104 protein-coding genes and 1 pseudogene (1 of these 105 running past the window's edge) are annotated in these 115,343 nt (G+C 42.3%); 47 read left to right on the top strand and 58 right to left on the bottom strand.

Translation table 11 applies throughout. From position 1 onward, the window contains the following. On the top strand, window positions 1-339 hold the end of the coding sequence (locus BUC10_RS07655; RefSeq protein ID WP_073178030.1) for a short-chain fatty acid transporter. It extends 1,038 nt beyond the left edge of the window; 339 of the gene's 1,377 nt are visible here — the last part of the coding sequence; its start codon lies beyond the left edge, outside the window; the stop codon is at window positions 337-339. Between the two features lie 33 nt (window positions 340-372). After that, window positions 373-1,035 (top strand): leucyl/phenylalanyl-tRNA--protein transferase, encoded by a 663-nt coding sequence (gene aat, locus BUC10_RS07650; RefSeq protein WP_073178027.1) that lies wholly within the window; start codon window positions 373-375, stop codon window positions 1,033-1,035. Between the two features lies 1 nt (window position 1,036). On the opposite strand, the gene BUC10_RS07645 is transcribed toward aat, so the two are convergent. The 9 genes from BUC10_RS07645 to BUC10_RS07605 form a co-directional block, all read right to left on the bottom strand. Then, a complete protein-coding gene (locus tag BUC10_RS07645) occupies window positions 1,037-2,695 on the bottom strand; it encodes an alpha-glucosidase (protein WP_073178025.1) in 1,659 nt (552 codons plus the stop codon). A 24-nt stretch (window positions 2,696-2,719) separates the two neighbouring features. Beyond that, window positions 2,720-4,378 carry a solute:sodium symporter family transporter gene (locus BUC10_RS07640; protein ID WP_073178023.1) on the bottom strand — a complete coding sequence of 553 codons (1,659 nt, stop codon included), beginning with the start codon at window positions 4,376-4,378 and terminating at the stop codon, window positions 2,720-2,722. Between the two features lie 123 nt (window positions 4,379-4,501). Beyond that, entirely contained in the window at window positions 4,502-5,191 is a 690-nt protein-coding gene (locus BUC10_RS07635) for a DUF2490 domain-containing protein (protein ID WP_073178021.1), read from the bottom strand. After that, the gene (locus tag BUC10_RS07630) at window positions 5,172-5,756 is read right to left on the bottom strand and encodes a hypothetical protein (RefSeq protein WP_116465755.1); all 585 of its coding nucleotides are present in this window, start codon (window positions 5,754-5,756) and stop codon (window positions 5,172-5,174) included. The genes BUC10_RS07635 and BUC10_RS07630 overlap by 20 nt, the downstream gene beginning before the upstream one ends. After that, window positions 5,743-6,306 carry a DNA-3-methyladenine glycosylase I gene (locus BUC10_RS07625; RefSeq protein WP_073178018.1) on the bottom strand — a complete coding sequence of 188 codons (564 nt, stop codon included), beginning with the start codon at window positions 6,304-6,306 and terminating at the stop codon, window positions 5,743-5,745. The genes BUC10_RS07630 and BUC10_RS07625 overlap by 14 nt, the downstream gene beginning before the upstream one ends. A 40-nt stretch (window positions 6,307-6,346) precedes the next feature. Next, entirely contained in the window at window positions 6,347-6,679 is a 333-nt protein-coding gene (locus BUC10_RS07620) for a hypothetical protein (RefSeq protein ID WP_073178017.1), read from the bottom strand. 15 nt (window positions 6,680-6,694) lie between these two features. Beyond that, the gene (locus BUC10_RS07615; RefSeq protein WP_073178016.1) at window positions 6,695-7,657 is read right to left on the bottom strand and encodes a sodium-dependent bicarbonate transport family permease; all 963 of its coding nucleotides are present in this window, start codon (window positions 7,655-7,657) and stop codon (window positions 6,695-6,697) included. A gap of 3 nt (window positions 7,658-7,660) precedes the next feature. Further along, window positions 7,661-7,954, bottom strand: a complete 294-nt coding sequence (locus BUC10_RS07610; RefSeq protein WP_073178015.1) for a hypothetical protein — start codon at window positions 7,952-7,954, stop codon at window positions 7,661-7,663. A gap of 22 nt (window positions 7,955-7,976) precedes the next feature. Beyond that, complete coding sequence (locus tag BUC10_RS07605; RefSeq protein ID WP_073178014.1) at window positions 7,977-8,213, bottom strand: hypothetical protein; 237 nt, start codon at window positions 8,211-8,213, stop codon at window positions 7,977-7,979. Window positions 8,214-8,294: 81 nt separating this feature from the next. On the opposite strand from BUC10_RS07605, the gene BUC10_RS07600 reads away from it, so the two are divergent. Then, entirely contained in the window at window positions 8,295-9,218 is a 924-nt protein-coding gene (locus BUC10_RS07600) for a LysR substrate-binding domain-containing protein (RefSeq protein ID WP_073178012.1), read from the top strand. Here BUC10_RS07600 and BUC10_RS07595 read toward each other — a convergent pair. The 3 genes from BUC10_RS07595 to BUC10_RS07585 are packed head-to-tail and all read right to left on the bottom strand — an operon-like array spanning window position 9,181 to window position 10,329. Then, window positions 9,181-9,549 carry a hypothetical protein gene (locus BUC10_RS07595; protein ID WP_073178009.1) on the bottom strand — a complete coding sequence of 123 codons (369 nt, stop codon included), beginning with the start codon at window positions 9,547-9,549 and terminating at the stop codon, window positions 9,181-9,183. The two genes, BUC10_RS07600 and BUC10_RS07595, sit on opposite strands and share 38 nt — an antisense overlap. 19 nt (window positions 9,550-9,568) lie before the next feature. After that, complete coding sequence (locus tag BUC10_RS07590; protein WP_073178007.1) at window positions 9,569-9,952, bottom strand: hypothetical protein; 384 nt, start codon at window positions 9,950-9,952, stop codon at window positions 9,569-9,571. A 38-nt stretch (window positions 9,953-9,990) separates the two neighbouring features. Next, entirely contained in the window at window positions 9,991-10,329 is a 339-nt protein-coding gene (locus tag BUC10_RS07585) for a hypothetical protein (RefSeq protein ID WP_131819060.1), read from the bottom strand. Window positions 10,330-10,473: 144 nt separating this feature from the next. Here BUC10_RS07585 and BUC10_RS07580 point away from each other — a divergent pair, with 144 nt between their 5' ends. The 6 genes from BUC10_RS07580 (at window position 10,474) to BUC10_RS07555 (ending at window position 17,246) form a co-directional block, all read left to right on the top strand. Next, window positions 10,474-11,160: a TetR/AcrR family transcriptional regulator gene (locus BUC10_RS07580; protein WP_073178003.1), complete on the top strand. Its 687-nt coding sequence runs from the start codon at window positions 10,474-10,476 to the stop codon at window positions 11,158-11,160. After that, on the top strand, window positions 11,153-12,820 hold the full coding sequence (locus BUC10_RS07575; protein WP_073178001.1) for a peptidase domain-containing ABC transporter: 1,668 nt from the start codon (window positions 11,153-11,155) through the stop codon (window positions 12,818-12,820). The genes BUC10_RS07580 and BUC10_RS07575 overlap by 8 nt, the downstream gene beginning before the upstream one ends. A 6-nt stretch (window positions 12,821-12,826) precedes the next feature. Beyond that, window positions 12,827-14,179 (top strand): HlyD family secretion protein, encoded by a 1,353-nt coding sequence (locus tag BUC10_RS07570; RefSeq protein ID WP_073177998.1) that lies wholly within the window; start codon window positions 12,827-12,829, stop codon window positions 14,177-14,179. After that, window positions 14,163-15,578 (top strand): TolC family protein, encoded by a 1,416-nt coding sequence (locus tag BUC10_RS17725; protein ID WP_073177996.1) that lies wholly within the window; start codon window positions 14,163-14,165, stop codon window positions 15,576-15,578. The genes BUC10_RS07570 and BUC10_RS17725 overlap by 17 nt, the downstream gene beginning before the upstream one ends. A gap of 9 nt (window positions 15,579-15,587) precedes the next feature. Further along, window positions 15,588-16,487 (top strand): YitT family protein, encoded by a 900-nt coding sequence (locus BUC10_RS17720; protein WP_073177994.1) that lies wholly within the window; start codon window positions 15,588-15,590, stop codon window positions 16,485-16,487. 126 nt (window positions 16,488-16,613) lie between these two features. Then, window positions 16,614-17,246 (top strand): thioredoxin family protein, encoded by a 633-nt coding sequence (locus BUC10_RS07555; RefSeq protein ID WP_073177992.1) that lies wholly within the window; start codon window positions 16,614-16,616, stop codon window positions 17,244-17,246. Here BUC10_RS07555 and BUC10_RS07550 read toward each other — a convergent pair. The 5 genes from BUC10_RS07550 to BUC10_RS07530 all read right to left on the bottom strand — a co-directional run bounded on the left by BUC10_RS07550 (window position 17,229) and on the right by BUC10_RS07530 (window position 20,712). After that, window positions 17,229-17,948: a hypothetical protein gene (locus BUC10_RS07550; RefSeq protein ID WP_073177990.1), complete on the bottom strand. Its 720-nt coding sequence runs from the start codon at window positions 17,946-17,948 to the stop codon at window positions 17,229-17,231. The two genes, BUC10_RS07555 and BUC10_RS07550, sit on opposite strands and share 18 nt — an antisense overlap. A gap of 73 nt (window positions 17,949-18,021) precedes the next feature. Then, the gene (truB, locus tag BUC10_RS07545; protein WP_073177988.1) at window positions 18,022-18,720 is read right to left on the bottom strand and encodes a tRNA pseudouridine(55) synthase TruB; all 699 of its coding nucleotides are present in this window, start codon (window positions 18,718-18,720) and stop codon (window positions 18,022-18,024) included. Between the two features lie 45 nt (window positions 18,721-18,765). Continuing rightward, the gene (locus BUC10_RS07540; protein ID WP_073177986.1) at window positions 18,766-19,560 is read right to left on the bottom strand and encodes an undecaprenyl-diphosphate phosphatase; all 795 of its coding nucleotides are present in this window, start codon (window positions 19,558-19,560) and stop codon (window positions 18,766-18,768) included. Continuing rightward, window positions 19,561-19,824: a DUF3098 domain-containing protein gene (locus BUC10_RS07535; RefSeq protein WP_073177984.1), complete on the bottom strand. Its 264-nt coding sequence runs from the start codon at window positions 19,822-19,824 to the stop codon at window positions 19,561-19,563. It abuts the gene before it with no gap. Window positions 19,825-19,833: 9 nt separating this feature from the next. Next, on the bottom strand, window positions 19,834-20,712 hold the full coding sequence (locus BUC10_RS07530; RefSeq protein WP_073177982.1) for a cell division protein FtsX: 879 nt from the start codon (window positions 20,710-20,712) through the stop codon (window positions 19,834-19,836). Between the two features lie 88 nt (window positions 20,713-20,800). On the opposite strand from BUC10_RS07530, the gene leuS reads away from it, so the two are divergent. The 3 genes from leuS to BUC10_RS07515 all read left to right on the top strand — a co-directional run bounded on the left by leuS (window position 20,801) and on the right by BUC10_RS07515 (window position 24,708). After that, a complete protein-coding gene (gene leuS, locus BUC10_RS07525; RefSeq protein ID WP_073177980.1) occupies window positions 20,801-23,599 on the top strand; it encodes a leucine--tRNA ligase in 2,799 nt (932 codons plus the stop codon). Between the two features lie 21 nt (window positions 23,600-23,620). Then, window positions 23,621-23,881: a SemiSWEET family sugar transporter gene (locus BUC10_RS07520; protein ID WP_073177977.1), complete on the top strand. Its 261-nt coding sequence runs from the start codon at window positions 23,621-23,623 to the stop codon at window positions 23,879-23,881. Between the two features lie 131 nt (window positions 23,882-24,012). Beyond that, the gene (locus tag BUC10_RS07515) at window positions 24,013-24,708 is read left to right on the top strand and encodes a zinc metallopeptidase (RefSeq protein WP_073177975.1); all 696 of its coding nucleotides are present in this window, start codon (window positions 24,013-24,015) and stop codon (window positions 24,706-24,708) included. Window positions 24,709-24,784: 76 nt separating this feature from the next. On the opposite strand, the gene BUC10_RS07510 is transcribed toward BUC10_RS07515, so the two are convergent. The 4 genes from BUC10_RS07510 to BUC10_RS07495 form a co-directional block, all read right to left on the bottom strand. Beyond that, entirely contained in the window at window positions 24,785-25,303 is a 519-nt protein-coding gene (locus tag BUC10_RS07510) for a ferritin (protein ID WP_073177973.1), read from the bottom strand. A gap of 118 nt (window positions 25,304-25,421) precedes the next feature. Then, complete coding sequence (locus BUC10_RS07505; protein WP_073177971.1) at window positions 25,422-25,742, bottom strand: hypothetical protein; 321 nt, start codon at window positions 25,740-25,742, stop codon at window positions 25,422-25,424. Between the two features lie 39 nt (window positions 25,743-25,781). Beyond that, a complete protein-coding gene (locus BUC10_RS07500; protein WP_073177969.1) occupies window positions 25,782-26,252 on the bottom strand; it encodes an Lrp/AsnC ligand binding domain-containing protein in 471 nt (156 codons plus the stop codon). 47 nt (window positions 26,253-26,299) lie between these two features. Continuing rightward, a complete protein-coding gene (locus BUC10_RS07495) occupies window positions 26,300-27,673 on the bottom strand; it encodes a saccharopine dehydrogenase family protein (RefSeq protein WP_073177967.1) in 1,374 nt (457 codons plus the stop codon). Window positions 27,674-27,752: 79 nt separating this feature from the next. Between BUC10_RS07495 and BUC10_RS07490 the strand changes: the two genes are divergently transcribed. Together BUC10_RS07490 and pckA are read left to right on the top strand one after the other, a co-directional pair. Further along, window positions 27,753-28,145, top strand: coding sequence for a DUF423 domain-containing protein (locus BUC10_RS07490; RefSeq protein WP_073177965.1), 393 nt, complete (start codon window positions 27,753-27,755; stop codon window positions 28,143-28,145). Window positions 28,146-28,208: 63 nt separating this feature from the next. After that, complete coding sequence (gene pckA / locus BUC10_RS07485; RefSeq protein WP_073177962.1) at window positions 28,209-29,825, top strand: phosphoenolpyruvate carboxykinase (ATP); 1,617 nt, start codon at window positions 28,209-28,211, stop codon at window positions 29,823-29,825. Between the two features lie 53 nt (window positions 29,826-29,878). Here the strand turns inward: pckA and BUC10_RS07480 are convergent, their stop codons facing one another. From BUC10_RS07480 to BUC10_RS07470, 3 genes are read right to left on the bottom strand one after another with little or no spacing between them, the layout of a single operon-like run. Then, complete coding sequence (locus BUC10_RS07480) at window positions 29,879-30,622, bottom strand: uroporphyrinogen-III synthase (protein WP_073177960.1); 744 nt, start codon at window positions 30,620-30,622, stop codon at window positions 29,879-29,881. A 6-nt stretch (window positions 30,623-30,628) separates the two neighbouring features. Further along, window positions 30,629-31,285 (bottom strand): DUF4271 domain-containing protein, encoded by a 657-nt coding sequence (locus BUC10_RS07475; protein ID WP_073177958.1) that lies wholly within the window; start codon window positions 31,283-31,285, stop codon window positions 30,629-30,631. Next, window positions 31,282-32,943 carry an ArnT family glycosyltransferase gene (locus BUC10_RS07470; RefSeq protein ID WP_073177956.1) on the bottom strand — a complete coding sequence of 554 codons (1,662 nt, stop codon included), beginning with the start codon at window positions 32,941-32,943 and terminating at the stop codon, window positions 31,282-31,284. Before BUC10_RS07470 ends, BUC10_RS07475 begins: the two co-directional genes overlap by 4 nt. Before the next feature lie 111 nt (window positions 32,944-33,054). Here BUC10_RS07470 and BUC10_RS07465 point away from each other — a divergent pair, with 111 nt between their 5' ends. From BUC10_RS07465 to BUC10_RS07455, 3 genes are read left to right on the top strand one after another with little or no spacing between them, the layout of a single operon-like run. Then, window positions 33,055-33,783 (top strand): polyprenol monophosphomannose synthase, encoded by a 729-nt coding sequence (locus BUC10_RS07465; protein ID WP_073177954.1) that lies wholly within the window; start codon window positions 33,055-33,057, stop codon window positions 33,781-33,783. Between the two features lies 1 nt (window position 33,784). Then, window positions 33,785-35,119 (top strand): dihydroorotase, encoded by a 1,335-nt coding sequence (locus BUC10_RS07460; protein WP_073177952.1) that lies wholly within the window; start codon window positions 33,785-33,787, stop codon window positions 35,117-35,119. Between the two features lie 2 nt (window positions 35,120-35,121). Next, complete coding sequence (locus BUC10_RS07455) at window positions 35,122-35,541, top strand: DUF4296 domain-containing protein (protein ID WP_073177950.1); 420 nt, start codon at window positions 35,122-35,124, stop codon at window positions 35,539-35,541. Here the strand turns inward: BUC10_RS07455 and BUC10_RS07450 are convergent. Next, window positions 35,538-36,536 carry an NAD-dependent epimerase/dehydratase family protein gene (locus tag BUC10_RS07450; protein ID WP_073177948.1) on the bottom strand — a complete coding sequence of 333 codons (999 nt, stop codon included), beginning with the start codon at window positions 36,534-36,536 and terminating at the stop codon, window positions 35,538-35,540. The genes BUC10_RS07455 and BUC10_RS07450 overlap by 4 nt on opposite strands. A gap of 84 nt (window positions 36,537-36,620) precedes the next feature. Here BUC10_RS07450 and tyrS point away from each other — a divergent pair, with 84 nt between their 5' ends. Both tyrS and BUC10_RS07440 read left to right on the top strand, forming a co-directional pair. Next, window positions 36,621-37,916: a tyrosine--tRNA ligase gene (gene tyrS, locus BUC10_RS07445; RefSeq protein WP_073177946.1), complete on the top strand. Its 1,296-nt coding sequence runs from the start codon at window positions 36,621-36,623 to the stop codon at window positions 37,914-37,916. Window positions 37,917-37,982: 66 nt separating this feature from the next. Continuing rightward, window positions 37,983-38,414, top strand: a complete 432-nt coding sequence (locus BUC10_RS07440) for a hypothetical protein (RefSeq protein ID WP_073177943.1) — start codon at window positions 37,983-37,985, stop codon at window positions 38,412-38,414. Window positions 38,415-38,421: 7 nt separating this feature from the next. On the opposite strand, the gene BUC10_RS07435 is transcribed toward BUC10_RS07440, so the two are convergent. The 5 genes from BUC10_RS07435 to BUC10_RS07415 form a co-directional block, all read right to left on the bottom strand. Beyond that, a complete protein-coding gene (locus BUC10_RS07435) occupies window positions 38,422-39,408 on the bottom strand; it encodes a LuxE/PaaK family acyltransferase (RefSeq protein ID WP_073177941.1) in 987 nt (328 codons plus the stop codon). A gap of 55 nt (window positions 39,409-39,463) precedes the next feature. Then, window positions 39,464-39,787: a T9SS type A sorting domain-containing protein gene (locus BUC10_RS07430; RefSeq protein ID WP_073177939.1), complete on the bottom strand. Its 324-nt coding sequence runs from the start codon at window positions 39,785-39,787 to the stop codon at window positions 39,464-39,466. Between the two features lie 142 nt (window positions 39,788-39,929). Beyond that, window positions 39,930-40,238, bottom strand: a complete 309-nt coding sequence (locus BUC10_RS07425) for a T9SS type A sorting domain-containing protein (RefSeq protein ID WP_073177937.1) — start codon at window positions 40,236-40,238, stop codon at window positions 39,930-39,932. A 148-nt stretch (window positions 40,239-40,386) separates the two neighbouring features. Further along, window positions 40,387-42,495, bottom strand: a complete 2,109-nt coding sequence (locus tag BUC10_RS07420; protein ID WP_073177935.1) for a hypothetical protein — start codon at window positions 42,493-42,495, stop codon at window positions 40,387-40,389. A gap of 51 nt (window positions 42,496-42,546) precedes the next feature. Beyond that, on the bottom strand, window positions 42,547-45,489 hold the full coding sequence (locus BUC10_RS07415; protein ID WP_073177933.1) for a TonB-dependent receptor: 2,943 nt from the start codon (window positions 45,487-45,489) through the stop codon (window positions 42,547-42,549). Window positions 45,490-45,670: 181 nt separating this feature from the next. Here BUC10_RS07415 and BUC10_RS07410 point away from each other — a divergent pair, with 181 nt between their 5' ends. After that, window positions 45,671-46,357, top strand: coding sequence for a response regulator transcription factor (locus BUC10_RS07410; protein ID WP_073177931.1), 687 nt, complete (start codon window positions 45,671-45,673; stop codon window positions 46,355-46,357). Beyond that, complete coding sequence (locus BUC10_RS07405; protein WP_073177928.1) at window positions 46,357-47,412, top strand: sensor histidine kinase; 1,056 nt, start codon at window positions 46,357-46,359, stop codon at window positions 47,410-47,412. The genes BUC10_RS07410 and BUC10_RS07405 overlap by 1 nt, the downstream gene beginning before the upstream one ends. Here the strand turns inward: BUC10_RS07405 and BUC10_RS07400 are convergent. Next, a complete protein-coding gene (locus tag BUC10_RS07400) occupies window positions 47,337-48,449 on the bottom strand; it encodes a glycosyltransferase (RefSeq protein WP_073177926.1) in 1,113 nt (370 codons plus the stop codon). The two genes, BUC10_RS07405 and BUC10_RS07400, sit on opposite strands and share 76 nt — an antisense overlap. Window positions 48,450-48,532: 83 nt before the next feature. On the opposite strand from BUC10_RS07400, the gene trmB reads away from it, so the two are divergent. The 7 genes from trmB to BUC10_RS07365 all read left to right on the top strand — a co-directional run bounded on the left by trmB (window position 48,533) and on the right by BUC10_RS07365 (window position 53,148). Continuing rightward, entirely contained in the window at window positions 48,533-49,201 is a 669-nt protein-coding gene (gene trmB / locus BUC10_RS07395) for a tRNA (guanosine(46)-N7)-methyltransferase TrmB (RefSeq protein WP_073177924.1), read from the top strand. A gap of 3 nt (window positions 49,202-49,204) precedes the next feature. Beyond that, a complete protein-coding gene (locus BUC10_RS07390; protein WP_073177922.1) occupies window positions 49,205-49,834 on the top strand; it encodes a LysE family transporter in 630 nt (209 codons plus the stop codon). After that, on the top strand, window positions 49,835-50,161 hold the full coding sequence (locus BUC10_RS07385; RefSeq protein WP_073177919.1) for an MGMT family protein: 327 nt from the start codon (window positions 49,835-49,837) through the stop codon (window positions 50,159-50,161). Between the two features lie 141 nt (window positions 50,162-50,302). Further along, window positions 50,303-51,442: an Mrp/NBP35 family ATP-binding protein gene (locus BUC10_RS07380; protein ID WP_073177917.1), complete on the top strand. Its 1,140-nt coding sequence runs from the start codon at window positions 50,303-50,305 to the stop codon at window positions 51,440-51,442. 2 nt (window positions 51,443-51,444) lie between these two features. Next, a complete protein-coding gene (locus BUC10_RS07375; RefSeq protein ID WP_073178869.1) occupies window positions 51,445-51,684 on the top strand; it encodes a NifU family protein in 240 nt (79 codons plus the stop codon). 70 nt (window positions 51,685-51,754) lie between these two features. After that, window positions 51,755-52,813 carry an NAD(P)/FAD-dependent oxidoreductase gene (locus BUC10_RS07370; RefSeq protein ID WP_073177915.1) on the top strand — a complete coding sequence of 353 codons (1,059 nt, stop codon included), beginning with the start codon at window positions 51,755-51,757 and terminating at the stop codon, window positions 52,811-52,813. Window positions 52,814-52,815: 2 nt separating this feature from the next. After that, on the top strand, window positions 52,816-53,148 hold the full coding sequence (locus BUC10_RS07365) for a 2Fe-2S iron-sulfur cluster-binding protein (RefSeq protein WP_073177913.1): 333 nt from the start codon (window positions 52,816-52,818) through the stop codon (window positions 53,146-53,148). On the opposite strand, the gene BUC10_RS07360 is transcribed toward BUC10_RS07365, so the two are convergent. Continuing rightward, window positions 53,145-54,881: an ABC transporter ATP-binding protein gene (locus BUC10_RS07360; protein ID WP_073177910.1), complete on the bottom strand. Its 1,737-nt coding sequence runs from the start codon at window positions 54,879-54,881 to the stop codon at window positions 53,145-53,147. The two genes, BUC10_RS07365 and BUC10_RS07360, sit on opposite strands and share 4 nt — an antisense overlap. A gap of 128 nt (window positions 54,882-55,009) precedes the next feature. On the opposite strand from BUC10_RS07360, the gene BUC10_RS07355 reads away from it, so the two are divergent. The 4 genes and pseudogenes from BUC10_RS07355 (at window position 55,010) to BUC10_RS07340 (ending at window position 58,990) form a co-directional block, all read left to right on the top strand. Next, window positions 55,010-56,065 carry a TPM domain-containing protein gene (locus tag BUC10_RS07355; RefSeq protein WP_073177908.1) on the top strand — a complete coding sequence of 352 codons (1,056 nt, stop codon included), beginning with the start codon at window positions 55,010-55,012 and terminating at the stop codon, window positions 56,063-56,065. 41 nt (window positions 56,066-56,106) lie between these two features. Beyond that, window positions 56,107-56,315 (top strand): annotated as a pseudogene (locus tag BUC10_RS18065) (PhnA domain-containing protein). A gap of 5 nt (window positions 56,316-56,320) precedes the next feature. Then, window positions 56,321-58,492, top strand: coding sequence for an acylase (locus tag BUC10_RS07345; protein ID WP_073177905.1), 2,172 nt, complete (start codon window positions 56,321-56,323; stop codon window positions 58,490-58,492). A gap of 3 nt (window positions 58,493-58,495) precedes the next feature. Further along, window positions 58,496-58,990: a hypothetical protein gene (locus BUC10_RS07340; RefSeq protein ID WP_073177903.1), complete on the top strand. Its 495-nt coding sequence runs from the start codon at window positions 58,496-58,498 to the stop codon at window positions 58,988-58,990. Here the strand turns inward: BUC10_RS07340 and BUC10_RS07335 are convergent, their stop codons facing one another. Then, entirely contained in the window at window positions 58,991-59,632 is a 642-nt protein-coding gene (locus tag BUC10_RS07335) for a hypothetical protein (protein ID WP_073178867.1), read from the bottom strand. 211 nt (window positions 59,633-59,843) lie between these two features. Between BUC10_RS07335 and BUC10_RS07330 the strand changes: the two genes are divergently transcribed. Continuing rightward, a complete protein-coding gene (locus BUC10_RS07330) occupies window positions 59,844-61,109 on the top strand; it encodes an aminotransferase class V-fold PLP-dependent enzyme (protein WP_073177900.1) in 1,266 nt (421 codons plus the stop codon). Window positions 61,110-61,115: 6 nt separating this feature from the next. Here BUC10_RS07330 and BUC10_RS07325 read toward each other — a convergent pair whose 3' ends face one another. After that, window positions 61,116-62,012: a metallophosphoesterase gene (locus tag BUC10_RS07325; protein WP_073177898.1), complete on the bottom strand. Its 897-nt coding sequence runs from the start codon at window positions 62,010-62,012 to the stop codon at window positions 61,116-61,118. Between the two features lie 116 nt (window positions 62,013-62,128). On the opposite strand from BUC10_RS07325, the gene BUC10_RS07320 reads away from it, so the two are divergent. Next, entirely contained in the window at window positions 62,129-64,510 is a 2,382-nt protein-coding gene (locus BUC10_RS07320) for a GAF domain-containing protein (protein ID WP_073177896.1), read from the top strand. A gap of 14 nt (window positions 64,511-64,524) precedes the next feature. Here BUC10_RS07320 and BUC10_RS07315 read toward each other — a convergent pair whose 3' ends face one another. Next, window positions 64,525-65,715: a Pycsar system effector family protein gene (locus BUC10_RS07315; protein WP_073177894.1), complete on the bottom strand. Its 1,191-nt coding sequence runs from the start codon at window positions 65,713-65,715 to the stop codon at window positions 64,525-64,527. 53 nt (window positions 65,716-65,768) lie between these two features. Here BUC10_RS07315 and BUC10_RS07310 point away from each other — a divergent pair, with 53 nt between their 5' ends. Then, entirely contained in the window at window positions 65,769-69,476 is a 3,708-nt protein-coding gene (locus tag BUC10_RS07310; protein ID WP_073178865.1) for a metallophosphoesterase, read from the top strand. On the opposite strand, the gene BUC10_RS07305 is transcribed toward BUC10_RS07310, so the two are convergent. The 8 genes from BUC10_RS07305 to BUC10_RS07270 all read right to left on the bottom strand — a co-directional run bounded on the left by BUC10_RS07305 (window position 69,473) and on the right by BUC10_RS07270 (window position 87,447). Then, a complete protein-coding gene (locus BUC10_RS07305; RefSeq protein WP_073177892.1) occupies window positions 69,473-70,333 on the bottom strand; it encodes an NHL repeat-containing protein in 861 nt (286 codons plus the stop codon). The two genes, BUC10_RS07310 and BUC10_RS07305, sit on opposite strands and share 4 nt — an antisense overlap. Continuing rightward, window positions 70,326-71,225, bottom strand: coding sequence for a GyrI-like domain-containing protein (locus BUC10_RS07300; RefSeq protein ID WP_073177889.1), 900 nt, complete (start codon window positions 71,223-71,225; stop codon window positions 70,326-70,328). The genes BUC10_RS07305 and BUC10_RS07300 overlap by 8 nt, the downstream gene beginning before the upstream one ends. 15 nt (window positions 71,226-71,240) lie before the next feature. Next, window positions 71,241-72,572 (bottom strand): vanadium-dependent haloperoxidase, encoded by a 1,332-nt coding sequence (locus BUC10_RS07295; RefSeq protein WP_073177887.1) that lies wholly within the window; start codon window positions 72,570-72,572, stop codon window positions 71,241-71,243. A gap of 12 nt (window positions 72,573-72,584) precedes the next feature. Continuing rightward, window positions 72,585-75,827, bottom strand: a complete 3,243-nt coding sequence (locus BUC10_RS07290; protein ID WP_073178863.1) for a VCBS repeat-containing protein — start codon at window positions 75,825-75,827, stop codon at window positions 72,585-72,587. After that, window positions 75,820-79,161, bottom strand: coding sequence for a VCBS repeat-containing protein (locus tag BUC10_RS07285; protein ID WP_073177885.1), 3,342 nt, complete (start codon window positions 79,159-79,161; stop codon window positions 75,820-75,822). Before BUC10_RS07285 ends, BUC10_RS07290 begins: the two co-directional genes overlap by 8 nt. A 5-nt stretch (window positions 79,162-79,166) precedes the next feature. Further along, window positions 79,167-82,460 carry a VCBS repeat-containing protein gene (locus tag BUC10_RS07280; protein ID WP_073177883.1) on the bottom strand — a complete coding sequence of 1,098 codons (3,294 nt, stop codon included), beginning with the start codon at window positions 82,458-82,460 and terminating at the stop codon, window positions 79,167-79,169. A 233-nt stretch (window positions 82,461-82,693) separates the two neighbouring features. After that, window positions 82,694-84,313, bottom strand: coding sequence for a RagB/SusD family nutrient uptake outer membrane protein (locus tag BUC10_RS07275; RefSeq protein ID WP_073177881.1), 1,620 nt, complete (start codon window positions 84,311-84,313; stop codon window positions 82,694-82,696). Window positions 84,314-84,330: 17 nt separating this feature from the next. Beyond that, window positions 84,331-87,447: a SusC/RagA family TonB-linked outer membrane protein gene (locus BUC10_RS07270; protein WP_073177879.1), complete on the bottom strand. Its 3,117-nt coding sequence runs from the start codon at window positions 87,445-87,447 to the stop codon at window positions 84,331-84,333. Between the two features lie 378 nt (window positions 87,448-87,825). Here BUC10_RS07270 and BUC10_RS07265 point away from each other — a divergent pair, with 378 nt between their 5' ends. The 3 genes from BUC10_RS07265 (at window position 87,826) to BUC10_RS07255 (ending at window position 93,085) form a co-directional block, all read left to right on the top strand. Further along, window positions 87,826-88,845 carry a LacI family DNA-binding transcriptional regulator gene (locus tag BUC10_RS07265; RefSeq protein ID WP_073177877.1) on the top strand — a complete coding sequence of 340 codons (1,020 nt, stop codon included), beginning with the start codon at window positions 87,826-87,828 and terminating at the stop codon, window positions 88,843-88,845. 68 nt (window positions 88,846-88,913) lie between these two features. Then, window positions 88,914-91,217: a glycoside hydrolase family 65 protein gene (locus tag BUC10_RS07260; protein ID WP_073177875.1), complete on the top strand. Its 2,304-nt coding sequence runs from the start codon at window positions 88,914-88,916 to the stop codon at window positions 91,215-91,217. Next, the gene (locus tag BUC10_RS07255; RefSeq protein ID WP_073177873.1) at window positions 91,214-93,085 is read left to right on the top strand and encodes an alpha-amylase family protein; all 1,872 of its coding nucleotides are present in this window, start codon (window positions 91,214-91,216) and stop codon (window positions 93,083-93,085) included. Before BUC10_RS07260 ends, BUC10_RS07255 begins: the two co-directional genes overlap by 4 nt. Before the next feature lie 54 nt (window positions 93,086-93,139). Here BUC10_RS07255 and BUC10_RS07250 read toward each other — a convergent pair whose 3' ends face one another. Continuing rightward, window positions 93,140-93,559, bottom strand: a complete 420-nt coding sequence (locus BUC10_RS07250; RefSeq protein ID WP_073177871.1) for a DUF1761 domain-containing protein — start codon at window positions 93,557-93,559, stop codon at window positions 93,140-93,142. Between the two features lie 188 nt (window positions 93,560-93,747). Between BUC10_RS07250 and BUC10_RS07245 the strand changes: the two genes are divergently transcribed. Then, on the top strand, window positions 93,748-94,500 hold the full coding sequence (locus BUC10_RS07245) for a glycerophosphodiester phosphodiesterase (protein ID WP_073177869.1): 753 nt from the start codon (window positions 93,748-93,750) through the stop codon (window positions 94,498-94,500). After that, complete coding sequence (locus BUC10_RS07240) at window positions 94,500-95,768, top strand: BaiN/RdsA family NAD(P)/FAD-dependent oxidoreductase (RefSeq protein WP_073177867.1); 1,269 nt, start codon at window positions 94,500-94,502, stop codon at window positions 95,766-95,768. The genes BUC10_RS07245 and BUC10_RS07240 overlap by 1 nt, the downstream gene beginning before the upstream one ends. A 4-nt stretch (window positions 95,769-95,772) precedes the next feature. Here BUC10_RS07240 and BUC10_RS07235 read toward each other — a convergent pair whose 3' ends face one another. Continuing rightward, window positions 95,773-96,501, bottom strand: coding sequence for an MIP/aquaporin family protein (locus BUC10_RS07235; protein ID WP_073177865.1), 729 nt, complete (start codon window positions 96,499-96,501; stop codon window positions 95,773-95,775). 26 nt (window positions 96,502-96,527) lie between these two features. After that, window positions 96,528-98,024, bottom strand: coding sequence for a glycerol kinase GlpK (glpK, locus tag BUC10_RS07230; RefSeq protein WP_073177863.1), 1,497 nt, complete (start codon window positions 98,022-98,024; stop codon window positions 96,528-96,530). A 68-nt stretch (window positions 98,025-98,092) separates the two neighbouring features. On the opposite strand from glpK, the gene BUC10_RS07225 reads away from it, so the two are divergent. Then, on the top strand, window positions 98,093-98,626 hold the full coding sequence (locus BUC10_RS07225; protein ID WP_073177860.1) for a DUF1697 domain-containing protein: 534 nt from the start codon (window positions 98,093-98,095) through the stop codon (window positions 98,624-98,626). Here BUC10_RS07225 and BUC10_RS07220 read toward each other — a convergent pair. Beyond that, window positions 98,623-99,096 carry a TspO/MBR family protein gene (locus BUC10_RS07220; RefSeq protein WP_073177858.1) on the bottom strand — a complete coding sequence of 158 codons (474 nt, stop codon included), beginning with the start codon at window positions 99,094-99,096 and terminating at the stop codon, window positions 98,623-98,625. The genes BUC10_RS07225 and BUC10_RS07220 overlap by 4 nt on opposite strands. Window positions 99,097-99,188: 92 nt before the next feature. Here BUC10_RS07220 and BUC10_RS07215 point away from each other — a divergent pair, with 92 nt between their 5' ends. From BUC10_RS07215 to BUC10_RS07195, 5 genes are all read left to right on the top strand, one after another. Continuing rightward, on the top strand, window positions 99,189-100,283 hold the full coding sequence (locus BUC10_RS07215) for a diphosphomevalonate decarboxylase (protein ID WP_073177856.1): 1,095 nt from the start codon (window positions 99,189-99,191) through the stop codon (window positions 100,281-100,283). A gap of 129 nt (window positions 100,284-100,412) precedes the next feature. Beyond that, window positions 100,413-101,351: a mevalonate kinase family protein gene (locus tag BUC10_RS07210; protein WP_073177854.1), complete on the top strand. Its 939-nt coding sequence runs from the start codon at window positions 100,413-100,415 to the stop codon at window positions 101,349-101,351. An 8-nt stretch (window positions 101,352-101,359) separates the two neighbouring features. Further along, the gene (locus BUC10_RS07205; RefSeq protein WP_073177851.1) at window positions 101,360-102,265 is read left to right on the top strand and encodes a geranylgeranylglycerol-phosphate geranylgeranyltransferase; all 906 of its coding nucleotides are present in this window, start codon (window positions 101,360-101,362) and stop codon (window positions 102,263-102,265) included. After that, window positions 102,265-103,215, top strand: a complete 951-nt coding sequence (locus BUC10_RS07200) for a carbon-nitrogen hydrolase family protein (protein WP_073177849.1) — start codon at window positions 102,265-102,267, stop codon at window positions 103,213-103,215. Before BUC10_RS07205 ends, BUC10_RS07200 begins: the two co-directional genes overlap by 1 nt. Before the next feature lie 68 nt (window positions 103,216-103,283). Next, on the top strand, window positions 103,284-104,123 hold the full coding sequence (locus BUC10_RS07195; RefSeq protein ID WP_073177847.1) for a pseudouridine synthase: 840 nt from the start codon (window positions 103,284-103,286) through the stop codon (window positions 104,121-104,123). 3 nt (window positions 104,124-104,126) lie between these two features. Here the strand turns inward: BUC10_RS07195 and argH are convergent, their stop codons facing one another. From argH to BUC10_RS07145, 10 genes are read right to left on the bottom strand one after another with little or no spacing between them, the layout of a single operon-like run. Next, window positions 104,127-105,410, bottom strand: a complete 1,284-nt coding sequence (gene argH, locus BUC10_RS07190) for an argininosuccinate lyase (protein ID WP_073177844.1) — start codon at window positions 105,408-105,410, stop codon at window positions 104,127-104,129. 10 nt (window positions 105,411-105,420) lie between these two features. Then, a complete protein-coding gene (locus tag BUC10_RS07185; protein WP_073177842.1) occupies window positions 105,421-106,491 on the bottom strand; it encodes a M20 family metallo-hydrolase in 1,071 nt (356 codons plus the stop codon). Continuing rightward, window positions 106,488-107,267: an acetylglutamate kinase gene (argB, locus tag BUC10_RS07180; protein WP_073177839.1), complete on the bottom strand. Its 780-nt coding sequence runs from the start codon at window positions 107,265-107,267 to the stop codon at window positions 106,488-106,490. The genes BUC10_RS07185 and argB overlap by 4 nt, the downstream gene beginning before the upstream one ends. Before the next feature lies 1 nt (window position 107,268). Beyond that, complete coding sequence (locus tag BUC10_RS07175) at window positions 107,269-108,012, bottom strand: SDR family NAD(P)-dependent oxidoreductase (protein WP_073177837.1); 744 nt, start codon at window positions 108,010-108,012, stop codon at window positions 107,269-107,271. A 2-nt stretch (window positions 108,013-108,014) separates the two neighbouring features. After that, complete coding sequence (locus tag BUC10_RS07170; protein ID WP_073177834.1) at window positions 108,015-108,953, bottom strand: Rossmann-fold NAD(P)-binding domain-containing protein; 939 nt, start codon at window positions 108,951-108,953, stop codon at window positions 108,015-108,017. After that, on the bottom strand, window positions 108,950-110,077 hold the full coding sequence (locus tag BUC10_RS07165) for an aspartate aminotransferase family protein (RefSeq protein ID WP_073178861.1): 1,128 nt from the start codon (window positions 110,075-110,077) through the stop codon (window positions 108,950-108,952). Before BUC10_RS07165 ends, BUC10_RS07170 begins: the two co-directional genes overlap by 4 nt. A gap of 37 nt (window positions 110,078-110,114) precedes the next feature. Beyond that, complete coding sequence (gene proC / locus BUC10_RS07160; protein ID WP_073177831.1) at window positions 110,115-110,909, bottom strand: pyrroline-5-carboxylate reductase; 795 nt, start codon at window positions 110,907-110,909, stop codon at window positions 110,115-110,117. A 10-nt stretch (window positions 110,910-110,919) separates the two neighbouring features. After that, on the bottom strand, window positions 110,920-111,894 hold the full coding sequence (gene argC / locus BUC10_RS07155) for an N-acetyl-gamma-glutamyl-phosphate reductase (protein ID WP_073177829.1): 975 nt from the start codon (window positions 111,892-111,894) through the stop codon (window positions 110,920-110,922). Continuing rightward, entirely contained in the window at window positions 111,891-113,078 is a 1,188-nt protein-coding gene (gene argG / locus BUC10_RS07150; RefSeq protein WP_073177827.1) for an argininosuccinate synthase, read from the bottom strand. The genes argC and argG overlap by 4 nt, the downstream gene beginning before the upstream one ends. Next, window positions 113,075-113,686: a GNAT family N-acetyltransferase gene (locus BUC10_RS07145; RefSeq protein ID WP_073177825.1), complete on the bottom strand. Its 612-nt coding sequence runs from the start codon at window positions 113,684-113,686 to the stop codon at window positions 113,075-113,077. Before BUC10_RS07145 ends, argG begins: the two co-directional genes overlap by 4 nt. A 29-nt stretch (window positions 113,687-113,715) precedes the next feature. Between BUC10_RS07145 and BUC10_RS18015 the strand changes: the two genes are divergently transcribed. After that, window positions 113,716-113,844, top strand: a complete 129-nt coding sequence (locus tag BUC10_RS18015) for a hypothetical protein (protein WP_262493190.1) — start codon at window positions 113,716-113,718, stop codon at window positions 113,842-113,844. 49 nt (window positions 113,845-113,893) lie between these two features. Here the strand turns inward: BUC10_RS18015 and mptB are convergent, their stop codons facing one another. Continuing rightward, entirely contained in the window at window positions 113,894-115,270 is a 1,377-nt protein-coding gene (mptB, locus tag BUC10_RS07140) for a polyprenol phosphomannose-dependent alpha 1,6 mannosyltransferase MptB (protein WP_073178860.1), read from the bottom strand. Window positions 115,271-115,343: the final 73 nt, after the last annotated feature.

The raw sequence follows: 115,343 nt of genomic DNA, 5'->3' as shown, positions 1-115,343 counted from the left end.
ATATCGGATTTTTTCGTTTCCATAGGCACGGCGACCACCTTGCCCATTTTCACGTTCTTAAGTGCGGGTTTGGTGAATATTTTTGTACCAAGCGGTGGCGGACAATGGGCCGTTCAAGGGCCTTTGGTTTTGGAATCTGCACTGCAGTTGGGGGTACCATTGCCCAAGGCTATCATGGCTTTAGCCTATGGAGACCAGATTACCAATATGTTGCAGCCATTTTGGGCACTGCCCTTGCTGGGAATCACCAAATTAAAGGCCAAGGAGATTTTGCCTTATACCTTGGTTTTTATGCTCATTGGTAGCGTTATTTATATTGCTGGACTGCTGTTTTGGTAGTACTTTTTCAGTAATTTTAGATAAAAATTGCAAATGGAAAAAGACGCCAATAATTTTCCGTTGTTTTTTCTTGGAGATCGATTGGAATTTCCGTCGGTATCCCAGGCCAATGAAGATGGACTTTTGGCTGTCGGAGGAGACCTCTCTCCTGAGCGCTTACTGCTCGCCTATAAAAATGGAATATTTCCTTGGTTTAATGATGACGCCCTGATTTTATGGTGGAGTCCAGATCCGCGTATGGTGCTCTACCCAAGGGAGATTAAAATTTCCAAAAGCATGAGAAAGGTGTTGCGTGATGGACAGTTCACCTTAACCCAAAATACCTGTTTTGAAAAGATTTTGGAGCATTGCGCCAAGGTGGAACGAAGAGATCAGGATGGTACCTGGATTACTCCCAACATGAAATCGGCCTATCTGGAGCTCTTTGACCGCGGGTTTGCCAAATCTTTGGAAGTTTGGGAAGGCGATATTTTGGTAGGGGGACTTTATGGAATAGACTTAGGGCATGTGTTTTGTGGCGAAAGCATGTTCAGTCTTAGGCCCAATGCCTCAAAATTTGCCTTTATACAGTTGGCCCAACAACTGGAGGCTAAAAAGTATAGGCTTATAGATTGCCAAATCCATACTCCTCACCTGCAAAGTTTAGGCGCCAAGGAAATACCTAGGGAAGAGTTTATGGAAGCCCTTGCCAAATAGTCTAGTGCTCCTTTAAAATCTTGGTTTGCCAGGGTGCTAGTTCATAAATTTGATCGGTAAAGTCGGATAAGTTTGATTTCATCAATCCAAAACCATTCCCCTGTATTGGCGAAGCATAAGTTTGGGTGCGGTCGCTAAAATTATGCAACACAAGAAAACAATGTTCCGCATCCCATCTAAGGTATGCGTAGATGCTTTCATGGCCGTTATCGATACATTCGTAATCTCCATAGACCATGGTGGGATGGGCCTTTCTAAAAGCAATCATTTCCCTGTAGTAGTTCAATATCGAGTTTGTATCCTGTTCTTGGGCCGCTACATTGATATCCGTGTAATTTGGATTGATCTTTAGCCAAGGTTTTCCATCTGAAAAACCTGCATTTTTATGAGTATCCCACTGCATGGGTGTACGCGCGTTGTCCCTACTTTGAGCATGGACAACAGACATGAACGCGTCCATGTCCTTACCTTGTTCTTTGGCCTCTTTATATGCGTTCAGGGTCTCCACATCATTATAGTCGGAAATGTGGGGATAGGCCACATTGGTCATCCCAATTTCGTCTCCCTGGTATACATAAACCGTTCCCCTTAGAGTCATCAATAGGGTAACCAACAGTTTGGCCGAAGCATTATGGTGCGTTCCATCATCACCAAACCGGGATATCATCCTGGAAAAGTCATGATTCCCTAAAAAGATACTTCCCCAACCTTTGTCCTTCAGTGCTTTGTCCCAATTCGAGAATACCTCCTTAAACTCATTTAAGTTGAATTCCCTGGGGTCATACTTTCCACCCAGACCACAGTCGATGAACATATGATCAAAATGAAAGACCATATTCAGTTCATTTCGACTTTCATCCACATAAAGCGGACCGTTTTTAAGGTCGATTCCAGGACCCTCCCCAACCGTCATGATATCATATTTAGATAGGACCTCTCGATTCATTTCATTTAGGTAGTCATGAATTTTAGGGCCATTGGCATAGTCATTTTCTATGGTATCCTGAAATTTCTCAAAAGTGGTGTCTGGCAGGCCTTCAGGTTTGGAGATCACTGAAATCACATCCATACGAAAACCATCCACCCCCTTATCGAACCAATACTTGATCACATCATGGATTTCTTTCCTCACTTCGGGATTCTCCCAGTTGAGGTCTGGTTGCTTTTTGGTGAAGTAATGGAGATAGTATTGGTCGGTAGTATCGTCATGCAGCCAAGCACTTCCGCTAAAAAAAGATGTCCAGTTATTGGGAGGGCCATCCTCTTTACCGTCTTTCCAAACATAATAATCCCTATAAGGATTGGTTTTGGATTTTTTGGATTCTTGAAACCAATAATGTTCGTCGGAAGTATGGTTGGCCACAAGGTCCATAACCAATTTCAGACCCTTCTGATGCATTTTCTCCAGAAGTTCATCAAAGGCCTCTTGTCCCCCAAAATCCTCTGAAATTTTACGGTAATCGCTTATGTCATAGCCATTGTCATCATTTGGTGACTCATAAACCGGGCATAGCCATACTACATCCACACCTAGGGATTTGATATAGTCCAGTTTTTCAATAATACCAGGAATATCCCCAATACCGTTTCCAGTAGTGTCATTAAATGAGCGTGGATATATTTGATATACCACACTCTCTTTCCACCAAGATTTTGTCATGTACCTAAAAGTTGATTCCAGAAGTTAGGTGAAGATGAAATAGGTGCTGATGACCAAGAGCGAAATGACTCCTCCTATTGCAAAAGCATATTTCCAAGGTGTGATGTCGATAACATCCGTGCTTTCTTCCACAGTAACCTCTTTTTTGGGCATAATTTTACCAAAAATCAGCATAACAACAACATTGAAGACAAATAAAATTCCCATAACATGTAAATAATGGGGATAGGCCTCCGCTTTTATGATGCTCAATTGAGCTGCATCCGTTATGCCTTGGGACTCAGCAAGTGCAACAGCACTTTCCCTAAAGTGAGGCTCCAGGAATAGTAAACTTATCAAATAAAGAATGACGCCTCCTACCATAACCACTTTGGCACCCAACGCGGGCACTCTTTTGGTCAAGATTCCCGTCATCACCACAGCAAGAATAGGTACACTTAAACTTCCCAACGATTGCTGGATATAACTAAAAAGTCCATCAGGGGCATTGGCAATAAAAGGCGCAATGGTCATGGAGATAATACCCAAGCCAAGACCAAATCGTTTGCCAGCTTTTACCGTTTCCATATCCGTAGCGTCTTTTTTAAAGAAGAATTTATAGAGATCAAAACCGAACAGCGTGGCGCTACTGTTCAACAAACTGTTGAATGAACTGAGCACTGCCCCGAAGAGAACAGCGGCAAAGAAGCCTGTTAAACTGGCCGGGAGTACCTTAGCCACCAAAGCGGGATATGCCTGATCGGCATTTTCCAATTGGCCGTTAAACACATGCCAGGAGATAATACCGGGTACCACCACCACAATTGGAATCACAAATTTGACAAAGGCGGCCAATAGCATTCCTTTTTGACCCTCTTTTAAACTTTTGGCTCCGAATACCCTTTGCAATATGGACTGATTGGTTCCCCAGTAGTAGACCTGGGCCAACATCATACCGGTAAAAATGGTTCCGAAAGGGATAGAGGAATCCACGGCACCTTTTACGATAAATTTTTCGGGGTTAGTATCCCATAAAATACCAAGGCCTTTCCCCACACTTCCATCACCAATTAACATTAGTCCAAAAACCGGAATCAAAAGTCCTCCAATAAGCAGTCCAACCGCATTGATAAGGTCTGAAACGGCAACAGCCTTCAAACCGCCAAAAATCGCATAGACCATGCCTATGAGACCGATGGACCAAACGCAGATCCAGATGACCGTCCAAGGATCCATATTCAGAACATTGGGCAAATCGAACATGGTGCTAAAAGCAAGCGATCCTGAATATAAAATGGTTGGCAGCAGCACAATGCCATACGCGAAAAGGAACAGTATGGAAAGTAATGCCTTGGTCTGTTTGTCAAAACGTTTTTCTATGAACTCGGGGATTGTGGTAATCCCTTTTTTCATATACTTTGGCAGCAAAAATATGGCCGTGAACACCATAGCTATGGCCGCCAAGGTTTCCCAGGCCATGACCATGATTCCTTCGTCAAAAGCTTGACCATTTAATCCCACAATTTGTTCTGCGGAAAGGTTGGTCAGTAACAAGGACCCAGCAATAGTAACGGCCCCGAGGGTCCTGCCCCCCAGATAATAGCCATCGGCAGATTTTTCATCGGTTTTTCTGGTAGCATACCAAGCTACTACCGCAACAAAAAGAGTAAATCCTAGGAAAGAAATAAGCGTAAGTGCTCCCATTGTATTAGAATAAAGTTAGTTTGTGTAGTTCCCTGAAAGATAGAGAAATTTCAATAGCCTGTAAAAACTTGATCAGAACTTTGTTTCCATACAGCACAATTACCACAATAAAGTTGTTGAAAGTTAAAAGGAAAGTTGTGCGCTGGTAAGCAGGAACAATATGTTTTGGGGAGTTGCAAAGGTGTAGTCCTCCATACGGTATTCTATGCCTACAAGTAGCTTTAGTTTCCGGTCCATTTTCCATCCCATTTGCCCTGTTAGGCGCACATCGTATTGGGGTGAACTGCCTTTGGATACACTCAAAAGTTGTTCCATGCTGGCAATTAAAAATGGCTCCCCAATATCCAGTTTTTCACCCTTTAATGGAAAATCCGATGCAAATCGGTACCGGAAGCGATGGATGGTCAAATTCTTCAAAATGCGCTGTTCTGTCCGGAGCCTATGACCAAAACGAACAACTAAAGGACTAGAGGTTATATTGTATTGTTGGGTAAGACGGAGTTCATCCTGCTTACCATCGAAAATGTTTCTAAACCGATATTGCACACCAAGTGATACACTTTGGTTATCCTGCACGTTGAATTTTGAAAAATGGACCAGATCGATTTGCCGCCCCTTAAATCTGAAGTCGCCATCCTCTATAACATAACTACGGTGCGCCAAGGAAAAATTATGGGAATAATTGTTTGAAACCCTATAGTTAAGGGCCATTTGAGGCTGCCAATAGGCCGTTAAGTTTTCCTGTCCGTGAAAAATCATGGGCATCAACAATAGAAGTAAACAACTCCACCAACTAGTATAGGATATGGTCATAGTCGGCCGATAATGATTCCCGAAGCTTTATTAGTTGTCCTTCAGCAGAGAAAAGTCCTTCAAAGGTCTGATAGCCTTTTTCCCCCTTTGTGGTAAAAACAAGCTCGTAATTGATGGTAGGAAGGATAAGGTTTTGAAAGGCATCGCGCAAGACTTTTTCTACTCCGGTGCTCCCAGCAGGATGTTGTTGCTGTATTCTTTTTATGCGTATTTTTTTAAATTTGGACTGTAATTGATCTGTTATCCTCGCCCAGCTTTCTTCAGGGACGTCCGTTTCTTTTATCAAGAACTCCACATCCTCCAAATCTCCGTTTTGATTGAATTCAATGCTGTAATGCAGACGACCTTTCTTCAGCTTTAGCTCATAACTTTTTTTGGTACTATCCGTCTCATGATAGAAGCGAACCCTTTTCGCGTCCTCCAAATAAGGTGAAACCATTTGTAAGGCATTGGAGGGGAATTCAGATTTGGGAATCCTATACTCTTTCTCATATTTGTTTTGAGCAACTGTGGAAAGAGCCAAACATAAAAAAAGGAAAGTAAAAAACCGTTTAGACCTCATCATATCTGAAACAACTTACTTCATGGTCATTCACCATACCAATGGCCTGCATGAATGCGTAGATGACAGTACTCCCCACAAACTTGAATCCCCGTTTTTTTAGGTCTTTGCTTATGGTATCGGAGAGTGGTGTGGTAGCTGGGCCATCCTTATAATTTTGTAAAGTATTCTTTATAGGGACATCATCTACAAATCCCCAGATATAGGCACTGAAACTGCCAAACTCCTGTTGTGTTTCCATAAATGCCCTTGCGTTGGAAACTGTTGCGTGCACTTTGAGTTTGTTCCGAATAATTCCTGGATCTGTCAACAATCCATCAATCTTGGATTGGTCATAATGGACAATTTTTTTGTAATCAAAATGGTCGAAGGCGCTCCTGAAGTTCTCTCGCTTCTTGAGTACCATTATCCAGCTAAGGCCAGCCTGAAAGGTCTCCAATACCAAAAATTCAAATAGGGTGTCATCATCCCTGACCGGGGTTCCCCATTCCTTATCGTGATAACTTTCATAAAGGGAGTCTCCTTCACACCAACCACAGCGATGTTTGCTCATAAGCTAGGTTTTCGATAAAGATAGGAGAAAAATAAAAGTTCTATACTGCCAGTAGTTCTTTGGCGACCAATGCGTTTTCCAAGTCTGCATAAATCTTCGTCAAACCCTTGTAAAAGTCTTTTCGATCACGTCTTCCCAATATGTAAATGGCTTTGGAATTGGCGCGGTTTAGGATGCCTACTATGGAAACCATCTTCCCGATAAGCTTATGTGAGGATAAACTGATGGACTGGTCATGGGATTCATACTGGGGGAGATTGCTTTCTAAATAAAGGTAGGTTTCGTTTACAGGCTTTCCAATGATATAGACCGACCCAATTCGAATTGACTTGGGCTTGGATTTTGAATGCACTAGGGTACCAGGGTTACTCATAGTCTTCTGTTTTTATTAGAACCATTGTATCAAGAAAAGGTACAACGGCATGCCAAGGGTGATGTTGAATGGGAAAGTAAAGGCCAGCGCCATGGGGACATATAGACTTGGGCTGGCCTTGGGTGCCGCAATCCGCATAGCTGCGGGGACGGCGATATAAGATGCGCTGGCCGCCAAAATGGCGAACAGAAATCGGTTACCTACGCTTTCGGTAATGAATTGACTGAACCAGGCTACTAAACAGCCATTAAGGATGGGAAGTCCGATAGAGAAAATCAAGGCGAACCATCCCTTGTTCAAAAATGATTTGATTTTTTTGCCACTAGTTATTCCCATGTCCAATAGGAATACCGCCAAAAATCCCTTAAATATATCGGTTGTGAAAGGTTTGATTCCTTCGGCCTGGTGTTCGTTGGCCAGAAAGCCAATGGCCAGACTTCCAAGGATAAGGAGCACACTGCCATTGGTTACGGAATGATGCAGCACTTTGGAGAAATTTCCTTTTTCCTTTTTCTCCTTCTTGAAGTAGGCCATGAGCAATACGCCAATAATGATGGACGGGGCTTCCATCAAGGCCATGACCGCTACCATATGGCCTCCAAAATTTATGTTTTCCAGCTCCAGAAAGGAAATTGCGGTCACAAAAGTGACCGCACTTACCGATCCGTACGCCGCTGCTATGGCACCTGAATTTTCAACGCTGAACTTTCGTCTTAATATAAAATAGGCAAAAACGGGTACTGAAATCGCTAAGAACACCCCAAAGAGGAGCGACCAGACGATTTCCATATTAAACTGGCTATGGGAAAGCTCCATGCCCCCCTTAAAACCAATAGCGAAAAGCAAATACAACGAGATAAACTTGGAGGAGTTTGCCGGAATTTCCAAATCGCTCTTTAGCTGCACCGCCACAATGCCCAAAAAGAAGAAAAGTAAAGCAGGATTGGTCAGGTTATCCAATAGCAGGTGTAGATCCATAGGTTAGTCTTCCAAGGTGATGTTTAGTATGCCGTCGATTCTTAATCTTTTGCCTTCACTTCGAACACTGTTGATGAAGTTCTTGGCGATAAGCTTTTCGGTTTCCAATTCATGAATTCTTCCGTCAGGATACTTGGTGTTGGCATCACGGTTTCCCTCACACCAAGAAAGTCTCTGGAGTTTATGGAAGTTTATTTTTTCATTCAGAAGAGCCGTGATTACATCCAGTGCTTCCGAAGCTGTGAATGTACCATCCACCAATTGAATTTTTTGATCTGTCTTAACTAAGGTTTCCATTGTTTTTCGATTTAAGATTTAACTAATACTTTTTTGTTTGGTTTTTTCCTATGAGATGGATGGACATAAGTCCAAAAATGATGGACATTGAGATACTCAACCATCCGAAGAAGAGAAAATCATTAAGTGCCGAAAGCACCAGAATTGCGCCAAACAGAAATCCGGTCAGGGCATAGTACAACGGATAAAATCGTTCAGGATTCTTGGTTTTTACTTTTTGCGATTCGAGCTTTTGGGTTTGTGTGAGTTTGAACAACATGGTTTGTTTTTTTTACAAAGGTTGGGGAATTAATAGATATATTTTTATTTATATTTATTATGAAAAACATAAATAATATTTATGAATTATACATTGCATCAACTTCGAATATTCTCTCAAATTGTTGAAAAACAAAGTATTACAAAAGCATCAGAAGCACTATATCTGACTCAGCCAGCAGTGTCAATTCAGTTGAAAAATTTTCAAGATCAGTTCCCAATTCCGCTAACCGAGGTGGTGGGCAGAAAGTTGTTCATAACGGATTTTGGTAGGGAGATAGCCCTTTCTGCAGAACGTATTCTATCTGAGGTTGATGGCATTAATTACCGAATGCAATCTTTTGGGGGGAAGCTTGCAGGAAGGTTGAAGGTCTCAGTTGTATCCACAGGAAAATACGTTATGCCCTATTTCCTGTCCGGATTCATGAAAGCCAATACCGGAGTGGACCTTGTTATGGATGTGACCAACAAAGCCAGGGTAGTGCAAAGCTTGGAAGAGAACCAAGTGGATTTTGCACTGGTGTCTGTCCTACCAGATCACCTGAAACTAAAGAAGGCTAGCTTGATGAAGAACGTACTGTATTTGGTTGCCAATCCAAATCATTACAAGAAAATATTGCTCTCCAAGAAAATGTTCGTAAAGGACACTCCATTGATTTTCAGGGAGCCGGGTTCCGCAACCAGGGCGGCCATGGAGACCTACTTAAACAATGCAGAAATACAAGTAGGAAAGCGGATAGAACTCACCTCCAACGAGGCGGTAAAACAAGCTGTAATAGCTGGTTTAGGTTGTTCCATAATGCCCTTAATTGGAATCAAAAATGAGCTAAAGAACGGCAGCTTGGAGATATTTCCAAAGCGAAGTCTACCCATACAGACTACATGGAACTTGGTATGGCTGGCATCGAAAAAACTGTCTCCGGTCGCAACCGCATTTTTGGAATATGTTGAGCAGGAAAAAGAACAGATTATCCAGCGGGATTTTGACTGGTTTGAGAAGTACTAGGAGCTGATTTGGAAATTTCTATGGTACTGTGAATCTGCAATATCTGACCTTCATTTTTGGCCTGCACGATCAATGTGGTGATTTCCTCCTTTGCTTTTTTCAATTGGACAATCCTGTTTTTGGAGTTCAGGGAATCCTGACAATCTGGATGTTGTAGATTGAGCAGTTGCACCGAATGAAATTTGATTTTGTCATTAAGCAAGGATAAAAGTACATCGGCAGCCTCAGAAGGGGAGAACAATCCTTCAATCAACAGATAAGAATCTGTTTTGGGAGTATGCTCCCCTTTTGTTGCTGTTTTTGACCACTTGTGTAGCCATTTTTGTATCATGCTCAAGTGCTTTGGGTTTTTACCTAACGATGGAGCCCTTACCCTCCATTTTTGGCAATCTTAGCTCTCCAGAAGCGATGGCTCCATTGAGCGATGCCGTCATGGTTTTGTAAACCCTAAAGAACTTTTGGTTGTTGGACCTCTTAAAGGTAATCTTAGGATTTTCCCCGTAGTTGATGTCTGTCACGGTCACCGTAAGATTGTTTAAACTCGAAATGTTTGCTATTCCGCCCCGTTTGATAATAAAATTCTTTCGCGGGACATCAATATGCTGATAGGAAGAACCAGTAGGTTCACCAATCGTGATGTTGTCACCAATTTGCACCAAGTCCGTGTAGTCTTCTTGGGCATGCATGGTGCACGCCATCAGGGCTGCTGTAAGAAATACATAAATCTGTTTCATTTTGGGTATGTTTAAAGGTTAATGTCATTTTAGGGTTCCTATCGAACCAAAACCGCCTTTATGGTGGGTTTATAACCATAGAAGTTCCTGCCGTCCTCCCTTCTTAGGATGACCTGGACGCTTCCATCTGCCATGGTTTCCATATGATCCACATAAACCACCTGCCCGTGGAAGTTCATCTGCAATCCGAATCCGGATGAGGAATTTAACGAGTTTTCCATGACCACCACATTGGTATACGGTATCTCCAAAAGTGTATCCAGTTCAGAATCTCCCCGACTTTCGGAGAAATGCTCCACCTTCAACTGATAGCGTTCCTGGGCAACTAGGCCCATGCTCATTAACATTAATAATAATATGGGTAATTTTTTCTTCATAGCAATAATTTTCCCAATTAAACACAATAAAGATAGAATTAATCGCTTATAAAAATGTATTACTATTGTTAAAAGGAAGTTAAACTATTATTATATGATAGTAATACTGTTATTTTTGGAATCGAAATTAATAATTAGTCAACCATGGATAGATTAATGCAGTCCATAAGAATAGGAATCAACGAGAAGATTTACGTAAAAGACCCTGAGTCATCGGACCTTGGGAAAAGAATCATAGAGCAGAGCATCTTGATGATCGATGAGATGGGTTTTGAAAGTTTTACTTTTAGAAAACTGGGCGAGCAAATCAAATCCAACGAGAGCTCCATATACCGCTACTTTGAGAACAAACATAAATTATTGCTCTATTTGGCCTCGTGGTATTGGGGATGGCTGGAGTATAAAATGGTCTTTGCGACCAATGCTATAATGGATCCGGCTGAAAAACTTAAAAAGGCAATTGAAATACTCACCCAAACCGTTAAACAGGATGTTGCGTTTTCACATGTAAATGAGATACTGCTCAACAAGATAGTAATCAACGAATATTCCAAATCATACCTTACCAAGGAAGTGGATCAGGAGAACAAAGAGGGTTATTTTGTGATATATAAAAGATTGGTTAACAGGTTGCATGAGATGATTGTTGATCTGGATAATGAATATCCATATCCTTCAAGCTTGGCCAGTACTGTTCTGGAAGGTTCCTTGCACCAATATTTTTTAAGGGAACATTTTCCCATGTTGACCGATTGTAACGAAACTACAACACCTACCCAATATTTTACCGATTTGGTTTTCCGCACCTTAAACCCAAACACTAATGGCTGAAAAAGTTCTAACTGCCTGGCAACGCCTAATGGGATTGCTGGCATTGGATAAAAAAGATATCCTTCAAATTTTTTACTATGCCATATTCGCCGGATTGGTGAATCTTTCCCTTCCATTGGGGATACAGGCAATAATAAACCTTATTCAAGGGGCTCAAGTGAGCACTTCGTGGATTGTACTTGTGGTGCTTGTTACCCTTGGGGTTGCTTTTGCGGGGACGCTCCAATTGATGCAGATGCGGATTATTGAAAATGTACAGCAAAAGATTTTTACAAGATCTTCTTTTGAGTTTGCATATCGTTTTCCAAAAATCCAGATGCACGAGCTTCGCAATTATTATCCGCCTGAGCTAGCCAATAGGTTCTTCGATACCCTAACGGTCCAAAAGGGACTTTCTAAGATTTTGATTGATTTTCCAGCAGCGTTTTTGCAGATTATTTTCGGATTGTTGCTCCTATCATTCTATCATCCCTTTTTCATTATCTACGGACTTCTATTGATTCTGTTGATTTATGTGGTGTTCAAATTTACTGCGCAAAGGGGTTTGGAGACCAGCTTGGATGAGTCAAAAAACAAGTATAAGGTCGCTCACTGGATACAAGAAATTGCAAGGTCTCTAGTGAGTTTCAAATTATCTGGAAAGACGACTCATGCCATCGATAAGAACGATACTCTGGTAGCGGATTATCTGGATGCACGGGAAGGGCACTTTAAGATTTTGGTACTGCAGTTCATCCAAATGATTGGGTTCAAAGTGCTGGTTACGGCAGGTTTGTTGTTGATTGGAGGTCTTTTGGTGTTGAATCAGGAAATGAACATAGGACAGTTCGTAGCGGCTGAGATTATTATCATTTTGGTGATTAGCTCTGTGGAAAAAATGATTCTGGGACTGGAAACCTTTTATGACTTGCTTACCTCATTGGAAAAGCTTGGACAAGTTGTGGATAAAAAACTGGAGCCCCAGAGCGGGGAAAAACCATTTGGCGAAAATGAAGGTTTCACCGTGGAATTGGAGGATGTATCGTACCATGTCCCAGAAAGGGACAAAAAGATCATTGACGGTGTGTCGCTGACCATAACGCCTTCCTGTACCATTTTGTTACAGGGAACAAGTGGTTCTGGGAAGTCCACCCTACTGCGCCTTATTGCCGGTATTTTGGAGCCAGACCAAGGAAAGATTTTTGTGAACAATGTGGCTATCCAAGGGATTAATTTAAACTACTACCGTTCCAATCTAGGTCAATCCCTAAGTGAGGAAACCCCTTTTGAGGGTACTATTCTGAACAACATCACCTTTGGAAATAAGGATATTTCCCAAGAGGAGGTTTACTGGGCCTTGGAAAAAACAGGTCTTACACAATTCGTAAAAGAGCAGCCGCATGGACTTAATACGGTACTCTACCCAGAAGGGAGGCAAATTCCCTATACTATTTCCAAGAAAATTGTTTTGGCCAGAAGCGTTGTTCGCAAACCTAAATTGTTGATCCTAAAAGACCCCCTGGATCAATTTGGAGAAGTGGAAGCCGACAGAATTATAGACTTTTTAACCGACTCCAGTAATGGCTGGGCGTTGGTAATTGTTAGTGAGAACCCGAAATGGACCGCACGTTGTGGCAGGATTATCACCATGGAAAAGGGAAAATTGATTAACGAAAGGTAGACAGTTATGCTTAATATATCTCCAAATAAACTCAATCAAACAGTAGACCTTAGCGAATATAAGGCTGCAAAGAAGGTTTTTGGCAAGCGTCACAACAAGCATTTCAACAGATTGCTCACTATTTTTTCGGTAATCACGCTTATTGTTATGTTTCTGCCCTGGACCCAGACCATCTCAGGGAAAGGGTACCTCACGACCTTAAAACCGGACCAACGCCCACAGACCATTCAGTCACCAATACCTGGACGGATTGAGAAATGGTACGTGCAAGAAGGAGATTATGTGGAGAAAGGGGATACCATACTGTTTATATCGGAAGTAAAAAGTGAATATTTTGATCCAAATCTAGTAGAGCGAACAGGAAAGCAAGTTAAAGCGAAATCCATGGCGGTGACCTCGTATCAGGAGAAGGTAAAAGCCTTAAATGTGCAGATTTCCGCCTTGACCAATGAGCGAGGATTAAAATTACAGCAGGCACGAAACAAACTGATTCAGTCAAAATTGAAGGTGCAGAGCGATAGCATAGATTTGGAAGCTGCCAAGACGAACATCACTATTGCCGAGCGGCAATTCAATCGAACATCGCAACTGCAAGAGGAAGGACTTAAGGCAGTTACCGATGTGGAGGAAAAAAGGTTGAAACTTCAAGAAACCCAAGCCAAATTGATTTCACAGGAAAACAAGCTCCTGACGAGCAAGAACAATGTGATCAATGCCCAAGTTGAGATCAATAGGGTGCAGGCGGAGTATACGGACAAGATTTCAAAGGCCCGAAGTGATATGCTCACAGCACAATCCAACCAGTTTGATTCCGAGGCCCAAGTGACCAAGTTGGAGAATGCCTATACCAACTATGCCATGCGAAACAGTTTGTTGTACATCAGGGCACCCCAAAGTGGGTTTATCAATCGTGCCCTTCAGTCCGGAATTGGCGAGACCTTTAAGGAGGGAGACCGATTGGTGGGCATTATGCCTTCCAACTTTGATATGGCTGTGGAGACCTATGTGGAACCCATAGATTTACCACTGATCCACTTAGGTGAGAAGGTGCGGATTCAGTTTGATGGATGGCCTGCAATTGTTTTCAACGGCTGGCCCAATGTTTCCTTTGGAACTTTTGGAGGAGAGGTAGTTGCTGTGGAGACGTTTATAAGTCCCAATGGAAAATATAGGGTCCTTTTGGCACCTGACAAAGAGGATGCGCCTTGGCCTGATGCCATTAGAGTGGGCTCTGGGGCTAACACCATTGCCCTTTTGGACGATGTGCCCATTTGGTTTGAATTATGGAGGCAATTGAACGGCTTCCCACCTAATTATTACCAACCTGAAAATAAGATTGCGGATGTTAAAAAGAAATAGCTCCATTTTCTTATTACTCATTCTTTTTTTTGCAGGCGTAAACGGTATACATGCCCAGCAAGATACCTTGGTCCTAAATTTTAAGGAGTATCTGGGCTATGTGAAAAAATACCATCCAATTGCCAAGCAGGCCCAATTGACCATTGCTGCAGGTCAGGCTAATTTAATGAAGGCAAGAGGAGGTTTTGACCCCAAAATCGAGGTGGACTATGACCGAAAGGAATTCAAGGGGACAGAATATTGGGACCGACTGAACACCACATTCAAGATTCCCACCTGGTTTGGTGTGGAGCTTAAAGGAAATTTTGAGCAGCGGGAAGGGACCTTTATTAATCTTGATGAAACACTTCCGGATGATGGCCTTTACAGTGCAGGTGTGTCCATGTCACTTGGCAGGGGGTTCTGGATCAATGAGCGTATGGCAACTTTGCGTAAGGCGAAGTTTTTTAGGGAGCAGTCAAAGGCAGATCAAGACCTTTTGGTCAACGAGGTCCTTTATAAAGCCTCGGTCGCATATTTTGATTGGTTGCAGGCCTATAAGGACATGCAGGTTTTTAACGATTTTCTTACCAATGCGGAGATTAGACTCGATGGTGTAAAACAAAGGGCCAGAGTTGGGGATGTAGCGGCCATTGACACAGTGGAGGCTAAAATTGCAGTACAAAATCGGGCATTGGGCAAAGAACAGGCCACGGTGAAGCTGATGAAGAAATCACTCGAGCTTTCCAATTATCTATGGATAAACGATGTGCCGGTTGAGCTACAACCCGATGTGGTTCCTGATGTTGAGGTAGATCAAGATATTGATACGACCCTGGAAATTATGGGAAAACCCTTGGATAGCTTTGCTTTGGAGGACCATCCCAAGTTAAGGTCACTTGACTATAAAATTGATGGCCTCATTGTGGATAGAAGACTGAAGGCCAACAAACTGTTGCCCAAATTGGATGTAGAGTACAACTTTCTTACAGAATCCCCCGGTAATATAAATTCCTTCGTTGTTGAAGATTTTAAGGGTGGCCTAACCTTCAGTTTTCCTCTTTTTTTAAGGAAGGAAAGGGGCGATTTAAAGCTTGCAAAGTTCAAACTACGGGATGTGGAATTTGAAAGGGACAATGCGCAAGTTGAAATTCAGAATAAGGTGGTGGCCATATATCGCGAGCTGGATTCATATACCACACAAAATCAACTAATAGCAGATATTGTTTCTGATTATGGAACGCTATTGGCAGCGGAGGAACGTAAATTTACCTTTGGGGAGAGCTCCCTCTTTTTGATCAATTCCCGGGAAAGTAAACTCATAGATGCCAACCTGAAGCAAAATGAGGTCCAGAACAAGTTTTTCCATACCAAAGCAATGTTGTTCAAGAGCTTGGCAATTAATCCAATGAACCTGTGAAACTAGATTATGGCATACAAAAAAGGCATGTTGGGATTATGGAGTGGCAAGACCAATACGGGAAGGATTGCTAAAGACTCCTTTTTTATCGTTACGGGAATTTTCTCTGCCGCCTTCGGATTGGAAAGCTTTCTTTTGCCAAACAGGTTTATTGACGGTGGAGTGACCGGGATTTCCCTTTTGGTTTCCGAAGTTACCGCTGCACCGTTATGGATGCTTATTGTACTTATCAACCTGCCTTTTATGTTTATGGCCTACAAGGTCATAGGCAAACAATTTGCATTGAAGACCGTGGTCGCCATTTTGGGCTTGGCGCTAACATTGGCATTGATAGAGTTCCCAGAGGTTACACAAGATCGGCTTTTGGTGGCCGTCTTTGGTGGGTTTTTCTTGGGAGCGGGTATCGGATTATCCATTCGGGGCGGAAGTGTGCTGGACGGGACAGAAGTGCTTGCCATTTTTCTGAGTAGAAAGTGGGGCGCTAAAATTGGTGATATCATTATCCTTATCAATGTTGTTATTTTCTTGGCAGCGGCCTATTTGTTGTCGATTGAGTCTGCACTCTATTCCATGTTGACCTACTTGGCGGCTTCCAAGACTTTGGACTTTGTGGTGGAAGGAATCGAGGAATATACGGGGGTTACTATAATATCGCGTGAAAGTGAGGCAATTAGAAAAATGATCATTGAAAAAATGGGGAGGGGCCTTACCATTTACGAAGCCAAAGGAGGGTATGGCAATCAGGGCGAACAAAATGAATACCAAGTAATCTATACAGTGATCACCCGTTTGGAAATCCGAAAATTGTATATCGAGATTGATGAGATAGATAGCTCTGCTTTTGTGGTAATGAACAGTATTAATGACACAAAAGGAGGAATGGTCAAGAAAAGGCTGTTGAACTCATAATGAATTGCTTTAGCCATTGTTTTCCGTTGAATCCAAGTGAATTGTAAGTTTTGCAATAGAATTACCACCAATGACAAAAATCAGATTTAGTGCTGTTTTTGCAGCTTACATTTGGAAAAAGTAGATATGCAGTTGATAACAGATAATATTAAAGATGAGCAGATAGATCGTATTGAGCACGCTATTTCTGCTGGAATGGAGTATAAAGAGTATAGGGAATTGGTGCATCAGTTGGCGGAAAACCGACAAACCAGTGGACCGGAACAATTGGAATCGTTGATCAACTATACGGAGCTCAACAATAGAAGAATGAAACGATGGGACAAGACCATTAAGATTGATGAGGAAGTCAAGGCGAAGATTGCCAAAATTGATACAAAACTCACTTTCTTGGTCTTGAGCGAAAGTTGGTGTGGAGATGCTGCGCCAAGTTTACCTGTTATGAACAAAATAACAGAACTCAATCCCAATATTGGGTTCAAGATTGTCCTTAGAGATCAAAACCTGGATTTGATGGATCAATTTCTTACCAATGGTTCCCGATCTATCCCAAAACTGGTCATCCTAGACGAAGAAAAGCAGGAAGTTATGGCAGAATGGGGTCCTAGACCCAGCACGGCCACCCAAATGGTTCAATCCTACAAAGAGGAACATGGGAAACTTACAGCTGAATTCAAACAAGATCTTCAGGTGTGGTACAATAAGGATAAGGGAAAAACTATTTTAAGCGACCTTTTGGAGCTACTTCCTTTGGAATAAATAGGTAATGGTCCCTATCTGGGTACTTTTGGAATCTGGACTAAACCTGGCCTTAAGCGCATAGGTAATGGCATTTTCAATGAGGCAGTAGTTATTGGTCCCGGAGCTTTTGTCGTTAAAATCCGCTTCAGTGACATAGCCATTGTTGTCCACTTTTATATTAATGACCACTTTGCCCCCCTCGATACAGGTGTAAATGGGAGGGGGTAATGAGTAGGCATTACGTTCCACCAGGGAATATGAAATAGAAGTGCGTCGGTCTTTCAGGTTGTTCGTAAACTCTTCTTTCTGGGCTTCCCGTTCGCCAAGTTTTTGTTTTTTTTCTTCTCGTTTGGCAGCTAATTGCTTTAATTGCTCTGCAAATTCGCTATCCGAATCGGAATATTCACCCTCCTCGCTATTTAAGGCCTTTTCCTCAAGAAGCTCTTCCAAAGTCTTTAGCGGTTCTGGATTTCCCACGCTTGGTTTGGCCGTTTCATTGAAGGCCATGTGGCTTTTTATGGGATCATTGTTCATCAATTCCTCCAAGCGCTCTTCTTCCTCCCTTAACAGTTCTTCAATATCTTCATCCGCCAGGCTCATTTCAATAACATACTCTTCCTCTTGCATACCGCCTAAATGGATGTTGTACAACAACAAAACGATTAGGGACATGGAGAAAAAAGTTATTAAAAATGATAACTGGTTTCTGTTAAGGTTCATAGTGATATTATAACCGCTTTTTTTTAAAAATATTTTATCCCGGCACTTTTGGAACCTCTTTCTGTCAATGAAATCAATCTTCTTGACCCAAATTCTCCTTGAAAACCGAGGGGGTGACAGCATTAAGTACGTTGAAATCGCCTATTTTGGTTCTTCTGAGTCGAGACAAATGGGCTCCGGAATCCAGGTATTTTCCGAAATCATGGGCCAGCGATCGGATATACGTGCCTTTGCTACATACTACCCTAAAGTCTACTTCGGGCATCCGGATTTCAGTGATTTCAAAGGTTTGAATCTCAACTTTTCGCGATTTAATTTCCACTTCCTTGCCTTCCCGGGCGAACTCATAGAGGCGTTTACCATCTTTTTTTAGCGCAGAAAAAACGGGCGGTACCTGCTCAATTTCTCCCAAAAATTGGGATGTGGCCCCGTGGACTTCCCGTTCGGTTATGTGTTGGGTGGGAAAGGTTTGGTCCACTTCGGTCTCCAGATCATATGATGGGGTGGTAGAACCAAGGGTAAAGGTTCCGGTATATTCCTTGATCTGACCCTGCAGCTCAGGTATTTTCTTGGTGAATTTACCGGTGCAGATGATAAGCAGTCCGGTTGCCAAGGGGTCTAAGGTTCCAGCATGGCCAATTTTGATCTTTTTAAGGTCGAACTTTTTTCGGATGGCCCATTTTAAAGCGTTGACGGCCTGGAACGAACTCCATTCCAAAGGCTTATCGATCAAAAGGATTTGACCAGCTAAAAAATCTTCTTTGGTCTTCAAGTAGATAGGGGTTTAAAGGTCAAAGTTACATATCGGTCGGTACTATTATCCCCAAATGCTCCAAGCAATGGCAATAAGTCCTACAATCAAACAATAAATAGCAAAATATGAAAGCTTGCTTTGTCGTACCAATTTGATCATCCAAGTACAGGCTGCAAGTCCCGCAATAAAAGCGGCAATAAACCCTACTCCCATGGCAACAGCTTGGTCACCAACAAAATTGACCTCACCACTTAAAAGATCCTTTGCCATTTTTCCCATAATAAGTGGTACCACCATTAAAAAGGAAAATCGGGCCGATTTGGATTTATCCACTCCTAAAAGAACTGCGGCGGATATTGTGGCTCCACTTCTGGAAATTCCGGGCAAAATGGCCACGGCCTGAGCCATTCCAATCACAAGGGCACCTCTGTAAGAAACACCTTTATCCGTGGTCTTGGCTAAATCTGCCAGATAAAGAAGAATAGCTGTAATTAGGAGCATAATGCCCACGATGATAATCGCCCCGTCAAAAAAGACTTCCAGAAAATCTTCCAAAAAGAACCCCACGAGGGCCGCAGGAATCATGGAAATGATGATTTTTAAGGAGAACCTGGTCTCTTCATTCCATTTAAACTGAAATAGCCCCCTCAGAATCTCCCAAACATCTTTTCTGAAAACTATAATTGTGCTGAGTGCTGTGGCAAAATGAAGTACCACGGTGAACAGCAAGCTCTCCTCAGGAAGGGAATCCGCACCCAGTATCGCCTTACCCAACTCAAGGTGTCCACTAGAGGAAACCGGCAAAAATTCAGTAAGTCCTTGGATAATTCCAAGGATGATTGCATCAATAAGTTCCAATTACTTTTTGTTTTTGCTAGGGTTCAACAAAATGGCGTAGATCTGAATCCCAAGACCTATGAGCACCAAAGTGGGTGCTAATCGTATCCGCCTAAAACTATAGATATCCGGATTAAAAACATTGGGGTCGTCGCTACCACCACCGCTCATCAAAATAAATCCTAGAGCTATAAACGCAAGTCCGATGAAAAGAAACGTGTAATTTTTCTTTTCAAAAATGAACTCTTTTTTTGGTTTTGCAACGTTCTTATTTTTCTTACTCATGCCGTAAAGTTAATAATAAAGATCATCAGTCCTTAAATTAAGGAACCGCTGGGTGGCAATATGCGTACTGCCCCAGGAAATAAGGACACCCAAGCCAAAAACTCCTGCGAACAGAAGAATTAGGACAACAAAGTCTTGGAATAAGTTTAGTTCTGGGAAATTGGTGTTGACATAATACAACACTCCAGCAAGGGCAATCAAGGCCAGTGCAGCTCCTAGCATACCCAATTTAATATTGGTGTATATGAATGGCCGACGGATAAATCTTTTGGTGGCTCCAACCATTTGCATGGTCTTTATGATAAAACGTTTGGAGTATATGGACAATCTAATGGAACTGTTGATGAGCAATACCGCAATAACGGTAAAAGCGGCGCTGGCGATTAAAATCCACAAACTGATTTTCCTAACATTATCGTTTAACAGTGAGATTAAAGGTTTGTCATAACTAACTTCTTCAACATAGGCTTTTGCGGAAATATCTCCTGCAATGGCCTCAATTTGTTCTGGGGATACAAAATCGGCCTTAAGATTTACATCGATGGAATTCTTAAGTGGATTGTAGCCTAAAAATTCCACAAAATTCTCACCTATATCTTCACTGTATTGCTCTGCCGCATCTTCCTTGGATACATAATCTGCAGATTTCGTGTAATCGGCTAGTGCCAAACTTTTTTGAAGCTGTTCAATCTCAATGGGTTTGGCGTTGTCCTTTAAAAAGACAGAAATGGTAATCTGTTCTTTAAAGTGATCTGCCAATTTTTTGGTATTGAGTACCAAAAGTCCAAGAACACCAAGAAGGAACAATACTAGGGCAATGCTCAAAACGACTGAAAAATAGGAGGAAATCAACCTTCTCCGCTGATAACGTTCAATATATTGGCTCATATGGGAAAATCAGTACGTAAAAATAGAAAAGTAAATCGTAATTAGGGGATTAAAGCTATTTTTGCAACTTGAAAATGAAGCGAAGACCATGGATTATAATTTCAGGGAGATAGAAGCCAAATGGCAAAAGTATTGGGCAACCAATCAAACCTTTAGGGCATTAAACCAATCCGATAAACCCAAGTTTTATGTGTTGGATATGTTTCCTTACCCATCAGGCGCTGGATTGCATGTTGGGCATCCCCTTGGATATATTGCCAGTGATATCTATGCCCGATATAAAAGGCATAAGGGCTTCAATGTCCTACACCCGATGGGTTACGATTCCTTTGGTCTTCCTGCAGAGCAGTATGCCATACAAACTGGGCAACATCCTGCAATAACCACAGAAGCCAACATCAAAAGGTATCGTGAACAGTTGGACCAATTGGGCTTTTCTTTTGATTGGAGCCGTGAAGTAAGAACATCGGACCCTGGCTACTATAAATGGACCCAATGGGTTTTTATTCAGTTGTTCAATTCGTGGTACAATAAGGTAACGGACAAGGCAGAGCCAATTTCAGATTTGATCTCTAGTTTTGAACGGTCTGGGAACAAACAAATTGAAGCTGCTTGTGATGAGGATATCCTTGAATTCAGTGCTTCGGATTGGGAGCAGTTCTCGCACAAAACCAAACAGGAAATTCTTCTAAAATATCGACTTACCTATTTGGCTGATACCGAAGTAAACTGGTGTCCGGCATTGGGGACTGTTTTGGCCAATGATGAGATTGTAAACGGGGTTTCGGAACGTGGGGGACACCCTGTAATCCGCAAAAAAATGACCCAATGGAGTATGCGTATCACCGCCTACGCCCAACGTTTGCTAGATGGTTTGGACACAATTGACTGGCCACAACCATTGAAGGATTCCCAAACCAATTGGATTGGTCGTTCAGAAGGAGCTTTGGTAGAATTCGGCATTCATGATTCCGAGTATAAGATACCTGTATTCACGACCCGTCCCGATACGATCTTCGGTGCCAGCTTTATGACTTTGGCCCCTGAACACGAACTGGTCCGGAAAATTACCACTACAGAACAGAAAGAAACGATTGACGCCTATGTTGAAGCAACGGCCAAACGCTCGGAGCGTGACCGAATGGCGGACGTTAAAACGATTTCCGGCGCCTTCACTGGAGCTTATGCCGAACACCCATTTACCAAAGAACCTATTCCCATTTGGATTGGGGATTATGTCTTGGCGGGTTATGGAACCGGGGCGGTAATGGCCGTGCCCTGCGGGGATCAGCGGGATTACGATTTTGCCAAGCACTTTGGTATTCCAATCCCCAATATTTTTGATGGGGTGGATATTTCCGAAGAAGCTTTTGCTGACAAGGCGAACACCGTAATTGCCAATTCTGATTTTCTAAATGGACTTTCGTTTAAAGAGGCCACCAGCAAAGTGATTGGGGAATTGGAAAAGATAGGTCAAGGAGAAGGAAAGATCAATTACCGTCTTCGGGACGCCGTTTTTAGTAGACAGCGGTATTGGGGGGAGCCATTCCCGGTATATTACGTGGAAGGGATGCCACAGATGATTGCCGATGAACACTTGCCTTTGGAACTGCCTGAAGTAGAGAAATACCTGCCAACGGAGACTGGAGAGCCGCCATTGGGCAATGCTACCACTTGGGCCTGGGATGTTGAAAAATGTTTGGTGGTCGACAATCAAAAGATCGATCACAAGACGGTTTTTCCTTTGGAATTGAATACCATGCCTGGTTGGGCAGGGAGTTCCCAATATTTTAACCGCTATATGGATTCAACCAATGCTGAAGCTATTTATTCAAAGGAAGCCATTGGGTATTGGCAGGATGTTGACCTATACATTGGCGGAAGTGAACATGCTACTGGACATTTACTGTATTCGCGATTTTGGCAGAAGTTTTTATTTGACAAAGGGATTGCCCCTAAAGAAGAATTTGCCAAAAAGCTGATCAATCAGGGTATGATTACGGGAACAAGTGCCTTTGTTTATAAGGATATGGATTCCAACAGGGTGTATTCCAAAGGGTTGCTCGAGGGAAGGAATATCATACCTATTCATGCTGATGTTTCCTTGGTGAACTCATCCGATGAACTGGACGTGGAGGCTTTCAAGCAGTGGTTACCTGAGTACAAAGAAGCTGAGTTTGTGCTTGAAGATGGAAGATACATCGTGGGTCGTGAGATAGAGAAAATGTCCAAATCCAAATACAATGTAGTCAACCCAGATTTGATTTGTGAGGAATACGGAGCTGATTCCCTACGTTTGTACGAAATGTTCCTTGGCCCATTGGAACAATCCAAACCTTGGAACACTGCCGGGATTTCAGGGGTTCACTCTTTCTTGAAAAAACTGTGGAAGCTATATACTTCAGTTGACGATAGCGAAGCTTCCGCGGAAAACCTTAAAACCTTGCACAAGACCATTAAAAAAGTGGAGGAAGATATTGAGAACTTCTCATTCAATACCTCGGTATCCACCTTTATGATCTGTGTCAATGAACTCACGGCCCAAAAATGCCATAGCAGGCGGATTTTGGAACCACTGGCTATTTTGGTGTCGCCGTATGCTCCGCATATTGCTGAGGAGCTATGGGAGAAATTGGGGCACTCCCAATCCATTTCGGAAGCAGTGTTTCCAAAGTTTGAGGAAAAACATTTGGTTGAAAATAGCAAGGAATATCCTATTTCCTTTAATGGAAAAATGCGATTTAAGCTGGAGCTTCCGTTGGATTTGGCCAAAGATGAAATTGAAGCGGTTGTAATGGCGCACGAAAAAACACGGGCACAGCTTGATGGGCGAACGCCTAAAAAGGTGATAGTGGTACCGGGTAAAATTGTCAATATCGTAGGGTAGGCATAACATATATGATGAAATATGGAAACTATAGAGATCATTGGACTCGTTGCTGCTACACTCACCACGAGCGCATTTGTGCCCCAAGTCTATAAAACCTGGAAGACCAAGTCTACCAAGGATATCTCCATTACCATGTATTCTGCTTTTTTAGTTGGGACATCCCTTTGGCTGTTCTATGGCATCCACCATGATAGTTTGGCGATAATCTTGGCCAATGGCATTACCGCTATATTGGTGTTATTCATGATTTTTTTAAAGTTTCGATATAGACAGGTGTAGTTTAATGGGCGGAAGAATTTACTGGTTACAAATCAAGATTTGTACATTTTGTCAGTAAAACAGCTCCACTAATAGCTTGGCGGGGTTTTTGCTTTAGAGTTGGTATCTTTATAAGACTAAAACTAGAAGCTATGATGACATATTATATATTGATTGGCGGAATTGCGTTGATCAGCTGGTTGGTAAGTAGCCGATTGAAGAGCAAGTTCAAAAAATACTCCAAAGTTCATTTGAGAAATGGTATGAGTGGAGCGGAAATTGCCCAAAAAATGTTGGACGACCATGGCATCCGGGATGTTAAGGTAATTTCAACTGCAGGAAGGCTTACCGATCATTACAATCCTAAAAATAAAACTGTAAATCTGAGCGAAGCGGTTTACAGCCAAAGAAATGCCGCGGCCGCCGCCGTAGCAGCGCATGAGGTGGGGCACGCCGTTCAGCACGCTCAGGCCTATGAATGGTTGACCATGCGGTCTAAATTGGTTCCTGTGGTCAGTGTAACCTCTGGAATGTCCACTTGGATTGTTTTTGGAGGATTAATGTTAGGTGCTGCGGCTGGTGTTGGGTTTGGATTTTACATAGCTGTCGCCGGCTTGATCATGATGGGATTGGCGACGGTATTCAGCTTTGTCACACTACCAGTTGAATATGATGCCAGTAATAGGGCTTTGGCCTGGTTAAAGCAGAAAAATATGGTGAGTCAGCAAGAGTATGCAGGAGCGGAAGACGCTCTAAAATGGGCTGCAAGAACCTATTTGGTAGCTGCATTGGGTGCTTTGGCCTCCTTGGTATATTGGGCCTTCCAAGTGTTTGGCGGCAGGGACTAACCATTGGTAAAAAAGTATAAAGCAAAAAAACGGAGCCATAGGCTCCGTTTTTTCATTAGGAATTTTCATGAGTTAGTTAGTCCATCCAGTTCCCAACATGATCATCTATTACCTGTAATCCAACACCTTCTGTGCCGGTTACGGAAATCATGTCAAGTATATCCCTAATTGTGTTTTCTTCTTCCACCTGCTCCATGACAAACCAATCGAGAAACCGTTCGGTGGCAATATCACCAACTTCCCTGGCTTTCATGACAATGTTATGAATGGATTTGGTTACAGCAATCTCATGATCCAGCGTACTTTCAAACACATCCACTATAGAAGCATAATCATGATTTATACCTGTAACTTCTGGTGAAAATGGACTTCCACCGGCATCAATCAAAAAATCAAAGATTTTCATCATATGCTCACGCTCTTCTTCCGATTGTTTCCGGAAAAACTTAGCACTGGTAAAAAAACCGTTTTGGTCGCACCATGAGGCCATGGCCAAATAGGTGGCGGAGGCATGGGCCTCCATTTTTATCTGTGAATTGAGCAAATCCATCGATTCCACCTTGATGCTCATTCCTTGTCTAGCTATATCTTTCATTGTTCAATACGTTATCGTTCATTTTCTTTTCCAGTTATAAAAGTACGCAATCTGGCCCTTAAAATATGGGTAAGGCACTATTTTAAAGCGATTTAAGACTTATTAAAAATAAGGAGGGTTAGGCGCTGAGAACACCTGGTGTTGCGGAAAGTCCCATATGTAAGAATCCTTGCTCCATTAATTCCTTAAGATCTAGGATTTCTAAGGTGTTCAGAACAAACAAGTGCTTCTTGTTGCAAAGTTGTAAAACTTCCAAACCATGTTTGTTCATTTCACTGTCAAAGTGGTCTTCTATGGAAATAGAAAGAACCTTGTGCCTAATGGCAAGCAATTGGCAGAATGAGATCCTTACCACTTTTTGACCAAAATCGATATAGAAACAACGATCGCTCGTGGCTTGGTAGAGGGTATAATATGTAGTCCGATAAATCGTGTTCATCGGGTCAAAAATAATCTTTATTTAGATTCAATACAAATATCAGATGTGAATCTGTCGGTCAATTTGCTGATTTAGGGAAATAAACGTTTCGGTTCTGGATACGCCGTCAATCTGTTGGATTTTCTTGTTCAGTACCTGCATAAGGTGTTCATTGTCCCTACAGAGCACTTTGATAAGGATGGACCAGTTCCCGGTGGTATAATGGCATTCCAAAACCTCAGGAATTTTTTCCAACGCCTTTACAGCCTGAGGGTTAGCCATGGCTTTATCAAGAAAAATACCGATATAGGCCATAGTGGTATACCCCAATACTTTGGGATTTACGATGAACTTTGAGCCCACAAAAAGACCAGAAGCTTCCAGTTTTCTGAGTCGTTGGTGGATGGCGGCGCCCGAAATGCCAATATTTCGTGCAATCTCCAGAATAGGTCTCCGGGCATCTTCCATAAGGTACCTTAGAATTTTTTTGTCTATTCCGTCTATTTTGACGGAACTGTTAGAATTTTTCATGCTTTGGTTTCAATAACAAAGTTAAAGATACCGAAAACTGAAAAACTTTAATTTCCTATTGAATCTGGATTATACCCCAAATAAGGTACTTGGTATTCGTTGAAGGTGATGCCGTACGATTTCAACTCCTTTAAAATGGGTTGATAAACCTCCTTGCCTATTGGAATTTGAACTCCGGGTGTAGTGATGTTCTTATTTAAAATTTGTAGTGTGGCCATGGCCACGGGTAATCCAACAGTTTTGGCCATGGCAGTAAAAGTCTGGTTTTCCCCAAGTACCACCATATTGGCATCCAACTGTTTTTTTACTCCTTCCAGTTCATAGCCAAACTTATGGTACATTACGATCATATCACGTTCGTCCGATTTTAATGTCCAGCTGTCCTCCAAAATATATTGGAGCATTTTTGCGGGAGTGGCGTTTTTTAGGGGTATTTTTTTGGTGTCATCAAAGAGATTTAGCTCCAATAGTTTTCCCCATCTAATATCATCTTGGTCAATCTTTAAGTAGTGCCGTAATTTGAGCTCTACAGAATCTGTTGGTGAATATGGTAAAAACAGATTTACAAATTCCCGATAGGACATTCCCTCCGAATTTTCGACAATATAGGTGTCATCGGTCATACCCAAAATAACGAACATTTGCCAGGCCTTGGAAAACCCAATGCGCCGCATGGTTCCTCTATATAGGGTAAGTGCATCCTGAAGTCCGTAAGCCTCCCGGTATTTTAAGGAATCCCGATTGGGATACACCTCAAAAGTGCCATACCCATCAATATCCACCAACTCGGTTCGTCTAAATATTTTTTGGTATGGAATGTATTTATAGGTGCCCTCTTGAATAAATTTTGCAGCCCCGCCCTGACCGGCCACAACTACATTTCTCGGATTCCAAGTGAATTTATAACTCCAAAGATTGGTGTCATGCTCTGGGGCCACCAATCCGCCGGTAAATGATTCGAAAAGCAATAGTTTTCCGCCACGATCCCGAATACGATCAATGACTTCCATGGCACTCATATGGTCTATCCCTGGATCCAAGCCAATTTCGTTCATAAACACCAATCCGTTGGCCTTTGCCTCTTCATGAAGTGCTTCTATCTCCTTGCTGACATAAGAAGCCGTAACCAAATGCTTTTTATACTGTATACAGTCCTCAGCTATTTTAATATGGAGCCTTGGGGGCAGCATGGATACAACAATATCGCAATGCTCGATCAATTTTCTTCGGGCCGAATCATCAAAAATATCGAGTTGAACCACCTTGCAGTTGGGATGGGAGCTAATATTACTGGGGATGTTTTCAGGATGTAGGTCTCCAATCGTCAGCTTAAGTTGTTCAGCAGAGGATTTTTTAAGGAGGTAATCCAATAGATAAGAGGTTGACTTTCCAGCTCCAACAACTAAAATAGTTCGACCCATGGGTTTTAGTTATTTTTGATTAAAACGATTACGAAGGTATCAAATTGTTATATTTCTAAAAAAATAAGACTTCAAAGTTATGAACAGAACAATTTTGTTGACAGGAATTCTATTCGGTTTAATGGCTATTGTTCTCGGAGCTTTTGGAGCCCATGGGTTGAAACAACTGGTGGACGCAAATGCAGTGGAAAGTTTTGAGACAGGGGTTAGGTACCAGATGTACCACGCCTTTTTCCTTATTATTTTGGGCATATGGGAGGGGTTGGAACCCATAAAAAGAAAACGAATTTTTAGGTTGGTTTGCATTGGGGTACTACTTTTTTCATTTTCAATCTATTTACTGGCACTAGACAGTTTGATGACCTGGAACGTTAAAACGATTGGTTTCGTCACTCCAATAGGTGGACTTTTCCTCATAGCTGCTTGGGCCATATTTGCCTATTACATTTGGTCTAAGAAATCGAACAAATAAATGGGAAATTTGGTTGCCACGACCCAGATTTTTCTAGCTTTGCACCAATTTAAAATTTAAACAATGGATGCCTATACACCAACTACGAAATCGATTTCGTTAAAGCAGTATGGAATACAGCACAACAATGTGCGTTATCAGTTATCTCCCAAGGAGTTACATGGCGTAACCTTGGAAAAGGACATGGGAAAAGAAGCCTCTTCCGGAGCACTTGCGGTCAATACCGGTGAGTTTACGGGGCGATCACCAATGGACCGTTTTATTGTCAAGGATGATATTACTAAGGATAAGATCTGGTGGGGTAATATCAACATTCCGTTTGAAGGCGAAAAGTTTGATAAACTCTATGACAAAGTCATTAATTATCTGAATGAAAAAGAGCTTTTTGTTAGGGACTGCTATGCTTGCGCAGATGAGACCTATAAGCTCAATATTCGTGTGATCAACGAATATCCTTGGTCCAACATGTTTGCTTACAATATGTTTTTAAGGCCTGATGCCAAAGAGTTGGAAAGCTTTGAACCGGAATGGACGGTGGTCAATGCTCCGGGGTTCATAGCAGATGCTGAAATCGATGGAACGCGACAGCACAATTTTGCGATTCTCAATTTTTCGAAAAAAATAGCATTAATCGGTGGGACAGGGTATACTGGTGAGATTAAGAAAGGGATATTTTCAGCCCTTAACTTTATTCTGCCGGTCTTCAAGAATACCTTGCCCATGCACTGTTCGGCCAACGTTGGAGACAAAGGTGATACGGCAGTGTTTTTTGGACTTTCGGGAACCGGTAAAACCACGCTTTCCACAGATCCCAACAGAAAACTAATTGGGGATGACGAACATGGTTGGACAGCGGACAACACCATTTTTAATTTTGAAGGTGGCTGTTACGCAAAGGTAATTGACCTGTCCAAGGAGAATGAACCGGAGATTTATGGCGCCATAAAACAAGGCGCCATTTTGGAAAATGTAATATTGGATGATAAGGGAGTAGTTGATTTTGGGGATACTTCCATCACCCAAAACACCAGGGTAAGCTATCCCATTTACCACATAGATAACATTCAGCAGCCCTCTATCGGGAAAGATGTAAAAAACATTTTCTTCCTTACCGCAGATGCGTTTGGGGTATTGCCTCCAATTTCCAAATTAACCCCAGCACAGGCGGCCTATCATTTTATTTCCGGTTATACGGCAAAGGTGGCAGGTACCGAAGCTGGTGTTGTAGAGCCACAACCTTCGTTTTCTGCATGTTTTGGAGCGCCTTTTATGCCGCTGCACCCAACGGTGTACGCGGAAATGCTCAGTACTAAAATGCAGGAGTCTGGAGTGGATGTTTGGCTTATAAATACGGGTTGGACCGGTGGGCCTTACGGGGTGGGAACCCGCATGAAACTAAAGTATACCCGGGCCATGATCAGTGCGGCCCTAAGTGGGGAACTGGGCCTTTACAGTTATGATAAATACCACATCCATTCCGTGTTCGGAGTGGCTCAACCAAGGGAATGCCCAGGTGTGCCGACAAAGGTACTGAGTCCAAGGGCTACCTGGAACAATGACGAGGCCTATTATAAAACGGCCTTTAAATTGACCAATGCCTTTAGGGAAAATTTCAAAAAGTTTGAGGAATACGCCAGCGAAGAAATTAGGCGCGGCGGACCCCAACGATATGCCTTCTAAATAAAAAAGCCCCGATTCGCAAGAATCGGGGCTTTTTTATCTACGTTAATTTCTTATTTGTTTACGCTGGTAATGTACTTCTGAAGTGCCATGGTCATAGATGGGGTTTCAGGAGTGGGTGCTTGAATATCGATTCGAAGCCCAGCATCTGTAGCCGCTTTGACCGTACTGTTGCCAAAAACGGCAATACGCGTTCCGTTCTGCTCAAAATCGGGAAAATTCTTAAGAAGGGATTCAATTCCCGAAGGGCTAAAGAAAACAAGTACATCATAGGTAACTTCCCTTAGATCGGAAAGGTCACTGATGACAGTTTTATAGAAAATACCTCTTTTCCAGTCAACACCCAACTCATCCAAGGATTGGGGCACAATGGCCTTCAAGGTATCAGAAGAGGGTAACAGGAATTTCTCGTCCTTGTATTTTTTGATAAGCGGTACCAATTCGTTGAACGTGCGCTTGCCAACATAAATCTTACGTTTTCTGTAGACTACATACTTCTGAAGGTAATAGGCAACAGCTTCTGACTGGCAGAAGTATTTCATGGCATCCGGTACTTTAAATCGCATTTCTTCGGCAATTCTAAAGAAATGATCTACGGAATTTCTACTGGTAAGAATGATAGCGCTAAAATTGTTCAAATCAATTTTTTGCTGTCTCACAGTTTTAGCCTCAACTCCCTCAACATGTATAAAAGGTCTAAAATCTACCTTTACCTTTTCTTTTTCTATGAGTCGTGAATAGGGGGAATTTTCGATTTTGGGTTCTGGTTGGGAAACCAAAATTGTCTTTACTTTCATAAGCTTTCAATCTTTAAGATAGCTTCCAACTATTACTAGGGGCGCAATTTCGAGTGTGCAAAGGTACAAAATAAAATAGAAAAAGTGGGAAATTATGACTTTTTGATGGTTCTTCATCAGCTTGACCAGCCCAATGATATTAATGGAAAGAATTAAGATTAAAGCCAAATAAATGACAACTTTGGCGTCTTTGAAGATGTAAACCAAAATCACATTGGCCACAAACATGATCAGGCTACTATGGTTTAGATATGAAGTCTTATTGAACAGTAAATCTGTAATTAAACTTTGGGTGTTGAAGACGAATCCCTGCGTCAATTGGAGTAGCATTTTGACTATCTGGAATAGCAATACCACCCCAAAAATCAAAGCGAAATCAGCAAGAGGGTCTTCCCATAACGGGTTGTAAAATATGTTTTGAACCAAGAAAAGGAAAAAGGCAAAATTGATCAGTTGAAACAAGGTCAATAAGATGTGGAACCAGTTTAAAAGTCGTCCTTTTTTATTGTAGAGTACCACATATTTGTTGTTGAAAGGGAGAATCATGAAATTCAAAAACCTGTTCTGAAATAGATATTTGCCCAAGGCAAGCACCATCAAACTAAAAAAGAGGACCAAGGTCATCCAATCTAAAGATTCAAAAGTTTTATAGATTGGATTCATGGCTTTAGTTTTATTGGAATTCCATTTAGTCCTGGAAGTAGACCTTTTTTGGCTATTCCAACCCTAAAATACCCAGGATTTTGCATTTTTTGCGGAAGGGGCAATTGAAAATTATAAAAAACCGTATCCTTGGACTTCAATAGTTTTACCTCTGGATAAACAGGTTGGGTTCTAAGCGTCATGGCTTCTCTTACCTTTTTGTAGTCATCGGTATAAGCCACAGAGTAGTCCAAGCTATCAAGTGAAATGTCGAAAGAATAAGGGTTGTAAACTTTCAGCTCCCAAGTATCTCCCCCATCCCTTTTTTCAACAATGCCCTGTAATTTCCTGTACGAATTGAAATTATCCATGAATATACCATAGTAAATGGTGTTTTCCTGATCTGGAAATTGGACATCCCCACTTTTGCGGTATTTGGAGACATAAAGGACTTTTTTGCCTCTAATTCGTTCCTCCGAACCATCTATCGAATATTGGTTTTTCCGATAAAAGGAATTGTTCAAGGAAAAAGTAGGGTTCCCAGTATAGAATTCGTACATGGGAGATTGTCTATAGGAGTTTTCAAACACAACCGGGACATCTCCCACCTGCTGATGCAAATTGGCTACCCAGGCTTTATTGCCATGGGCCTCGTAAAGTATGGGCAGCAAAGGTTGGTACATTAACCACGCCCTGGCATAAAGAAGCAATAGGGCACTAACGATACCGATGCGGTACATCCATTTTCGACTCTTGCCATTCTCGATCAAATGCCTAAAAGCAATAATGGCCATCGGAATGGAAATAATAATAATCCATTGGGTCTGTACCCTTCTATTGAAACTGGAGATAAAAAAGAAAATGATTACCCCATAGGTGAGGTATCTAAGTGCTTTGGAAAACCTATCGGTTTCCTTGCTTTTGATGAGTGATAGGCATACCCAATAGAACAACAATCCAAAAATGGCCACCAAGTTCACAAGATAGCCCAAGGTGAATTTCTCAAAGGAATAGGCCTGATTAGGCCGCTCATACAAATGATAGCGTATCGAAACAAAGTCATGCTCAAAAAGCCAAAGGAAATGTGGGGAATAACACAACAGCGCAACACCAACAGCCAACCAAGCCTGCCATTGGGTAGCCAATTTTATATTGGACAGGAATACAAACAAAATAACCAGTGCAGCATGGTACTTGCTATACATTAATGCGGCCATGGTTAACCCCAATAACAAAGTAATCCAAAAGGACGAGTTTGTTAAAAAGCGTTTGTACAGCAACAGGAACAAGGCTGTAAAAAATAACAGTGGTGTATCGGGAAGGGTAAAGAACCCATAGGCATTCATCAGGGTCATGGAAAATACGAGAAGGAAAAAATGTATCACATACTCCTTCTTTTTTGGATGGTCCACCAATTCCCACAACAACACATAGGTGCCTACGGAAAGCAGGCAACTCATAAATCGAACGCCTAGTTCCCCGCTGAAAAACAGACTACTTATCTTAATCATCAGGGCAACCATTGATGGGTGGTCAAAATAGCCCCAATCCATGTTCTGCGCATAGTACCAGTAATACGCTTCATCATAAATCAGTTCGGTGAAGGCAGCCTGAACAAGATTAAGAGTAAGGAGAACAGCGAGAAGTAAAAGAAAAAGCTTGGGAAACCTTTGGGTCATTCCACGAATTTTATATGCGCCAAAGTTACAAATATTGCTAAACAACTAGGAAAGGACAATGCGTTCAAGGCAATGCAGAAAACCTTATTTTTGCTCTCTAACAAAACAAGCATGGTAGACGGTTTAGTGATAATTCCCACTTTCAATGAAATTGAGAACATTGAGGCTATCATTAAAACTGTCTTTGATCTTAAAAAAAAATTCCATGTACTTGTGGTAGATGATAACTCCCCTGACGGAACAGCTGAAAATGTAAGGAACCTACAAGAGCAATTTCCTGAGCGATTATTTTTAGAGGTCAGGAAAGAAAAATCGGGTCTTGGGACAGCATATATCCATGGTTTTAAATGGGCGCTGGAACGAGATTATGACTATATCTTTGAGATGGACGCGGATTTTTCACATCGCCCTGCCGATTTATCGCGCTTGCACAGGGCATGCCTTAATGGAGCGGATGTAGCCGTAGGATCTCGATACAAGAAAGGTGTAAATGTTGTCAATTGGCCTTTGTTCCGAATCCTACTTTCCTATGGAGCCTCTTTTTATGTGAAATTGATTACTGGAATGAGAGTTCATGATCCCACAGCAGGATTCGTATGTTATCACCGGAGGGTTTTGGAGGCTATCAACTTGGATGCGGTCCGATTTATTGGTTATGCATTTCAAATAGAAATGAAATATAGGGCCTATCTCAAGAAATTCAAGATCGAAGAAGTTTCCATCATTTTTACCGATCGAGTCAACGGTAAGTCCAAAATGAATTCGGCCATTGTCCGAGAAGCCATTTTTGGGGTTATAGCAATGAAGTTTAGGAGCATGTTTTTTAAAAAAGGATTTTAAAGTGTCCAGAACAATACTAAAGAATACCAAAGTTGTAAATGAAGGAAGGGTTTTTGAAACCGATGTACTGCTGGAAGGAGAGCACATTTCCCGAATAGATCGGGATATTTCCCATTCGGAGGCGACGGTTATCGATCTCAAAGGAGATTTGTTGCTTCCAGGGGTTATTGATGACCAAGTTCATTTCAGGGAACCAGGATTGACCCATAAAGGCACCATTGCCTCAGAGAGCAGGGCAGCTATAGCAGGCGGAATAACAACTTTTATGGAGCAACCCAACACCAATCCGCAGACCACCACCATAGCCAAACTTGAAGAAAAGTTTGCCACGGCCGCACAGGGGTCTTTTGCCAACTACTCCTTTCTATTTGGAGGGACCAACGATAACTTGGAAGAGCTGAAACGATTGGATAAGAATGCCTGCTCAGGAGTTAAACTGTTTCTGGGATCATCCACAGGAAACATGTTGGTAGATGACGAAATGGTGCTCGAAAAGATTTTTCGGAATACGGAATTGGTCATTTCCACCCATTGCGAGGATGAGGGGACCATACGAGCAAATACCGCAAAGTACAAGGAGCAGTTTGGAGATGACATACCCATAAAGTACCATCCCATAATCAGAAGTGCGGAAGCTTGCTATCTCTCCTCTTCCAAGGCCATTGCATTAGCTAAAAAAACGGGAGCCCGCTTGCATGTTTTCCATTTATCCACTGGGATTGAAACTGATTTGTTCACCAATGCCATACCACTTGAAGAAAAGAAAATAACCTCGGAGGTTTGTATTCACCATCTATGGTATTCAGATGAGGATTATGACAAAAAAGGTACTTTGATCAAGTGGAATCCGGCCGTAAAAACAAAGACAGACCGCGAAAAATTATGGGAAGCACTTTTAGACGATCGCATTGATGTAGTGGCCACGGACCATGCGCCGCATACCCTGGAAGAGAAAGACAATCCGTACACCAAAGCACCTTCTGGAGGCCCATTGGTACAACATGCGCTCCAGGCTATGCTACAGAAGGAAAAGGAAGGGAAAATAGAGTTGACCAAAGTGGTGGAAAAAATGTGCCACAATCCAGCTAAATTATTCGACATTGACCGAAGGGGCTATATCCGTGAAGGCTATTTTGCTGATTTGGTCCAGGTTGACCCAAATTCCAAAAACGAGGTTAAAAAAGCCAATATTTTCTATAAATGCGGTTGGTCACCCTTTGAAGGTGTTACTTTTGATACTCAAATTATGCGAACCTTTGTGAATGGCCTTTTGGCTTATGACCAGGGCGGGTTTGCCGCTGAGCGAAGGGCAAAGCGATTGACTTTTAATAGGTAAAAATGAAACGCACTGTAACCTTCATTTTGGCATTGCTTTTTCTTTCCTGTGGAGAGGAGGTCATTGAAAAACCCGAAAACCTGATTCCAAAAGAGGAAATGGTGAACATCCTACACGACTTGGCGCTGCTGAAATCAGCCCAAAACAACATCAAGCCGATCTTGGAGCATAAGGAGTTGACCATTATGGAATTTCTTTACCAAAAATATCAGATAGATAGTGCCCGTCTTGCCCAAAGCGATTTGTATTACGCCTCCATCCCTTTGGAATATCAGGCCATATATGAGGAGATTGATGCCCGGTTGGAGAAACGAAAGAAAGCTATGGAAGGGCGAACCAAGAAAAGGAATGATAGTGTAAGGGAGGCAGGAAAACGAAGAAAGGATTCCATTAAAACCCTGAGAGAAGCCAAGGAAGATTAATTTTTAAATTTTTCGCAACAAAAAGTCAAAATGTCCTGTAGGTTGTCAAACTCAAAATCCAGCATTGTCCTTATTTTCTCCGAACTGTAGGTTTCTTGTTGGCGGAAGCCTTTGACCATATTTTTGGTGAGTCTTCGCCGCTTTCCAAGAACTTTGCTACGAAATCCATCCCATCTCCAAAAAAGTTCCAGTGCCCAAAAAGGAGCTTGTTTTATAGGTTCTTGGACTTTCAATTTTTTTGCAATCCGTTTTAAGACCTCACCATAGCTGAGATTCTCACTCACCAAGATAAACCGCTCACGGTCAATATCTGATTCCATGAGAGTTATCATGGCCTTGGTAACATCATTTACAGATACAAATCCAGTGCCCCCAGGGAGAAAAGACTTTTTGCCCTTATTGGCATAGGTGAAAAAAGAACCGCTTCCAGATCTCCAGAATCCGGGCCCAAAAACAACGCCTGGGTTTACTACCACTACGGGCAAGCCCTCCAGTGAGCCCCTCCAAACCTCCAGCTCGGCATCGTGTTTGGTAAGGCCATAAACGGAAACATTGGTGTCTGTCCATTCATTGTTTTCAGTGGATATCTTCCCTTTTGTCGCTTTTCCTATTGCCGCTATGGAGCTTACATAGCACAACTTTTTCACTTGGTGGGCAACACACAGATTGACAATGTTGGCGGTACCCTCAGTGTTGGTTTTGATCAAATCATCCAACTGTCTTGGATCAAAAGAAATCAAAGCCGCACAGTGGTAGACGTAGTGGGCTCCATCGAATGCCGCTTCCATGGAAGCTATGTCTGTAATATCACCCTGTACCCAGGAAATTCGTTCAAGCAGTTGAGTCGGGTTTTCAGTGTAGTATCCAAAGACTTTGGTAACTTTTTTAAGGGACTTCTCACTTCGATAGATGGCCCTTATAGTATTTCCACTTTTGGCCAGTTGAAACAGCAAATGGGAACCAATCAATCCAGTACCTCCGGTAACCAAAATCATTTCGTAAAAATACCTATTTGCTTTGGATTTATTCAGGGAAGTAAGATCTTCATTTTATATTTGCAGCTATTCTAAGTGAAAGTAATGGAAAAGAACTTTGTGCAGGAATTGCAATGGCGAGGTATGGTACATGATATCATGCCCGGGGCAGAGAAACACCTTATGGAAGAAATGCAAGCTGCATATGTGGGCATAGACCCCACGGCGGACTCGTTACATATTGGCCATTTGGTGAGCGTTATGATGTTACGCCATTTTCAGTTGGCAGGGCACAAACCATTTGCTTTGGTCGGCGGTGCTACTGGGATGATCGGGGATCCTTCCGGCAAATCTGCTGAGCGGAACCTATTGGACGAGGCAACATTACGGCACAATGAGGAGGCACTTAAGGCCCAGTTGGCCCGTTTCTTGGATTTTGAAAGTGATAGGCCCAATGCAGCGGTTCTTGTGAACAATTACGATTGGATGAAAAACTTTTCATTCTTGGACTTCATCCGGGATGTTGGGAAGCATATTACGGTAAACTATATGATGGCCAAGGATTCGGTAAAGAAACGACTTTCATCGGATGCCAAGGAAGGGATGTCCTTTACGGAATTCACCTATCAATTGGTTCAAGGCTATGATTTTCTTTACCTCTATCAAAACCATAATTGTACCCTCCAGATGGGAGGCAGTGATCAGTGGGGGAACATTACCACGGGAACAGAGTTGATTAGACGAATTGGAGGAGGAAAAGGTTTTGCGTTGACCTGTCCGCTGATTACAAAGGCGGATGGCACCAAATTTGGAAAGACCGAAGGTGGAAACGTTTGGTTGGATGCCAAAAGAACTTCACCTTACCGATTTTATCAGTACTGGTTGAACACTTCGGATGAGGATGCCGAAAAATACATCAAGATTTTTACGTTTCTGAACCAGGAGGAAATTGGTGAACTTGTGGAACAACATCAGCAAGAACCCCATTTAAGGGGCTTGCAAAAGAAACTGGCCGAAGAAATTACAACTATGGTACATTCCAAGGAGGATTTGGAAAATGCCATTAAGGCCAGCAATATCCTTTTTGGAAAATCCACCTCAGAAGATCTAAAAGCCTTGGATGAAAATACGTTTTTGGATGTATTTGATGGGGTGCCTCAAGCGCAAATCTCCAAGGGAGAACTGAATCCTGGCTTGGACATGATCGGAGCCCTAGCTGCCAAAACGGGATTTTTGGGCTCTAACGGGGAGGCACGGAGGGAGTTGAAGCAAAACTCCATTTCCGTGAACAAACAGAAAGTAAAGGAAGACTATTTGATTTCGGAAACGGATTTGATCAATAACAAGTTTGTATTGCTTCAGCGGGGAAAGAAAAACTATTTTGTGTTGGTAGTTGCGTAGATACTACTTTAAAGGGGCGCAACCAAAAAGTGATCATAGACTCTTATTGGATATAAGTCCTTATCCATGAGAACCATTGTTATTATATTGTCCTTCTTCGTGCTTTTTTCCTGTAACTCAAACTCCGATGTTGAGGAATATATCCCACTTGAGGGTGGAATTGAAAGGTGGGAATTGGTGCGCATGACGGGGAGCCTCATCAATTCAGAGACCACCGGTGATGAAATGTCGTGGCAAGAATACTATCTGATCAACCCGGATGGGAGTTTTTTTAAATCCAGACAAAGAGATGGAGTAATTACTCAAGCCACGGGAACCCATATTTTAATCCAAGAAGGGCAACAAGTGTATTTCGAACTTACCTATCTAACTGGTGAAGAGCTGATTGCTAGTTGCTTGGGAAACGGGAAGGAGATTTTATCGCTTCGTAACCAGGTGCTTTTTGGTTCATGGAATGCCTGTGACGGACCTGGTCTGGAATATAGATTGGTGGATTAATCCCATTTTACAGCGCCATGAGGTTGCATCCCCTAACGTCCGAATGGTCAAACCTACCCAAAACTTCAAAAGATCCATCTTTATAGGTTTTCCCCAAATCCTGAGTGGCTATAAAACAACATGAATTAATATTGGCCAAATCGATTACATTAATGCCACCGGTCTTGCCATTGGGTTGTGGTGAAAGCGGGTCTTCCGTATCCCGTGTTAGCACTTTCATCCATTTCGGTGTGTTAAAGATTCCATTTCCTTTGGAGTAGCCCTGGGATAAGAGTTCGGTCATCCCATATTCAGAGTGGATGTGAGAAATGCCAAAGGCGTTTTTTAATATGTCGTGCAATTCTTCTCGGATAAGCTCCTTTCGCCTTCCCTTCATTCCCCCTGTTTCCATTACAGAGGTATGTTTCAATTTTATGGGAAACTTTTCCGCCAAATCCAAAAGGGCAAAGGACACACCGATAAGTAATGTTTTATTCTGATTTGATTCGAGTTGAAGTAGTTTTTGCTTTAAGGTTTCCAGGTCATAAAGGTAAAAACCACTATCAGCATGTTTGGACCGTTTTACCAGTTCGTCAACCATATAAACCAAGGAAGAGCCTTCTCGCTCCAAATAGGATGGCAGTAGTGCTAGAATGCAGTAATCCTCAATATTTCCGTAAAATTCTTTAAAACCATTGAAGAAACTTTGTCTGTACAATTCTAGGTCCGTGACATAGTGTTTGCTGGTACTGCTTTGGGTGGTACCGCTGCTTTCGAAAATGGTTTGGGGTAAATTGGTGGAGGACAATATGGTATGGGACTTAAAAAACTGAATGGGCAAAAAAGGAATGTCCTGGCTTTTGGCTACTTGATTTGGATGCTTTCCCAAATGGTTGCAATAGGTTTGGTAGATAGCATTGTTATGGTATTGAAAACGAAATGCCTCTAAGGTCAGTTGCTGAAACTGAGCTTCTGAGGTGATGGAAAATAAACGTTGGGAATAGGTGCTGATCATTTGGGCATAAAAATACCCAAAAAAAAGCCCTTCATTTGAAGGGCTGTATTGGAATTTATTTAATAACCAGTTTTCGGGTCATGGTCTTTTTGTCTTCTGTTACTTGGAGTACATATACACCAGGTACTAGTCGTGATACGTTTAGGGTGTTGGTGGAAATCCTATCGGTGAGAACCACTTCCCCAAATACATCATAGATTTTTATTTGTTTGCTTCCGTTGGTTGCTGTGGTAAGGTATACCTCATCGCCATATACCGGATTAGGGTACATTTTAAAGCCTTTTAGCTCTTGCACTTGCTCAGTGTTTACACTGACCAATTCCTGACCAAATGTGAATAGGGGTAAAGCCATAATGAGTACAAAGTAGATTTTCTTCATAAATGCTGATTTGGGTATAAGCATTGTAAAAGTAGAAAATAGCTTCTAGGAGGACTATAAAATGTTGTGAAACAAAGAATTGTGTAGGTAAAGGCCCTAAATCTGATGTTGGCTAACAGAAAACATCGATGAAATGCACTAATTACTTGATGATCAGCTTTCTGGTGGCCACTTTGTTGTGCTCAAAAACCCGAAGGATATATACACCTTTGTCCAAGTTTGAAAGGTTGAGTTCCCTTCCTAAAATGGTAGTTTGAAGGACTTGGGTGCCCAAAACATCGAAAATTAGGATTTTCTTGGGGGCATTTTTGGTAGTCTCTATAAAGACCTTGCCATGTGGAACCGGATTGGGATAAAGCTTAAACCCGTCTATATCTCCACCTGCTTGGGAACTCTGGGAGAATCCAACGGTACAGACAAAAAAGAATAAGACGAGGTAAAGGTGCTTCATAAAGTATTGGTTACAAAGGCTATGCCACAAATATAAATAATTTGGCTACCCATAGGGAAAAGCCTAAGGAAAAAACCCACACTTTTCGATGAAGTGCAAAAAAAGCCCTCGTAAAGAGGGCTTTTAATAAACAATTTATGATATGGAATTAGTTTCCAGTGGCCCAATCAAACATGGTTACATCAACGGTTGCTGGATCATCATAAGCAGCATTCACATCGATGGTTGCGCCATCAACAGTAACATTTGTAGTGGCACCGCCATCTCTAAAGTCAACGTTGGTTGCGTATCCACTCAAAGAAAGACCGGTGATTGCAGCACCAGATTCTTTTTTGAACTGTAACGCAGTACCGCCTTGACTGGAAACACAGGTCAAGTTTTCCAAAGTAGGCATGTTGTTATCGCCATCCGCCTCAACAGCAGTAGAGAAACCAGCTTCAGTATGTAGAACATACGCATCTGTTAAGGTACCGTTCCAGCCTTCTGTCCAATCTATAGCGTCATCCTGGTTGTTTTCCAAGTAGAAGTTGGATGCCGAAACTGTACCTCCAAAGAATTCAACACCATCGTCTGCTCCATTTAAAACAGCAACGTTGGAGATAGTAGTTCCGGAACCTACTGCATAAAGTGTAAGACCATTGTACTGTGATTCAGAGTTGATCTGTGCACCAGCGTAGTTGATGATCAAATAATCAATGGAACCAGAGTTATCGGTGTCATTGGAACCACCGTAAATAATGTTACCGACTTCAGCAGTGGCATCGGTACCTTTGGTTGTTGTGGCATCACCAGCGATGACCAATCCACCCCAATCACCAGCAGTTTCTCCACTAGAGGTCATTACAACAGGATTGGCAGCCGTTCCTTGAATTTCGATCATTGCTCCTTTCTGCACAACAATGAAAGTACTGGTCGCACCTGCCGCCTGAACGTCAGCGGTAATGGTTGTACCTGCAGGGATAGTCAACTTAACACCAGCTTCAACACTCAAAGTGCCTTGCAAGGTATAGGCGGTAGAGGCGTTCAAGGTTAAATCGGAAGTAACACTACCTTGAAGGTTTGCAGAAGTAGTGATGTCTTCTCCAGTCGCCCAAGAGAACATGTTGAAATCAACAGTTGCTAGGTTGGCATAGAGTTCATTTGGATCGGAATCTTCACCTTCAATTTGTACATTGGAAACAGCACCACCATCCCTAAAATCAAGGATAGTTTCGTAACCTGATATGGAAAGACCAGTGATGGTTGCACCAGATTCTTTTTTGAACTGAAGAGCTGTACCTCCTTGAGTAGATAAAACCGTTAGGTTGGTCAAAGTTGGATTTCCATTATCACCATCCGCTTCTACGGCCGTAGAGAAGCCAGCTTCGGTATGCAGAACGTAAGCATTGGTCAAGGTTCCGTTCCAACCTTCAGTCCAATCAATAGCATCGTCTTGGTTGTTTTCCATGTAGAAGTTGGAAGCGGAAACAGTTCCTCCAAAGAATTCAACACCGTCATCAGTACCGTTCAACAAAGCAACATTGCTGATGGAAGTTCCAGACCCAACGGCATATAGTGTAAGACCGTTGTACTGGGATTCCGGATTGATTTGTGCACCAGCATAATTGATAATCAAGTAGTTAATGGTACCAGAATTATCAGTATCATTGGAGCCACCATATAGGAACTCGCCAACTTCTGCCTTTGCATCTGTACCTTTGGTCGTAGTTGCATCACCAAGGATTACCAAACCACCCCAGTCCCCTGGAGTTTCACTATCGGATGTCATTACAACAGGATTGGAAGAAGTACCTAAGATATCAATAGAAGCGCCTTTTTGAATAACGATATACGTACTGGTTTCGTCACCGGAAGCAGCTGAGGCTGTAATAGTGGTACCAGCAGGAATCGTTAATTTTGCACCATTTTCAACACTAACTGCACCATCAAGTATGTAGGTTTCGTTAGCATCAAGGGTTAAGTCTTCAGTAATTGGGCTAAGAGAAGTCAAATTTATAGATGACGTACAAGCATTTGGACACGAACCACCGCAATCAACTCCGGTCTCATCACCGTTTTGAACACCATCTGAACAAGTTGGCTCCGCCGTACATGTGTCCGCGCAGGCTCCACCACAGTCCACACCTGTTTCAGTGCCATCCTGGATTCCATTTGTACAAGATGGACCGTCACCGTTATCATCACTGCTACACCCAGTAATTGCAAGTGCGAATGCAGCAACGAAGGTGATTGAAAATTTAAAGATTTTCGTTTTCATAATTGAAGGTTTAAAAGTTTAAATTGTTATTGTTACCAGTTGAATATTCAATTAAAAATTATAGGTCACACCTAGACTTACCGTACTGCCTAGTTTATAAGATCTTACCGTTTCGGTACGGATAATTCTTTGTGGAGCATTGGCCCCCAAACGTTCATTGATGTCAGTTGAAAAATCCCGAATTTCATTTCGGTTGTCCAAAACACCTTGGGTTCGCTTGATTTCAGGATTCAATAGGTTTTGTCCCGTTAAGGAAAGTTGCCAGTGCTCGCCAAGGTCTTTGCTTAACCTACCGTTTAGCACTACAAACCCATTTTCAACAATGTTGTCGTTATAGGAATAATCATAAATGTTAAACCCTTCGGCACTACCCAAAACAAAAATTTTGTCAGAAGCGTAATTGGCGTTAAGCGATGCTCCAAAAGGATTTTCGCCAGCGGTTTTAAGATTCAAGTTGGTGTTGACAATGAAGTCAGAAGCTCCTTGCAGACCAGTTGAAGTATTGGTTCCAAATCTGAAGAAGTCGGTTGCACTTGCCCCATCGTCGGTTAGAACAAGTTTCAAATCTTGTTCATGGTGCATGAGTGTAGTATTGAAAACTAGGCTTAAATCAAAACCTGAATCGATGTCATTTACTTCGTCATAGGTGGGCTTGATTAGGCTAATTTTGCTCTCCAACTCAATCCCGTAAACTTCAGCTTTTTCACCTGTATTTTCATAAGTCCAAATGCTTTCACCCCCACGCTGTACGGTTCTGTTGATAGGGTCGGTGATATCCTTGTAGAAAACCGCCAGGGAAATCAACTGATCGTTTGTAGGGAAGAATTCCCATTTAAGGTCAAAATTATTGGTGAAAGATGCCGTAAGGTTATCTGCATTACCAGTAACTTCTTGACCAGATGGGGCAACATACCTGAAGGGAGCTATTTCTTTAAATTCTGGTAATGTAATGGTTCTACTTGCTGCAAATCTTAAGGCATGCTTGTCGTTAATGGCATATTTTAAGTTTAAACTTGGATAAACCTTTGAATAATCTTGTTCAGTATCTCCAACAATCCTTGTACCACTGCCACCTACATCATAGCTGACAAATATCTCGTCTTTTTGGAATCTCAATCCTGCGTTTACCCCAAGTTTGTCAAGTTGTACATTGAAATTGGCATATGCGGCCTGCGAAGTATATTCCCCAGTATAAATGTCTTTTGTTTCCCCGTTGGCATTTGAGCTTAACCGAACAACTTGTAAAGAACCATTGGCAAAATTTTGGGTATTTAGTATACCGTTCAAATTATCCAGGCTATTGGTTCTTGTGCTAAACCTGTCCACGCTGTTGGATTCGGTTACCCCTACAAATTCAGAGCTGAAATCACGCTCTTTGTTTCGGTAAAAAACGCCTAATTCGATATCAAACTTTTTGTTAGAACCCCCCTCGGCGTTTTCTTCGTTAATAACACTGATTACATCGTTTATATAACCATTGTATTCGATATCCTCAATCAATTGTGCAGCTTTTCTTTGATTAAAACCACCTTGAGAGTTTAATGCTACCGAGGTTTCTGGTGAGGCGTCAAAGAATACTTGGTTTCTGATTCGGTTAGGTTCATCGGCATTGAGCAAATTATAACCCCCTGCCCAAGTCAATTGATTGTTGTCGGAAAGCTGGTGCTCACCCAAAAGTTGGGTAACCAATAGACTGGTTTGTTTTGTGTTTTGGTCTTTTACAAATTCCAATGGAATTCCAAAACTGCCAAAAGCATCGGTATCATCACTAACTTGAGCCTCCCCATTTCTACCAAACTCCACAACCTCATCCTTTAACGTATTGAGGAAAGTGGTAGTCGATTTTATTTTGTTCTTATCGTTGATATAATAGGTTAAATCGAGTAGGGCCGTATTCGTGATTTCAGATTCATATGTTGTATAATCCGATGCGCCAACCTGAACAAAACCGTACTCCAAAATCTGATAGACACCTTCATTATGTCTAAAGCTCTCATTGTGCGATCCGGTTAGAATGAACGAAAGCTTATTGTCAAAGAGCTTTTTTCCAAAAGTTAGATTCATCCCATAATTCAATGGATTTTCTCTAGTGGCAGGATCCCACGATTGTTCGGTCAATTGTTGGACCAGCGTTCTATCCGACTTATAAAATCCAAAAGTGGTTTCATCATCCAAATTCGGGGAAACCAAAAAATTGTCATTGACTCCATCTTGATATACTGAGGTATTCAAACCACCCGAAACACCGATGCTCAACTCAGAGCTGCCAACCAGTTCCCTTGAAGCTATATCTATGTTACCTGAGGCTTGATCGGCCGAGGTTTTGGCCGAATAGGTTTTGCTAATACTTATATTTTGGATAACTCTGGTAGGAAATAAACCTAGGTTGATGTTTTTTCTATCTACGTTATCAGAAGGGATTGGCAGACCGTTTAATGTTGTTGAAAGATATCTGTCACCTAATCCTCTTACAAAAATATCCCCAGAAGCTTCACTTTCCGTTACACCGGAGATTTTGGTCGTTGCGGTTTTTGCATCAGAAATACCCAAATCGCCGAGTTCCTGTGCCCCAATACTTTCAACAACCGTTACTGCTCTCCTCTGATCTAGAAGAAGAGCGGTTTGGGAATCTTTTCTTGCCACGGTTGTTACAACAACTTCATCCAAAGCCAATCCGGCTGACGCACTCATGGGAACATCAATATTAGTTACCTTGTCCGCAACCACTTCCACGTTAGGAATTTCAATGGTTTCATAACCCAAATAGCTGAATACAACCGTGTAAGTCCCAGGTTCAATTCCAGAGATTTCATAAAGTCCATCAAAGTCGGATGTTGTGCCTTGTGTCGTACCCTTTATCAGTACGTTGGCAAAAGCCAAAGGTTCATCGTTTAATTCTTTGTCGATAAGCTTACCCACGATGCTTCCCGTGGTTGTCTGTGCACTTGTTTGCAATCCTACAAACAGTGTAAAAGTCAATAAAATATATTTCATTAGGTATTTAATCTAGATGGCGCAAAGAAAGACTCGTGCTGTAAAAGCGATGTTACCCGCGTGTTAAGTGTTTATTTAAGAACTGTTACAATAATGTTATCACATTAAATGAATGTTAAGCATTAATGGCGTTATAGTATTATATTTACATTTGGGCGATCAACGTATAAATTACCATCCCATGAAAACGAAGGACATTAAGATTTTGTTGGTGGACGATGAGCCCGATATTCTGGAAATTGTCAGTTATAATCTATCCTCGGAAGGCTACGAGGTTTTTACTGCAAAAAACGGGGTAGAGGGTGTTGCCAAAGCCAAGAAAAAGAACCCACATCTCATCATTTTAGACGTGATGATGCCTGAAATGGATGGAATTGAAGCTTGCGAGGTGATTCGCAATACCCCAGGGTTGGAAAATACCATTATTACTTTTTTGACCGCTAGGGGCGAAGACTATTCCCAGGTGGCCGGTTTTGATGCGGGAGCCGATGACTACATCACCAAACCCATTAAGCCCAAGGTGTTGGTGAGCAAGGTAAAGGCCTTGTTGAGAAGATTGAAGGAGGAAAAGACCGAAGTGGAGGATATTGTAAAGGTGGGTAACATCATTATCAATAGGGAAGAATATAAAATTGTAAACGATGGTGAGGAAATCATTCTTCCCCGAAAAGAGTTTGAACTACTTTCCCTATTGACCTCCAAGCCGAGTAAAGTATTTAAAAGGGAGGTTATATTGGACAAAGTTTGGGGAAATGAAGTTGTTGTTGGAGGAAGAACCATTGATGTCCACATTAGAAAACTACGCGAAAAAATAGGAGACCACCATTTTAAAACCGTTAAGGGCGTAGGGTATAAGTTTGTCTTGTAATGGCCATACAATTAAGGAAGTCCTATAAATTTGCCTTAAGGTCATCCCTGCTGATCACATGTTTTCTTACTATACTCTTTGCTGCTTTTTTGATGCATCAAGAGCAAAGTTTTTGGATTCCAGCCTTGCTGTTTTCCCTTCTCTGCTTTTTGGTTTGTTTTACCATTCTCCAAATACGGGTGGAACGCTTTATCTACAGGAGGGTTAAAAAAATCTACGACGACGTTTCCCTATTGGAATCATCCTCTTTTTCCTCCAAACCTGTTACTACGGACATGAAAACCCTCACTCAGGAGATTGGAAAATTTGCCGAGGACAAGAAAATAGAAATTGATACCCTTAAAATTCGGGAGGAATATAGAAAGGACTTTTTGGGAAATGTTTCCCACGAGTTAAAAACACCTCTGTTTACTGTACAAGGATATATCCTGACCCTGCTTGATGGGGCCATGAACGACAAAAAAATAAGAGAAAAGTACTTGAACAGGGCGAACAAAGGAGTGGAAAGACTCATTTATATCGTCCGGGACCTGGATTTGATCACTAAGCTGGAGGTAGGTGGACTTAAACTGGAACGCGAAGACTTTGATATCATTGAGCTGATCCAAAATGTTTTTGATCTTTTGGAAATGAAGGCCTCAAAAAAGGGCATTGCACTTACGTTCGATATGGAGTACAATCGGCCAATCTATGTCAACGCAGATAGGGAAAAAATTCAGCAAGTAGTAAGTAATCTTTTAGTAAATTCCATTAAGTATGGCCATTCCAATGGAACTACCGAGGTGAGCGTTGAAAACCTGATCAAGAACAAAGTAATCATCCGTGTAACCGATAATGGGGAGGGAATCCCAAAACAACATATTCCAAGATTGTTCGAACGATTTTATCGCGTTGACCAAAGTGGAAGTCGCAAAGAGGGCGGTTCCGGTTTAGGATTGTCCATTGTAAAGCACATTATCGAAGCTCACGATGAAAAAATCTATGTGGAAAGTGAGGAGGATGTGGGTTCAGAGTTCTCTTTTACATTGGAAAAAACCTCAAAAAGTTCTGCATAATCTATCTGGGATTCAAATTTGGTCAGTCCTTTAAATTCGTCAATTCTATTAAGTTGGTTGAGTTCAAACTCATCTTGATTGGAGCACGGAACTAGACACTTTTTTTCCAATCGTTTTGCCAAATATTCCTGTTCGTACTGACCAGGGGTGGGAATAAAAAATGCCTTCTTTTCCAACTTGGCCAAATCCATAACCGTAGTGTATCCCGACCTGCAGAGTATTTTTTCGCTTTGGTTGAGCGCTTCTTGGAGTTGATGTGACTGCATAAAATTGTAGAGGGTTAGGGAACCCTTTTCTCTTTCAATTTCCTCTTGGGTTTGCTCCCTCTCAATCTTCCCTTTCACAAAAAGGATGTTTCCATCAAAATCCAGAAGTTCGTCCAACAACTGTTCCTCCAAGAATGTACGCTGGGGCTCTGGTCCTGAGAGTAGCACCATAAGATTGTATAAAATGGGCTCTTCTTGTTTTTCAAACCGGCTCAAGGGGCCTAAATAAACAATATTGAGCTTGGATTTTTTAAGATGCCCAAGTTTGCCAGTGAGATTGGGCTTACCCTGCACATCTGGAACCCAACAGGCCCTAAATTTTTTAATGACTTTTTGATGCACTTTGGAGCTCATCCAAGTGGTATTTCCGGAAAGTACGTTTAGTTGATGGGTGATAAAAACACAGGGTACTTTTTTGTGATGGACCCCAAGTCTATTGTCGGAAATGATGCCATCCAAATGGTTTTCCTTTACCAGTTTTTTAACTGCTTTTTTTTCCTTGGCGATAGCTTTAATCACTTTTGGAGAATCCCAAATCATTTTGATTTTAAAATTCTTTCCTTTTTCCGCATAGGTGATTTTGTACGACGGCAACTCAAAGGAAGGTAATTCCGGGAACTCTTTTTGAAGCAACGAAAGAGCAACCCCATCCGAAGCAATAAAAGGCTGGTGACCTTCCTTCATAAGAGCTTTTATGATAGGGATGCACCTAGTGGCATGCCCCAACCCCCAATTTAATGGAGCAACTAGAATACGTTTGGAACTTTGCATAAAAGCAAAAAAACGAAACCTGTTTTGCCTTTGGATTTCCTTAGTTTTGCCAAAACATTAAATCTAGACCCAATTCGATTACTGTGGGGAGTAAAAACAAATTAAAACGGTTTAAGGAGAACGAGACTTTTTCCAATGTTGTGCAACCAACTAGGGAAGAAATCATGGAAGGATTTCATTTGAAAGGCGAATGGACTTCGTTTTTTAAGAACGAAAATCCCATTGTACTTGAATTGGGATGTGGCAAAGGGGAGTATACCGTGGGCTTGGCGAAAAGAAATCCAGACAAAAACTATGTTGGAATTGACATCAAAGGGGCTCGATTTTGGCGTGGGGCCAAAACAGCCTTGGAAAAGGATTTGGCCAACGTAGCTTTTCTTCGAACCCAAATAGAACTTGTTGATATGCTCTTTGCAGAAAATGAAGTTGATGAGATTTGGATCACCTTTCCAGACCCCCAAATTAAATTTAAGCGCACCAAACACCGGATGACCAATCCAGAATTCCTGAAAAAGTACAAACACATTCTAAAGCCCAATGGTCTGGTCAACTTAAAGACGGATAGCGAGTTTATGCATGGTTATACTCTGGGATTGTTGCAAGGTTTGGGATTGGAAATCGCATATTCCAATCACGATGTTTACAAAAATGCAGGGAGCCCAGCGGAGGTACTTGAAATCCAGACATTTTATGAAAATCAGTATCTTGAGAAAGGAAAACCAATAACCTACATTCAGTTTAGGGTCCACTAACCAATGACGCACATTCTTATTCTTTTCTTTGCTACATTTTCCGCGGCGTTTATGGCCACCGTGCCACCTGGACTGTTAAATATGAATGCTGCTAAGACCAGCGTTGAAAAAGGCAAACTGAATGGGGTGATCTTCAGTTTAGGGGTGTCATCCATGATTATGGTGCAAGCCTATATCGCCGTGCTAATTTCCAAGTTTCTATATCGGAACCCCGAGGCCATAGATATGCTACTTAAGGCCGCATTACTGGTCTTTGCTTTTTTTGCGATCTACTTTTTTCTAATCGCGAAACGAAACAAGGAGAAGAAGATGGAGGCGGTGAAAATGAGCAAAAAGAACAGCTTTTTTAAAGGAACCCTTTTGGCGGCGCTTAATCTGCTCACCATTCCGTATTATAGTGGTTTGAACGCCATGTGGAACGAAGCTGGTTGGATAAAGTTTGAACTGGCCGATACCATCACTTTTGTATTGGCGGCTGGGAGTGGTACTTTTTCCGTTTTGTACCTCTATACTTTCTATTTCAATAAATTGGAGACCAAGACCAACCGGTTTTCCAAAAACTCCAACTACATTCTCAGTGCACTTATGTTGGTACTATTGGTAATCACCTTATTTCGAATTTTTTACAAATAAATGGAGGAACAAAACTTCTTTGACAAGGTATATGAAGTGGCCAAACAAATCCCGTTTGGTCGGGTAACTTCCTATGGAGCCATCGCCAAATATTTGGGAGCCGCCCGGAGCGCAAGGATGGTAGGTTGGGCCATGAACAATTCCGGAGCCAAGGATGTTCCTGCCCATCGTGTGGTCAACCGTGTTGGAGTGCTTACAGGAAAACAGCATTTTGATGGGACCAACCTCATGCAACAACTTTTGGAAAACGAGGGGATATCGGTAAAGGACAATCAAATTGTAGATTTTCAAAAGTTTTTTTGGGATCCGGGAAAGGAACTGGAATAAAGAAACTAAACGTTTGGAACGAGATAGCGATAGCCTATCCCACCATCTTCATTTTCAATACACAAACTTCTTAATCCAAGTGGCATGGCGTATCTTTGTAATTTAGAATCGGTTTAAACGACTGCAAACAAAATAAGATAGATGAAGCTGAAAAAAGCAGACATACTCAAGGCTTTAGAAAACATTTCTGCACCAGGTGAAGGACAAAATTTAGTGGAAAGCGGTGCGGTGACCAATATTCAGGTTTTTGGTGATGAGGTGGAAGTAGATGTTACCATAAAGAACCCAAGCCTTCAGGCCAAAAAGAAGACCGAGGTAGAGATACTTAAAATCATACATAAGGAGGTCTACGAAAAGGCCAAGATTAAGGTCAACCTCAAAGTGGATGCGCCTGCAAAACCCAAGGTCAACCAAATTAAGGGGAGCCCAATTCCAGGTATCCAAAATATTATTGCGGTAGCTTCAGGGAAAGGCGGAGTTGGAAAATCTACGGTCACGGCCAACTTGGCAGTTACCTTGGCCAAAATGGGCTTTAAAGTTGGGCTTTTGGATACGGATATCTACGGTCCGTCAATGCCCATTATGTTTGATGTGGCGCTGGAAAAGCCGTTATCGGTAAACATCAACGGCAAATCCAAAATGAAGCCCGTAGAAAACTATGGGGTTAAGCTATTGTCGATTGGTTTTTTTACCCAACCCAACCAGGCGGTTATTTGGAGGGGGCCAATGGCATCCAAAGCACTCAATCAAATGATTTTTGATGCCCATTGGGGTGAATTGGACTTTTTGCTTTTAGACCTTCCTCCGGGAACTGGGGATATCCATCTGAGCATTATGCAATCACTGCCGGTTACCGGTGCAGTGGTGGTGAGTACACCTCAGGAGATTGCCTTGGCAGATGCACGCAAGGGGGTTGCAATGTTTCAACAAGAGGCTATAAGTGTTCCCGTTTTGGGCATTGTGGAAAACATGGCCTACTTTACACCAGAAGAGCTGCCTAGCAACAAATATCATATCTTTGGGAAAGATGGCGCCAAAAATTTGGCAGAGAATTTGGAAATACCCTTTCTTGGCGAAATACCATTGGTCCAAAGCATAAGGGAAGCTGGAGATGTGGGAAGACCGGCTGCCATGCAGACGGCAACACCTACGGAAGAAGCGTTTGAGGACCTCACCAAAAACGTGGTTCAGGAATTGGTGCGAAGAAATACTGATTTACCGCCTACAGAGGCAATAAAGATTACAACAATGGCAGGGTGTGCTGCCGTTAAAAAGAAATGAGCATGACATCAGAAGAAATAAAAAGCAATGTGGAGAAGGCACTGGATGAGATAAGACCTTTTCTTCAAAGTGATGGAGGTGACATTTCATTGATTTCCATCGATAACGATAGTTTAGTGAAGGTAAAGCTAGAGGGCAATTGCATTGGGTGCAGTGTAAACCAGATGACCCTAAAAAGTGGGGTGGAAATGACGATTAAGAAGTATGCTCCTCAGATAGAGGAGGTCATTAACGTAAGCTAGACTGACATAAGTCATAATTCCTGTCTACAACAAATCCTAAGTTGCGCAGATATCCAAATACCCTTGTGGAATGATTAAAACCGATATTCTGATTATTGGAGCTGGGCCTACGGGTCTTTTTGCTGTTTTTGAGGCAGGTTTGTTGCAGCTCAAATGCCATTTGATAGATGCATTGCCCCAACCCGGTGGTCAATGTGCAGAGATTTACCCTAAAAAACCAATTTACGATATCCCTGGGTTTCCAGAGGTTTTGGCTGGTGAACTTGTGGATAATCTTATGGAGCAGATAAAACCTTTTCAACCCGGGTTTACACTTGGGGAAAGAGCAGAAACCATTGAAAAATTAGAGGATGACACCTTTTTGGTGACCACCAACAAAGGCACAAAGCATAATGCCCCAATTGTGGCCATAGCAGGTGGACTGGGTAGTTTTGAACCCAGAAAGCCACAACTGGAGAATCTTACTCAATTTGAGGATAGAGGTGTGGCCTATATGATCAAAGAACCGGAGGTGTATCGCAATAAAAAGGTTGTTATAGCCGGAGGAGGGGATTCCGCATTGGATTGGTCAATCTTTCTTGCCAATATAGCCACTGAAGTTACACTAGTGCATCGCCGAAATGAATTTAGGGGAGCCTTGGATTCCGTGGAGAAAGTTCAGGAACTGAAAAATCAAGGGAAAATAAGTTTGATTACTCCCGCTGAGGTAATAGATCTTCAAGGGAAGGAAAAATTGGAAAAGGTTATTGTTAGAAAAACAGACGATTCAAAAGAAATTGATCTGGAAGTGGACAATTTTATACCTCTTTTTGGACTTTCCCCTAAATTGGGGCCCATTGCAGACTGGGGCTTGGAAATTGAGAAGAATGCCATCAAAGTGGACAATACTTTGGATTATCAAACCAATATTCCTGGAATTTATGCCATTGGGGATGTAAATACCTATCCAGGAAAGTTAAAGTTGATTTTGTGCGGGTTCCATGAAGCTACCCTGATGTGCCAAAGTGCCTATCAGCGCATTCACCCAGATAAAAAATATGTAATGAAATACACAACGGTTGGTGGTGTTACAGGGTTTGATGGAAGCAAAAAAGAGGCGCCAAAGGCAGTTGTAAAAAGTATTGAATAGTAATGTCCGATATTAAAATAAAAATCACCGATCGCGATGGCGTTTTACATGAGGTAGATGCCCCAACGGATATGAACATGAATCTGATGGAGGTGGTACGTTCCTATGAGCTGGCTCCCGAAGGGACCATTGGTATCTGTGGAGGGATGGCGATGTGCGCCTCATGCCAATGTTATGTGAAATCCGATCATGAGCTTCCGGAAAAATCAGATGATGAGGACGCTATGCTGGCCGAAGCCTTTTTTGTGGAGGAAAACAGCCGTCTTGGCTGTCAGATTCACATGACCGAAAACCTGGATGGCCTGGAAGTGGAATTGGCTCCGGAAGAAGGTTAAATTCTTGCCTGATAGGTGAACAAGTTGTAATAACGCCCTTGGGCTGCGATAAGTTCGTCATGCGTACCCTGCTCTTTGATGTGCCCCTCTTCAATCACTAGAATTTGATCCGCTTTGCGAATTGTACTCAGACGGTGAGCGATAACAAAGGTAGTTCTGCCTTTGGTCAGCTCCGCCAAACTTTTTTGGATCAATGCCTCGGATTCCGTGTCGAGACTGGATGTGGCCTCATCCAAAATTAGGATCTTAGGGTCCGCAAGAACGGCACGGGCTATCGCAATCCGTTGCCGCTGTCCTCCTGAAAGCTTCACACCGCGTTCTCCTATCAGTGTATCCAATCCTTCCTCAAACCGATCGGTAAACTCATCAACATAGGCAGCTTTAACGGCCTGATTGAGCTGTCTTTCGTTGGCATCAGGCCTAGGGAATAGGATGTTTTCCCGTATGGTTCCTTCAAACAAAAAATCGTCTTGGAGCACTACCCCCAAATGCTGTCGAAAGCTCTTCAGATCAACTTTGGAGAGGTCCTTTCCGTCAATTGTGATCATACCAGAGTCCGGATTCAGAAAACTGGCGGCCAACCCGGCGATTGTGGATTTTCCAGAACCGGAGCTGCCCACCAAGGCGATGACTTCGCCCGATTTCACGTCAAAACTAATATTGTGCAATACCTCCTTATCTTCCTCATAAGAAAAGGAGACCTTGGAAAATCGCATATTGCCAACGATAGTGTCCAGCTGTAAAGTCCTTTCTCCGACCTGTGACTCCTCCTCCATATTCATAAGTTCCTCCGTACGATCTAATCCTGCCAAGGCTTCGGTCAATTGACTCCCAATATTGCTCATCTGCACAATTGGTGCGATCATAAGTCCAAGCAACACGGTGAATTCAACAAATTGCCCAATTGTAAGTGCTCCCTCAATAATCTTATAACCTCCAAAACCCATTACACTAGTTGTGGCCACCCCCAATAAGAAAGTGGAAGAACTGGTCATAAACGCGGTTGTGGTCAAACTCTTTTTTACATTTTGGTACAAACGATCGACACCGCCTTCAAAAACTTCCTTTTCTTGCTGTTCAGCATTGAACCCCTTGATCACCCGTATACCTCCCAAGGTTTCGGTCAGCCTTCCTTTGACTTCCGCATTTATTTTCCCTCGATCTCTAAAAATTGGACGGATGATCTTAAAAGCTTTTAAGGCGATTATGGCAAAAATGATAAGGGGAATGAACGTAAACAGGGTCATGAATACATCAATATCCAATAAAAGAATCAGTGAAACCACTGCTGTAATTACACCTCCAACCAACTGGACTAACCCCGTTCCGACCAAGTTCCGAACACCTTCCACATCAGACATGATTCGGGAAACCAGTGCCCCGGATTTGGTATTGTCAAAGAACCGAATGGGAAGTGCGAGTACTTTTTTCTGCACCTGTGCCCTAAGCTCCGAAATCAGATATTGAGCCTGAACACTTAAGATCCTGGTGAGTAAAAAAGAGGTGACGGCCTGGACAAAAATGGCCAACATTACACCTCCTACCAGGTATTTGAGCATGTCCAAATCCTTGTTGACAATGACATCATCAATCAGGTATTTGGAAGCAATTGGCGCAACAAAACTGGCAGACTTGCTTACGGCAATGAGTAACAAACCTATAAATACCAACTTTCGTTTTGGCCAAATAATAGTTTTAAATGCCGTTAGGATACTCACCTTTTTTTCAGCCATGGGATAATTTAAAAGGAATGTGCAATTTACTTCAAATTAATAGAGTAAGGAGAGCTGCGGAAAAGATTGGTGAGAAATTAACTTAACCACCCAACTTGTGTATATTTAGGTGTTTTTCATCCAGCATCATGCTCAGAACGATAACTGTTTTCGCCTTACTTTTGATGGCCTTGCATGGCATCGCCCAGAAGTCTTATCCGCAGTTGGGCTACATCGTAACGGACAATGCCGGGATTTTTACAGAGGAACAATTGATCGGGTTAAGATCCAAACTGACGTCCTTTGAGACGGAAACTTCCAACCAACTTGTGGTACTTACCATTAATAACCTGGGGAATGAGACCATTGAGACCTACGCCAACAGAACCTTCAATCAAAATAAACTGGGCCAAAAAGGGAAAGACAATGGTGTCCTGGTGGTTTTTGCCAAGAATGATCGCGAAGTGAGGATTGAAGTGGGTTACGGCCTTGAACCCTACATAACCGATGCAGTGGCCTCTAGAATCATCCGAAATACCATGATTCCCAATTTTAAGGATGGGCGTTACTTTGAGGGAATAGATCAAGCTGCCGACCAAATTATTGCATTTTTGACCCATCCGGAGGCATTGGAAGAGTTTAAACAGGAAATCGAGTCGGAAGAAGAAGGAATAGATGGGCCGGTCCGAATTTTCATGTCTCTTTTTCTTATGATTTTTATTAGCGCCGGAGGTTTTATCTTCTACAAAAGTTACTCTGGTATTATAGAAATGTTCCGAGGGATGCTCATTGGTAAACTAGGATTGCTTCAGGGTTTCTTTATGGTGATTTTTGGCATGATTCCTACCATGTTTTCGCTGGTTTTTATATTGATGCCGTTGTTTTTCGTGACCATGATTTTTGATTTGGGCATTAAAATAGAGGATTATGAAAAATTGTTGGAAAGTAATTCCTGGTTGTATTGGGTTATTGGAGGTTTCTTCACAATTACGTTGCTTCTTGCAACACTAAAAATTATGATCAAGGGGAAGGAAGACTTCAAACTGTCGTTGTATAAAAACGATAAAAAGTATATGAGAAAGACCTTCTCCTCTTCAGGAACACATTCATTTGCATCTGGTTCAGGGTCTTCCTCTGGTAGTTCAAGCAGTTTTTCCGGTGGGGGCGGGAGCTCTGGTGGTGGCGGGTCCAGCGGGAGTTGGTAAATCGATTTGATTTCCTGTATTTTCACCATTAAATTGAAACAATGGACACCAAGGACAGCAACGGGAATATTTTGGAAAATGGCGACAACGTGCATGTCACCAAAGACTTAAAGATTAAAGGGATGTCAAAAACCTTGAAGCGCGGAATCTTATTAAGAATATTCGGTTGACCAACAGCACCCAGGAGGTGGAATGTAGGATTGGTAAATCCCATATAGTGTTGAAAACCCAGTTTTTAAAAAAAGCATAGCAATTATGAGAGTAATATTAGGATTGTTCGTGTTGGTAGCGTTCTCATGCGCCCAGCAGCCCCAGACGGAAATCGAAAAATGGGAGGCGCAAGCTGAAAACATAACGATTATCCGAGACGATTTTGGAGTACCCCATATTTATGGCAAAACGGATGCTGATGCCGTTTTCGGGTTGTTGTATGCCCAGTGCGAGGACGATTTTAATCGGGTGGAGCAGAACTATATTTGGGCAACGGGCCGTTTGGCAGAGGTGGAAGGTGAAGGGGCTTTGTATAGTGACCTGCGAGCTCGACTCTTCATGAATGAGGAGGAGGCCAAATCCAATTATGAAAAAAGCCCAGATTGGTTAAAGGATTTATGCAACGCTTTTGCAGATGGGGTTAACTATTACCTACACACCCATCCAGAGGTGAAACCGAGACTATTGACCCGATTCGAACCCTGGATGCCCATGTATTTTAGCGAAGGGTCTATAGGAGGCGACATTGAACGCATTTCCATCGAGAAGATAAAGGCCTTTTATGAAAGTGGAATGGAACTTCCAAAAATGGAAGCGCTTGAGCTTAAAAAAGAAGCAGAGATGGCCGAGCCGCAGGGGTCTAATGGTATCGCTATTTCTGGAGAATTGACAACATCCGGCAATACCATGCTATTGATCAATCCACATACCTCCTTTTACTTTAGGGGCGAGGTACACGTGGTAAGCGAGGAGGGACTCAATGCATACGGAGCGGTAACGTGGGGCCAATTTTTTGTCTACCAAGGCTTTAATGAAAGAACGGGCTGGATGCATACCTCCACCTATACCGATGTGTTGGACGAATTCAAGGAAACGGTGGTTGAAAATGATGGTAATTTATTTTACCAATATGGGGAGGAGCTAAGGCCTGTCGATAAATCCGAAGTTACTTTAAAATACAAGGAGGGTACCGAAATCAAGGAGAAAACCTTTCCCTTGTACCATACCCATCATGGGCCAATTACGTATGCGGTAGATGGGCAGTGGACAGCCTCTGCCATGATGTGGGAACCGGTTAAGGCCTTGGAGCAGTCTTTCATTAGAACCAAACAAGATGGTTATGCCGGATTCCGAAAAATGATGGATATGCGGACCAACTCCAGTAACAATACGGTCTATGCGGATGCGGAAGGAAATATCGCCTATTTTCATGGCAACTTCATTCCAAAACGGGATACCATATTTGACTATACCCAGCCCGTGGATGGAAGCAACCCCAAAACCGACTGGCAAGGGCTCCACACTGTAGATGAGAACATTTTGGTACTGAACCCTAAAAACGGATGGGTACAGAACTGCAATTCGACCCCTTATACGGCAGCCTTGGAAAGTAGCCCAAAACGGCAAGACTACTCCAGATACATGTCTCGAGACCAAGAGAATTTCAGAGGCGTTCACGCCATTGAATTGTTAAAGGATAAAAGTGGATATACCCTTGACAGTTTGATTCAGTTGGCCCATGACACCTATCTACCAGCCTTTGAGGCCCTTATTCCAGGTTTGGTAAGGGCTTATGATACCGAACCAAGGCCTGGGTTGAGCGAACCGATCGAGTTATTGCGAAATTGGGATTTTAGAACTTCCAAAATCTCCGAGGCAATGACCTTGGCGCACTATTATGGAACTAGATGTTATCAAAAAGCAGAAAGGCCGGAAGGATTGTATGCGATGCAACTGGTACAGTATTGGGGGAATGGCTCTTCCAATACTGAAAAATTGAGCTTGTTCCAAGAAACCATTGAGCAATTGGAAAATGATTTTGGCACATGGAAAATACCTTGGGGAGATGTTAATAGATACCAACGTTTAAATGGTGCTATCCGACAGCCTTTTGATGATGCGCAACCCAGTATTCCCATCGGTTTTGCCAGTGGACGGTGGGGCGCATTGGCGGCTTATGGTGCGCGGTACGACAATGGCACCAAAAAAATCTATGGGACACGGGGCAATAGCTTTGTGGCAGCTGTAGAATTTGGGGAAAAGGTAAAGGCCAAGACGATTCTTGCAGGTGGGCAGAGCGGCAACCCAAACTCACCCCATTTTGATGATCAAATTCAGATGTATGCCGATGTAGAATGGAAAGATGCAGCTTTTTACAAAGCGGACGTTTTGGCAAGGGCGGTTAGTTCGTATCACCCAGGTGAAAATAATGAATAGAAAATGAGAGGATTTTTAGGCCTACTTACGATTTTACTATTCCTTTCCTGTGCCAACGAACCCAAAGAGATTGATTTGTCGGAACTTAACCCAACACTAAGGGCGCATTCTGATGAAATTATTTCTGATTTTGTCCAATTGGCTTCCCAAGACAGGCTGCACGAGTTTAGGGAGAAAGGTTATGTTACCCCCATGGTCCATATGGGAATAACTCATGGCAACGGCATTTATAGCATGGCTCCTTATCAAATCCGTGAAGAATTGGGGACAAATATCAAGGTGAAACTTATTCAGGTATTGGATAAAGGCCTGGTGTACACATTTAATTATAAGATAGCATCTGAGTTATCCTCCAATGGAGAAAAACAATTTGCCATTGATATCAATAAGGACAACGGCCTGGCCAAAATTTATTTCTTTATTAAGAACGAAGGGGAATTTGATACAGAGAATAGATGGATCAATCTATTTTCTAAGGAGGTGTTTTTAAGAAAATGATTACTCAGCTTCTTTGATTACGATAAGGCTCGCCTTGGAACCAGTAGATAAATTCCATCGATTATTATGGATTACCTGTCCTTTATCATCAGCCACTACCACTTGAGCAGTATTGGGGCCGGATGAACCTTGGTTGAGCGCCTCAAAATCCAACCGGTTGAATCCTTGTATAAGATCAATGTTTATGCCTTTAAAAGTGCCGGACAGAAGTATATTGTGTTCCACAACTTCTCCATTTAGATATATTCGAACGCGATCACCATCCACGTATTCGTGATCTCGACATACGATACCAACAAATTTTGCTGTGGTCTTTACATCACCCAAATATTGGTCGCCATAATGCTCTTTGGAACCCTTTTTCTCTTTTTCCCCAATTTTTGGATCTAGCTTAAGGTCGTGTCCAGCCTGGACCAGCTCACGGTCAGGAAGCATTTTAACTCCCGGCTTATTGTTTTTGGAAATTAAGTTCTCATCTAATACAGAGGGCATTCTAAGTAATGTGCCCTGGTTGCTGGATTTAATATCCAAGTTGTTTCGCTCCCCAATCTGCAATGGTCGGGTAGTTGGGATGTCTCCTTGGGCTTGGACCGAGGTAAGTCCCAAAGCGAACAACAAAAGAAAAAAAACAAGTTTTTTCATAGCAACTTGGTCGATAACTTTTCTTAAAGTTAACAAATACCTTGCCATATGACTGATAAATAGCTGTTAAAAGTATTTTTATTTCGATGTAAGAATCCTTTCGTGCCTGGAACGCTCGCTTTGGGCTCAAAATTCCCTTTCTGATTAGCTTTGAAAATCGTAAATTGACTCAAATACAATAGGTTAGAACTAGCCGCTTTGTAATGGAATTATGGAAAAAAGACATTTTTTAAAACAATTGGGAGGTGCCGCCCTAGCCACACCTTTTATTCCATGGCAGATGAGTGCCAGAGATAAGGCCTCCCCTAAGAATCCATATCCACTCGGGTTTGGAACAGATTTTTGGGAACGAATAAGGGAGGACTTTAGACTAAAGCCAGACTATGTTAATTTGGAAAACGGTTACTATTGCATTACCCCTAGCCCCATCATGGAAAAATTATGGGAACATACCCAAATGGTCAACTATGAAGGGTCTTACTACATGCGAACCGAACAATGGGAAAATAAGAAAAAGGTCACGGCAAGATTGGCCAAGTTTGTTGGGTGCGCTCCAGAAACCCTTGTTATCACCAGGAATGCAACGGAATCCTTGGATTTGATCATAGGCGGCTATCCTTGGAAAGAAGGGGATGAGGCTATTTTTGCTGTTCAGGATTACGGGTCCATGCGAGATCACTTTTATATGATTCGAGATCGTTATGGAGTGGTTTGCAAGGAAGTTTCTGTTCCACTTAACCCCAAATCTGATGAGGAGATAGTGAAACTTTATGAATCGCAAATCACACCACAGACCAAACTCTTGATGGTTTGCCATATGATCAATATTACCGGCCATATACTGCCAGTGCGCAAAATTTGCGATATGGCTCACAGTTATGGGGTGGAGGTAATGGTGGATGGGGCCCATGCCGTAGGGCATATCCAAGTAAATATCGATGAACTTAATTGCGATTACTATGGATCAAGCCTACATAAGTGGTTGAATGCCCCATTGGGCGTAGGTCTTTTGCAAGTAGCTTCCCGTCATATATCCAAGATTTGGCCTTTGATGGCGGAACACGGCAAGGAACCCAAGGATATCCTTAGGCTTAACCATACTGGGACCAATCCTGTCCATATCTACCTTGCCATAAATGATGCCATGGATTATCTGGAACGCATCGGGATGGAACGAAAAGAGGAACGATTGCGATACCTGCAGCGGTATTGGAGCGATACTCTTAGGAAGGTCCCAAATATTACTGTCAACACCCCTCAAGATTTACATAGAAGCTGTGGTATTGCCAATGTGGGCATTGCCAATATGAAACCAGCAGACCTGGCCAGGACCCTATTAGATGAGTTTAAAATTTGGACGGTGGCCATTGACGAATCCAATGTACATGGTTGCAGGATAACACCTAACATATATACCACTACCGAGGAGCTGGACATTTTTATTGATGCTATGAAGGTATTAGCCAAAAGGATGTGAAATACATCAATCGGTAATGTAATCTACCAATTTTTCTGGACCTTCCAGTAAAATTCTTACGATTTGCAACGTACCATCGGTCTTTGTGGCTATCTGCCATTTGATCAGGGAAATCTTTCCGTTTTCAAGCTCTAGGCCCGTTATGCTTCGCGGATGTACACAGCTGCCATCATTGAAAAAGGGAATCTGTCCAGGTTCCGGAAACCTGGGCCTATGCGTATGACCCGCAATGGTGATTCTAAGGTTGTTCTTCAAAATCCACTTTTTGATTCGTTTTTCAATCCGAATCAGTTCCTTATAATTTTTTGCCGGACTTGTGGGGTCTGCAATCCCAACAACTTGTAGGGGTTTCCAAAGGATTCGGACCAAAAACCTGCCAATACGCCAGCATACATAGTTCCACCAATCTGCCTGGTGCCCATGTGTGCAAAAAAGTTCTTGACCCGTTTGTTGGTGCTTCAGAACAAGCGCCTCGTTGTAGTTAATACCTTGGAAAAGCTCCTTATCCGAGTCATCGATGGGCTCAAAATAGCTGGAAAGATGTTTATCCACATAGGACTTCTGCCTGTACACCATATCATGGTTGCCCCAAACCATATGCAGTCTGTTTTCCAAATGGAACTGCCGCAACAGCTGGTAAACGTTTTTATGGGCCTCAAAGATGGCTTCGAAATTCAGGTTTTCCCAAAGCTCATCCCCATCTCCCAGTTCGCAATACTGAAAACCTTCTCGATAATAGTGGTTAAGGGCGTGGAAATAGATGTTTCTATTGTTCGCAAAGTCGTCGGCAAAACTGTTGTCCCCTCTATGGCAATCGCTAAAAAAGATGAACTTGGAAGTGTCATCAAATGCAAGCTGCTTGGCATTTTTATAGGCCCGATCTAGTCTGAAGTTGGAGGACATGGAACAAATTTTCTTAAATATCTTAAAATTGGCGACAAATACATAAAGATTCCCTTAACAAGGTCCCATTTTTTCTTTTTGTAACTTTACTCGCTAAAACTCGACTAAATAGGCGTATGAAGGAGAACTACAATGCAGATAGCCCAATGCTTCAATTGGTAAGTTTTAACAAACTTTTGGAGCATTATGATGCGCAGCTGAAAAGCAAGGATAAGTATCTGGCGGACAGGGCCAAATATATCCTTGATGCCCAAGCACCCTATCCTGAACTTCGGGAAGGCTTCAGCGATGTGTCTTTATTGGACAAACACAAAGATGTAATAAGCCTAATACTTGCAGATACGTTTGCATCTGTCCTTACCCAAAATGAGATAAAAACGGCAACAACGCCATTTGAAAACATTGTTTTCAATTCATCTGAAAGATTCAGGAAGATATTGAAGGATGCAGGAGAAGGATTTGAACTTGAAATCCGGAACCTGCCAATGGACGTGAACTACATAATGAAATGTACGGTGGTCCTAGCATTCCATTATGGGTTTAACTTGGATTTTAGGAGACCTCTGTTCTATGATATTCCCGATGCCAACGGCGTAATGCGGCATTACAGGATACTGTACAATGCGGATTTCATGGAGATAATTCCGACTGAAAAATCCAAGGAGCTTACTCAGGCCGATGTTGACGAATTGCTGGAAAATTTTGACAATATTGAACTTTGGAAAGAAAAGATTCCGCCCGGAAGCTTTGTTTCAAAAGGTTTCGTCATTTCCAATATGTTTGATGTAACCGCCGAGCATTCCATTTCTGATATCAAATCGACCTTAATTGGAAACAACAAGCGAGGTGATGAGGATTTCATGGATAGTTTTCAGGATACCTTTAGATCGCTTTTTAATTTGAAGGAAATTAATGTCGGGTTTACCGGATACGATTCCAAGGCCAATAAGTTCCTTAAGATATATGGGAAAGGCATTGAGAGTTACATCTTAAAAGGCAAGGATATGGAACCCTGTGATAATATGCTTTGTGGGTATTCGCACAGCAAATTATTGGGAGATAGTACCTACTTCGCCATTCCCAATGTGGAGAAATACTTTGAAAAATCAGGCGGGGAACAACAACCGTATAAAAACCTGCATGAGCAGGGTATAAAAAGTGCCATCTTGGCGCCCATAGCGGATAATGGCAATTTGTTGGGAGTATTGGAGCTTGTATCAAATACGGTCAACGAACTCAACAGCGTCAATGCCAACAAATTGGACGATGTAATGCCTTTCATTGTTTCCGCGGTGATACGATCTATCGAGGAAGAAGAAAATCTCGTGGACGCTATTATTCAGCACGAATGTACTACTGTGCACTCTTCGGTATACTGGAAGTTCCAGGAAGAGGCCAAGCGATTTATGGCAGATGAGCTGGTTGGTAATCAACCCGTCTTTAAAGAGGTGGTGTTCAAGGACGTCTACCCACTTTATGGCCAAGTGGATATCAAGGATTCATCAAAAGAGCGGAACCTTTCCATTCAGAAAGACCTGATGATCCAGCTATCAGAAATCAACAATGTGCTGGAAGTGGCCTTCAAAACCTATAAACTACCTATTTACGAGGAGTTGATGTTCAGAGTAAACACCTATCTGGATGAGGTTAAGGAAGCCCTGTACACCCATACGGAGCAGGCTATATTTGACTTTGTGAAAGAAGAGGTGAATCCTGTTTTCAAACACCTAAAGGAAGAAAACAAGGAGCTTGAACCGTATATTGCCAAATATGAGGCCCAGATTGATGAGGAAACGGAGTCCTATTACGATCATCGCCGCAATTATGATGACAGTGTTATGGAAGCCAATATGCAGCTGGCCGCACTGCTGGATAAGAAGCAGTTGGAGGCGCAGGAAATGTTTCCCCATTATTTTGAGCGCTACAAGACCGATGGGGTGGAGCACAATATGTACATAGGCAGTTCCATTGCCAATGACCGAAAGTTCGATGAACTCTATCTCAGCAACTTAAGATTGTGGCAATTGCAGGTCATGTGCGACATGGAGAACAGGTATTACGCCTTAAAGCCAAACTTGCCCGTTAAGTTGGATGTTGCCTCTTTGATGTTGGTATACAGTACCTCTCTATCCATCCGTTTTAGAATGGATGAAAAGCGATTTGATGTGGACGGAACCTACAATGCGCGTTACGAAATCATCAAAAAACGCATTGACAAATCCTATATCAAGGGTACCAATGAACGTCTAACGCAAAAAGGGAAGTTGGCCATCGTTTATAGCCAAAGAAAGGATGAGAAAGAGTATATGCGCTACATCAAGTTCCTGAAAGCCAAAGGTTACTTCACCAACAATATTGAAATTGTAGAATTGGAGGGCTTACAGGGTGTAACGGGTTTGAAAGCAATTAGGGCAGAAATTTTATACACCAAGGACAAGGATGCCAAATCCGAGAGGACCTATACGTACGAGGATTTAATGGAAGAACTTAAGTCCTAAAAACCCAAAGTTTTTCAGATTCTATCCGTTCCGCCAAAAAAGTGGAATGAGATTGCAAAGGCGATAACAGAAATCACAATACCAATGATAAAGATCGTATAGGTTGACCTTAGTATTTTATACTTTCTGTTCAGGACCAATCCCAAGAAATAAAGATCCTTGGTCAGGGAGGAGTATATATACTCCTTGTCCTTTACCAGTTCTTGAATGGCCCATTCATAATCTGCAAGGCTCATCTTGTGAAAATTTCCAAAGAACAACAGATTGACTTTTTTATCCTCCACATCCTTTTTGGTAAACTGTCCGCTGGTTACATTGGGTCGCGTTGCCAAAACGGCCAAAATCATCGATACTACGCTAAAGGTGATAAAAATTCCAGTGGGAACAATAAGATAGGCATTGGAGGGATTGTCCAACTTGGGAATAAGATTGGATAGTGCTACCGAAATGATAATGGCGTTGACCGAAAGCAGGATATTGGCCTTGGTGTCGGCAATGTCACTTAGGGTAAGATGGTTCTTTAAGGTTACCCGAAAAAGGGTCTGAATGCCCCGATCTGGGCTTTCACTCTTATACTTCGCCTTGAGGGCCTCTTTTTTGGCAATTTCCTTTTCGGTCTTCTTCTCCTTTACCAGTTGTTTCAGGTTTCTTTCCTTGCCTTCTTCCCAATTTTCCTTTGCGTATTCCGTATAGAACTGATGTTCGTTACGGAACATTTTAATGTTGATGTCGCGCCACTCCTTTCCTGAATAATCTGCGAGCCCCAATTCCCTTAGTTCTTCCTTTAAGAAATCCGTAGTTTCCCAATAGCTCTTTTTAGCAAAATGCGAAGCATCAGCGTCCCTTATGATCTCTTCATGCAAATTTGAAGGTTCATGGTACCTTTTAGTGGCCATGATCCAAGCGCAGATTTGGGTCAAATCTTCAGGGTTGTATTTGTGTTCTTTAAGAAACTGGGATACGATTGCACAACTGGTTTCTTCATGATTTTGAGTTCCCTTGGTGTAACCTGTATCATGAAACCAGGCGGCCAGCAACAGCTTTTCATTTTCGGTATCGCCCAAATTGTAAAAATTGAGCAATTCTTTAGTACTTTTAACTACACGCTGGGTATGGCGCAAATTGTGATATTGGAACCTTGGGTCAAGTTGGTTTTCCAAAAGTTCGGTGACAAACGATTCAGCTTTTGCAACAATTTCCGACATAACAGTTGTTTGAACAATCCAAAATACAAAATTTTGGTATCAACCTCATTGATATGAAGAAACATTACCTATATAGCTTGTTCTTGGTTTTTGCGGCAAGTTGCGCCACCTACGAAGCAAAGTATGAAACCCCGTTTACTAGTAATGAACCCAGCACGGATAAGCAGGTAGAGCATACGTTTTATTTGATTGGAGATGCGGGAAAATCACCTTCGGGAAAACTGAACCCGGCCCTTAAGATGTTCAAAGAACGTCTTACCAAAGCGGATAAGAAAAGCACCGCACTTTTTTTGGGTGATAATATTTATCCTGCGGGATTTCCTGATGAAAAAGATGACCCTAGTGGACATCAATCAGCTAAAAACCATTTGGATGCCCAATTGAAAACCCTAGAAAATTTTAAGGGTAGAACGGTGTTCCTGCCAGGCAACCACGATTGGTACAGTAATGGACTGAAAGGCTTGGAACGGCAAGAAAAGTATATTCAAAAGGCCTTGGATAGCAAGGATGTCTTTTTGCCAGATAACGGGTGCCCTTTGGAAACGGTTAAAATCAGTGATGACGTATTATTGATAACCATTGATACGGAGTGGTACCTTGTAGATTGGGACAAACACCCCACTATAAATGATGATTGCGAGATCAAATCAAGGGGAAGGTTTTTTGAGGAATTGGAAAGTCTTATTAAAAAGAATGTGGACAAAACTACAATTATCGCCATGCACCACCCCATGTATACCTATGGTTCACACGGCGGACATTTCTCTTTCAAGCAGCATATTTACCCCAGTGGAGGAAGTGTTCCCCTGCCTATTTTGGGTTCCGTGGCAAATTTGCTTCGCAAAACATCAGGTGCCTCGATTGAGGACCAAACCAATAAGATGTACAACAGGCTCAAAAATCGGATCGTAACCCTTTCCCAATTTTCGGACAAGGTGATTTTTGTATCGGGCCATGAGCATACCCTTCAATATATTGTTGAAAAGGATATTCCTCAGATTGTTAGTGGTTCGGGCGCCAAAACGGGTGCGACCAAACTGCTGAACGGCAGCAAATTTTCAACCGGAAAAATGGGCTATGCTGTTTTAAAGGTTTTCACAGATGGTTCTTCCCATGTTAGTTTTTATGATGCTGTAGGGGATGAAGTGTTATATCAGACCGATGTTTTGGAGGCGGACGAAAAAGGGCCTTTGACAACCTACCCAAGCAGTTTTCCCAAATACCAAGAAGCTTCTGTTTATACGGAGGAGGAAATCACCAAGGGTGGATTTCATAAATGGTTATGGGGTGAACGCTACAGAAAGTACTATGGAACAAAAGTGAAGGCCCCAACGGCCGTGCTAGATACGTTGTATGGTGGGTTAACGGTAGTTAGGAAAGGTGGTGGAAATCAGTCCAATTCCTTGCGCTTAAAACATAAGGATGGTAGACAGTTTGTGATGCGGGATCTTCGCAAAAGTGCAGAACGCTATCTTCAGGCTATGGCCTTTCAAGAACGTTATATCATAGGAAAATTTGAGGATACCTACCCAGAAAGGTTGCTCTTGGATCTTTACACCGGTGCGCATCCTTATGCCCCGTTTACCATGGGGACCCTTTCTGACGCCATAGGCCTATACCATACCAACCCCAAACTGTTTTATGTGCCCAAGCAAAATGCCCTGGGACAGTTCAACAGCGATTTTGGAGGCGAACTGGTCATGATAGAAGAGCACGTTTCCGATGGCCATACAGACTTGGAAAGCTTTGGGAAGACCGAAAAAATAGAAAGCACTTACGACTTGATAAAAAAACTCCGAAAGGACGAGAAATATGTTCTTGATAGTGAGGCTTACGTTAAGGCGAGATTGTTTGATATGTTGATAGGCGACTGGGATCGTCATGTTGATCAATGGCGTTGGGCGGAGTTTGAAAATGAAGATGGTAAAATAGTTTATAGGCCCATACCAAGAGATAGGGATCAAGCGTATTCCAGGTGGGGAGATGGTTTTGTTATGGGATTGGGATCACGGGTAGTGCCTTCCCTTAAGATTTTCGAGGGCTTTAATGAGGAAATACGAAACCTGAAAGGTTTCACTTCTTCACCAAGAACCTTTGCACTTGATATGGCCATCCTTTCCGAGACTACTTTGGAAGAATGGACCGAGCAGGCCAAATTTATTCAACAACGTATAACCGGTAGTGTCATTGATGAAGCGTTGATGCATTTTCCCGAAGAGGTTCGTGATGAAACCGTAGATCAAATCAAACAGAAACTGCTCTCTAGAAAAAGTGACTTGGTGGAGACGGCTAGGGAGTATTTTAGGATTATGAACAAATACAGCGTCATCACGGGAACGGATAAGGACGATTATTTTCATATTACCTCTCATTCCAATGGAGATGTTGAGGTGAAAGCGTATCGTATTAAAAATGGAAAAAAGAAAGACCTCTTTTTTGAGAAAACCTATCAGCCACAATATACCAAGGAGCTATGGATCTATGGATTGGACGATGATGATGTTTTTGATGCGAATACCCAAACTTCCAAAATTAAGGTGCGCCTTGTAGGTGGACAGAACAACGACGTGTATAAGATCGCAGAAGGCTCTAAAAAGATACATGCCTACGACTTTAGGAGCAAAAAGAATACTTATGACGAAGCGTTTGGTGGGAATATCCATAGAATTAATGATTATGACACCAATACCTATGAGTTTCTCCAAGTAAAAGCTAGTAACAATCAATTTCTGCCCGCAATTGGATACAATCCGGATGATGGATTCAGGATTGGCTTGACAAATACCTATGTCGTCAATGGATTTCGACAAAACCCTTTCACGCAACGACATATTTTCAGTGCAGCTTATTATTTCGCCAACAACGGGTTTATTTTTCAATACAATGGGGAATTTGCCAATTTCTTTGAAGGCGTAAACCTGGAACTGGACGCAGGGTTTACCAGCCCTAATTTTGCCATCAACTTTTTTGGTTTTGGGAATGAAACGGAAAACAATGATGACGAGGAACCCTTGGGCCTAGATTTTAACAGGGTGAGAATAAGTGTCCTTAAGTTTGCCCCTTCATTGGTTTGGAGAGGTTACTTAGGTTCAAAAGTGCGTTTGGGAGTGTCCTATGAAGATATTGAAGTAGAAGAGACGGAAGACCGCTTTATAAACCAGTTTTTTGTAGCAAACGGAGAAGAAAACGAACAAAGCTTTTTTGGCGTGGATGCAGAGTATAGTTATTCCAATACGGATGACAATGCATTCCCTACCCTCGGCATGGATTTCTCCCTTCATGGGGGCTATAAAACCAATTTGACCACCTCGGGCAGATCTTTTGGATATATCATCCCAAGCTTGTCCATAGACCATAGGTTGAGCTCCAATGGGCAATTGGTTTTGGCCACTAAAATCAAGGGGCGAGTGAATTTTGGAGATGGATTCGAGTTTTATCAAGGTGCCAGTATAGGTGCCAATGATGGACTTCGGGGTTTTCGTTTTCAACGTTTTACCGGTAAATCCTCTTTCTATCAAAATACAGATCTAAGATTCAGTTTCAGAAAACAACGAAAAGGGGTTTTACCGTTTACGCCTGGAATTTTTGGCGGGTTCGACTATGGAAGGGTTTGGTTCCCCGGAGATAGTTCGGACAAATGGCATAATTCCTACGGAGGAGGATTTTTTGTGGATGGAGCAGGGATATTGTCCGCCAACTTGGGATTGTTCAATAGTTCCGATGGTATTCGGTTTGCCTTTGGGATTGGTTTTGGGTTCTAGTCTAAAGAGTAAGAGTAGAGGTGACGACCTTTGGTTTTGGATTGTTCGTCCGCTACGATAATTGTGTTGTCGTCCAAAAAACAAATGGATTCCTGTTGGGTTCTATGCTTTACATCAATGGTTCGCTTAGTTCCTTTGGTAAAATCATCCGAATCAAAGTTGGTGAACAACCAGATATATCCTGATCCCAGTAACGCAACTTTTTTTCCGTCAGGTGAAATATCGGCTCCTGTTATGGAGCAAAATTGGGTGTCGGTACAAGAAACAAACTCCCCTACCAATTGAGCGGTATATTCACCTTTGGTGTCCGGAATTTTGTAGACATAGGCTTTTCCATGATAAGGTCTTGACCTATCCTTGGTTATCAGGAAAAGCGACCCCTTATGATGAAAAAAAGCCTCACAATCGAAACGCAAGTTTGATTTCTTTGGAGGAAATTCCTTTTGTTCGGGATATTGGAATTCAATTTTTTCTGCATCGATTTCACCACCTTTCTTGGCAAAAGGTTTCGACAATTTGTAAATCTTTAGATTTTTTCTCGCATTGGCGTTATTCCCAAAATCCCCTATGTATAGATTTCCCGCTTTATCTTGGGCCAAATCTTCCCAATCGTGGTTCTTGGCATGATCTACCTTAAGTTCGCGCACAAGTTTGCCTTTAAGATTTACCATGTAAACCTTATCCTTATTCCCATTATCCTCAATAACCCATAAGGTGGAATCCCCAGCGGTTTCCACTCCGGAAACCTCGTTCAGCTTGGCGGGAAGTTTCCCTAAAAGAGTATAATCACCATAATACGGTTTTTGGGCACAGGCCTGAATGGCAATTAGAAGCAATAAGAGGGAAAGCTTATTCACTAGATGATTTTATTGGTAGGTATACATCCGTTTTCCACATTAACTCATCACCTCCCATATTGGGATTGTTAAAGAATACCTCCACGGGCTTGGGGTCAACTTCCAGATCATTTTGTTCGGCGTAGGCCAATAAGGCGTACCAAGCACGGTCCGAAGTTAAATAATTACCATTGTACACGGCCTTGATGGCATTTTTCCCAAAGAGTCGTTTATAAAAGACCTCTGGATGTTTCTGAAGTCTTTCGGATCTAATTATGGGATAACAAAAGTTATAGCTTAAGCTATCGGTTTTTTCATTCCAGTCCAGCACTTCGATCAATGGCGGACCGTTAAGTTCAATCTCGTTCTCAGCAATTATGGAGTTTAGCAGTGAATAGTTCCGCATCATCCCCGAAGCTTTCTCTCGTTGGAGCTTTTTTTCGGCAACACAGGCGCAATATGTAGAAAAGAGTTCTTCCTCGCCAATAACGGTAATCTTAAAATCATCAAGATGATCAATAAGAAATTCGTTAAAGTCCAACAGCGTGTTTTTGGAACGTGTCTCAAAATCCGTATCATAAAATGGAAGCTTAATCCGGTTCATTATAGAATTGTCCAAATCTTTGATATCCACATCTACCTGACTTAGCGAATCATGGATGGGGGTAACGTTCCATGTATAGCGGTAGACCGAATCATTGAACATCAATTGCTGCTCAAAACGCCCATCATCCAAAAAGGTGATCGGAGCACTTCCATCCATAATCTGGTTCCATGCCCTTAGTGTTTGGTTTATGGTTCCAGGCAAGGCTTTAGCCTTAAAGCTAACCCGATAGTCCTGTGGTTTTAAAAAAAGGTACCAGCCCAAAGCCAGAACCAAAATTATACCAACGGTAATACCAGCTTTTTTCATATCCAAATCCTAGTATTAATCATTGGTCAAATCGAGGTTGGCTACTACAAAACTTCCTAGGTCACGTCCTTGTTTCACTCCAATTTCAACCGCGGCCCTATAGTGAATCCCTCCGTACATTCGGCTGATGGCCGCTTCGTCGGCGGCTTCCTTAAAGGAATCGAAGGACCGCACCGGAAGCCCATAAGGGATTTCCGTATCATCATCAAAAGCAAAGTTGTCCCCAAAAATATCGGTCAATGCGGTGGCCGCGGCTCCTGAGACCACACTGTGCCCACTTGTATATTCTGGAAATGGAGGTGTTTGAAGTACTGGTTCCCAACTATCGTCTATATGCTCGTTTATAAGAGTTTCGGGACGTATAAGGTTACTTCGGTATTTTTCATCCCAACAGCTTATAAATGCGTCTGCAATGGCAATTGAAGTTTGGGTATAGGCATAAACTGTTTTTGCAAAATCGGAGTTCGTCTTTAAGGAAGCGATTTTGGCGATTCCGATCCAATGAGCACCGGGAGTAATCTTTTTGGTGGCAAACATGAGGTGCCCCCGGGTTACGGAAACATAGGGATTGCAATCCCAGAATTGCGCTATGGCCACTTCTTCGGATTCATCACCTTTAGCCGTTATTTCTTGGCTGATATCATAGACTTCTTTCACCTCCTTATAAAAATCGGAATCTTCCTCCATGGAAAATGGCGGTGGTGGAGTGGGCTTAAACTGTCCAGCAGAATCGATTACAAAAGGTCTAATTTTATTCCAATGGGGTTCAATACCGCTCATATAGGATGGGGGCGTGGGTTGCCAACGCGATGGGTCATCCGAGTTTACGGTAAACTTGGGCATGGTCCGGGTTTGCTTGTAGTTGTCCAAATCCATCCAAGCAGCGATATGATCGGCCACTTGAAGCCCATAGTTCTTGGAGGCGTTGAACACAGCTTCATTTTTATCTGCCCAACTCGTATAAAGGCTGTCCCGATAGCTTTCTATTCTTTCCTCCGAGAAGATCAATCTTTTGCTCATATCGATATGGGCAACGAGCGCCGCTAGTTCAAAATTGATACTTTCGGTTTGGCTCGGCGCAGGGATTTGTTCCAACCCCCTTACTTGGCCTGCCAGGGATTTGTATTTGGTATTGTTTTGCGCCAAAATTTCAAATGCCGCTATGTTGGGATACACATAGATCCTGCTTGCCACAGGAGGGGAAAATATATCGTGAATCATAACTTCGGTAACCTTGTCCACCGAATTATGATAGTCCTCTGAGGTGATGGTAATAGGTTCTTCCTTTTTCTGGCAGGAACTCACTACCAAAATTAGGAACAGTAATAATCCAAATCGCTCTTTCATGCTATCAAGGTGTTAGTTGTTGATTTTGTATACTTGTGCGCGGTCGTTATTAAAGACTGCCAATAAACATTTTTGCCCGTTAACTGTTAGGACTCCAAGGTGACGCAATGATTTCTTGGTAAAATCCAAGCCCAGTTGGTTCCCCAAAATTACTTCTTCTTCCGATTTTAGCAAGGCCCCTGGAAAGGAATCCAACCTGCCATGATAGGGTTTTACCCCAAAATAGTTTCCCCCCAATAAAACTTCTTTCTGGCCATCTCCATCGAAATCTTCAATGGCAAAGGCCATAAGTGGGGCTACTTGCAAGTTATTCTCAAACGGAACAAATTCGAAATTACCTTTATTGTTCCTTAAAAACCCGGAAGCTAGGGTATTGACCTCCAAAATTTGTGCTTTCTCCATAACTTCTTTTGAAAACAATTGGTCCATGGTCTTACCTGCAAAGGAAGTGTAGCTTGTAAAGGTCTTTTTTAGGGAGACCATTTGTGCGGTTAGACCATCCAAGGTTTCAAGAGGATAATACGTTCCATTTTTTTCCAGGGCCGTGATGGTCTCAGTTTGGCCATTTTCATCAAAATCACTGAAATACAATTTCATAGGATGTTGCTTGGACGCCTTGAATTTCGAATTGGTTCCCCAATTTCCAAGCAGGTAGTCTGTGTCGCCATCCCCATCAATGTCAAAAGGAGCGATTCGTTGCCATAAACCCTTTAGGTCCAAATCGTTTACTTCGGCAAACGTACCGTCCTTGTTGCTGAGGAATTTGGGCGACATCCATTCTCCAACTAGGATTAGATCGATTTTACCGTCCCCATTGAAATCATCCCAAAGTGCATCGGTGACCATCCCCTTCAGAACATCTTGGTCAAATCCTTGGAAGATTTCAAAGTTTCCATTGTCATTTTCCAAGAGATAGGAGGATGCAGGAGCACCAAAACTAGAGGTTATCGTATGGCCGCCAATAAAAAGGTCCAAATCGCCATCTCCATCAAAATCCATAGGTTTCACCACGGAAGAGTTTTGAAAGAACTCAGGAAGTTTCTGTTTTGAAAACGTGGAATCGTTTCTTTGATAATAAGCATCCAGCAAAGCTTCTGAGTTTCCAAAAAAGTCTCCTCCCCCCGAAGTAAGGAACAGGTCATTTTTATTGTCGTTGTTTAAATCAGCAATAACAGCGGAAACGGTTTCCTTAATGGAGTCGTTTTCCACTGTATTGAATCGCTGATTGATAAACACGGAATCTTGCTGTATATAGGTTTTAAATGGAGTGAACTTTGAGCCCCCTACCAAAATATCGATAGTCCCATCGTTATTGATATCTCCCAAGGCAAAAGCTGGCCCCCTATCCGATATCTGATACGGAATGAGCTTTTCGCGATTGAAATCGGTATAATTATCCTCTTCATGGTTAAAGTCAAAGCCCAAGTTGTTGGGAACGGCAGTAAATAGCAGTTCACCGTTCGACTTGGCTGGATTATAATTGAAAGGTTGGGTCCCCTTCGGGGAAATGGTCAAGGTCTGATTTACATCCACATCCTTGAGGAGTTGATACGTTCTATCTGGCCATATAATTTTTATGGAATCTATCTGTTCAGACCTGCCGAAACCAAAGTGTATCATAGGTTCCGAGGAGGCTTGGAAACCACGCGATGGGAATAATTCCTTTAACTGAATTTCACCTTTGTTGTAAGCGTATACCTTGGCCCCAATTCCAAAACGATTGTTTTCGGAAAACTGAATCTTAAGTTTAACGTAGTTGGATTTAGATCCCGTTTTGTTGATGTAAAGCGTGGCGGGAGAGTTAAGGTTGTTGGTCACAAGGTCAAGGTCACCGTCGCCGTCCAAATCTCCCATCGCTGTGGCCCCTGAAATGATGGTATCCTTTGTAATCCATTTTCCTGACATATCAGAAAAAGTAACCCCTTCGGAACCTTGGAAAATATAATTGGCAACATTCCCGGACGGCATTAAATCCAAGGCTTCCTGATCGACCAACTTGGTATTGTCAATTTTATTTTTGATCTGCTCGCTGGACACAAAATTTATAAAATCAAGGTCGTTGGGCCTTTTCGGGATTCCGTTGGAGATAAAAAGATCTTGTTTCCCATCTTGATCATAATCCCCAAACAAGGCGCTCCAACTCCAATCTGTTGCGGAAATCCCGCTCATTAATGCGGTTTCCATATAATTTCCATCAGGCTGATTGAGGAAAAGCATGTTTCGGGTAAACTGATAGTGATATCCGTATTGTTGGATGCGAAGTTTTTGGGTTTGGATATTGTCATCTCCTTCAGAGGACTTGAGTGCAACCTCATCCTCGGGCAACATATCCAGGGAAATAAGGTCTGGTCGCCCGTCGCCATTAATATCCGCTACATCACTTCCCATAGAGAACCTACTGGTATGCCCAAAGTATTGCTTTAGACTTTCTGTGAAGGTGCCGTCGCCATTGTTGAGATAGTAGTAGTCATCTTCATGAAAATCATTGCCTACGTAGATATCCGGGAACCCATCAAGGTTAAAGTCTGAAATAGCCAAACCCAGACCGTATCCATTAACGCCACCATAGATGCCTGCGGTCTCACTTACATCAACAAATTTACCTCCATCGTTGCGAAGGAGTTTGTCGCCGGTCTCAAAGTTGCGTTCATGTCTAAGATCATATCTTCCAAAAGAATTTTGGGTATGTACGGCATGGTTTAATAAATAAAGGTCTAAATCACCATCAAGGTCATAATCAAAAAATGCAGCGTTGGAGCTATAGGAATCGAAATCCAAGCCATATCTGGCCGCTTGTTCCGAAAATGTGTTATCCCCGTTATTAATATACAGCTCGTTATACCCATTGAACCCATTGATACCAACCACAGCGCATACGTAGATATCGAGCAAACCATCACCGTTCACATCGGCCATTACAGTTCCGGTATTCCAAGAGCTGTTGCCCTCCACTCCGGCCACCTCCGAAATATCTTCAAATTTGAGGTTCCCTTTATTTAAATAGAGTTTGTTCTTGACCTGATTTCCTGAGAAAAAGATATCGGGTAGCCCATCATTATTGATATCTCCAACAGACACGCCACCACCATTGTAAAAATAGAGATAATCTAAAATGCTGAGGTCATTGGATTGCTCAATGCGATTGGTAAAGTCTATTCCAGTGCTGTTTGAATCAGGAGTTTCGAATAAATCCCCACCTTTCTTACACCCTAGAACCAGAGTTGAACAAATCAATACAAGTAGTAACCTATTCATCAATGGCAAAAATCTTTGGTTTTTCATTGTTAATGGCTGCTATCAGATAGCGTTTGCCGTTTTTGTCGGTCAGCTGCTCCAAATACTTAACTTCTTCCTTGATGGCAAAGCCACTGTCGTTATAATTTTGCCATGCAAAGCCTAATTTGCCATCACCTAGTAGGAGATTACCATAGCTAGCATCCAATCTTGAGAATTGGGGTTTGAACTCAAAATTGTTACCGGCCATAATCAGATCAAGGTTGCCATCATTGTTCACATCCGCACAGGTGATATCACATACGCAAGACAGTTGTGCGCGTGCAGGTAAGGGTTGAATGCTAAATTTTCCACCACCTTCATTGATGGCCATAACGGAAGCCGAAACAGTCACCTGTTTTACGATGGATTTATCCATCACTTCCTTGGAAAAAAGCTCGTGAATGGTGCGCTTGGCATAGTCAGATGCCTTAAGGTTCTCCTTTTTAAGTGATACCAATTGTTCGGTTAATTCCCTTTTCTGGTGGATGGGATAGTCACCTCCATTGTAGTGCTGGGTAACGATTTGCTCGATAGTGCCATTGTTATCAAAATCGTTGATCCAAATTTTCATGGGTTGATATTCGAAAGGCTGATAATGCGAGTTGAGACCCTGGTTTCCTAAAATAAAGTCTTGGTCACCATCGTTATCCAAATCTGCTGCTTCAACTGTATTCCACCAGCCAAATAAGCTATCCAAGGAAGAGGTTAGTTTGGAAAGTCTTCTTCCTGAGTTTTTGTAAATTTTTGGAGTATCCCATTCGGAGGTTATGACCAAATCCTTTTTGTTATCGCCATCAACATCGACCCATTTGGAATCGGTTACCATCCCGGCATTTTTTAAATCGAAAGCCAAACGTTCAGTTGCATTGGCAAAAACACCATTGCCCTTATTCTCCAAGAAAACATGATCTGGGGAGATACCGTATACACCGACCACGCTGCGAGAGCCGACAAACACATCCATATCTCCATCGCCGTCAAAATCGTATGGTGCAATAGTGGAAATGTTTTTAAAAGTGGAGGGCAACTCTTGCTCAGATGCGGTGAAATTCCCATTACCATCATTTAAGTAAAGCCTTGCCCGATAAGTGCGCTGCGAACCCACATTGTTTCCTCCCGATCCTACAATGAGATCCAGGTCCTCATCGCCGTCCGCATCAAAAAAAGAGGCTGCGACATCTTCATGCTCCGCATCACTTTCAAAAGATCGGGAACCTTTTTGTTGAAGTTGACCGTTACCGCGGTGTAAATAGATAACTCCTGTTTGGCCTTTGGCCCCTCCGATATAAAAATCCTCGTTGCCATCACCATTAACGTCACCCACGGCCAATGATGGCCCTTCTTGGGATAATTTTTTGTAGATAAGACCTTCATAATCAAAGTCGTTGTAATGGTCCTCTTCATGGGCGACAAGTACTTTGGAGTCCAATTCCTTGATGAACGTTTTATTGGCCCTTATGTTAGGCAAAACATAGGTCTCAGTTGATTCCGAATAATTGAGAACAAGTTTTTGGTTGGCCTTTACCTGTTCCAGTTTTTGGGTACGGTCATCTGGCCAAATAATTCGTATGGAGTCCAAAATCTCTACTTTTCCAAGTCCCAGGGTCATTCCATAATCCATAGAGGATTGGAATCCGCGAGAGGGAATCAGTTCTTGGTTAACAATGTTGCCATCAAAATAAAATTGTGCCAATGTTCCCACGGCAAAGGGGTTGCTTTCGGGCCCTTTAAAGGCTAACTGGATGTAGTTGTTTTCCAGCTGGGTATCCGTATTGTTTTTATAGATAAAAGCTTCGGTATTTACATTGTTGATGACCATGTCCAAATCCCCATCGTTATCCAAATCCCCATATGCGGCGCCGTTGGAGCGGGTGGGTAGCTCAAACCCCCATTCTTTATTGGCATTTTTAAAAGTGATATCGCCATTGTTCTTGTAAGCATAGTTGGGTTGTGGCTTAATCGGCATTTTGCTGATAATGGAATCTATGGACTCCTTGCGTCCCGTAAGTGCCATTTTCTGAATGATTTCATTGGCAAAGAAATCTACAAAATCCAAATCTGTAAGATCATGGTTGATTCCGTTGGTTACGAAGATATCCCGAAGACCATCATTGTCCATATCGAACATAAGGCCGGCCCAACTCCAATCCGTGGCATCAATTCCGCTGTAATAGGCAACTTCGGAAAAGGTGCCATTTCCATTGTTGAGCTGTAATGTGTTTTGAATATACTGTTGGAAAAAGTCCTTGCTTTGTTTTAGTTCGAAAATATTATACCCTTCAAACTCCATTACAGATTTTACTCGTTCCTCAGGCTCCGGTAACATATCCGTAATGAAAATATCGTTTAATCCATCATTGTTGATGTCCGCAATGTCGATTCCCATGGCCGACAAGCTCAGGTGGGAAGTCCAATCTTTGATTTCTTCGCTGAAGGTCCCATCTTTTTGGTTGATGTATAAGTAGTCCCGCTCGTAAAAATCGTTGGACACATAAATGTCAGGATACAAGTCCTGATTGAAATCGGTCACCAGAACACCCAAACCAAATCCGATAAGACTCCCGTAGATTCCCGCTTCCTCACTTACATCTACAAACTTCCCGTTATCGTTTCTCATCAACATGTCCCCAACACCCCTAAAAATATGGGGAACCCCTTCCCAGTCTTGAGCACGAACCCCTCTCTGTTCGGCATAGCCCAAACTGCTTACGGGAATATTACTATTGTTCAGGATGTAGACATCTAAATCACCATCCTTGTCATAGTCGAAAAAAGAGGTGTGTGTGGTAAATCCGGTTTTGGCCAGATTGAAATCATGGGCTTTTTCGGTAAATGTAAGGTCGCCGTTATTGATATAGAGATCGTTATCATGATTGTTTCCCTCCAGATTTCCGGCATTACTGACATAGATGTCCAATAACCCATCCTGATTGATATCAACCATTACCACACCTGTTGACCAAGGTTTGTTACCAGTTACACCAGCACTTTCGGAGATATCCTCAAATTTGAAATCCCCTTTATTCAGGTACAGGCGATTGGCCACCATATTGCCCGTAAGATAAATATCTGAAAGGCCATCGTTGTTGATGTCACCAATAGCTACCCCACCACCGTTATAAAAATTTCGGTATTTGAAGATGTTAAAGTTCTTCTGATTCTCTACGTGATTTATAAAATCAACCCCTGTTTCCTCCGAAGGTAAGAGTGTAAACAAGGTTTCTTGTTTCCCTTCGTCTATGTTTTTATCACTTTTTTCAGCGCATGCTCCCAATAGCAGCACAAGGCATGCGGCGATATAGTTGAGTTTCATTTTGTTTAGTTTTTGACTAAAAAGACGGGGAAATCGTTGTTTCGAGTAACGACAAAATGTGGTTTCCCCTTAATAGTTAATTGTTCAATTTTTCTGGCAGCCCCGGAAATGTTCAAGTTTTCTTTCCATAAGAGATTGCCGTTTCCGTCATTTTTTAAATACAACCCATGCAAGGCGTCTAATCTACCAAGTTGCGTACTTATCTCAAAATTATTGCCCACTAATAATGCGTCCAAATGCCCATCTCCATCGATATCGTTGATAAAAATATCATTGATAGAGGATGCCTGCACGATTTTTGGAAGTTCCTTCATTGAAAATGAACCTTTTCCGTCATTTTCAAAATAAGAGGTGGTTAGCAGTGTGACATGTTTTTTTTGCGCATTTTCCAGCTTTTGCCTTCCAAAAAGCTCTTGGATAGTGGCTTTGGCAAAATCTTTATAACGCAGAAACTTTTTGTTCAGAATGGGCATTTGTTTGGCCAGTTCATCTTTGGATGCGAAAGCGGTTTCCTTGCTTCCGTGATAATGGGTGACCAAGGTTTCTATGGAACCATTTTCGTCAAAATCGCTACGGTATAATGTAATCGGTTGTTCCTTAGTGGCCCTGAATTTTGTGTTTAAGCCCCAATTTCCAGCTAAAATATCTAAATCCCCATCTTGATCTAAATCGGCCATTTCAATGGTGTTCCACCACCCGTTGGTGTGTTCCAAGCCGTTGTTTTGCTGCTTTTTCAACTGCTTTCCATCGTTTAGAAAAATGGTAATTGGAGTCCAGTGCCCAGCCACAATCAAATCTGGGAATCCATTCTGATCTAAATCCTTCCATAGCATATCTTTTATATTGCCATATGAAGCTAATTCTGAAGCAAAGCTTTTAGTGATATCCGAAAAAGCCCCATGTCCATCATTGGTAAAGATGTATTGTTTTGGCGTATCACCAAACTTACCGGCAACTTGATTGGAGACAATGCAAATATCTTGGTCCCCATCGTTATCAATGTCTTCAGCAACGACTTTGGAGGCATTGATTTGGATATCCTTGAATTGAACTGTGTCCCGGGTTAGCATCCCTTTTGTGTTGAGATATAGTCGAGGTTGCAAAGCAGAACCTGTGAGGAATTCATTGCCACCGCTTACGACCAACAGATCCAAATCTTGGTCATTATCCGCATCAAAAAAGATATGGGAAATATCCTCGCTGATTTTATCTTCATCAAATACCTCAGCTTGTGCTTGGGAGAAAGTTCCATTTTTTTGTTGAAAAAATAGCTTGGAAGGTTGAAGTTTTGCTCCGCTGATGAAAATATCTTCTAGTTTGTCATTGTTGACATCCGCTATTGAAATGCAAGGGCCTTCATTGGAATGTGAAAAAGGAACCAATGGGTCCCTGTCAAAATCCAAAGTTTGTTGTTCCTTATGGCGAAAGTTGATAATGCTGTCCCAGGCGTTAAACATCCTAGGAATTTGAGTAGGGTTTTGGGTGTAAAAGTCTTTGTTCGCATTGCCAATCTTAAGTTTCAGGTTCCCCGACTTTATATTGGGTAAAACCTGATATTTTCCATTGGGCCAAACAATTTTTAGAGAGTCCAAAATGGAGTCTTTTCCAATACCAAGATGTACAGTATGGGGTACGGCTGACAAATAACCCTTGCTCACAAAATTCTCTACCGCAATCGTACCTTGTTTTGTATAGGCAATTGCCTTGACTCCAATTCCATTAGGATTTTGGCGTGCTCCTTGTAAGCGAATCTGTAATGAGTGGTTCTTACTACTTTTATCCAGCGTATTTTCTAAGACATATGCCTCTTGATCCACATTATTGACCACGATATCCAAATCGCCATCGTTGTCCAAATCCACGTACGCACACCCATTACTAAAAGAACCCTCTTTTGTCAGCCAAGATTGCGTGACATCGGAAAAGGTTAGGTCACCATTGTTCTTATAAAAATAGTTGGGAACTTTCTTTTCCGGAATTTCGGTTATGAAGGCCATTTCTTTCTTTGTCATTCCTCCCTCTAGCTGTTTTTGGATTTTCTCGTTAGCTATAAAGCTTATAAAATCCATATCGTTGGTAGCCCCTCTTATTCCATTGGAGATGAAAACATCCTTGAGCCCATCATTGTCAAAATCTTGGAGTAATGCTCCCCAGGACCATTCCGTCGCATTAATCCCGCTCATATGTGCAATTTCACTGAAGTTGTCTCCGTTGGCATTAAGATGCAAGGTGTTTTGCATGAATTGTGGTGCAAAGCCATTTTTGAGATATTGCTGATAGATGGGGTATGGGTACTCCAATCCGGAGGTTTTGTAGCTCTCAAGATTTTCAGGTAGCATATCTAAGGAGACAATGTCGGTAAGTCCATCATTATTAATATCGGCAATGTCGTTTCCCATGGAATAATGGGAAGTATGCCCCAATCTGTTTTGCGATTCGGAAATCAATTCCTTGAAGGTCCCATCTCCTTGGTTAAGGTAGAGATAATCGTTTTCGAAGAAGTCGTTTCCCACATAAATATCCGGGTAGCCATCGGAATTAATGTCACTTATGGATAGTCCTAGGCCGTACCCTATGGTGCCTTGAAATATTCCCGCATCTTGTGAGACATCTTCAAAATAACCACCACTGTTACGAAATAGGATATCCCCCGATTGTTTGTCGAAAGATTCCCTTTTGGAGCCTCTTCCGTAGGAGCGATTGGGGTTTACCGAATGGTTGAGCAGGTACATATCCAAATCACCATCCAGGTCATAATCAAAAAAAGCAGCTTTTGTAGAAAACCCGGAATAATCAAGATTATATTTAGAGGCTTCTTCTATAAAACTAGGGACACCGTCGCCATCTATACCTTGATTTATGAACAGCAAATTTTTGCCTTCAAGTTCTCGATATCCGCCCACCTTACAAATGTAAATGTCCAATAATCCATCATGATTAATATCTATGTGTGTTGCTCCGGTGGTCCAGCCAGAGATGTTGTCAATTCCAGAGATGTTTGTGATGTCTTTGAAGCGAAAGTCACCTTGATTTAAATAGAGCTTGTCCGCACCTTGATTTGAAGTGAAGTAAAGGTCTTGAAGCCCATCGTTGTTGAAATCACCCGCTACCACACCTGCGCCATTGTAATAATAGAGGTAATTTAAAATATTGAGTTCGGGAGTGGGGGTGAGCTGGTTTACAAAAGTTATTCCGCTGTGATTGGATGAGATGGTTTTGAACAAGGTCTTAGGCTTGTTTTTGGAACAGCTTACACCAAAAAAAAGGATACCCATTACGACCCAAAACAATCCTCTCATGATCCAAGAAAATAAGGGGAAAGATAACTATTCCTGCAGGAACTAGGAAAGTCGAAATCGTTAATGTTTAAGGTTTTTGCCTTCATTGATTTATTGATGTTCTTGAAGGAGAGATTGACCATTCAGGGGACACTTGGCCTTAGTCCTTTAATGCCCACTAGGTTGTTCTGAAGACTGAAATAAAAAACCCGCTCAACCGAGCGGGTTTTTCTTGGGTTATATTTAGCTAATTCCTAGTAGCCAGGATTTTGAACCAAATTTGGGTTTGAAAGTAAAGCGTTGTTAGGAATCGGGTACAACTCTTTAGTTGCATCGCCTACAGAGGCAGGATCTTTAAACTCCCAATCTCTTGTAAACTGTCCGAAACGAATCATATCGCCCCTTCTCACAAATTCAATATATAACTCTCTACCTCTTTCAGCCAATAAATCAGCTTCCGAAACACTTCCAAGAGGAGTAGCATTTCTTAGTGTTCTCAACTCATTTACCATTGCTGTTGGATCACCTCCACTACGCATCATTGCCTCAGCTTTCATCAAATGTGCATCTGCATATCTAAAGATGATTTCATGACTGTTGAAAGCACCAAAGCGAGCGGCATACTTCTGAACACGGATACCTGTTCTTTCGTTGTTACCAACCAACCCAGGAAAGTCCTTGGTGAAAATCAAATCATTACCTGGACGGTCTTTGATCTTAGATCCATCCGTATTGTACTGCTGACCAATCAAGAAACCTAGACCAACATTGGAACCATCTTCAAAACCATCATCATTGCCATCTTCTGTACCTTCGGCATCTGTGAAAGGAACACCTCCGTTGGGTACAAAACCTCTTCTTTCTTCCTGTCCATCGTCAAAAGTACCATCATGTCCTCCACGGTTGTTGCTTGGGTCACCTTCAAACATGTCATAGAATTCGGCTAGCGTGCTGAATCCGTTCCAGCCACCACCGCTGATTTCAGTTGAGTTGTAGTGCAGGCCGTTGAAAATTCGGTTACCTACCGAGGTTGGTAAATACCAAATGGTTTCCGTATCAGGAGTATCTCTAAAGATATTGAAATAGCCATCCTGAAGGTCATATCCTTCCGCAGCGATTTCGTCCACTAAGGAAATAACTCGGTTCATATCTGCTGAATCTGGAGTGCCAGAACCATTATAGATGTGCTTGTTCAGCAATACACGGGCCAAAAGGAAGCGTGCGGCAGCTTTGGAAGCAACTGCATTCGCGTCACCACTAGGTGCGGCAGCGGTTGGAAGACCAGTAATGGCAGCTTCCAAGTCAGCAATCACAAAATCCATTGCTTCTACCCGGGTCAATACTCTTGGATTTACCTCTGGACCTTCGTCTACCTCTCTAAAAGGTACTTGTCCGTAAAGATCCAAGATAACCCACATGCTCAAAGCTCTCACAAATTGAGCTCCAGCAACTACGTTGGCTGCCGATGAACTTCTGGAATCAATTACCTCGGATGCTCTAAAAGCATTCTGGTTGAACTGGTTCCACGTATTTAATACGTATTGGTGGGAAGCATCCCAAGTATGTTGGTGCAATGTCCTCCAAATACCGTTGTCACCCCAGTCGGTACCTCTTGTGGGTACTAACTGTTCGTCGGTTGACACCTGGGTTAATGCATAATAGTTAGCTTGATCTCCGAAATGACCATTTAGATCATTATAAAGCCCATCAAGCTGACTGGCGGCAGCTTCCGCTGTTAATCCCGCAAACCCGTCACCGGATTCTTCAGGAAAGTTCGAATCCGTTTCCTCTATTTCCAAATTGGTACAGGAAACTGCTAGTGCGACGCTTAACGCAATCGGCACCATTAACTTAAATCGATTTCTTCTTTTCATCTTTTCAATTTTTTTGTTTAGAATGTGGCGTTTAAGCCAAAAGTAACAGTTCTTGGTCTTGGAAAGGATGTATAGTCTATTCCAGCGGTTGGAATTCCGTTCAATAAGTCACTTACCCCGTTGTTAGGTGTTCCAGGTTGAACGCTAATTTCAGGGTCTAGACCACTATAGTCGGTTATCAAGAATAGGTTTTGTCCAGTAACGGAGAATCTCAAGCTCTTAAGGGCTCCATCTCCACTTAATGGGACGGTATAACCCACGGATGCATTTTGCAATCTTACGAAATCACCACTTTCAAGGAATCTTGTAGATACTGGAGCGGAAGCAAGATTGCTTTCACCACTAGTTAGAACCTCAGGTGTTACGTTTCTTGCATTTCCGATAGAACCGGCAGTAAAGAAGGCATTTCTTGTGTTGTTATACACAGAGAAACCGAACTGCCCAGCAAAGTATGCTGCGAAATCCCAGTTCTTAACTGCAAGATTCAAAGATAGACCTGCATTGATATCTGGTAATGCATCTTCTCCAACAAAGGTTTGGACATCGCCCAATGGAAGACCATTGCTGTCAAATCCTTCAAACTCCCTTAGGAAGTAGGAGAACAATGGCTGGTTTCCAGCCAAAATTTGAGCAAATGCCAGAGATAGACCCTGTCCACGGATAGTACCTGCGGGAATCTGCCCATCAAAATCTTGAAGCTCATTGTCGTTATATGCAATGTTGAATGCGGTGGAAAATGAAGCATCTTCCGCTTCTAACCAATCAACATTTATCTCAAATTCCACACCTTGGTTAATCAAGGTAGCATCCAAGTTTTCAAAGAATCTTGGTTGTGGAGAAGGCTGAGCTGCTTCAATGTTTAGAAGAAGGTCAGTGGTTTCTTTGCGATAAACGTTAACACTACCGGTTACCTTATCATCGTTAAACCCGAAATCCAATCCTACGTTGAAATCCAAAGTTTCCTCCCATTTCAAATCAGGATTTGCAAAAGTTACAGGAGAAACACCTGGTGGTACAAATTCACCATCATCATTAATGGATGGGGCGCCAAATCGCTCACGACGAATAAACTGGCCATATCCAAGTCCTTCTTGGTTACCTGTAATACCGGCACCAAGTCTCAATTTCAAGGTGGAGAAAGCATCACCTATGAAATCTTCTTCATGCAATTTCCAAGCAAAGGCACCAGAAGGGAAGTACCCATATTGGTTGTTACCACCAAAGCGGGAAGATCCATCAGCCCTTACTGTAGCTGTGAATAGATACTTATCGTTCAAGGTATAGTTTACCCTTGCAAAGAAGGATTGTAATTCGTCAGTGTTGTCAAAGGTATCTGCGGCAATGGAACGTACCAAACGCAGAGAGCTTCCAGCCCCAATATTATCCGAAGATACAGTTGGAGTCAATCTGTTAACTACAATATCAGATGATCTAGGATCGTATCCAAACTGCTGGAAACGACCATCTATTTCAGCTTGTGTACTCTCAACTGAAGTTCTCATGTCCGATTCCATTTGGTTGAATTCGGAAGTAGAGAAACCAAATCCTTCAACATTACGTCCGCTGGTTCCGAAATCTTGGAAAGAGTAACCAACAATTGCATCTACATAGGAATTTTCAAACTCCTTTCTATAGTTCAAAGTGGCTTCAATAAGTCTGTTTTCTAAATCCAGCGTATTGAAGTTACCCCGACCATTTCCTAACACGTTTCTACCAACATTGATGGCGTCTCTTGTCGAAAGGGCAAAGGTCTCACCTTCAGATTTGTCGTAACCTAAATTAATTTTTCCAGTTAGTTCTGGAGTGAATTTATATTCTATGGAGCCGTTGATCAGCATTCTGTCCACATTGCTCATAGTCCTTGTTTCTTCTAATAGAGTGGCAGGACTTAATAAACCACCAGCTGCTGAAAATTCTGGATCAGTTGGCCATGTAGGATTGGCAGAGTAAGCAGCACCCAAAAGGTCACCGTTAAATCCGGCACTACCACTAATTGGGGCTCTTTGCTCGTTTACTCGGGAAACAGTTCCTTGCAAGTTCAAGGTTAATTTATCGTCTAAAAAGCGATGTGTTGCGTTGATACGACCCGTAATTCTTTCCAAGTCAGAATTCTCAACAACACCAAATTGCTTGCCATAACCGAAGGTGGCCCTAACATTTCCTTTACCGTAATTATTGGTATAAGAAAGGTTTTGGTTTTGTGAAGCTACGGTTCTGGTCACGAAATCTTGCCAGTCTACATCGTTTCCGAAATCTTGCGCAGCACGATTTCCGCCAAACTGCTCAACAGCATCCAAGAAGTCTTCTCTTCCTAGCAAATCATACTCATCAGCAGGAGTAGAGATGCTTAAAGTGGAGGAGAATTCAAATCTTCCTCCGGTACTACCTCTACCATCCTTTGTTGTAATGATTACAACACCATTTGCACCCCTAGACCCATAGATGGCTGTAGCAGAAGCATCTTTAAGAACACTTATGCTTTCAATATCACTTGGGTTCAAGAAGTTAAGTGGGTTGGATGAAGTAGATGTTCCCAAACCGGTATCACCACTTCCAGGAGAAGTATCTGCACCAGATAATGGAACACCATCCACAACAAATAACGGGTTGTTGTTGGAACGAACGGAATTCGTACCCCGAATCCTAATAGCAACCCCGTCTCCAGGAGCACCACTAGCTTGGGTAATTTGAACACCTGCCGTTTTACCTTGAATCAACTGTTCTGGAGATGCAATTACACCACCGTTAAAGTCTTCCGAGGTTACGGCGGCAACTGAACCAGTTGCATCTTTTACCGTTGTGGTACCATAGCCAATGATTACCACCTCGTCCAAGGCCTGTGCATCTTCCTGCAGGGTAACGTTAATGGTGGACTGACCATTAACCGGAATTTCCAGCGTAGTGTATCCAATATAACTGAATACTAACGTTGAGGAACCATCAACACCGTCGAGGGTATAATTACCATCAAAATCGGTTTGCGTACCAGTAGTTGTTCCCTTAACAAGAACACTTGCTCCCGGTAAGGGCCCGGTTGCGTCCGTAACCGTACCAGATACCGTTTGAGCTTTTGACAATCCAAAGCATAAAAATGCCCCAGAAAGCAAAATGCTTTTTAGTAGCGTAATCTTCATAAATAATTAATTTTAAGTTGAGTTAATTTCAATTCTTATCTGTTAAACATATATAAAAAAAATGTTAATCAGCGGTTAAGTGGAGTGCAACCCATAACGAAAACGGTTTCGTGTTGATAACTTTGATGTTTTGCGGGTTAGTCAAAACATCTTTGCCAAGATTGCTTAAATCATAAAATTACTGCCCGGAAATGATTAAATATGCAATCTCAATGTCTAATATACTATTTTTATTTTTTACCTAATTTAACAAAAATTCACATTTCACCCCGGAATGATGCTTGACATATGGTTTTGTTAAAAAAGTTTGGCATGGCCAACCAACTGATTAAGATTGACTAACTTCAAAAATTATTTCCAAACCAAATTCAAACCTAATTGAAGGCAAAAATTACACTTAAGGACATTGCAAGGGAACTTGAAGTTTCCATTTCCACGGTTTCAAAGGCCTTGAAAAATAGTGAGGAGATCAGTCGGGATACCAAAGAAAAAATCCAAGCTTTTGCAAAACTTTATAATTACCGACCCAACAACATAGCCATAAGCCTTAAAAATAAAAGGACAAAGAACATTGGGGTGGTTATTCCAGATATTGTACATCACTTTTTTACAACCGTTATAAGAGGAATAGAAAAGTATGCCAATGCAAGAGGGTACAATGTTATAGTATGTTCCTCTGATGAATCATTTGATAGGGAGGTTATCAATATGGAAATGTTGGCTAATGGAAGTATTGATGGTTTTATCATGTCTCTTTCTTCTGAAACCCAAAAGAAAAATGATTATAATCACTTAAAGGAGGTTACCGAACAAGGAATACCAGTGGTGCTTGTAGACCGCATAACCAATGAAATTGAATGTGACAAGGTGGTTATTGATGATCAATTGGGAGCCTATATGGCGGCCAAGAAGATGATCGATCAAGGGAGGAAGAAAATCGGTATTATTACCACAGCGGATTATCTAAGCGTTAGTCGGGCTCGAACCGAAGGTTATAAAAAGGCCCTCATGGAGCATGGTATTGAGGTGGACGAATCCCGAATGTTGAAACTATCTTCCATGGATATGGATGAAGAACTCATAAAGGATTTCTTCGATTCCACGGATTTGGACGCCGTGTTATGTGTCAACGAGATATTTGCCGTATTCAGCATGCGCTTGGCCCAAAAAAGGGGCTTGCGGATCCCAGAAGATATGTCCTTCATTGGCTTCACTGACGGCTTCCTCTCCCAATACGCTTACCCAAGCCTGACCGTAGTTGCGCAACATGGTCAAAAAATGGGTGAAATTTCTGCCCAAATGCTAATAGACAAGGTAGAGAGCGAGGCAGAGGAGGAAACATATCAAACCAAAATTTTAGAGCCTACTTTGGTGGTGCGTGATTCTACAATTAATTAAGTTTGCACCTTGGCTGAAAAGCCAAACTTGGAACATCTAAAAAATTGCAATCAACATAAGACTAGCTTATGAACCAGGATTATATTAAGCCGGATGCTTGGTCCATTGTAGAAGAGGGGTTTGACAAAGAAAGAATCAAATCTTCAGAAAGTTTATTCAGTATTGGAAATGGGGCCATGGGCCAGCGTGCCAATTTTGAAGAGAATTACTCGGGGGGAACCTTCCAAGGGAGTTATATCGCTGGGGTATATTACCCAGACAAAACACGTGTGGGATGGTGGAAAAATGGCTATCCCGAATACTTTGCCAAGGTACTCAATGCACCAAATTGGATTGGCATTGAGGTAGTGATAAATGGCAAACAGCTCGATTTAAATACTTGCACCTCTGTTCAAGACTTCAGAAGAGAGCTAAACATGAAGGAAGGTTGGTACAAACGGAGCTTTAGTGCGGAAATGCCAAGTGGCGAACAAATTTCGGTAGTCGCAACCCGATTTTTAAGCCTGGATTTGGATGAACTTGGAGCTATTAAGTATGAGGTTACTGCCATAAATCAAGATATCGAAGTTACTTTCAGACCTTATTTGGACAGTGGAATTACCAATGAGGACAGCAACTGGGACGATAAATTTTGGAATACAACGGCGGTCTCTATGGACAAGGACCAAGGCTTCATAGAGGCGCACACCATGAAGACCGAATTTGCCACCTGCACCTATATGCAAACCATGGTAGCTTATAACGGTAAAGCTGTGATTTCCAATTCCGGAAACAAAACTGAGAATCTTGTATCCTTGGCGTATGACCAGCAGGTTTCAAAGGGGAGTAGTATCTCCCTGACCAAATTTGGAGGTTATACGGTCTCAAGAAACCACGGGAAGTCGGAACTGGTTGCCACAGCTAAAAGTATTTTGGACAAGGCAATGCAGATTGGGTTTGATGGGTTGTTGGAAAAACAAAAAGATGCCTGGGCCAAGATTTGGAAAATGAGCGATATCACCATTGCAGGGGACGTGAAGGCGCAACAGGGAATTCGCTTCAATATTTTTCAATTGAACCAAACGTATTTGGGAAAGGACTCAAGGTTGAACATCGGACCAAAAGGATTTACAGGGGAGAAATACGGGGGAAGTACATATTGGGATACAGAAGCCTATTGTCTGCCCTTCTACATGGCGACCAAAAATCAGGAAGTGGCTTGGAGCTTGTTGGAATACCGCTATCATCACCTTGAAAAAGCTATTGAAAATGCGGAAAAGTTAGGATTTTCAAACGGGGCGGCCCTCTATCCAATGGTGACCATGAACGGGGAAGAATGCCATAATGAATGGGAAATCACCTTTGAAGAAATCCATAGGAATGGTGCCATTGCCTTTGCTATTTTTAATTATCATAGGTATACTGGAGATTATAGCTATATCCCTAAAATGGGATTGGAAGTCCTAATCGGGATTGCAAGGTTCTGGCATCAACGGGTGAACTATTCGGTGGACAAGGAACAATATGTAATGCTTGGGGTGACAGGGCCCAATGAATACGAAAATAACGTCAACAACAATTGGTATACCAACTATCTGGCAAAATGGTGTATCGACTATGCCCTCGAGCAATTAGAGGTGGTCAAGAACCATTATCCGGAAGATTATTTGCGAATCATGACAAAAACCCAATTGGAAGATCCAGAAACTTCGGATTGGGCCAAGGTAGCCGGGAGTATGTATTTCCCATTCTCGGACAAACATGGAGTATACCTACAGCAAGATGGTTTCTTGGACAAGGAAATGATTAAAGTGCCGGATCTGGATAAATCAGAAAGGCCCATTAACCAAAAATGGAGTTGGGACCGTATACTTCGTTCGCCGTACATAAAGCAGGCAGATGTACTTCAAGGGTTTTATTTTTTTGAAGACCATTTCAGCAATGAGGCCTTGGCAAAGCATTTCGATTTTTACGAACCTTTTACGGTACATGAGTCTTCCCTGTCTCCATGTGTGCATAGCATTCAAGCTGCAAAACTTGGGCGTATGGAGCAGGCCTATACTTTTTATTTAAGAACTTCAAGGTTGGATCTAGATGATTATAACAAGGAAGTGGAAGAAGGGCTTCACATCACCTCCATGGCGGGAACTTGGATGAGCATTGTTGAAGGTTTTGGAGGGATGAGAGTAGCGGAAGATATGCTGAATTTTAGTCCTCAAATTCCAACACAATGGAATTCGTACACGTTCAGGGTCAATTTCAGAAATCAAATTGTTACAATTACGGTTACCGAAGAAACCAGCAGTTTTGAAATATCCGAAGGAGAGCCCCTGACCATTAAGGTTAATGGAAAGAATGTGGTTTTGGTTCCAGGAAAAACCATTGAAGCATGAAGCTAAAGCTTCATATTGTGTTTTGCATTACATTGGGAGTTTTTATTTCCTGTGAGCGGAAACCGCAAGAAGCCAAGACTACACCAAAAATGAAAAAGAAAGCCATTGTTTATCAAGTCTTTACCAGACTTTTTGGAAATACCAATACCACAAACAAACCATGGGGGACCATTGAAGAAAATGGGGTGGGCAAGTTTGCCGATTTTACCGAAGAAGCCTTGCGTGAAATTAAGGATTTGGGGATTACACATATCTGGTATACCGGTGTGCCGCACCATGCCTTGATTAATGACTATACGGCTTATGGTATCTCCAATGATGACCCGGATGTGGTTAAGGGTCGTGCCGGTTCGCCTTATGCGGTCAAGGATTACTATAATGTAAACCCGGATTTGGCGCAAGACCCCACAAAAAGACTGCAGGAATTCAAAGCTTTGGTGGAACGGACCCATGCTGCCGGAATGAAAGTGATAATCGATATTGTTCCAAATCATGTGGCCCGAAACTATGAGGGTCTAACCAATCCAGAAGGGATTCAAGATTTTGGAGAGACGGATCAGGTTGGACAAGAATACCAGGTCGATAACAATTTCTATTATATCCCCGACACCCCATTCGAAGTACCACAATGGGAAGAGGGTTATTTGCCCTTGGGCGGTGAGGCCCATCAACTTGCCGATAGCGCCTTTCAGGAAAATCCCGCAAAATGGACCGGCAATGGTTCTCGGTTGGCGCGCCCCAATTTTAGTGATTGGTATGAAACGGTTAAGGTGAACTATGGGGTAAGACCAGATGGTGGTAAAGATTTTGATGAACTGCCGGATGGTTTTGATGCAAAAGGCCCTAAAGATCATTTTGAGTTCTGGCAGGATAAACAAGTGCCCAATTCGTGGGATAAATTCAAGGATATTGCATTGTATTGGCTGGATCTAGGGGTAGATGGGTTTCGCTACGACATGGCCGAAATGGTACCTGTAGAATTCTGGAGCTACCTGAACTCACATATCAAAGCTAAGAACCCGGAAGCATTCTTACTCGCGGAAGTATACAATCCTGGGCTGTATAGGGATTACATTCATAAAGGTAAGATGGATTACCTCTATGACAAGGTAGAACTGTACGATAGCATTAAGCACATCATGAAGGGATATGGATGGACCGACCATATTCCCGTGGTTCAAAAAGGAATGGCAGATATTGAGCACCATATGCTCCATTTTTTGGAAAATCATGATGAACAAAGAATAGCTAGTCCGGAATTTGCCGGTAAGTCTGAGCTGGGCAAGCCTGCCATGGTAGTTTCCGCAACCTTAAGTACCTCGCCGACCATGATTTATTTTGGTCAGGAAGTAGGAGAACCAGGGGCAGAGGATGCTGGTTTTGGAAAACCGTCACGGACCTCCATTTTTGATTACATTGGTGTTCCGCATCATCAGCGATGGGTAAATGAAAGAAAATTTGATGGAGGACAGCTTTCGGATGATGAAAAGGCCTTGCGGGATTTTTATAAAAGACTTCTCAATTTTACCAGTACTAGCGAAGCATTGATGGGAGACTATCAAGAAATTCATTTCTATAACAAGGAACATACAACGGGCTATGACCATAGAGTGTTATCCTTCGTTAGATGGTCAAAAGATGAGCAGCTCATTATCGTGTCCAATTTCGATGCTGGGGAAAGTTATGATTTTGAGCTTAAACTTCCTCCTGACGTGGTTGATAAATGGAAATTGGGGAAAGATGTTTATCAACTAAAGGATGCGTTGTATAATAGGGTGGACGCAAATCTTTCCGTTAAAAATGGAATAGGTTATTTCAAGGTCCAACTCGACCCATTGGAGTCTTTCATCTTTCAAGTGGGGAAATAAAAAAAAGCGGACCGCAGCACGGTCCGCCAAAGTTTGGAGGTCGGTTAATTATCGTTATTCCTTTGCTGCTGTTTTTTGGTAGATCAGCCCAATAACAGCACCTACAATTCCATAGAAAATAATTTGGACAATCCCATCTACTAAAGTCCCGGTCATATCCATTAGACCCATGACCGAATGGTTTAGAAGTCCCATGCCTATTCCGGTAAAAAGACCAATCCACGCACCAAAGGAGAAACCTTCCTTGGCACTGTGGTGCCCTCTTGCCCACTTACCATAAATGGAGCTAAGTGCAAAAGCCATTACAAGGTTGCCTACTGCAATCAGTCCCATATTCATTTCCTCATTCAAAAAACTTTTAAGGGTATGGTCAGCATAAAAATCCGCTAACAAAACATCCCAAATGGCATACCCTAATAGAAACATTACAATGAATCCACCCAAAGTGGCCAGTAAATTTGATTTTGAAAACATCTTAAGTTAATTTATTGGTTATTAATTTGATAAAAATATTAAATAAATTTTATGAAATAATCAAAAATATAAGAAAATGTTTGAAATATAACTTGATTTAATGAATCTTTTATGGACTTTTAAAAGCTTTTTAAGAAGCTCTTACTTTCATTTTCAAATCGTATTTTTAGCAGACAAAATGAACTGGAATGCAAAAAAGATTACTTGCGGTGCTGTGCACCTTTTTGCTCTTAAATGGTTGCGGTATGATGGTCTCTAAACCTTTGGTGATTGGACATAGGGGGGCCATGGGGCACGAAACGGAGAATACATTGGCCTCGGTGCAAAAGGCTTTGGATCTTGGGGTGGACATGATTGAAATTGATGTGTTCCGAATTGAAAGCGGTGAGATTGTGGTTTTTCACGATGAACGCGTGGAACGATTGTCAAATAGCGGTGGTATGATAGAAGACTACAACATTGTTGATCTCAAACAATTGATTTTGGAGGGAAATCACAAAATACCGATGCTCCAAGATGTACTCAAGCTCATCAATAATCAAGTGGCCCTGAATATAGAACTTAAGGGTTCCAACACGGCTGATCGTGTTAACTTCATAACAGATTACTATATCAAGGAGCGCGGATGGTCCGCCGAAAACGTACTGATTTCCAGTTTCAAATGGGATGAGCTCCGTGATGTACGAAAGCTAAACCGCGATGTTCGGATTGCTGTGCTAACAGAGGAAGATCCAACAACGGCAATCGAAGTGGCTAAGGAGCTAAATGCCTTTGCTATCAATCCAAATTTTCAAACCCTTACCCAAGAAAACACGGAGCAAATGCAGGAAGAAGGTTTTAAGGTCTATACGTGGACCGTAAATGAACCAGAGGATATTCAAAGAATGTATGATTATGGAGTGGATGGAATTATAACCAACTATCCAGAACGGGTGAATTAATGCTTGATGTTATTGTTGTAGGTGGTGGTGCCGCTGGATTTTATACCGCCATCCATGTGGCGCAGCAGGCTCCACATTTTAAGGTGGCGATTTTTGAGAGAGGAAAGAACGTGCTGTCCAAGGTTAAGGTTTCTGGAGGCGGACGATGCAATGTTACCCATGGGGAATTTTCACCCTCTTCTTTGGTGCTCAATTATCCCAGAGGACAAAAGGAACTTTTAGGCCCTTTTCATGTGCATGGACCGGGTGATGTAATGTCTTTTTTTGAGGAACGAAACGTTCCTTTGAAGATTGAAGCGGACGGTCGGGTTTTTCCTGTGTCCAATGATTCCCAGAGTATTGTGGATTGCTTATTGGAAGAAGCCAATCGACTTGGTATTCGAGTGTTGAGAAATAGTGCGGTAAAGCAAATTCAAAAGTTGGATGATGTGTGGCAAGTCACCACGATGAATAAACATTATCAGGCTCGGAACTTGATGTTGACAGCAGGTAGTAATCCTAAAATCTGGGACCTTTTACAGGGTTTGGGGCACACCATAGTTTCTCCGGTCCCATCCCTTTTTACTTTTAACAGTTCGGACCCCAGACTTAATGGGGTTCAAGGAATCAGTGTGGATGCTGAAGTAGAGGTACTCCCAAAAAAGGTTTTTTCCTCCGCCAAGAATCTCAAGCTTAAGAGTATGCCCAAAGAGCAGCCCATATTGCGATCCGAAGGCCCTGTGCTCATCACACATTGGGGACTTAGTGGTCCTGCAATTCTTAAACTTTCCGCCTGGGGGGCAAGACTATTGAAAGAGTATCAGTACAACTTCAAAATAAGAATCAATTGGACACCTGAGTATACTCCTGGATCCATGGAAGGTCTACTCCGCGAAGTGCGAAGTGTAGAATCACGAAAAACGGTGTTGCGAACCAAGGTAATTGATCTTCCAAGAAGACTTTGGGCCAAATTGGTTCATGCCGCTGGAGTTTCCAAGGAACTTCGTTGGGCCGAAATGACCAACCAAGATATAGGGAATTTGGCCAATCAGCTTACTGCCTGTTCCATTAGGGTTGAAGGGAAAAGTACTTTCAAAGAAGAATTTGTAACGGCCGGAGGAGTGGAATTAAAGGAAATCAACTTCAAAACCTTTGAAAGTAGATTGCATCCCAAACTCTTTTTTGCGGGCGAGATTATCAATGTAGACGCCATAACGGGAGGATTTAATTTCCAGAATGCTTGGACAGGTGCTTACATTGCGGCAAGAGCCATGACTTCTGAAGAATAGAGGACTATTGAAGAACTATAGCTATCCCGGCAGCCAACGCGGCGCCAAGTATGGGCCCAACAATAGGAATCCAGGAGTATCCCCAACCGTTTGAACCCTTTTCTTTTATGGGAATTAGCGCATGAACGATACGAGGTCCTAAATCCCGTGCCGGATTTATGGCATAGCCTGTGGTGCCCCCCAAGGATAAACCTATGCTCCAAACAATCAAAGCAACAGGTAAAGCGCCCAAAGATCCCAAACCAATAATGGTGTCGTCAGAAGTGTTTACCGCATCCGTGAAATAGAGCACTGCAAAAACAAGGACAAAGGTCCCCAAAATTTCGGTTAAAAGACTTGTAAAAACATTGGGGATAGCTGCTGCATTGCAAAACACACCCCTTTTCGTATTCCCATCCGAAGTAGCGTCAAAATGTTTTTTATTCATCAACCAAACGAAAAATGCACCGAGCATGGCACCGATAAACTGGGCCAAAATGTAATGTGGAACGTCATAAATGGAAAATTCTCCAGCCAATGCCAGTCCTATCGTAACGGCAGGGTTCATATGTGCACCACTGTAGGGGCCTGCCACGACCACCCCGGTATAAACGGCAAGAGCCCATCCGGTGGTGATAACAATCCACCCTGAACCACTACCATAGGTTTTTTGGAGCGAAACATTGGCGTTAACACCGCATCCCAATAAAATAAGCAAAAAGGTGCCGACAATTTCTGCAATAAAAGGGGTCATAATAAGTTTGTTGGTTTAAAATTGGCTTAGGATTCACCGGCCCAAAATTCAAGGGCTTTTATGGCTCTATACCAGCCTTTTATTTTTTGGTTAATTGTTTCTCGTTCTTTTGATGGGTTAAAATGCACATCCGTCTGCCAAATATCCTGAATTTCCTCTGGACTTTTCCAATAATCCACCGCTAAGCCAGCCAAGTAGGCGGCACCCATGACTGTGGTCTCAACTACTTTTGGCCGTACCGTTATAGTATCGAGGACATCAGCCTGAAACTGCATGAGCATATCGTTTACCGTAGCCCCACCGTCCACTCGCAATTCTTTGATGGTGATTCCTGAATCTGCTTCCATAGCTCTAAGAATGTCCATAGTCTGGTACGCAATGGATTCCAAAGCAGCCCTTGCAATATGGGCGTCCGTACTACCTCGAGTAAGCCCAAAAATAGTGCCTTGGGCATGTTGGTTCCAATAGGGTGCTCCCAGTCCTGCAAAGGCCGGGACCAAGTACACTCCATCAGTGGTGTCCACCGTACTTGCCAGGGTTTCAACCTCAGATGAGGTTTTAATGATTTTAAGACTGTCCCGTAACCATTGTACAACGGCACCTGCAATGAAAATACTTCCTTCCAATGCGTATGTAGTTTTGCCATTCATCTTCCATGCTACGGTTGTCAATAAATTGTTCTGGGATACAATGGGCTGTTCCCCAATGTTCATCAACATAAAACATCCAGTGCCGTAGGTGTTCTTGACCATTCCTTGTTTGGTGCACATTTGACCAAATAGGGCGGCTTGCTGGTCCCCGGCAATGCCTGCAATCGGAATTTTGGCCGCAAAAAAGTTTGGACTGGTATATCCGTAAACTTCACTGGATTGCCTTACTTCTGGCAACATGCTCTTAGGGATGTCAAAAAGCTCTAAAAGTTCGTGGTCCCATTCCATGGTGTTGAGATTGAACAACAACGTACGGGAAGCATTGGTTACATCGGTAATGTGCAGGGCACCTTCGGTCATTTTCCAGATTAGCCATGAATCAATCGTACCCATCAACAAATCACCTTGATTGGCTCTTTCCCTTGCCCCGTCCACATGGTCCAAAATCCATTTGGCTTTGGTACCGGCGAAATAAGAATCGATGACCAAACCAGTTTTCGACCGGATAAGTTCTGACCTACCTTCTTTTTTAAGCTGATCGCAATAGTCCGAAGTACGTTTGTCCTGCCAAACGATGGCATTATATACCGGCTCCCCAGTATGCTTGTCCCAAACCACAACAGTTTCCCGCTGATTGGTAATGCCAATGGCCGAAATCTGCTCTGCTTTTATTCCTTTCTGACTCACCGCCTCTGCGGCCATACCGGCCTGGGTGGCCCAGATCTCCTTAGGATCGTGTTCTACCCATCCAGGTTTAGGAAAAATTTGAGTGAATTCTTTTTGGGCAACAGCCACTATGGCTCCTTTTTTATCAACTAGTACAGCACGTGAACTTGTGGTGCCTTGATCTAGGGCAAGAATGTATTTGTCCATCTGAAGTGATTTAACGCCCCTGAATTTACTAAAATAAATTTGGGTAGATTAGTCTTTAAAATCGAATCATGGAAACCTTCATGGCTTTATTAAGGGGAATCAATGTGAGCGGTCAAAAAAAGATAAAAATGGCCGACTTGAAGCTAGCTTTGACCGAAGGAGGATTATCCAATGTTCAGACCTATATCCAAAGTGGAAATATCACCTTCGAAAGTGAAGTCCAAGAACGAGCTGACCAAGAAAGAAAGATTCAAAAAGTGATTCTGGAAGAATTTGGATTTGAAGTCCCCGTACTGGTGCTTACTTCGGAACAAATCGAAAGTATTTTATCTGCAAATCCATTTAAATCTGAGGAAGAAAAGAGTCTGTACTTTGTTTTACTGAAGACCGCTCCCCAATCTGAACTAGTATATGAATTTAATCAACAAAAGTTTGCGAACGAGGATTTTCATATCACTGAACGATGCGTTTATCTATGCTGTAAAGCTGGCTATGGAAAAGCAAAATTGAGCAATAATCTTGTTGAACGAAAACTCAAAGTGGAGGCTACCACCCGTAACCTTAAGACCATGATGAAGTTACTGGAAATGACAAAGGTCTAATTCAATTCCCAAATTTTGTAGTTCAATAAGGTGGCAAAACAGACCCAAAGAAGATAGGGGATAAGCAAAAACGAAGCTAGCTTGCTCACCACGCGAAACCATTTTATGGTCAACATTATAAGTGTCAGCAAGACCAGAATCACCAAAAAGGCCCAGAAGGGACTCTGGAAACCAAAAAATACAATACTCCAAAGCGCATTGAACAGCAATTGAAACCCAAAATGGTATAATGCCGTTTTAACCCAGATGTGATGAAACCCTTTGGACCAAACGATACCCGCAGAAACTCCCATTAGGATGTATAGCAAGGTCCAAACTGGCGCAAAAATCCAATTTGGGGGATTAAAGCTGGGTTTGTTCAAGGTGGTGTACCAATCATTTACTGAACTCTGTGTGGCAAAACTGGATAAAAATCCGATAAGAAGACATACCAAAACAGCGACAGCGATGTAAGTCAATTTTTTCTTCATGGTAAGTGCATTACCCCTAAAATAAGAATTTATTTATATCCGTTTTCCTTCAACGCCGTGTACTACATTATCTTTGCTCAAATGTTTTTTTAATGACTGAAAAAGATTTCCGATCATCTTACGATGAAGTCTTGCCAAGCGAGGGAAAGGTGAGCTGGAAAGCCCCAAGCAACATAGCCCTTATAAAGTATTGGGGGAAAAAGGAGAATCAGATTCCTGCGAATCCTTCGATCAGTATTACTTTGGATGCCTGTGCAACCACTACCTCAGTTTCTTATAGTAGAAAAGAGGAGGCCTCACAATTTTCCTTCGATTTGTTCTTCGAAGGTAAGGTGAAGGAGGATTTCAAACCTAAAATCAATACCTTTTTTGGGCGCATAGAAGCCTATCTCCCTTTCCTAAAACAGTACCATTTCAAAATTGAAACTTCCAATTCGTTTCCGCATAGTAGCGGGATTGCTTCTTCAGCTAGTGGCATGGCCGCTTTGGCTTTATGTCTTATGGAAATTGAAAGACGGATACTTCCGAATATGGACACCATGTTTTTTAAAAGGAAGGCTTCTTTTTTGGCTCGTTTAGGTTCCGGAAGTGCGTGCAGAAGTATAGAAGGTGACCTAATTCAGTGGGGTAGACATGAAAGATTGACCGATAGTTCTGATTTATATGGGGTTACGTATCCTTTTAAAGTCAATAAAATCTTTAGCAACTTTCATGATGCGATAATGTTGGTCCACAAAGGTCAAAAACAGGTCAGCAGTACCGTTGGTCATGATTTAATGCACGGTCATCCGTATGCTACCACCCGATTTGCGCAGGCACATTCCAATTTGGATGCTCTTGAACAAATTTTGGCCAAAGGCGATATGGAAGGGTTTATTCAGCTGGTAGAAAGTGAAGCGTTAACACTACATGCCATGATGATGACCAGCAACCCCTACTTCATATTGATGAAACCTGATACCATGGAGATCATAAATAAGATTTGGGCGTATCGGGAGGCAACCAAAACCCCCATTTGCTTTACTTTGGATGCCGGAGCCAATGTGCATGTCCTGTATCCAGAGTCGGTAAAGGAGAAAGCTATACAATTCATTCAGGATGAATTGGTTGTGCATTGTGAAAATGGACACTACATTTGTGATCGGGCAGGAAGCGGAGCAAAAAAATTAATTGCTCAGAATACATAAGGAAGCCGCTTTTTTAGCGTTATTTGTGCTTAATATTGTTGATATAAAGGGATTTGTCCCAAAACAAAATAAATGTTTAATGATTAAAAGAATTCATTAAACAAATTTATTTGTATCTTAGTTGAAGAAATGAAAGGACCTCTATTTTATTCTAAAATCTTGTTGTTTGGGGAGTATGGAATTATTAAGGATTCCAAAGGGCTTTCTATTCCATATAATTTTTTTAAAGGAGCGTTGAAGTCTGATGCAAACCCATCAAAAGTTGCTTTGGCTTCAAATAAGAGTCTGATGGCCTATGCCAACTACTTGAAGAAACTGGAGGAAGAGGAAACGGGCCTTGTATCCTTTGATATGGAAGCCTTGGAACAGGACATAGCCAATGGTATGTATTTCGATAGTTCCATTCCACAGGGATATGGTATTGGTAGTAGCGGAGCCTTGGTAGCCGCTATCTATGACAAATATGCCACTGATAGGATTACGGTACTAGAAAACCTAACCCGTGAAAAGCTGTTGAGGCTTAAAGAGATTTTTGGGAAAATGGAATCCTTTTTCCACGGCAAATCTTCAGGTCTTGATCCTTTGAACAGTTATCTCAGTTTGCCCATTTTGATCAATTCCAAAGACAATATTGAATCTACCAGTATTCCTTCGCAGAACAAGGAAGGCAAGGGGGCTGTATTTTTATTGGATAGTGGGATGACTGGCGAAACTGCACCCATGGTTCAGATTTTTATGGAAAAAATGAAGCAGGAAGGGTTCCGAAATATGATCAAAGATCAATTCATCAAGCACACGGATGCCTGCGTTGAAGATTTCTTGAACGGGAATATGAAATCCCTTTTTGGAAATCTGAAACAACTCTCCCATGTGGTTTTTGATAACTTTAAACCTATGATTCCATCCAAGTTCCATAATCTTTGGCAGCAGGGTATCGAGACCAATGACTACTACCTAAAACTTTGTGGTTCCGGTGGCGGGGGTTATATTTTGGGTTTCACTCAGGATTTCGATAAGGCCAAGAGGGCACTTAAGGGATACAATTTGGAGGTTGTTTACAACTTCTAACCATCACAATGCTTAGTCGAAGAAATAAACTCCTGCTTTTTAAGCTATTGAGTTTGTTTTCCGTTGTTCGGGGATATAATATCTTGGTAATTACCCTTGCCCAATATTTAGCCTCCATCTACATCCTCTCACCAAACATTCCTCTACAAGATGTGGTGTTGGACCTTAACCTATTTCTAATCGTTACGGCTTCGGCCCTTGTCATAGCTAGCGGCTATATCATCAACAATTTCTACGATGCGGAGAAGGACCTTATTAACAAACCCAGAAAAAGTATGCTTGACCGTTTGGTAAGCCAACGGTTTAAGTTAACTACCTATTTTATTCTCAATTTTTTGGCAGCCTTGGCGGCTAGCTATATTTCGTTTCGGGCGGTACTCTTCTTTTCGGCTTACATCTTTGGAATATGGCTGTATTCCCATAAGTTGAAACGTGTTCCTTTTTTGGGAAACCTGGTCTCCGCTACCTTGGCCATTGCACCTTTTTTTGTGGTCTTTGTGTATTACAAGAATTTTGAGACCGTCATTTTTGTTCATGCTGTATTTCTATTTCTTTTGATTTTGGCCCGTGAAATGATCAAGGATTTGGAAAACATGGCCGGTGATATAGCGCAAAATTATAAGACCATCCCTATTTTATATGGCCCTAAAGTGTCCAAGTTATTCATTGGTTTTCTTGTTGTACTGACTCTGGTTCCGGCTTTTCTACTGACCCAAAAGTTCAACGTTGGCTATATGTACCTTTATTTTTATGGATGTATGGCACTGTTGCTGCTTTTTATCATTTTGTTGTGGAAATCCAGTGGTAAAAAACACTATGTTTGGTTACATAATATTCTAAAATTCATCATCGTGGCGGGGGTGTTTAGCATCTTGCTAATCGATGTTGATTTGGTGTTAAACAGAATTTTATAATGGAGCATCTTCTCAATGTTGCCCTGGCGCAGATCGCGCCTGTATGGTTGGATAAAAAAGGAACAATTCAGAAAATTGAAGCAACTATTCAGGAAGCTTCCAAGGAAAAATCAGAATTGATTGTTTTTGGAGAAGCCCTCCTACCAGGCTATCCGTTTTGGTTGGCCTATACCGAAGGTGCGGCCTGGGATTTAAAAGTAAACAAGGAGTTGCATGCCCATTACAGCCGCAATTCCATTCAGATAGAAGTCGGGGAACTGGACTCCATTTGCCGCTTGGCCAAAGAAAATAATATGGCCATTTACTTGGGTATGATGGAACGTGCCAAAGATCGCGGTGGCCATAGCCTTTATTGCTCCCTTGTTTATATAGATCAGATGGGGGAAATAAAGTCGGTGCATCGAAAACTTCAACCCACCTACGATGAACGGTTGACCTGGGCACCTGGAGATGGGAACGGTCTTAAGGTCCATCCCTTAAAACAATTTACGGTTGGGGCCCTCAATTGCTGGGAGAATTGGATGCCCTTGCCCCGAACTGCACTTTATGGTCAAGGAGAGAATTTACATGTAGCAGTTTGGCCAGGTGGATTGCACAACACTAAGGACATCACCCGCTTTATTGCCCGGGAATCCAGGAGTTATGTGATTTCCGTTTCTTCCTTGATGAAAACTTCAGATTTTCCGAAGGAAACTCCACATTTGGACAAGATTTTGGAAAAAGCTCCGACTGTTTTGGCGAACGGAGGTAGTTGCATAGCTGGGCCGGATGGCGAATGGATTTTGGAACCAATAGTGGACAAAGAAGGGTTGATATATCATACCCTCGACTTTAATCGGGTGTATGAGGAAAGGCAGAATTTTGACCCAGTTGGCCATTACTCAAGACCGGATGTCACCCAACTTACGGTAAATCGCGAACGGCAATCCACCGTTAAATTGGAGGAGTGATTAAGTATTGCTTTTTCTTTCTGCGGCAAGGGAAGTAAAACACTACCTTTGCAAAAATTTAATGACTGATGGCGAAATCAGACTACGAACGAAATCGTAAACCCTCCCAGAGACCAAGCGGAAACAAGAAAAAATCATTCTCCAAGAAGAATAATTTTCGTCCAAAGAAAACCACAAACTCCAAACCATCCAATCCCAATGAGATTAGGCTAAATCGTTTTGTGGCTAATGCAGGGATTTGTTCCCGAAGGGAAGCCGATACCTATATAGCTGCCGGGAATGTTTCCGTAAACGGGAAGGTGATTACCGAAATGGGCTACAAGGTGAAGCTTACCGATGATGTTCGTTTTGATGGCAGGAAACTGAATCCGGAAAAAAAGGAGTATATACTCTTAAATAAACCCAAGAACTTCATTACTACCACCAATGATGAAAAAGGAAGGCGCACAGTTATGGAACTGGTTTCAAGTGCATCCAAAAATCGATTGCTTCCTGTCGGTCGTTTAGATCGAAACACAACAGGCCTATTGCTATTTACCAATGATGGCGATCTGACCAAGAAGTTGACTCATCCGGCTCATGGGGTACGCAAAATCTATCATGCCCATCTGGATAAAAACTTGACCATGTCCGATTTACGGAAAATTGAAGAAGGTCTGCAGTTGGAAGACGGTGCTATTGAAGTACATGAAATCAGCTATATCCAAGGTGCTCCCAAAAAGGAAGTGGGCATTGAAATCCATAGTGGAAGAAACCGAATCGTACGGCGCATTTTTGAGCATCTAGGCTATCATGTGACCAAATTGGACCGTGTTATTTTTGCTGGCTTGACCAAAAAAGATCTGCCTCGTGGGCACTGGCGTCATTTGACCGAGCAAGAGGTGGTGAATTTGAAAATCATCAAATAAAAGCTAATCATTTAGCTTATTCATCTTTTCTTTGATTTCCTCCAAACATAAATTACCCAAACTCCCTTCATGGGTGTGATGAATGTTCCGTTTGGCCTTAAAGTTTCCATTTTCTATGGCTTTGCCCATACTTTTATAAGCATCCCTAAAAGGCATTCCACTTTTAACCAGTTCGTTTAAGGTGTCGACGCTAAAGAGATAATCATATTTTGGGTCTTCCAGAATCTCGGTATTCACTTTGATTTCCTTTAAACTGAACGCCATAAGTTCCAAACAAGCTTTCATATCCTGAATGGCTGGTACCAGCACCTCTTTGACCAATTGCAAGTCCCTATGGTATCCGCTTGGCAGATTGTTGGTGATTAAGGTCAACTGGTTGGGAACCGCTTGAATCTTGTTGCATTTGGCCCGAATCAGCTCAAATACATCGGGATTCTTTTTATGCGGCATAATGCTGCTCCCGGTGGTAAGCTCATTTGGGAACGAGATGAAGTCAAAATTCTGACTCATGTACAAACAAATATCCATAGCCATTTTAGACAGCGTAGCCGCCACACTGGAGATACCAAATGCAGTGGCCTTTTCAACTTTTCCTCTGCCCATTTGAGCTGCCACCACATTGTATTTTAGGGTTTTGAATCCCATCTCTTTGGTGGTAAAGGAACGATCTATGGGGAAGGAACTTCCGTAACCAGCGGCACTGCCTAAAGGATTCTGATCTGCTGTTTTATAAGCAGCTTCAACAAAATAAAGGTCATCAATTAGGCTTTCAGCATAAGCAGAAAACCACAGTCCAAAAGATGAGGGCATGGCAATTTGTAGATGGGTATAACCTGGTAGCAAAACCGATTTATGTGTTTCGGCAAGGTCCAAAAGCAAATCAAACAAGGTTTTTACCTGACCTTTGATTTCCTCTAGTTCGTTTTTCAAGTATAGTTGCATGGCCACCAGGACCTGATCATTCCGGGAACGTGCAGAATGGATCTTTTTTCCGGTATCTCCCAGTTTCTCAGTGAGTAAAAACTCAATTTTGGAATGCATGTCCTCGAAGTCATCCCCTATGGTAAACTTTCCTTTGGAAATACTTTTCGCAATGGCATCCAATTCCTTGACCAAGGCTTTTGTTTCATCAGCAGTGATCAAACCCACTTTGCGCAACATTTTGGCGTGAGCCTTTGAGGCTATTACATCATATTTTGCCAATAGTAAATCCAATTCCCTATCGTTACCTACGGTAAAATGATCTATTTTTTTATCGGTGCTAAAACCTTTGTCCCAGAGTTTCATAGTTTCTTTTTTACTTTAAAAATCCTGTTAGGATTTTGATGTAGAGGTCTATTCCCTCCTCAATTTCGTGTAGGTGTATAAATTCATTGGCAGAATGGGATCGTGTACTGTCACCCGGGCCCAATTTAACCGATTGGCAACTCAAGGCAGCCTGATCGGATAATGTTGGGGAACCATAGGTTTTTCTGCCTAACGATACGCCACTTCTTACCAGGTCATGTTCTGCATCAATGGCTGAGGAGTTCAATCGAAGCGACCTTGGAATCATTTTGCAAGGAGCTTCTTGCTCAAGAAGGTGTGCAATTTCTTCGTTGGAATAACAATCATTCACTCGGACGTCCACCACCAAATCCACTTGAGCGGGTACTACGTTGTGCTGATTTCCCGCGCTGATTTGGGTAACGGTCATTTTTACCTCGCCCAAAACATCGGATACTTTTTCAAAAGCGTATCCCTTAAACCATTGGAGCACGTCAATGGTATTATAAATGGAATTGTTGTTGTTGGGATGGGCTGCGTGCGAAGGAGTACCGCTAACAACGGCATCAAACACGATCAAGCCCTTTTCCGCAATGGCCAAATCCATTAAGGTGGGTTCCCCTACCACGGCAACATCAATTTTTGGTAGGATGGGCAACAAAGCAGTTAGACTTTTTTCTCCGGCATCTTCCTCTTCCCCAGTTGCAGCCATAATGATATTGTGGCTGAGATTTTCCATTTCATAAAAATGGACAAAGGTCGCCAACAGGGAGACCAAACAACCCCCGGCATCATTACTTCCCAAACCATAGAGTTTCCCATCCTCCACGTGGGCGTTAAAGGGGTCTTTGGTATAGGCGCTGTTAGGCTTAACCGTATCGTGGTGTGAGTTTAGGAGCAGTGTGGGTTTGCTCTTGTCAAAGTACTTGTTGAACGCGTAGACATTGTTGAACTGTCGCTCTGTTTCCACACCAAATCCCCGAAGCCAGTTTTCGATGGCATCCCCTGTTTTACCCTCTTCCCCAGAAAAAGATTGGGTTGAGATCAATTGTTTTAGCAGCTCTATGGCTTTTTGGGTCAAGGTTTCTTGATTGATTTTCATAGCGTTATAGTGGTGAATTTTGAATCGGTCTTTTCAAGCATGGAACTGTTCCCAATACGGACCTCATGTACCTTGTTCTGAAGGGCGTGAAAACAATTGTGCATTTTAGGCAACATACCATCGGCAATAACACCTTGGTCCAGTAGTTCTTTATAACTGGACGAATCGATATGTTCCACGACTGAATTCTCGTCTTCAATGCTGAGTAGTACCCCTCTCTTTTCAAAACAATAATACAAGGTGGTTTTAAAATGACTGGCCATTCCAATGGCCAATTCTGCAGCAATGGTATCTGCATTTGTATTGAACAATTGTCCAGCTCCATCGTGGGTCAGGGCGCAAAAAACGGGTGTAAATCCAGCTTGGAGCAGTTTCCATAAATTTTCTGAATGCACACCATCCACATCGCCTACCCAACCGAAGTCAATTTCTTTCACAGGTCTTTTGTGGGCTCGAATTGCGTTGGCATCCGCGCCGCTCATACCTATGGCATTGGTGTTTTTGGACTGCAGTTCCGCTACAATCTTTTTGTTGACCAGGCCGGCATAAACCATAATGGCAACATCAAGACTTTCTGTGTCCGTTATTCTTCTTCCGTTGACCATTTTGGATTCAATGCCTAATCTTTTACTTGTTTCAGTGGCTTTTTTACCGCCTCCGTGTACCAAAATCTTAGACCCCTCAATGTTTGAAAACAATTCTAGCAAATGCGATAATTGAGTCGGATTTTCTATAATGTTTCCTCCTATTTTTATGATGGACAATTGTGGTTTCATATTATGCATTTAAGATTCCGCCATCGATGGTCATGGCCGTTCCGGTAATCCAAGAAGCATCGTCCGAAACTAGAAAAAGAGCTAGTTTGGCAATATCTTCAGGAGTTCCCAACCGATTTAAAAGCGTAGCATTTTTAGCACCTTCCACAGCTTGTTCTGGATTGGGAAAGGCCTTGGCCGAGTCCCAAATCAAAGGGGTGTCCACGGGGCCAGGGCAGATGGCATTTACTCGTACTTTTGGCGCGTATTCCACCGCCAATTGCTTCATCAAAGCCACGGAAGCCGCCTTGGAGGCGCAGTAGGCCGGATGGTTTGGGAAACTTTTGAAGGCAGCAATGGACGCATTAATTAGAATATCCCCTGACGTTTTCTGCAGCTCGGGGAGGGCATATTTGGATAGATAGAAGATGGAACCCAAATTGGTATCCATGGTTTTTTGCCAGGATTCAATGGGTAAGTCCACTACATTTCCCAAGCCCAAAACTCCCGCATTTAAGGAGATAATGTCCAGTTTTCCAAAACTTTTGATAGCGGTATCCACAAGCTCCCTATTGTAGTCGGGCCGGCTCACATCGCCCGATACAAAGACTGAGCCGGATAACTCTTGGGCAAGTGCTTCCCCTCGTTCTACATTCCTACCAGAGACTATAAGTTTTGCGCCTTCTTTATGGAAGGCTTGGGCAATGGCTTTTCCCATCCCACTTGTAGCACCAGTAACTATGGCCACCTTGTTTTTTAGTTTCATGTTTAAAGAGTTTCCAGGATTTTTTTCAATACAATTTGAGCTGAAAATGTCCGGTTGTTGGCTTGTTCCACTACCAGGGATTGATTTCCGTCCAATACGGCATCCTCTACCACCACATTTCTTCTTACGGGCAAGCAGTGCATAAATTTAGCATTACCCAGTTTTTCACGGGTCATGGTCCAAGCCAAATCCTTTGAGAGCACTTGGCCATAATTGATGTAACTGCTCCAATTTTTTACATATACAAAGTCCGCATTCTCAAGGGCTTTTTGCTGATTGTATTCTATTGTGCACCTTGCCGTAATCTCTGGATTCAGTTCGTAACCTTTAGGATGTGTGATCACAAAATCGGTTTCTTGCAATTTCATCATTTCCACAAAGGAATTGGCTACTGCATGGGGCAAGGCCTTAGGGTGAGGAGCCCAAGACAACACTACTTTGGGCCTTGACTTTGTTTCATGTTCTTTCAAAGTTATGGCATCGGCAAGCGCCTGCAGCGGATGGGCGATGGAACTTTCCATATTCACCACAGGAATGGAGGCAAATTTGGCAAAACCGTTGAGTACCTGCTCAGCCTCATCTTTTTCTTTGTCCTTTAGCTGGGCAAACGCACGGATGGCCACAATATCGCAATATTGGGATACTACCTTTGCTGCCTCCTTAATGTGCTCCGAAGTACCCTGGTCCATAATGGTCCCGTCCTCATACTCCAATACCCAGCCTTCACTTCCAAAATTCATGACCATAACTTCCATTCCCAGATGCATGGCCGCTTTTTGGGTACTTAGACGGGTACGCAAGCTGTTATTGAAAAACAGCAAGCAGATAGTTTTGTGCTTTCCCAGTTTCTGGAACTGATAAGGATTCTGTTTCAATGCGATGGCCTCGTCCACCCATCCGGGAAGGCAATCCACATCATTTATGGATAAATAATGCTTCATGATAGTTCTTTTTTTAGTGCCTCGAAAAGCATATCAATCTGGGTTTTTGTCACGTTCAATGCAGGTAGAATTCGTAGTAGTTTTTTGTTTTTGGCCCCACCTGTAAAGATATATTGCTTATGGATGAGGTCTTTGCGTAAACCAGCCACTTCAAAATCAAATTCAAGACCAAGCATTAAACCTCTTCCTTTGATGTTTTTTACCTGTGGTATTTCCGAAGCCTTTTCCTTGCAGTATAAACCGATCTCTGCAGCTTGGTCAACCAGGTGTTCCTGCTCCATGACCTCAAGAACGGAAAGCACGGCGGCGCAGGCCAAATGATTACCACCAAATGTTGTTCCCAACAGTCCGTAAGAAGCCTTGAATGACTCATGGATGAGGACCCCACCGACGGGGAAGCCATTACCCATTCCCTTGGCGATGGTAATCACATCCGGTTGTATTCCATGGTGTTGGAAGGCAAAAAACTTTCCGCTTCTACCAAATCCAGATTGTACTTCGTCGGCAATAAGTACCATGCCATTTGCTCTACATTGTTCGGCAACAAACTGGAAAAACTCAGTCGTAGGTTCATCCAAACCGCCAACACCTTGAATGGGCTCGATGATAGCAGCGCAGTAGGAATCTTTTTGTAGGGCCTCTTCAAATGCACCAAAATCGTTTAGGGGAAGAAATGTGACTTCTTGTTGCTGATTTATTGGAGCATTGATAGCGGGATTGTCCGTTGTGGCTACGGCGGCGGAAGTACGGCCATGAAAGCTGTTCTTAAAGGCGATTACCTTGGACTTGTCCGTGTGAAATGATGCCATTTTGAGGGCATTTTCATTTGCCTCCGCCCCGGAATTGCACATGAATAGATTATAATTCTTACACCCTGATAAAACACCCAATTTTTCCGCGAGTTCACTTTGCAATGGATTCTGCACAGAATTACTGTAGAAACCAATTTTATCCAATTGGTCTTTGAGTCGCTGTACGTAATGCGGATGTCCATGTCCAATGGAAATCACGGCATGCCCACCATAAAAATCGAGATAGATTTGTCCTTTGTCATCTTTCACCTCAATGCCCCTGGCGGATACCGGTGTAACATCGTATAAGGGATATACATCGAATAATTTCATGTTTCTTTTTTTGGTCTGGATTTCCATTACAATGAATCTATCCTTTTTTTATTTGGTTGATTTTTTCGAAAGAGGTGACGATACCCCTGATTAGGGAGGAGCTTAATCCTTGATGTTCCATTTCGTTTAATCCAGAAATGGTACAACCTTTGGGCGTGGTTACCCGGTCTATTTCTTCTTCAGGATGACTACCCGAATCGATGAGCAAGCTGGCAGCTCCATTACAGGTGTGCATCGCTAATTCTTGTGCTTCTTTGGCATCAAAACCCAACTGGATGGCACCTTGTGTGGTTGCCCGAATCAATCGCATCCAAAAAGCAATTCCACTGGCGCAGATAACCGTTGCGGCCTGCATTTGTTCTTCTGGGATTTCTAAAGTATGGCCCATTCGATTGAAAATGGCCTTGGCCAGGTCGATGCGCTTTTTTCCCAATTCGTTGCTACAAATGCACGTCATGGAATTCCCAACTGAAATAGCTGTGTTGGGCATACTGCGAATGACATATTTGTCTTTGCCCACGATTTCCTCCATTTTGGAAATGCTAAACCCGGTAATGGTACTGATCAACACATGATTTTCCGACAATAGATCTTTGACGTCCTCTAGAATCCCAGAAAAGTGTCCGGGTTGTACAGCAAAAATCAAAATGTCCGATTTTTTTACCGCCTCCTCGTTATCCGAGGTGACCACTACATTACCATACTTTTCAAAATCCTTAATGGCCGAGGTGTTTCGCTTGGTCAAATACATAGTTGTTGCACCGTTGCTGTGCAAGACCCCCTTGGCAATGGATAATCCCAAATTTCCCGCTCCTATAATTGCTATTTTCATGCTGTTATTTTTAAAAAACTCCTGCTTTAAGTTGTAATCCTTCTCTTTGGTCCCAACCGAACATAAGATTCATGTTTTGGACGGCTTGCCCTGAGGCTCCCTTCAATAAATTATCTATGGTCGATGTCACCAACAGGACATCTTCATGTTGGTGTAAATGAATGTGACATTGGTTGGTATTGACCACCTGCTTCAGGTGTATAGGTTCTTCCGATACATGGGTGAAAGCTGCATCGGCATAAAATGACGCGAACAAAGACTTAGCCGCTTCCAAATCACCATCAAATCTGGTGTATGATGTAGCCAAAATTCCCCTTGTAAAGTTTCCTCGGGTAGGAAGAAAATACTGCTTCCCAGTTGGGTTTCCAAAGGATTTTAGACTTTCACCAATTTCACCCAAATGTTGATGGGTAAAAGGTTTGTACCAAGAAACATTGTTGTTCCGCCAGCTAAAGTGGGAAGTGGCGGACAATCCGACACCGGCACCGGTACTTCCGGTGATTGCATTGGTGTGGATTTCTCCCTTGAGCAATCCAGCCTGTGCCAATGGCAACAAGCCCAACTGAATGGCTGTGGCAAAACAACCTGGATTGGCAATCGCGTCGGTGTTTTCTATTTTGGATTTGTTTAATTCCGGAAGCCCGTACACAAATGTTTTTCCGTTCCAGTTTGATGATGCTTGTAGCCTGAAGTCATTACTTAGATCAACAATTTTGGTGTGCTCCGCAAAGGTGTTTTCATCAAGGAATTTGGTGGAATTACCATGCCCTAAACACAAGAAGACTGCATCGACTTTGGGATTCACTTCACCAGAAAACAACAAATTGGTTTGACCCAGCAAATCTTGATGCGCAGAGGTCACCGGTTTTCCGGCGCGTGTGGTGCTAAAGACAAAATCAATTTCCACTTGGGAGTGATTCAAGAGTAATCGGATGAGCTCTCCCCCTGTATATCCGGATCCACCTATAATACCTACTTTGATCATAATTGTTGGTTTACGTGATTTGCAATTTTCCCAGGATTGGAAAGAATCTTGATGAATCCTTTGGCGTCATCAGCGGTCCAGCCCTTGTTTATTTCTCCATAACTGCCAAAAGAAGCGTTCATAAGATCGTGCGGGGAAGCAACCCCATTGATCTCAAATCGGTAAGGGTGGAGGGTAACAAAGACATCTCCCGAGACATTTTTTTGGGTATCCGTCAAAAAAGCCTCAATATTTCGCATCACTTCGTCCAAATAATTGCCTTCATGCAGCAACATCCCGTAAAAGTTGGCCAATTGCTCCTTTTGGTACTGTTGCCATTTACTTAGGGTGTGTTTTTCCAATAAATGATGTGCTTTGATTATTATCGTGGGAGCTGCAGCTTCAAAACCCACCCGACCTTTGATTCCGATGATGGTATCACCTACATGAATATCCCTCCCTATGGCATATTTGGCGGCAATGGCTTCCAACTTTTCGATGTTTTCAACAGGTGTTGCAGATTCTCCATCCAAAGCAATAAGCTCGCCATCCTTAAAACCAAGCTTAATTTCCTTGGGAAGTTTACTTTCCAGCTGACTGGGATATGCACTTTCAGGAAGGGGCAGGTGAGAGGTGAGGGTTTCATCCCCGCCAACAGAAGTTCCCCAAAGGCCTCGATTAATGGAATATTTGGCCTTCTCCCAAGGATAGTCAATGCCATTTTCCTGCAAGTAAGCTATTTCTGCCTCTCGGGATAATTTGTTGTCCCTGATGGGCGTGATTATCGTGATGTCCGGGGCCACGATTTGAAAAATCATATCGAACCGAACCTGATCATTTCCGGCTCCCGTGCTCCCGTGCGCGATATAATCCGCTCCTATTTTTTTGGCGTGGTTTACGATTTCAAGGGCCTGAACAATCCGTTCGGCGCTCACAGAAAGAGGGTATGTGTTGTTTCTAAGCACATTGCCATAGATGAGATATTTTACCACCTTATCATAAAAACTGGAGACAGCATCAATTGAAGTATAAGAGGTGGCTCCGAGATCTAATGCTTTTTGTTGTATGCCCTGGATTTCCTCTTTGCTAAAACCGCCAGTATTTACGCTCACTGCATGTACCTCATAACCTTCTTCTTGGGATAAATATTTGGCGCAGTAAGAGGTATCCAAACCACCACTATAGGCCAAGACTAGTTTCTTCATTTTGTTTTCTTTTTAAGGAAAAGATTCTGTTTCATCTGTTTCAACCGTTGAAAGGCTTTTCCATTTAGTTTTTTCGATTGTTTTTTGTCTCCTGGGTCGTACAGCATACCGGTGCACAGGCACATATTTTTTTCGGTTCTGGTAAGTACATCAAAGTTTTTGCAGGTTTGGCACCCTTTCCAAAAGTCGGGATCATCTGTAAGTTCCGAGAAGGTCACAGGCTTGTAGCCCAATTCGTAGTTCATTTTCATTACCGCCAAACCTGTGGTGATTCCGAAAATTTTGGCATCTGGAAACTTTTGTCTGGATAGCTCAAAAATTGCCTTTTTTATTTTTTTAGCCAGTCCCTGTTTTCTAAAATCTGGATGTACGATAAGACCGGAATTGGCAACAAAATTCTTGTTGCCCCAGACTTCGATATAACAGAATCCTGCGAATTTTTCGCCCTCCAAGGCAATGACCGCATTCCCGTTTTCCAGCCTTTTTATAATGTATTCAGGGCTTCGCTGGGCAATTCCGGTACCTCGAACCTTGGCAGATTCTGTAATGGTATCGCTAATAATCTGGGCGTATTTAAAATGTGATTCGTTAGCAATTATAATTTCCATTGCTAGTGATTTTTTAAACTTATAAAAATTTGAAAGCTGATATTGTTTTTGCGGAAATGGACTCACCTATTTCCATGACTAGAGTGCACCCTTACGGGCGACGGCGTGGAGCGAACGGACGAACTGGAGCTTGGATGCCCAAAGTGGTAAGTATGTAATTTTGTCCTTTCATTATGGGATTAAAAGTACAAATTAATTCCAACTGGCCTAAGGGAGCGGTAATTTTTTGAAGAAATGTAACTTTTTTCCGCCTTTACCCACGATTTCATAAATCAAAAAGGCGAAGACCAAGATATACTCAAAAGCCACTAACCATAAATTCTCTTTGAAATCTGGGTTAGTGTAAGCAGAATAACTTAGTACTGCGGTCAACGACCAGACCATGGCGAATCGGTATCTTCCCAACATGCAGAGCACAATAAGAAACACAACATACCACGGGTGAACGGTACTGGACAAGAAGTAATAGGCCGATAATAGAATCAACATTGAGGTGAGCAAGTTTTCAAATTTCCTATTGCTCCTGAACAACCCCAAAACAACCGAACCAACTATTACGGCCTTGGCCAGCAAACTACCATAGACTTTCACAAGTTCCCAAGGTTTGGCATCAAAACAGATTACCGCAATCTTTTTAACCGCATTGTAAATTCCCGCATTGAACTCAAAGTTTGAAAACCATAGACCAATAGTTTCCGCATAGTTATCAATAAAAGCTGTGTCATAGAAAGGGAGTAACAGCAACAGACAGGTGGTTGACACCAATGTGTAGAACAGCACACTTTTTTTAAACCCCAGATATTGCAAAAACATTGGTAAAAAGAGAATGGGGACGAGTTTTACCATAATGGATATGGCATAAATGGGAGCAGCCCATACATTTTTTTTGATGGATACTATATGGAGTGACCACACAAAAAAGAACAGCATTACCCCTTCAAAATGAAGGTTGCCGGTTAGCTCTATGATGACCAATGGATTAAGAAAATACCAAAGGGCAACATAGTTTGGCCTGTTAAGTTTTTGGAGGAGCTTTCGACCGAAATACAGGATTCCCACATCAGCCAAAATGATGATTAGCCGCATAACAATGATAGAACCCAAAATGCTTCCACCTCCCAGTAGTGCCGAAAGCGAGAAAATGATTTGATTTACGGGCGGATAATTGCTGTAGTGTCTGGCGCTAAGGTCGCCCATACCTTCAAATAGCAGCTGGGCATTGGCTATGGGAAGATCTGGTCGTGCAATAAGCTGGTTAGGTAAATATAGATATGGATTGATGCCATTTTTTATAAGCTCCCCATCCCAAATGAATCGATAAAAATCCTGAGAGAGATTGGGCTCCGCCAATAGGAACACCAACCGGAAAAGAATTCCAGTGACGAGAAGGAACTTAAAATTCCATTTTTGAAACTGAATCAGCTTAAAATGAAGTATAAAAACCGCTAGGAAGAGACCCAATAGTTTTGGAAAATCTTCACGGTCCAAGTCATAGGCAAAAATACTGTAGAACAATAAGCTTGCAAGAACAAGAAGGTTTGGAACCTTATGGAGTTTCCAGAATTTTACGGCGCGTTGGAGCATGGCTTGCAAACATCTCTTTCAGCTGGAGAAATTATGAAAATATATTCGATTTGATGACTAAAGCCATATAAAT

The sequence above is a fragment of the Flagellimonas flava genome (assembly GCF_900129665.1).
Taxonomy (GTDB): Bacteria; Bacteroidota; Bacteroidia; order Flavobacteriales; family Flavobacteriaceae; genus Flagellimonas; species Flagellimonas flava.
The sequence above is the reverse complement of the archived record's forward strand: the minus strand, read 5'-3'. Positions and strand labels throughout refer to the sequence as shown.

What these genes read in the sequence shown, in the direction of transcription:
- BUC10_RS07365 (WP_073177913.1), top strand. Translation starts at nt 52,816, where the DNA reads ATGTCCGATATTAAAATAAAAATCACCGATCGCGATGGCGTTTTACAT.
- BUC10_RS07345 (WP_073177905.1), top strand. Translation starts at nt 56,321, where the DNA reads ATGAGAGTAATATTAGGATTGTTCGTGTTGGTAGCGTTCTCATGCGCC.
- BUC10_RS07610 (WP_073178015.1), bottom strand. Translation starts at nt 7,954, where the DNA reads ATGGAAACCTTAGTTAAGACAGATCAAAAAATTCAATTGGTGGATGGT.
- BUC10_RS07505 (WP_073177971.1), bottom strand. Translation starts at nt 25,742, where the DNA reads ATGAACACGATTTATCGGACTACATATTATACCCTCTACCAAGCCACG.
- BUC10_RS07555 (WP_073177992.1), top strand. Translation starts at nt 16,614, where the DNA reads ATGCAGTTGATAACAGATAATATTAAAGATGAGCAGATAGATCGTATT.
- BUC10_RS07475 (WP_073177958.1), bottom strand. Translation starts at nt 31,285, where the DNA reads ATGAATCCAATCTATAAAACTTTTGAATCTTTAGATTGGATGACCTTG.
- BUC10_RS07375 (WP_073178869.1), top strand. Translation starts at nt 51,445, where the DNA reads ATGACATCAGAAGAAATAAAAAGCAATGTGGAGAAGGCACTGGATGAG.
- BUC10_RS07355 (WP_073177908.1), top strand. Translation starts at nt 55,010, where the DNA reads ATGCTCAGAACGATAACTGTTTTCGCCTTACTTTTGATGGCCTTGCAT.
- BUC10_RS07170 (WP_073177834.1), bottom strand. Translation starts at nt 108,953, where the DNA reads ATGAAGCATTATTTATCCATAAATGATGTGGATTGCCTTCCCGGATGG.
- argC (WP_073177829.1), bottom strand. Translation starts at nt 111,894, where the DNA reads ATGATCAAAGTAGGTATTATAGGTGGATCCGGATATACAGGGGGAGAG.
- argH (WP_073177844.1), bottom strand. Translation starts at nt 105,410, where the DNA reads ATGAAACTCTGGGACAAAGGTTTTAGCACCGATAAAAAAATAGATCAT.
- BUC10_RS07310 (WP_073178865.1), top strand. Translation starts at nt 65,769, where the DNA reads ATGAAGAAACATTACCTATATAGCTTGTTCTTGGTTTTTGCGGCAAGT.
- BUC10_RS07515 (WP_073177975.1), top strand. Translation starts at nt 24,013, where the DNA reads ATGATGACATATTATATATTGATTGGCGGAATTGCGTTGATCAGCTGG.
- BUC10_RS07315 (WP_073177894.1), bottom strand. Translation starts at nt 65,715, where the DNA reads ATGTCGGAAATTGTTGCAAAAGCTGAATCGTTTGTCACCGAACTTTTG.
- BUC10_RS07435 (WP_073177941.1), bottom strand. Translation starts at nt 39,408, where the DNA reads ATGATCAGCACCTATTCCCAACGTTTATTTTCCATCACCTCAGAAGCT.
- BUC10_RS07615 (WP_073178016.1), bottom strand. Translation starts at nt 7,657, where the DNA reads ATGGATCTACACCTGCTATTGGATAACCTGACCAATCCTGCTTTACTT.
- BUC10_RS07145 (WP_073177825.1), bottom strand. Translation starts at nt 113,686, where the DNA reads ATGGAAATTATAATTGCTAACGAATCACATTTTAAATACGCCCAGATT.
- BUC10_RS07335 (WP_073178867.1), bottom strand. Translation starts at nt 59,632, where the DNA reads ATGAAAAAACTTGTTTTTTTTCTTTTGTTGTTCGCTTTGGGACTTACC.
- BUC10_RS07400 (WP_073177926.1), bottom strand. Translation starts at nt 48,449, where the DNA reads ATGCAAAGTTCCAAACGTATTCTAGTTGCTCCATTAAATTGGGGGTTG.
- BUC10_RS07405 (WP_073177928.1), top strand. Translation starts at nt 46,357, where the DNA reads ATGGCCATACAATTAAGGAAGTCCTATAAATTTGCCTTAAGGTCATCC.
- BUC10_RS07270 (WP_073177879.1), bottom strand. Translation starts at nt 87,447, where the DNA reads ATGAAGATTACGCTACTAAAAAGCATTTTGCTTTCTGGGGCATTTTTA.
- BUC10_RS07420 (WP_073177935.1), bottom strand. Translation starts at nt 42,495, where the DNA reads ATGAAAACGAAAATCTTTAAATTTTCAATCACCTTCGTTGCTGCATTC.
- mptB (WP_073178860.1), bottom strand. Translation starts at nt 115,270, where the DNA reads ATGCTCCAACGCGCCGTAAAATTCTGGAAACTCCATAAGGTTCCAAAC.
- BUC10_RS07520 (WP_073177977.1), top strand. Translation starts at nt 23,621, where the DNA reads ATGGAAACTATAGAGATCATTGGACTCGTTGCTGCTACACTCACCACG.
- tyrS (WP_073177946.1), top strand. Translation starts at nt 36,621, where the DNA reads ATGGAAAAGAACTTTGTGCAGGAATTGCAATGGCGAGGTATGGTACAT.
- BUC10_RS07590 (WP_073178007.1), bottom strand. Translation starts at nt 9,952, where the DNA reads ATGAAACAGATTTATGTATTTCTTACAGCAGCCCTGATGGCGTGCACC.
- BUC10_RS07575 (WP_073178001.1), top strand. Translation starts at nt 11,153, where the DNA reads ATGGCTGAAAAAGTTCTAACTGCCTGGCAACGCCTAATGGGATTGCTG.
- BUC10_RS07600 (WP_073178012.1), top strand. Translation starts at nt 8,295, where the DNA reads ATGAATTATACATTGCATCAACTTCGAATATTCTCTCAAATTGTTGAA.
- BUC10_RS07640 (WP_073178023.1), bottom strand. Translation starts at nt 4,378, where the DNA reads ATGGGAGCACTTACGCTTATTTCTTTCCTAGGATTTACTCTTTTTGTT.
- BUC10_RS07210 (WP_073177854.1), top strand. Translation starts at nt 100,413, where the DNA reads ATGAAAGGACCTCTATTTTATTCTAAAATCTTGTTGTTTGGGGAGTAT.
- BUC10_RS07530 (WP_073177982.1), bottom strand. Translation starts at nt 20,712, where the DNA reads ATGAGCCAATATATTGAACGTTATCAGCGGAGAAGGTTGATTTCCTCC.
- BUC10_RS07245 (WP_073177869.1), top strand. Translation starts at nt 93,748, where the DNA reads ATGCAAAAAAGATTACTTGCGGTGCTGTGCACCTTTTTGCTCTTAAAT.
- BUC10_RS07580 (WP_073178003.1), top strand. Translation starts at nt 10,474, where the DNA reads ATGGATAGATTAATGCAGTCCATAAGAATAGGAATCAACGAGAAGATT.
- BUC10_RS07410 (WP_073177931.1), top strand. Translation starts at nt 45,671, where the DNA reads ATGAAAACGAAGGACATTAAGATTTTGTTGGTGGACGATGAGCCCGAT.
- BUC10_RS07285 (WP_073177885.1), bottom strand. Translation starts at nt 79,161, where the DNA reads ATGAAACTCAACTATATCGCCGCATGCCTTGTGCTGCTATTGGGAGCA.
- BUC10_RS07235 (WP_073177865.1), bottom strand. Translation starts at nt 96,501, where the DNA reads ATGACCCCTTTTATTGCAGAAATTGTCGGCACCTTTTTGCTTATTTTA.
- BUC10_RS07535 (WP_073177984.1), bottom strand. Translation starts at nt 19,824, where the DNA reads ATGAGTAAGAAAAATAAGAACGTTGCAAAACCAAAAAAAGAGTTCATT.
- BUC10_RS07205 (WP_073177851.1), top strand. Translation starts at nt 101,360, where the DNA reads ATGCTTAGTCGAAGAAATAAACTCCTGCTTTTTAAGCTATTGAGTTTG.
- BUC10_RS07280 (WP_073177883.1), bottom strand. Translation starts at nt 82,460, where the DNA reads ATGAGAGGATTGTTTTGGGTCGTAATGGGTATCCTTTTTTTTGGTGTA.
- BUC10_RS07300 (WP_073177889.1), bottom strand. Translation starts at nt 71,225, where the DNA reads ATGAAAAAAGCTGGTATTACCGTTGGTATAATTTTGGTTCTGGCTTTG.
- BUC10_RS07385 (WP_073177919.1), top strand. Translation starts at nt 49,835, where the DNA reads ATGGAGGAACAAAACTTCTTTGACAAGGTATATGAAGTGGCCAAACAA.
- BUC10_RS07220 (WP_073177858.1), bottom strand. Translation starts at nt 99,096, where the DNA reads ATGAAGAAAAAATTGACTTACATCGCTGTCGCTGTTTTGGTATGTCTT.
- BUC10_RS07320 (WP_073177896.1), top strand. Translation starts at nt 62,129, where the DNA reads ATGAAGGAGAACTACAATGCAGATAGCCCAATGCTTCAATTGGTAAGT.
- BUC10_RS07250 (WP_073177871.1), bottom strand. Translation starts at nt 93,559, where the DNA reads ATGTTTTCAAAATCAAATTTACTGGCCACTTTGGGTGGATTCATTGTA.
- BUC10_RS07255 (WP_073177873.1), top strand. Translation starts at nt 91,214, where the DNA reads ATGAAGCTAAAGCTTCATATTGTGTTTTGCATTACATTGGGAGTTTTT.
- BUC10_RS07550 (WP_073177990.1), bottom strand. Translation starts at nt 17,948, where the DNA reads ATGAACCTTAACAGAAACCAGTTATCATTTTTAATAACTTTTTTCTCC.
- BUC10_RS07290 (WP_073178863.1), bottom strand. Translation starts at nt 75,827, where the DNA reads ATGAATAGGTTACTACTTGTATTGATTTGTTCAACTCTGGTTCTAGGG.
- BUC10_RS07275 (WP_073177881.1), bottom strand. Translation starts at nt 84,313, where the DNA reads ATGAAAAGAAGAAATCGATTTAAGTTAATGGTGCCGATTGCGTTAAGC.
- BUC10_RS07585 (WP_131819060.1), bottom strand. Translation starts at nt 10,329, where the DNA reads ATGAAGAAAAAATTACCCATATTATTATTAATGTTAATGAGCATGGGC.
- BUC10_RS07620 (WP_073178017.1), bottom strand. Translation starts at nt 6,679, where the DNA reads ATGAGTAACCCTGGTACCCTAGTGCATTCAAAATCCAAGCCCAAGTCA.
- proC (WP_073177831.1), bottom strand. Translation starts at nt 110,909, where the DNA reads ATGAAAATAGCAATTATAGGAGCGGGAAATTTGGGATTATCCATTGCC.
- BUC10_RS07215 (WP_073177856.1), top strand. Translation starts at nt 99,189, where the DNA reads ATGACTGAAAAAGATTTCCGATCATCTTACGATGAAGTCTTGCCAAGC.
- BUC10_RS17720 (WP_073177994.1), top strand. Translation starts at nt 15,588, where the DNA reads ATGGCATACAAAAAAGGCATGTTGGGATTATGGAGTGGCAAGACCAAT.
- BUC10_RS07200 (WP_073177849.1), top strand. Translation starts at nt 102,265, where the DNA reads ATGGAGCATCTTCTCAATGTTGCCCTGGCGCAGATCGCGCCTGTATGG.
- BUC10_RS07360 (WP_073177910.1), bottom strand. Translation starts at nt 54,881, where the DNA reads ATGGCTGAAAAAAAGGTGAGTATCCTAACGGCATTTAAAACTATTATT.
- BUC10_RS07605 (WP_073178014.1), bottom strand. Translation starts at nt 8,213, where the DNA reads ATGTTGTTCAAACTCACACAAACCCAAAAGCTCGAATCGCAAAAAGTA.
- BUC10_RS07370 (WP_073177915.1), top strand. Translation starts at nt 51,755, where the DNA reads ATGATTAAAACCGATATTCTGATTATTGGAGCTGGGCCTACGGGTCTT.
- BUC10_RS07195 (WP_073177847.1), top strand. Translation starts at nt 103,284, where the DNA reads ATGGCGAAATCAGACTACGAACGAAATCGTAAACCCTCCCAGAGACCA.
- BUC10_RS07625 (WP_073178018.1), bottom strand. Translation starts at nt 6,306, where the DNA reads ATGAGCAAACATCGCTGTGGTTGGTGTGAAGGAGACTCCCTTTATGAA.
- BUC10_RS07390 (WP_073177922.1), top strand. Translation starts at nt 49,205, where the DNA reads ATGACGCACATTCTTATTCTTTTCTTTGCTACATTTTCCGCGGCGTTT.
- aat (WP_073178027.1), top strand. Translation starts at nt 373, where the DNA reads ATGGAAAAAGACGCCAATAATTTTCCGTTGTTTTTTCTTGGAGATCGA.
- BUC10_RS07510 (WP_073177973.1), bottom strand. Translation starts at nt 25,303, where the DNA reads ATGAAAGATATAGCTAGACAAGGAATGAGCATCAAGGTGGAATCGATG.
- BUC10_RS07185 (WP_073177842.1), bottom strand. Translation starts at nt 106,491, where the DNA reads ATGAAAATCAATCAAGAAACCTTGACCCAAAAAGCCATAGAGCTGCTA.
- BUC10_RS07175 (WP_073177837.1), bottom strand. Translation starts at nt 108,012, where the DNA reads ATGAAACTAAAAAACAAGGTGGCCATAGTTACTGGTGCTACAAGTGGG.
- argB (WP_073177839.1), bottom strand. Translation starts at nt 107,267, where the DNA reads ATGAAACCACAATTGTCCATCATAAAAATAGGAGGAAACATTATAGAA.
- BUC10_RS17725 (WP_073177996.1), top strand. Translation starts at nt 14,163, where the DNA reads ATGTTAAAAAGAAATAGCTCCATTTTCTTATTACTCATTCTTTTTTTT.
- BUC10_RS07450 (WP_073177948.1), bottom strand. Translation starts at nt 36,536, where the DNA reads ATGATTTTGGTTACCGGAGGTACTGGATTGATTGGTTCCCATTTGCTG.
- pckA (WP_073177962.1), top strand. Translation starts at nt 28,209, where the DNA reads ATGGATGCCTATACACCAACTACGAAATCGATTTCGTTAAAGCAGTAT.
- BUC10_RS07630 (WP_116465755.1), bottom strand. Translation starts at nt 5,756, where the DNA reads ATGATGAGGTCTAAACGGTTTTTTACTTTCCTTTTTTTATGTTTGGCT.
- BUC10_RS07645 (WP_073178025.1), bottom strand. Translation starts at nt 2,695, where the DNA reads ATGACAAAATCTTGGTGGAAAGAGAGTGTGGTATATCAAATATATCCA.
- BUC10_RS07380 (WP_073177917.1), top strand. Translation starts at nt 50,303, where the DNA reads ATGAAGCTGAAAAAAGCAGACATACTCAAGGCTTTAGAAAACATTTCT.
- BUC10_RS07425 (WP_073177937.1), bottom strand. Translation starts at nt 40,238, where the DNA reads ATGAAGCACCTTTACCTCGTCTTATTCTTTTTTGTCTGTACCGTTGGA.
- BUC10_RS07330 (WP_073177900.1), top strand. Translation starts at nt 59,844, where the DNA reads ATGGAAAAAAGACATTTTTTAAAACAATTGGGAGGTGCCGCCCTAGCC.
- BUC10_RS07500 (WP_073177969.1), bottom strand. Translation starts at nt 26,252, where the DNA reads ATGAAAAATTCTAACAGTTCCGTCAAAATAGACGGAATAGACAAAAAA.
- BUC10_RS07325 (WP_073177898.1), bottom strand. Translation starts at nt 62,012, where the DNA reads ATGTCCTCCAACTTCAGACTAGATCGGGCCTATAAAAATGCCAAGCAG.
- BUC10_RS07480 (WP_073177960.1), bottom strand. Translation starts at nt 30,622, where the DNA reads ATGAAAGTAAAGACAATTTTGGTTTCCCAACCAGAACCCAAAATCGAA.
- BUC10_RS07465 (WP_073177954.1), top strand. Translation starts at nt 33,055, where the DNA reads ATGGTAGACGGTTTAGTGATAATTCCCACTTTCAATGAAATTGAGAAC.
- BUC10_RS07165 (WP_073178861.1), bottom strand. Translation starts at nt 110,077, where the DNA reads ATGAAATTATTCGATGTATATCCCTTATACGATGTTACACCGGTATCC.
- BUC10_RS07260 (WP_073177875.1), top strand. Translation starts at nt 88,914, where the DNA reads ATGAACCAGGATTATATTAAGCCGGATGCTTGGTCCATTGTAGAAGAG.
- BUC10_RS07595 (WP_073178009.1), bottom strand. Translation starts at nt 9,549, where the DNA reads ATGATACAAAAATGGCTACACAAGTGGTCAAAAACAGCAACAAAAGGG.
- BUC10_RS07570 (WP_073177998.1), top strand. Translation starts at nt 12,827, where the DNA reads ATGCTTAATATATCTCCAAATAAACTCAATCAAACAGTAGACCTTAGC.
- BUC10_RS07240 (WP_073177867.1), top strand. Translation starts at nt 94,500, where the DNA reads ATGCTTGATGTTATTGTTGTAGGTGGTGGTGCCGCTGGATTTTATACC.
- BUC10_RS07340 (WP_073177903.1), top strand. Translation starts at nt 58,496, where the DNA reads ATGAGAGGATTTTTAGGCCTACTTACGATTTTACTATTCCTTTCCTGT.
- BUC10_RS07635 (WP_073178021.1), bottom strand. Translation starts at nt 5,191, where the DNA reads ATGACCATATCCTATACTAGTTGGTGGAGTTGTTTACTTCTATTGTTG.
- BUC10_RS07495 (WP_073177967.1), bottom strand. Translation starts at nt 27,673, where the DNA reads ATGGGTCGAACTATTTTAGTTGTTGGAGCTGGAAAGTCAACCTCTTAT.
- BUC10_RS07455 (WP_073177950.1), top strand. Translation starts at nt 35,122, where the DNA reads ATGAAACGCACTGTAACCTTCATTTTGGCATTGCTTTTTCTTTCCTGT.
- BUC10_RS07415 (WP_073177933.1), bottom strand. Translation starts at nt 45,489, where the DNA reads ATGAAATATATTTTATTGACTTTTACACTGTTTGTAGGATTGCAAACA.
- BUC10_RS07430 (WP_073177939.1), bottom strand. Translation starts at nt 39,787, where the DNA reads ATGAAGAAAATCTACTTTGTACTCATTATGGCTTTACCCCTATTCACA.
- BUC10_RS07470 (WP_073177956.1), bottom strand. Translation starts at nt 32,943, where the DNA reads ATGACCCAAAGGTTTCCCAAGCTTTTTCTTTTACTTCTCGCTGTTCTC.
- BUC10_RS07440 (WP_073177943.1), top strand. Translation starts at nt 37,983, where the DNA reads ATGAGAACCATTGTTATTATATTGTCCTTCTTCGTGCTTTTTTCCTGT.
- leuS (WP_073177980.1), top strand. Translation starts at nt 20,801, where the DNA reads ATGGATTATAATTTCAGGGAGATAGAAGCCAAATGGCAAAAGTATTGG.
- argG (WP_073177827.1), bottom strand. Translation starts at nt 113,078, where the DNA reads ATGAAGAAACTAGTCTTGGCCTATAGTGGTGGTTTGGATACCTCTTAC.
- BUC10_RS07225 (WP_073177860.1), top strand. Translation starts at nt 98,093, where the DNA reads ATGGAAACCTTCATGGCTTTATTAAGGGGAATCAATGTGAGCGGTCAA.
- glpK (WP_073177863.1), bottom strand. Translation starts at nt 98,024, where the DNA reads ATGGACAAATACATTCTTGCCCTAGATCAAGGCACCACAAGTTCACGT.
- BUC10_RS07490 (WP_073177965.1), top strand. Translation starts at nt 27,753, where the DNA reads ATGAACAGAACAATTTTGTTGACAGGAATTCTATTCGGTTTAATGGCT.
- BUC10_RS07295 (WP_073177887.1), bottom strand. Translation starts at nt 72,572, where the DNA reads ATGAAAGAGCGATTTGGATTATTACTGTTCCTAATTTTGGTAGTGAGT.